General features: G+C 53.9%; 106 protein-coding genes, 1 other RNA gene, 1 pseudogene and 1 other annotated feature (2 of these 109 only partly in view). Of the genes and pseudogenes, 61 read left to right on the top strand and 47 right to left on the bottom strand.

Annotated elements, in window-relative coordinates; all coding sequences use genetic code 11:
- Together proY and malZ are read left to right on the top strand one after the other, a co-directional pair.
- Nucleotides 1-746, top strand: the 3' portion of a protein-coding gene (proY, locus tag ACKI5T_RS04120) for a proline-specific permease ProY (RefSeq protein WP_059177872.1). It extends 625 nt beyond the left edge of the window; only the last 746 of its 1371 coding nucleotides appear in the window; its start codon lies off the left edge, out of view; the stop codon is at nt 744-746.
- Nucleotides 747-879: 133 nt separating this feature from the next.
- A complete protein-coding gene (malZ, locus tag ACKI5T_RS04115; RefSeq protein WP_407435731.1) occupies nt 880-2697 on the top strand; it encodes a maltodextrin glucosidase in 1818 nt (605 codons plus the stop codon).
- 74 nt (nt 2698-2771) lie between these two features.
- On the opposite strand, the gene ACKI5T_RS04110 is transcribed toward malZ, so the two are convergent.
- Together ACKI5T_RS04110 and acpH are read right to left on the bottom strand one after the other, a co-directional pair.
- Entirely contained in the window at nt 2772-3374 is a 603-nt protein-coding gene (locus tag ACKI5T_RS04110) for a peroxiredoxin (RefSeq protein WP_012016277.1), read from the bottom strand.
- Between the two features lie 128 nt (nt 3375-3502).
- Entirely contained in the window at nt 3503-4084 is a 582-nt protein-coding gene (gene acpH / locus ACKI5T_RS04105; protein WP_407435728.1) for an ACP phosphodiesterase, read from the bottom strand.
- Nucleotides 4085-4175: 91 nt separating this feature from the next.
- Here acpH and queA point away from each other — a divergent pair, with 91 nt between their 5' ends.
- The 5 genes from queA (at nt 4176) to secF (ending at nt 9658) form a co-directional block, all read left to right on the top strand.
- Nucleotides 4176-5246 carry a tRNA preQ1(34) S-adenosylmethionine ribosyltransferase-isomerase QueA gene (gene queA, locus ACKI5T_RS04100; RefSeq protein ID WP_407435726.1) on the top strand — a complete coding sequence of 357 codons (1071 nt, stop codon included), beginning with the start codon at nt 4176-4178 and terminating at the stop codon, nt 5244-5246.
- A 73-nt stretch (nt 5247-5319) separates the two neighbouring features.
- A complete protein-coding gene (gene tgt / locus ACKI5T_RS04095; protein WP_407435724.1) occupies nt 5320-6447 on the top strand; it encodes a tRNA guanosine(34) transglycosylase Tgt in 1128 nt (375 codons plus the stop codon).
- Nucleotides 6448-6469: 22 nt separating this feature from the next.
- A complete protein-coding gene (gene yajC / locus ACKI5T_RS04090; RefSeq protein ID WP_012016281.1) occupies nt 6470-6802 on the top strand; it encodes a preprotein translocase subunit YajC in 333 nt (110 codons plus the stop codon).
- 26 nt (nt 6803-6828) lie between these two features.
- The gene (secD, locus tag ACKI5T_RS04085) at nt 6829-8676 is read left to right on the top strand and encodes a protein translocase subunit SecD (RefSeq protein ID WP_012016282.1); all 1848 of its coding nucleotides are present in this window, start codon (nt 6829-6831) and stop codon (nt 8674-8676) included.
- A 10-nt stretch (nt 8677-8686) separates the two neighbouring features.
- The gene (gene secF, locus ACKI5T_RS04080) at nt 8687-9658 is read left to right on the top strand and encodes a protein translocase subunit SecF (RefSeq protein ID WP_012016283.1); all 972 of its coding nucleotides are present in this window, start codon (nt 8687-8689) and stop codon (nt 9656-9658) included.
- Nucleotides 9659-9858: 200 nt separating this feature from the next.
- Here the strand turns inward: secF and ACKI5T_RS04075 are convergent, their stop codons facing one another.
- Both ACKI5T_RS04075 and ACKI5T_RS04070 read right to left on the bottom strand, forming a co-directional pair.
- Nucleotides 9859-10743 (bottom strand): nucleoside-specific channel-forming protein Tsx, encoded by an 885-nt coding sequence (locus ACKI5T_RS04075; protein ID WP_407435721.1) that lies wholly within the window; start codon nt 10741-10743, stop codon nt 9859-9861.
- Nucleotides 10744-11014: 271 nt separating this feature from the next.
- Complete coding sequence (locus ACKI5T_RS04070) at nt 11015-11554, bottom strand: DUF3251 domain-containing protein (RefSeq protein WP_041689303.1); 540 nt, start codon at nt 11552-11554, stop codon at nt 11015-11017.
- Nucleotides 11555-11709: 155 nt separating this feature from the next.
- Here ACKI5T_RS04070 and nrdR point away from each other — a divergent pair, with 155 nt between their 5' ends.
- The 5 genes from nrdR (at nt 11710) to thiL (ending at nt 15312) form a co-directional block, all read left to right on the top strand.
- Complete coding sequence (gene nrdR / locus ACKI5T_RS04065; RefSeq protein ID WP_012016286.1) at nt 11710-12159, top strand: transcriptional regulator NrdR; 450 nt, start codon at nt 11710-11712, stop codon at nt 12157-12159.
- Nucleotides 12160-12163: 4 nt separating this feature from the next.
- Nucleotides 12164-13267, top strand: a complete 1104-nt coding sequence (gene ribD, locus ACKI5T_RS04060; protein WP_407435719.1) for a bifunctional diaminohydroxyphosphoribosylaminopyrimidine deaminase/5-amino-6-(5-phosphoribosylamino)uracil reductase RibD — start codon at nt 12164-12166, stop codon at nt 13265-13267.
- Nucleotides 13268-13354: 87 nt separating this feature from the next.
- Nucleotides 13355-13825 (top strand): 6,7-dimethyl-8-ribityllumazine synthase, encoded by a 471-nt coding sequence (gene ribE / locus ACKI5T_RS04055; RefSeq protein WP_407435717.1) that lies wholly within the window; start codon nt 13355-13357, stop codon nt 13823-13825.
- A 19-nt stretch (nt 13826-13844) separates the two neighbouring features.
- Nucleotides 13845-14264 (top strand): transcription antitermination factor NusB, encoded by a 420-nt coding sequence (gene nusB / locus ACKI5T_RS04050; RefSeq protein WP_012016289.1) that lies wholly within the window; start codon nt 13845-13847, stop codon nt 14262-14264.
- 76 nt (nt 14265-14340) lie between these two features.
- Nucleotides 14341-15312: a thiamine-phosphate kinase gene (gene thiL / locus ACKI5T_RS04045; protein WP_235134850.1), complete on the top strand. Its 972-nt coding sequence runs from the start codon at nt 14341-14343 to the stop codon at nt 15310-15312.
- A 58-nt stretch (nt 15313-15370) separates the two neighbouring features.
- Here thiL and ACKI5T_RS04040 read toward each other — a convergent pair whose 3' ends face one another.
- The 4 genes from ACKI5T_RS04040 to xseB all read right to left on the bottom strand — a co-directional run bounded on the left by ACKI5T_RS04040 (nt 15371) and on the right by xseB (nt 19441).
- Entirely contained in the window at nt 15371-16345 is a 975-nt protein-coding gene (locus ACKI5T_RS04040) for an aldo/keto reductase (protein WP_407435714.1), read from the bottom strand.
- 66 nt (nt 16346-16411) lie between these two features.
- Nucleotides 16412-18274: a 1-deoxy-D-xylulose-5-phosphate synthase gene (dxs, locus tag ACKI5T_RS04035; protein WP_407435712.1), complete on the bottom strand. Its 1863-nt coding sequence runs from the start codon at nt 18272-18274 to the stop codon at nt 16412-16414.
- Between the two features lie 24 nt (nt 18275-18298).
- Nucleotides 18299-19198 carry a (2E,6E)-farnesyl diphosphate synthase gene (gene ispA, locus ACKI5T_RS04030; protein WP_407435711.1) on the bottom strand — a complete coding sequence of 300 codons (900 nt, stop codon included), beginning with the start codon at nt 19196-19198 and terminating at the stop codon, nt 18299-18301.
- Complete coding sequence (gene xseB / locus ACKI5T_RS04025) at nt 19199-19441, bottom strand: exodeoxyribonuclease VII small subunit (protein ID WP_012016294.1); 243 nt, start codon at nt 19439-19441, stop codon at nt 19199-19201.
- Between the two features lie 191 nt (nt 19442-19632).
- Here xseB and thiI point away from each other — a divergent pair, with 191 nt between their 5' ends.
- Complete coding sequence (thiI, locus tag ACKI5T_RS04020; RefSeq protein ID WP_407435709.1) at nt 19633-21081, top strand: tRNA uracil 4-sulfurtransferase ThiI; 1449 nt, start codon at nt 19633-19635, stop codon at nt 21079-21081.
- A 74-nt stretch (nt 21082-21155) separates the two neighbouring features.
- Here thiI and yajL read toward each other — a convergent pair whose 3' ends face one another.
- Nucleotides 21156-21749 (bottom strand): protein deglycase YajL, encoded by a 594-nt coding sequence (gene yajL, locus ACKI5T_RS04015; protein WP_407435707.1) that lies wholly within the window; start codon nt 21747-21749, stop codon nt 21156-21158.
- Nucleotides 21712-22623, bottom strand: coding sequence for a 2-dehydropantoate 2-reductase (gene panE / locus ACKI5T_RS04010; protein WP_407435705.1), 912 nt, complete (start codon nt 22621-22623; stop codon nt 21712-21714). Before panE ends, yajL begins: the two co-directional genes overlap by 38 nt.
- A 192-nt stretch (nt 22624-22815) precedes the next feature.
- Here panE and ACKI5T_RS04005 point away from each other — a divergent pair, with 192 nt between their 5' ends.
- A complete protein-coding gene (locus tag ACKI5T_RS04005) occupies nt 22816-23307 on the top strand; it encodes a YajQ family cyclic di-GMP-binding protein (protein WP_012016298.1) in 492 nt (163 codons plus the stop codon).
- A gap of 31 nt (nt 23308-23338) precedes the next feature.
- Here the strand turns inward: ACKI5T_RS04005 and ACKI5T_RS04000 are convergent, their stop codons facing one another.
- From ACKI5T_RS04000 to ACKI5T_RS03965, 8 genes are all read right to left on the bottom strand, one after another.
- A complete protein-coding gene (locus ACKI5T_RS04000) occupies nt 23339-24700 on the bottom strand; it encodes an MFS transporter (protein ID WP_407435703.1) in 1362 nt (453 codons plus the stop codon).
- Between the two features lie 203 nt (nt 24701-24903).
- Nucleotides 24904-25791, bottom strand: coding sequence for a heme o synthase (cyoE, locus tag ACKI5T_RS03995; RefSeq protein ID WP_059177890.1), 888 nt, complete (start codon nt 25789-25791; stop codon nt 24904-24906).
- Nucleotides 25792-25802: 11 nt separating this feature from the next.
- Nucleotides 25803-26129, bottom strand: coding sequence for a cytochrome o ubiquinol oxidase subunit IV (locus ACKI5T_RS03990; RefSeq protein WP_407435701.1), 327 nt, complete (start codon nt 26127-26129; stop codon nt 25803-25805).
- A complete protein-coding gene (locus ACKI5T_RS03985) occupies nt 26129-26743 on the bottom strand; it encodes a cytochrome o ubiquinol oxidase subunit III (protein WP_012016302.1) in 615 nt (204 codons plus the stop codon). The genes ACKI5T_RS03990 and ACKI5T_RS03985 overlap by 1 nt, the downstream gene beginning before the upstream one ends.
- Nucleotides 26733-28724: a cytochrome o ubiquinol oxidase subunit I gene (cyoB, locus tag ACKI5T_RS03980; protein ID WP_407435698.1), complete on the bottom strand. Its 1992-nt coding sequence runs from the start codon at nt 28722-28724 to the stop codon at nt 26733-26735. The genes ACKI5T_RS03985 and cyoB overlap by 11 nt, the downstream gene beginning before the upstream one ends.
- 16 nt (nt 28725-28740) lie before the next feature.
- Nucleotides 28741-29688, bottom strand: a complete 948-nt coding sequence (gene cyoA / locus ACKI5T_RS03975; RefSeq protein WP_407435696.1) for a cytochrome o ubiquinol oxidase subunit II — start codon at nt 29686-29688, stop codon at nt 28741-28743.
- Between the two features lie 480 nt (nt 29689-30168).
- A complete protein-coding gene (gene ampG, locus ACKI5T_RS03970) occupies nt 30169-31644 on the bottom strand; it encodes a muropeptide MFS transporter AmpG (RefSeq protein ID WP_407435694.1) in 1476 nt (491 codons plus the stop codon).
- A 46-nt stretch (nt 31645-31690) separates the two neighbouring features.
- On the bottom strand, nt 31691-32269 hold the full coding sequence (locus ACKI5T_RS03965) for a lipoprotein (protein WP_407435692.1): 579 nt from the start codon (nt 32267-32269) through the stop codon (nt 31691-31693).
- A 305-nt stretch (nt 32270-32574) separates the two neighbouring features.
- Here ACKI5T_RS03965 and bolA point away from each other — a divergent pair, with 305 nt between their 5' ends.
- The 9 genes from bolA to ACKI5T_RS03920 all read left to right on the top strand — a co-directional run bounded on the left by bolA (nt 32575) and on the right by ACKI5T_RS03920 (nt 42951).
- Complete coding sequence (gene bolA, locus ACKI5T_RS03960) at nt 32575-32892, top strand: transcriptional regulator BolA (RefSeq protein WP_012016307.1); 318 nt, start codon at nt 32575-32577, stop codon at nt 32890-32892.
- Nucleotides 32893-33224: 332 nt separating this feature from the next.
- Nucleotides 33225-34523 carry a trigger factor gene (gene tig / locus ACKI5T_RS03955; RefSeq protein ID WP_407435689.1) on the top strand — a complete coding sequence of 433 codons (1299 nt, stop codon included), beginning with the start codon at nt 33225-33227 and terminating at the stop codon, nt 34521-34523.
- A gap of 259 nt (nt 34524-34782) precedes the next feature.
- Nucleotides 34783-35406 carry an ATP-dependent Clp endopeptidase proteolytic subunit ClpP gene (clpP, locus tag ACKI5T_RS03950; RefSeq protein WP_012016309.1) on the top strand — a complete coding sequence of 208 codons (624 nt, stop codon included), beginning with the start codon at nt 34783-34785 and terminating at the stop codon, nt 35404-35406.
- A gap of 127 nt (nt 35407-35533) precedes the next feature.
- Nucleotides 35534-36808 carry an ATP-dependent protease ATP-binding subunit ClpX gene (gene clpX / locus ACKI5T_RS03945; protein ID WP_012016310.1) on the top strand — a complete coding sequence of 425 codons (1275 nt, stop codon included), beginning with the start codon at nt 35534-35536 and terminating at the stop codon, nt 36806-36808.
- Between the two features lie 183 nt (nt 36809-36991).
- Nucleotides 36992-39346 (top strand): endopeptidase La, encoded by a 2355-nt coding sequence (lon, locus tag ACKI5T_RS03940; RefSeq protein ID WP_012016311.1) that lies wholly within the window; start codon nt 36992-36994, stop codon nt 39344-39346.
- A 210-nt stretch (nt 39347-39556) separates the two neighbouring features.
- Nucleotides 39557-39829 carry a nucleoid-associated protein HU-beta gene (gene hupB, locus ACKI5T_RS03935; RefSeq protein WP_012016312.1) on the top strand — a complete coding sequence of 91 codons (273 nt, stop codon included), beginning with the start codon at nt 39557-39559 and terminating at the stop codon, nt 39827-39829.
- A 211-nt stretch (nt 39830-40040) separates the two neighbouring features.
- Nucleotides 40041-41915, top strand: coding sequence for a peptidylprolyl isomerase (gene ppiD / locus ACKI5T_RS03930; RefSeq protein ID WP_407435686.1), 1875 nt, complete (start codon nt 40041-40043; stop codon nt 41913-41915).
- A gap of 148 nt (nt 41916-42063) precedes the next feature.
- Nucleotides 42064-42453, top strand: coding sequence for a helix-hairpin-helix domain-containing protein (locus tag ACKI5T_RS03925; protein ID WP_012016314.1), 390 nt, complete (start codon nt 42064-42066; stop codon nt 42451-42453).
- A 99-nt stretch (nt 42454-42552) separates the two neighbouring features.
- The gene (locus ACKI5T_RS03920) at nt 42553-42951 is read left to right on the top strand and encodes a YbgC/FadM family acyl-CoA thioesterase (protein WP_012016315.1); all 399 of its coding nucleotides are present in this window, start codon (nt 42553-42555) and stop codon (nt 42949-42951) included.
- A gap of 85 nt (nt 42952-43036) precedes the next feature.
- Here the strand turns inward: ACKI5T_RS03920 and queC are convergent, their stop codons facing one another.
- Complete coding sequence (queC, locus tag ACKI5T_RS03915; RefSeq protein WP_407435683.1) at nt 43037-43732, bottom strand: 7-cyano-7-deazaguanine synthase QueC; 696 nt, start codon at nt 43730-43732, stop codon at nt 43037-43039.
- A gap of 66 nt (nt 43733-43798) precedes the next feature.
- Nucleotides 43799-45499 carry an SgrR family transcriptional regulator gene (locus tag ACKI5T_RS03910; protein ID WP_407435681.1) on the bottom strand — a complete coding sequence of 567 codons (1701 nt, stop codon included), beginning with the start codon at nt 45497-45499 and terminating at the stop codon, nt 43799-43801.
- 101 nt (nt 45500-45600) lie between these two features.
- Between ACKI5T_RS03910 and cof the strand changes: the two genes are divergently transcribed.
- Nucleotides 45601-46419: an HMP-PP phosphatase gene (cof, locus tag ACKI5T_RS03905; protein ID WP_407435679.1), complete on the top strand. Its 819-nt coding sequence runs from the start codon at nt 45601-45603 to the stop codon at nt 46417-46419.
- 40 nt (nt 46420-46459) lie between these two features.
- Here the strand turns inward: cof and ACKI5T_RS03900 are convergent, their stop codons facing one another.
- Nucleotides 46460-47506 carry a PLP-dependent cysteine synthase family protein gene (locus ACKI5T_RS03900; RefSeq protein ID WP_012016319.1) on the bottom strand — a complete coding sequence of 349 codons (1047 nt, stop codon included), beginning with the start codon at nt 47504-47506 and terminating at the stop codon, nt 46460-46462.
- Nucleotides 47507-47622: 116 nt separating this feature from the next.
- Between ACKI5T_RS03900 and ACKI5T_RS03895 the strand changes: the two genes are divergently transcribed.
- The 5 genes from ACKI5T_RS03895 (at nt 47623) to amtB (ending at nt 53553) form a co-directional block, all read left to right on the top strand.
- The gene (locus tag ACKI5T_RS03895; RefSeq protein ID WP_012016320.1) at nt 47623-48081 is read left to right on the top strand and encodes an Lrp/AsnC family transcriptional regulator; all 459 of its coding nucleotides are present in this window, start codon (nt 47623-47625) and stop codon (nt 48079-48081) included.
- Nucleotides 48082-48123: 42 nt separating this feature from the next.
- The gene (locus ACKI5T_RS03890) at nt 48124-49896 is read left to right on the top strand and encodes a SmdA family multidrug ABC transporter permease/ATP-binding protein (protein WP_407435676.1); all 1773 of its coding nucleotides are present in this window, start codon (nt 48124-48126) and stop codon (nt 49894-49896) included.
- Nucleotides 49889-51670 carry a SmdB family multidrug efflux ABC transporter permease/ATP-binding protein gene (locus ACKI5T_RS03885; RefSeq protein ID WP_407435674.1) on the top strand — a complete coding sequence of 594 codons (1782 nt, stop codon included), beginning with the start codon at nt 49889-49891 and terminating at the stop codon, nt 51668-51670. The genes ACKI5T_RS03890 and ACKI5T_RS03885 overlap by 8 nt, the downstream gene beginning before the upstream one ends.
- A gap of 222 nt (nt 51671-51892) precedes the next feature.
- Nucleotides 51893-52231: a P-II family nitrogen regulator gene (gene glnK, locus ACKI5T_RS03880; protein WP_012016323.1), complete on the top strand. Its 339-nt coding sequence runs from the start codon at nt 51893-51895 to the stop codon at nt 52229-52231.
- Nucleotides 52232-52266: 35 nt separating this feature from the next.
- The gene (gene amtB, locus ACKI5T_RS03875; protein ID WP_133631022.1) at nt 52267-53553 is read left to right on the top strand and encodes an ammonium transporter AmtB; all 1287 of its coding nucleotides are present in this window, start codon (nt 52267-52269) and stop codon (nt 53551-53553) included.
- A 283-nt stretch (nt 53554-53836) separates the two neighbouring features.
- On the opposite strand, the gene tesB is transcribed toward amtB, so the two are convergent.
- Nucleotides 53837-54697, bottom strand: a complete 861-nt coding sequence (tesB, locus tag ACKI5T_RS03870; RefSeq protein ID WP_407435672.1) for an acyl-CoA thioesterase II — start codon at nt 54695-54697, stop codon at nt 53837-53839.
- 205 nt (nt 54698-54902) lie between these two features.
- Here tesB and ACKI5T_RS03865 point away from each other — a divergent pair, with 205 nt between their 5' ends.
- Nucleotides 54903-55472 (top strand): YbaY family lipoprotein, encoded by a 570-nt coding sequence (locus ACKI5T_RS03865; protein ID WP_059177910.1) that lies wholly within the window; start codon nt 54903-54905, stop codon nt 55470-55472.
- A 36-nt stretch (nt 55473-55508) separates the two neighbouring features.
- Here ACKI5T_RS03865 and ACKI5T_RS03860 read toward each other — a convergent pair whose 3' ends face one another.
- Nucleotides 55509-55820: an MGMT family protein gene (locus tag ACKI5T_RS03860; protein WP_012016327.1), complete on the bottom strand. Its 312-nt coding sequence runs from the start codon at nt 55818-55820 to the stop codon at nt 55509-55511.
- Between the two features lie 3 nt (nt 55821-55823).
- Nucleotides 55824-56264, bottom strand: coding sequence for a GNAT family N-acetyltransferase (locus tag ACKI5T_RS03855; protein WP_407435670.1), 441 nt, complete (start codon nt 56262-56264; stop codon nt 55824-55826).
- Between the two features lie 162 nt (nt 56265-56426).
- Here ACKI5T_RS03855 and ffs point away from each other — a divergent pair.
- The 3 genes from ffs to ACKI5T_RS03840 all read left to right on the top strand — a co-directional run bounded on the left by ffs (nt 56427) and on the right by ACKI5T_RS03840 (nt 57296).
- Nucleotides 56427-56523: signal recognition particle sRNA small type (gene ffs, locus ACKI5T_RS03850), an RNA gene on the top strand.
- A gap of 309 nt (nt 56524-56832) precedes the next feature.
- Nucleotides 56833-57084, top strand: a complete 252-nt coding sequence (locus tag ACKI5T_RS03845; protein WP_012016329.1) for a hypothetical protein — start codon at nt 56833-56835, stop codon at nt 57082-57084.
- Entirely contained in the window at nt 57081-57296 is a 216-nt protein-coding gene (locus ACKI5T_RS03840) for a hypothetical protein (RefSeq protein ID WP_041689306.1), read from the top strand. Before ACKI5T_RS03845 ends, ACKI5T_RS03840 begins: the two co-directional genes overlap by 4 nt.
- A 66-nt stretch (nt 57297-57362) precedes the next feature.
- Here ACKI5T_RS03840 and ACKI5T_RS03835 read toward each other — a convergent pair whose 3' ends face one another.
- Nucleotides 57363-58784, bottom strand: a complete 1422-nt coding sequence (locus ACKI5T_RS03835; RefSeq protein ID WP_407435667.1) for a PLP-dependent aminotransferase family protein — start codon at nt 58782-58784, stop codon at nt 57363-57365.
- An 84-nt stretch (nt 58785-58868) separates the two neighbouring features.
- Here ACKI5T_RS03835 and ACKI5T_RS03830 point away from each other — a divergent pair, with 84 nt between their 5' ends.
- The 4 genes from ACKI5T_RS03830 to ACKI5T_RS03815 all read left to right on the top strand — a co-directional run bounded on the left by ACKI5T_RS03830 (nt 58869) and on the right by ACKI5T_RS03815 (nt 64231).
- Nucleotides 58869-59480, top strand: coding sequence for a YczE/YyaS/YitT family protein (locus tag ACKI5T_RS03830; RefSeq protein ID WP_407435665.1), 612 nt, complete (start codon nt 58869-58871; stop codon nt 59478-59480).
- Nucleotides 59481-59556: 76 nt separating this feature from the next.
- Entirely contained in the window at nt 59557-60624 is a 1068-nt protein-coding gene (locus ACKI5T_RS03825; protein WP_407435663.1) for a LacI family DNA-binding transcriptional regulator, read from the top strand.
- A gap of 104 nt (nt 60625-60728) precedes the next feature.
- Nucleotides 60729-63815 carry a beta-galactosidase gene (locus ACKI5T_RS03820; protein WP_407435661.1) on the top strand — a complete coding sequence of 1029 codons (3087 nt, stop codon included), beginning with the start codon at nt 60729-60731 and terminating at the stop codon, nt 63813-63815.
- A gap of 62 nt (nt 63816-63877) precedes the next feature.
- Entirely contained in the window at nt 63878-64231 is a 354-nt protein-coding gene (locus ACKI5T_RS03815) for a DUF1428 domain-containing protein (RefSeq protein WP_012016334.1), read from the top strand.
- Between the two features lie 37 nt (nt 64232-64268).
- On the opposite strand, the pseudogene ACKI5T_RS03810 reads toward ACKI5T_RS03815, so the two are convergent.
- Nucleotides 64269-65830: pseudogene (locus tag ACKI5T_RS03810) on the bottom strand (EAL domain-containing protein).
- Nucleotides 65831-65924: 94 nt separating this feature from the next.
- Here ACKI5T_RS03810 and ACKI5T_RS03805 point away from each other — a divergent pair.
- On the top strand, nt 65925-66644 hold the full coding sequence (locus ACKI5T_RS03805; RefSeq protein ID WP_407435658.1) for a GntR family transcriptional regulator: 720 nt from the start codon (nt 65925-65927) through the stop codon (nt 66642-66644).
- Here ACKI5T_RS03805 and ACKI5T_RS03800 read toward each other — a convergent pair.
- The gene (locus tag ACKI5T_RS03800; protein ID WP_407435656.1) at nt 66632-67831 is read right to left on the bottom strand and encodes an enolase C-terminal domain-like protein; all 1200 of its coding nucleotides are present in this window, start codon (nt 67829-67831) and stop codon (nt 66632-66634) included. The two genes, ACKI5T_RS03805 and ACKI5T_RS03800, sit on opposite strands and share 13 nt — an antisense overlap.
- 278 nt (nt 67832-68109) lie before the next feature.
- Here ACKI5T_RS03800 and ACKI5T_RS03795 point away from each other — a divergent pair, with 278 nt between their 5' ends.
- The 3 genes from ACKI5T_RS03795 to ykgO all read left to right on the top strand — a co-directional run bounded on the left by ACKI5T_RS03795 (nt 68110) and on the right by ykgO (nt 69987).
- The gene (locus ACKI5T_RS03795) at nt 68110-69489 is read left to right on the top strand and encodes a PTS transporter subunit EIIC (RefSeq protein WP_407435654.1); all 1380 of its coding nucleotides are present in this window, start codon (nt 68110-68112) and stop codon (nt 69487-69489) included.
- Between the two features lie 94 nt (nt 69490-69583).
- Nucleotides 69584-69844 (top strand): type B 50S ribosomal protein L31, encoded by a 261-nt coding sequence (locus ACKI5T_RS03790; protein WP_012016339.1) that lies wholly within the window; start codon nt 69584-69586, stop codon nt 69842-69844.
- Nucleotides 69845-69846: 2 nt separating this feature from the next.
- Nucleotides 69847-69987: a type B 50S ribosomal protein L36 gene (gene ykgO / locus ACKI5T_RS03785; protein ID WP_003859006.1), complete on the top strand. Its 141-nt coding sequence runs from the start codon at nt 69847-69849 to the stop codon at nt 69985-69987.
- On the opposite strand, the gene ACKI5T_RS03780 is transcribed toward ykgO, so the two are convergent.
- Complete coding sequence (locus ACKI5T_RS03780) at nt 69984-70694, bottom strand: GNAT family N-acetyltransferase (RefSeq protein ID WP_407435651.1); 711 nt, start codon at nt 70692-70694, stop codon at nt 69984-69986. The two genes, ykgO and ACKI5T_RS03780, sit on opposite strands and share 4 nt — an antisense overlap.
- 99 nt (nt 70695-70793) lie before the next feature.
- Between ACKI5T_RS03780 and ACKI5T_RS03775 the strand changes: the two genes are divergently transcribed.
- Nucleotides 70794-72254: a PLP-dependent aminotransferase family protein gene (locus tag ACKI5T_RS03775; protein WP_407435649.1), complete on the top strand. Its 1461-nt coding sequence runs from the start codon at nt 70794-70796 to the stop codon at nt 72252-72254.
- Here ACKI5T_RS03775 and ACKI5T_RS03770 read toward each other — a convergent pair.
- From ACKI5T_RS03770 to acrA, 6 genes are all read right to left on the bottom strand, one after another.
- Nucleotides 72226-72693, bottom strand: a complete 468-nt coding sequence (locus ACKI5T_RS03770; RefSeq protein WP_407435647.1) for a YlaC family protein — start codon at nt 72691-72693, stop codon at nt 72226-72228. The two genes, ACKI5T_RS03775 and ACKI5T_RS03770, sit on opposite strands and share 29 nt — an antisense overlap.
- A 117-nt stretch (nt 72694-72810) precedes the next feature.
- Nucleotides 72811-73362 carry a maltose O-acetyltransferase gene (maa, locus tag ACKI5T_RS03765; RefSeq protein WP_407435645.1) on the bottom strand — a complete coding sequence of 184 codons (552 nt, stop codon included), beginning with the start codon at nt 73360-73362 and terminating at the stop codon, nt 72811-72813.
- 214 nt (nt 73363-73576) lie between these two features.
- Nucleotides 73577-73795 (bottom strand): HHA domain-containing protein, encoded by a 219-nt coding sequence (locus tag ACKI5T_RS03760; protein WP_012016344.1) that lies wholly within the window; start codon nt 73793-73795, stop codon nt 73577-73579.
- A gap of 27 nt (nt 73796-73822) precedes the next feature.
- On the bottom strand, nt 73823-74197 hold the full coding sequence (gene tomB / locus ACKI5T_RS03755) for an Hha toxicity modulator TomB (RefSeq protein WP_407435643.1): 375 nt from the start codon (nt 74195-74197) through the stop codon (nt 73823-73825).
- Nucleotides 74198-74706: 509 nt separating this feature from the next.
- Nucleotides 74707-77856, bottom strand: coding sequence for a multidrug efflux RND transporter permease subunit AcrB (gene acrB, locus ACKI5T_RS03750; RefSeq protein ID WP_407435641.1), 3150 nt, complete (start codon nt 77854-77856; stop codon nt 74707-74709).
- Nucleotides 77857-77878: 22 nt separating this feature from the next.
- A complete protein-coding gene (acrA, locus tag ACKI5T_RS03745) occupies nt 77879-79072 on the bottom strand; it encodes a multidrug efflux RND transporter periplasmic adaptor subunit AcrA (protein ID WP_407435639.1) in 1194 nt (397 codons plus the stop codon).
- Between the two features lie 142 nt (nt 79073-79214).
- On the opposite strand from acrA, the gene acrR reads away from it, so the two are divergent.
- Together acrR and mscK are read left to right on the top strand one after the other, a co-directional pair.
- Nucleotides 79215-79868 (top strand): multidrug efflux transporter transcriptional repressor AcrR, encoded by a 654-nt coding sequence (gene acrR, locus ACKI5T_RS03740; RefSeq protein WP_012016348.1) that lies wholly within the window; start codon nt 79215-79217, stop codon nt 79866-79868.
- Between the two features lie 113 nt (nt 79869-79981).
- Nucleotides 79982-83329: a mechanosensitive channel MscK gene (gene mscK / locus ACKI5T_RS03735; RefSeq protein WP_407435636.1), complete on the top strand. Its 3348-nt coding sequence runs from the start codon at nt 79982-79984 to the stop codon at nt 83327-83329.
- A 27-nt stretch (nt 83330-83356) separates the two neighbouring features.
- Here the strand turns inward: mscK and rsmS are convergent, their stop codons facing one another.
- Nucleotides 83357-83542, bottom strand: coding sequence for a pleiotropic regulatory protein RsmS (gene rsmS, locus ACKI5T_RS03730; RefSeq protein WP_133631001.1), 186 nt, complete (start codon nt 83540-83542; stop codon nt 83357-83359).
- A gap of 11 nt (nt 83543-83553) precedes the next feature.
- The gene (gene priC / locus ACKI5T_RS03725; RefSeq protein ID WP_407435634.1) at nt 83554-84081 is read right to left on the bottom strand and encodes a primosomal replication protein N''; all 528 of its coding nucleotides are present in this window, start codon (nt 84079-84081) and stop codon (nt 83554-83556) included.
- A gap of 50 nt (nt 84082-84131) precedes the next feature.
- Here priC and ACKI5T_RS03720 point away from each other — a divergent pair, with 50 nt between their 5' ends.
- From ACKI5T_RS03720 to ACKI5T_RS03680, 9 genes are all read left to right on the top strand, one after another.
- The gene (locus ACKI5T_RS03720) at nt 84132-84509 is read left to right on the top strand and encodes a DUF454 family protein (protein ID WP_407435633.1); all 378 of its coding nucleotides are present in this window, start codon (nt 84132-84134) and stop codon (nt 84507-84509) included.
- Nucleotides 84510-84663: 154 nt separating this feature from the next.
- Nucleotides 84664-85215, top strand: coding sequence for an adenine phosphoribosyltransferase (gene apt, locus ACKI5T_RS03715; protein WP_012016353.1), 552 nt, complete (start codon nt 84664-84666; stop codon nt 85213-85215).
- A gap of 88 nt (nt 85216-85303) precedes the next feature.
- A complete protein-coding gene (gene dnaX / locus ACKI5T_RS03710; RefSeq protein ID WP_407435630.1) occupies nt 85304-87226 on the top strand; it encodes a DNA polymerase III subunit gamma/tau in 1923 nt (640 codons plus the stop codon).
- Nucleotides 86562-86626: a sequence feature (DnaX frameshifting element), on the top strand. It overlaps the preceding gene by 65 nt.
- Nucleotides 87227-87279: 53 nt before the next feature.
- On the top strand, nt 87280-87612 hold the full coding sequence (locus ACKI5T_RS03705) for a YbaB/EbfC family nucleoid-associated protein (protein ID WP_012016355.1): 333 nt from the start codon (nt 87280-87282) through the stop codon (nt 87610-87612).
- Entirely contained in the window at nt 87612-88217 is a 606-nt protein-coding gene (recR, locus tag ACKI5T_RS03700; protein ID WP_407435628.1) for a recombination mediator RecR, read from the top strand. The genes ACKI5T_RS03705 and recR overlap by 1 nt, the downstream gene beginning before the upstream one ends.
- 111 nt (nt 88218-88328) lie before the next feature.
- Nucleotides 88329-90203, top strand: a complete 1875-nt coding sequence (htpG, locus tag ACKI5T_RS03695; RefSeq protein WP_407435626.1) for a molecular chaperone HtpG — start codon at nt 88329-88331, stop codon at nt 90201-90203.
- 228 nt (nt 90204-90431) lie between these two features.
- Nucleotides 90432-91076: an adenylate kinase gene (adk, locus tag ACKI5T_RS03690; protein ID WP_012016358.1), complete on the top strand. Its 645-nt coding sequence runs from the start codon at nt 90432-90434 to the stop codon at nt 91074-91076.
- Between the two features lie 245 nt (nt 91077-91321).
- Nucleotides 91322-92284 (top strand): ferrochelatase, encoded by a 963-nt coding sequence (gene hemH / locus ACKI5T_RS03685; RefSeq protein WP_407435624.1) that lies wholly within the window; start codon nt 91322-91324, stop codon nt 92282-92284.
- A gap of 62 nt (nt 92285-92346) precedes the next feature.
- A complete protein-coding gene (locus tag ACKI5T_RS03680; RefSeq protein ID WP_012016360.1) occupies nt 92347-93651 on the top strand; it encodes an inosine/guanosine kinase in 1305 nt (434 codons plus the stop codon).
- A gap of 93 nt (nt 93652-93744) precedes the next feature.
- Here the strand turns inward: ACKI5T_RS03680 and ybaL are convergent, their stop codons facing one another.
- A complete protein-coding gene (gene ybaL / locus ACKI5T_RS03675) occupies nt 93745-95421 on the bottom strand; it encodes a YbaL family putative K(+) efflux transporter (RefSeq protein ID WP_407435622.1) in 1677 nt (558 codons plus the stop codon).
- A gap of 232 nt (nt 95422-95653) precedes the next feature.
- Nucleotides 95654-96874, bottom strand: coding sequence for an MFS transporter (locus ACKI5T_RS03670; protein WP_407435620.1), 1221 nt, complete (start codon nt 96872-96874; stop codon nt 95654-95656).
- A 164-nt stretch (nt 96875-97038) separates the two neighbouring features.
- Here ACKI5T_RS03670 and ushA point away from each other — a divergent pair, with 164 nt between their 5' ends.
- Complete coding sequence (gene ushA, locus ACKI5T_RS03665) at nt 97039-98691, top strand: bifunctional UDP-sugar hydrolase/5'-nucleotidase UshA (protein ID WP_407435618.1); 1653 nt, start codon at nt 97039-97041, stop codon at nt 98689-98691.
- A gap of 135 nt (nt 98692-98826) precedes the next feature.
- Here the strand turns inward: ushA and ybaK are convergent, their stop codons facing one another.
- The 3 genes from ybaK to copA form a co-directional block, all read right to left on the bottom strand.
- On the bottom strand, nt 98827-99306 hold the full coding sequence (gene ybaK, locus ACKI5T_RS03660; protein ID WP_407435616.1) for a Cys-tRNA(Pro)/Cys-tRNA(Cys) deacylase YbaK: 480 nt from the start codon (nt 99304-99306) through the stop codon (nt 98827-98829).
- A 199-nt stretch (nt 99307-99505) separates the two neighbouring features.
- On the bottom strand, nt 99506-100300 hold the full coding sequence (locus tag ACKI5T_RS03655; RefSeq protein WP_407435614.1) for a TraB/GumN family protein: 795 nt from the start codon (nt 100298-100300) through the stop codon (nt 99506-99508).
- Between the two features lie 50 nt (nt 100301-100350).
- Complete coding sequence (copA, locus tag ACKI5T_RS03650) at nt 100351-102849, bottom strand: copper-exporting P-type ATPase CopA (protein ID WP_407435612.1); 2499 nt, start codon at nt 102847-102849, stop codon at nt 100351-100353.
- Nucleotides 102850-102956: 107 nt separating this feature from the next.
- Between copA and cueR the strand changes: the two genes are divergently transcribed.
- Entirely contained in the window at nt 102957-103367 is a 411-nt protein-coding gene (cueR, locus tag ACKI5T_RS03645; RefSeq protein WP_407435610.1) for a Cu(I)-responsive transcriptional regulator, read from the top strand.
- On the opposite strand, the gene ACKI5T_RS03640 is transcribed toward cueR, so the two are convergent.
- The 5 genes from ACKI5T_RS03640 to tesA form a co-directional block, all read right to left on the bottom strand.
- Nucleotides 103364-103816 carry an NfeD family protein gene (locus tag ACKI5T_RS03640; RefSeq protein WP_407435608.1) on the bottom strand — a complete coding sequence of 151 codons (453 nt, stop codon included), beginning with the start codon at nt 103814-103816 and terminating at the stop codon, nt 103364-103366. The genes cueR and ACKI5T_RS03640 overlap by 4 nt on opposite strands.
- Complete coding sequence (locus ACKI5T_RS03635) at nt 103813-104727, bottom strand: SPFH domain-containing protein (RefSeq protein ID WP_012016369.1); 915 nt, start codon at nt 104725-104727, stop codon at nt 103813-103815. Before ACKI5T_RS03635 ends, ACKI5T_RS03640 begins: the two co-directional genes overlap by 4 nt.
- 280 nt (nt 104728-105007) lie before the next feature.
- On the bottom strand, nt 105008-105862 hold the full coding sequence (locus ACKI5T_RS03630; RefSeq protein WP_407435606.1) for a co-chaperone YbbN: 855 nt from the start codon (nt 105860-105862) through the stop codon (nt 105008-105010).
- A 58-nt stretch (nt 105863-105920) separates the two neighbouring features.
- A complete protein-coding gene (locus ACKI5T_RS03625) occupies nt 105921-106730 on the bottom strand; it encodes an SDR family oxidoreductase (RefSeq protein WP_407435605.1) in 810 nt (269 codons plus the stop codon).
- The gene (tesA, locus tag ACKI5T_RS03620; RefSeq protein ID WP_041689607.1) at nt 106720-107343 is read right to left on the bottom strand and encodes a multifunctional acyl-CoA thioesterase I/protease I/lysophospholipase L1; all 624 of its coding nucleotides are present in this window, start codon (nt 107341-107343) and stop codon (nt 106720-106722) included. Before tesA ends, ACKI5T_RS03625 begins: the two co-directional genes overlap by 11 nt.
- On the opposite strand from tesA, the gene ybbA reads away from it, so the two are divergent.
- From ybbA to ACKI5T_RS03590, 6 genes are all read left to right on the top strand, one after another.
- Nucleotides 107314-108000, top strand: coding sequence for a putative ABC transporter ATP-binding protein YbbA (ybbA, locus tag ACKI5T_RS03615; RefSeq protein WP_407435603.1), 687 nt, complete (start codon nt 107314-107316; stop codon nt 107998-108000). The genes tesA and ybbA overlap by 30 nt on opposite strands.
- Nucleotides 107997-110411, top strand: coding sequence for a putative ABC transporter permease subunit YbbP (ybbP, locus tag ACKI5T_RS03610; RefSeq protein ID WP_407435601.1), 2415 nt, complete (start codon nt 107997-107999; stop codon nt 110409-110411). The genes ybbA and ybbP overlap by 4 nt, the downstream gene beginning before the upstream one ends.
- Nucleotides 110412-110593: 182 nt before the next feature.
- On the top strand, nt 110594-111739 hold the full coding sequence (locus tag ACKI5T_RS03605; protein ID WP_407435600.1) for a porin: 1146 nt from the start codon (nt 110594-110596) through the stop codon (nt 111737-111739).
- Between the two features lie 222 nt (nt 111740-111961).
- Entirely contained in the window at nt 111962-112795 is an 834-nt protein-coding gene (locus ACKI5T_RS03600) for a MetQ/NlpA family ABC transporter substrate-binding protein (RefSeq protein WP_407435599.1), read from the top strand.
- Nucleotides 112796-112853: 58 nt separating this feature from the next.
- Nucleotides 112854-113870: a virulence-associated ABC transporter ATP-binding protein SfbB gene (sfbB, locus tag ACKI5T_RS03595; protein WP_407435597.1), complete on the top strand. Its 1017-nt coding sequence runs from the start codon at nt 112854-112856 to the stop codon at nt 113868-113870.
- Nucleotides 113863-114522, top strand: a complete 660-nt coding sequence (locus ACKI5T_RS03590; protein WP_407435595.1) for a methionine ABC transporter permease — start codon at nt 113863-113865, stop codon at nt 114520-114522. The genes sfbB and ACKI5T_RS03590 overlap by 8 nt, the downstream gene beginning before the upstream one ends.
- 4 nt (nt 114523-114526) lie before the next feature.
- Here ACKI5T_RS03590 and mnmH read toward each other — a convergent pair whose 3' ends face one another.
- Nucleotides 114527-114725 carry the end of a tRNA 2-selenouridine(34) synthase MnmH gene (gene mnmH, locus ACKI5T_RS03585; RefSeq protein ID WP_407435593.1) on the bottom strand. It continues 872 nt past the right edge of the window, so 199 of the gene's 1071 nt are visible here — the last part of the coding sequence; the start codon falls outside the window, past its right edge; its stop codon occupies nt 114527-114529.

Below are 114725 nucleotides of genomic sequence, written 5' to 3'. Positions count from 1 at the left end.
TGTTTGCCTATGGCGGTATCGAGATTATCGGGATCACCGCCGGTGAAGCGAAAGACCCGGAGAAATCCATTCCGCGCGCGATTAACTCCGTGCCGATGCGCATTCTGGTGTTCTACGTGGGAACGCTGTTTGTGATTATGTCCATTTACCCATGGAATCAGGTGGGCACCAACGGCAGTCCGTTTGTCCTCACTTTCCAGCATTTGGGCATTGCGTTCGCGGCCAGCATTCTTAACTTTGTGGTGCTGACGGCGTCATTTTCGGCCATCAACAGCGATGTATTTGGCGTGGGACGCATGCTCCACGGCATGGTGGAGCAGGGGAACGCCCCGAAAGTGTTCGCCAAAACGTCGCGTCGCGGTACGCCGTGGGTCACCGTGCTGGTGATGACCGTTGCGCTGCTGCTCTCGGTTTATCTGAACTACATCATGCCGGAAAACGTCTTCCTGGTGATTGCGTCACTGGCGACCTTTGCGACGGTATGGGTGTGGATTATGATTTTGCTGTCGCAGATTGCGTTCCGCCGCCGTCTGCCGCCTGAAGAGGTGAAAGCGCTGAAATTCAAAGTACCGGGCGGCGTGCCAACGACGGTGGTTGGCCTGATCTTCCTGGTCTTTATTATCGGCCTGATTGGTTACCATCCGGATACGCGTATTTCGCTGTATGTCGGCTTTGCCTGGATCGCGCTGCTGCTGATCGGTTGGGTGTTTAAACGCCGCCGCGAGCGTCAGTTAGCACAAGCATAAAGACACGTGCCCGACCTCCGTCGGGCATTTTTTCTCCTCCCCCATCCTCCTCCCCCAATAAACCGTTTCATGATGAGTGATCCTCCACTACGCTGTGGCAAGGTGGCCTCAATTTCATTAAAGGGGATTCGTGATGTTGAACGCCTGGCACCTTCCGGTTGCCCCATTTGTTAAGCAAAACAACGATAAACTGATGATAACGCTATGGCTGACGGGTGAAAATCAGCCACTGCGCGTCACGCTGCGCGCTGAAGTCGACAACGAAGAAACGTCGCTACCGATGCATAAACAGCGCAGTCAGCCACAGCCTGGCGTCACGGCGTGGCGGGCAACACTCGATTTACGCTCCGGCCAGCCGCGACGCCGCTACAGCTTTAAGCTGCTGTGGAATAACCGCCAGCTGTGGTTCACCCCGCAAGGATTTAGCCATTTCCCGCCGACCCGAATGGAACAGTTCGCCGTCGATTATCCGGACAAGGGTCCGCAGTGGGTTAACGATCAGGTCTTTTACCAAATCTTTCCCGACCGGTTTGCGCGCAGCGAAGCGCGGACGTCTGAGCAGGATAAGGTCTATTACCATCACGCCGCAGGGCACGACATTATTCGTAAAGCGTGGGATGAGCCGCTGACCGCTCAGGCGGGCGGATCGACGTTTTACGGCGGCGATCTGGATGGGATCAGCGAGAAACTGCCGTATCTGAAAAAGCTGGGCGTAACCGCGCTGTATCTTAATCCGGTATTCAAAGCACCCAGCGTGCACAAATACGACACCGAAGATTATCGCCACGTTGATGAACAGTTTGGCGGTGATGAAGCCCTGCTGCGCCTGCGAGAAAACACGCGACGTGAGGGAATGCGTTTGATTCTGGACGGCGTGTTCAACCATAGCGGCGATTCCCACGCCTGGTTTGACCGCCACAATCAAACGATGGGCGGCGCGTGTCACAACCCGGATTCACCGCAGCGGGACTGGTATAGCTTTAGCGATGATGGCCATGCGCTTGACTGGCTGGGATATGCCAGCCTGCCGAAACTGGATTTCCAGTCGCCGTCATTAGTCGACGAGATTTACGGCGGGGACGACAGCATCGTGCGCCACTGGCTGAAAGCGCCGTGGAATATGGACGGCTGGCGTCTGGACGTGGTGCATATGCTGGGTGAGGACGGCGGAGCGCGGAATAACATTCAGCATGTTACCGGCATCACCCAGTCCGCAAAGGCCGCCAATCCAGATGCGTTTGTGTTTGGCGAGCATTTTAGCGATGCGCGTCAGTGGTTACAGGCGGATGCGGAAGATTCGGCGATGAACTATCGCGGCTTTACGTTCCCGTTATGGGGATTTCTCGCCAACACCGATATTTCGTACGATCCGCAGCTGATTGACGCGGAAATATGTATCAAGTGGATGGATAACTACCGCGCCAACCTGTCACATCAGCAGCAGTTACGGATGTTTAACCAGCTGGATAGCCATGATACCGCGCGTTTTAAATCGTTACTCGGTAAAGACGTGGCGCGTTTGCCGCTGGCGGTGACCTGGCTGTTTACCTGGCCGGGCGTGCCGTGCATTTACTACGGTGATGAAGTCGGGCTGGACGGCAACAACGATCCGTTCTGTCGCAAGACCTTCCCGTGGGATCCGGACAAGCAGGATAAAAACCTGTTTGCGCTTTATCAACGGCTGGCGAAACTGCGTAAGCACAGTCAGGCGCTGCGTTACGGGGGATGTCAGGTGGTGTATGCCCACGCTAACGTGGTGGTGTTTGCGCGTGTGTATAATCAGCAGCGCGTGCTGGTGGCAATTAACCGCGGTGAGGCGTGTGAAGTGGTGCTGGACGATTCGCCGTTGCTCAACGTTGAGCGCTGGCTGCTGAAAGAGGGTAAAGCGGATCTGCAAGAAGGTGTGCTTTCTTTACCTGCGATTTCTGCGTCGGTGTGGTTTGGTAATTAGCGATTCTACGGTTTTGCATAACAGACACAAAAAAGCCCGCATCAGCGGGCTTTTTTCGTAAACAGTCTAAATGATTACAGGCTGGATACGTTCTCAGACAGGTATTTTGCCACGCCGTCTGGAGACGCGTTCATACCTTCTTTGCCTTTTTCCCACTGAGCCGGGCACACTTCGCCGTGCTCTTCGTGGAACTGCAGCGCGTCAACCATGCGCAGCATTTCGTCAACGTTACGACCCAGTGGCAGATCGTTCACGACCTGGTGACGAACGATGCCGTTTGCGTCAATCAGGAAAGAACCGCGCAGTGCAACGCCAGCGTCCGGATGTTCGATACCGTAAGCCTGCTGGATTTCGCGTTTGATGTCCGCAACCATTGCGTATTTCACTGCACCGATGCCGCCTTTGTCGACAGGGGTGTTACGCCATGCGTTGTGTACAAACTCAGAGTCGAAGGAAACACCCACAACTTCAACGCCACGTTTCTGGAATTCTTCGTAACGTTTGTCGAATGCGATCAGTTCAGACGGGCAAACGAAGGTGAAATCCATCGGCCAGAAGAACAGGACGGTCGCTTTACCGTTGGTGTGCTGTTTGAAATTGAAGTTTTCAACGATTTCACCGTTGCCCAGAACTGCTGCAGCTGTAAAATCCGGAGCCGGACGAGTTACCAGAACCATGTGATTCTCCTGTAGTGACTAAGGTTATTTTGGAACGCAACGCGGGCCATTATAGAGAGGGATTGCGATTAAGACAAAGAGGCGTGAGCAATCGTTCAACGAGCTTTTACCTATCAATCGCGTCTCTATTACAGTTGTTTGTTTTTCGCTTGCACCATCATGCGCGGATAGAACTGCCAGAAGCGGCTCTCCAGTGCCTCATAATGGGTGTCTAAGTCCTGCCAGGAGTCACGAAGCGCATCCAGACGCGGGCGGCGACTCGCCATTCCATTCAGCACCCGCTGGATAAACTCCATCTCGCGATAGCGCTCCAGCCAGCGTTCCGACCACAGGTATTCGTTCAGATTGACGAAGCGCGGCGGTGAGTCCGGTAAAATCATCGCGACCTGGGAGTGGGCGTAACGCACAAATTCCGGTAACGGCATCTCAGGCGAAAGCTGCGCCCAGTGACGCGACAGAAAATGATCCCACATCACGTCCAGCGTGATCGGCGCGACGCGACGCGTCTCGGGGCGGAACCACTCTTTGGCCTCTTTCACTTCGGGCAGATTATCGGTCAGCACATCAATGCGGCGATGCATGAAAATACCGTCCACCACATCGGCGGGATACGCTTGCGTGGGGTTGCCGCGCACAAAATCAGCCAGCAGATTGCCGGAAAGTGAGCTGTCCGCGAGATGGGCGAGGTGCAGGTGTGCGAGAAAATTCATGCGTTTTAGTGTCCGATTACGGCTAGGTGTTGCAGCAAAGAGGCGCGAGCACTAGACTAAGCCGCCTGTTTTTAAGTCACGAGTATAAGTCATGCGCGTCGCCGATTTCTCCTTTGAATTACCTGAATCCCTGATTGCCCACTATCCGCAGCCTGAGCGCAGTGGTTGCCGCTTGCTGTCGCTGGACGGGCCAACGGGCGCGCTGACGCACGGTACTTTCACCGATTTACTCGACAAGCTCAACCCCGGTGATTTGCTGGTCTTTAACAATACCCGCGTGATCCCGGCGCGTCTGTTTGGCCGCAAAGCCAGCGGTGGCAAGATTGAAGTGCTGGTCGAGCGTATGCTCGATGACAAACGTATTCTGGCACATATTCGCGCATCCAAAGCGCCAAAGCCGGGGGCGGAACTGCTGCTGGGCGATGACGAAAGCATTAATGCCACCATGGTCGCCCGTCACGATGCGTTGTTCGAAGTGGAGTTTAATGACGAGCGTCCCGTACTGGATATTCTGAACGCTATCGGCCATATGCCGCTGCCGCCTTACATCGACCGCCCGGATGAAGACGCAGACCGTGAGCTTTATCAGACCGTTTACAGCCAGAAGCCAGGCGCAGTAGCCGCGCCAACGGCGGGGCTGCATTTTGATGAGCCGCTTCTGGAAAGACTGCGCGAAAAAGGCATCGAAATGGCCTTTGTAACGCTACATGTCGGCGCGGGGACGTTCCAGCCGGTGCGTGTGGACACTATTGAAGATCACATTATGCACTCCGAATATGCCGAAGTGCCGCAGGATGTGGTTGATGCGGTGCTGGCCGCCAAAGCGCGCGGCAACCGCGTGATCGCCGTGGGAACCACGTCGGTGCGTTCGCTCGAAAGTGCGGCCCAGGCGGCCAAAAAAGATCTGATCGAGCCGTTCTTTGGCGACACGCAAATCTTTATTTACCCGGGCTATCAATACACCGTGATTGATGCACTGGTGACCAATTTCCATCTGCCTGAATCGACTTTGATTATGCTGGTTTCCGCGTTTGCGGGTTATCAGCATACAATGAATGCGTACAAGGCTGCGGTAGAGCAAAATTATCGCTTTTTTAGCTACGGGGACGCGATGTTTATCACGTACAATCCGCAGGCTTTGAATGAGCGTGTCGGGGAATAAGTCCGCGGCACATAAACTTCTCGGCATATGACGAGAAATTGCGTTGGACTGTTTTTCTGACGCCGGAGAAAAAATGAAATTTGAACTCGATACCACCGACGGAGGCGCTCGTCGCGGTCGCCTGGTGTTTGATCGCGGCGTGGTCGAAACGCCAGCATTTATGCCTGTGGGCACTTACGGCACCGTAAAAGGGATGACGCCGGAAGAAGTTGAAGCCACAGGCGCGCAGATTATCCTCGGTAACACCTTCCACCTGTGGCTGCGCCCGGGCCAGGAAGTGATGAAGCTGCACGGCGACTTGCATGATTTTATGCAGTGGAAAGGCCCAATCCTAACTGATTCCGGCGGCTTCCAGGTCTTCAGCCTCGGTGATATTCGCAAGATCACTGAAAAGGGTGTGCACTTCCGCAATCCGATCAACGGCGATCCTATTTTCCTCGATCCAGAAAAATCGATGGAGATTCAGTACGATCTCGGTTCCGATATCGTCATGATCTTCGACGAATGTACGCCTTACCCGGCGGACTGGGATTACGCGAAGCGTTCGATGGAAATGTCCCTGCGCTGGGCGCAGCGCAGCCGTGACCGTTTTGACTCCCTTGAAAACAAAAATGCGCTGTTCGGCATTATTCAGGGCAGTGTTTACGAAGATTTACGTGATATCTCGGTTAAAGGTCTGGTAGAGATAGGTTTTGATGGCTACGCTGTCGGCGGTTTGGCTGTGGGTGAGCCAAAGGAAGACATGCACCGTATTCTGGAGCATGTTTGCCCGCAAATCCCTGAAGACAAACCACGATACCTGATGGGCGTAGGCAAACCAGAAGATCTGGTTGAAGGTGTACGTCGCGGCATTGATATGTTCGATTGCGTTATGCCAACCCGTAACGCGCGTAACGGACATCTTTTTGTGACCGATGGCGTGGTGAAAATTCGTAATGCGAAGCATAAAAGCGATACCAGTACGCTTGACGCCGAGTGTGATTGCTATACCTGTCGTCACTATTCTCGCGCGTATCTTTATCATCTCGATCGTTGCAATGAGATTTTAGGGGCGCGTCTTAATACCATTCATAATCTTCGTTATTATCAGCGCTTAATGGCTGGTTTACGTAAGGCTATCGAAGAGGGTAAATTAGAGAGCTTCGTAACTGATTTTTACCAACGTCAGGGACGTGATGTTCCACCTTTGAACGTTGACTAATTTTATAAATGAGGGAATTTGAATGAGCTTTTTTATTTCTGATGCGGTAGCAGCAACAGGCGCTCCGTCGCAGGGCAGCCCGATGTCTCTGATTCTGATGCTGGCGGTGTTTGGTCTGATTTTCTATTTCATGATCTTGCGTCCACAGCAGAAACGTACCAAAGAACACAAAAACCTGATGAGCTCCATCGCGAAAGGTGATGAAGTTCTGACCAACGGCGGTCTGGTCGGTCGCGTAACGAAAGTAGCTGAAACTGGCTATATCTCTATTGCGCTGAACGACACCACTGAAGTGGTTATCAAACGTGACTTTGTCGCTGCCGTACTGCCTAAAGGCACTATGAAAGCGCTGTAATCTAACTTCTCCCAAAGGGAACTGCCGTGTTAAACCGTTATCCTTTGTGGAAGTACATCATGCTGGTCGTCGTGATTATCGTCGGCCTGCTGTACGCGCTTCCCAACCTGTATGGTGAGGATCCGGCTGTTCAAATCACTGGCGCGCGCGGTGTCGCCGCCAGTGAGCAAACGCTGATCCAGGTCCAGAACACTTTACAACAAGAAAAAATTACCGCTAAGTCTGTGGCACTGGAAGAGGGCGCTATTCTTGCTCGCTTCGACACCACCGACACGCAGCTCCGCGCCCGTGAAGCGCTGGTGAGCGTGCTGGGTGATAAATATGTCGTGGCGTTGAACCTTGCTCCTGCAACCCCGCGTTGGTTAGCCTCTATCAATGCAGAGCCGATGAAACTCGGTCTTGATCTGCGTGGTGGCGTTCACTTCCTGATGGAAGTGGATATGGATACCGCGCTTGGTAAACTGCAGGAACAGAATATGGACGGCCTGCGCAGCGATCTGCGCGAAAAAGGCATTCCTTACACCACCGTGCGTAAGGAAGATAACTACGGAATGAGCATCACGTTCCGTGATGCTGCCGCTCGCGATCAGGCGGTGGATTATCTCTCTACACGTCACCGCGATCTGGTGATTTCACGTCAGGGTAGCAACCAGCTGCGTGCCGTGATGACCGATGCCCGTCTGAGCGAAGCGCGTGAATATGCGGTACAGCAGAACATCAATATCCTGCGTAACCGTGTAAACCAGCTTGGTGTTGCGGAGCCGCTGGTACAGCGCCAGGGTTCAGACCGTATCGTGGTAGAACTGCCGGGTATCCAGGACACTGCGCGCGCTAAAGAAATTTTGGGTGCGACAGCGACACTGGAATTCCGTCTGGTGAATACCAATGTGGACCAATCTGCCGCGGCGTCTGGTCGTGTGCCTGGTGATTCCGAAGTGAAAGAAACGCGTGAAGGCCAGCCTGTTGTGCTGTACAAGCGTGTGATTCTCACCGGTGACCACATTACTGACTCCACGTCTAATCAGGACGAATACAACCAGCCGCAGGTTAACATCTCGCTTGATAGCGCGGGTGGTAACATCATGTCGAACTTCACCAAGGATAACATCGGTAAACCGATGGCGACCTTATTCGTGGAGTACAAAGACAGCGGTAAGAAAGATGCTAACGGTCGTGCAATCCTGGTGAAAGAGGAAGAGGTGATTAACGTCGCCAATATCCAGTCTCGCCTGGGTAACAGCTTCCGTATTACCGGCATCAGTAACCCGAACGAAGCGCGTCAGCTCTCTCTGCTGCTGCGTGCCGGTGCGCTGATTGCGCCTATTCAGATCGTTGAAGAACGTACCATTGGTCCAACGCTGGGGATGCAGAACATCACTCAGGGCCTGGAAGCGTGTCTGGCAGGTCTGGCGGTTTCGATTCTCTTCATGCTGTTCTTCTATAAGAAGTTTGGCCTGATTGCGACCACCGCGCTGATCGCAAACCTGGTATTGATCATCGGCATTATGTCCCTGCTGCCAGGGGCGACGCTGACCATGCCGGGTATTGCAGGTATCGTTCTCACCCTTGCGGTGGCGGTCGACGCCAACGTACTGATAAACGAACGTATCAAAGAAGAGTTGAGCAACGGTCGCTCCGTACAACAAGCGATCGACGAAGGCTATAAAGGCGCTTTCAGCTCCATCTTCGATGCAAACGTAACAACACTGATTAAGGTTCTTATCCTGTATGCAGTGGGGACTGGCGCAATCAAAGGCTTTGCTATTACAACCGGTATCGGTGTGGCAACGTCAATGTTTACCGCTATTGTCGGCACCCGTGCCATCGTGAACCTGCTGTATGGCGGCAAGCGCGTCAAAAAGCTGTCTATCTGAGGAGTGCGTTGTGGCACAGGAATATACTGTTGAACAATTGAACCACGGCCGTAAAGTCTGGGACTTTATGCGCTGGGACTACTGGGCTTTCGGCATTTCAGGTTTTCTGCTGATTGTCTCGATTGCCATCATTGGCGTCCGCGGTTTTAACTGGGGTCTTGATTTCACCGGTGGTACGGTGATTGAAATCACGCTGGAAAAACCGGCTGATATGGATCAAATGCGCGAAGCGCTGCAGAAGGCGGGCTTTGAAGAGCCGCAGTTGCAGAACTTCGGTAGCAGCCGCGACATCATGGTGCGTATGCCTCCGGTTCACGATGCCAACGGCAGCCAGGAACTGGGAAGCAAGGTCGTTAACGTGATTAACGAAGCGACCAGCCAGGATGCGACCGTTAAGCGTATCGAATTCGTCGGCCCGAGCGTCGGTGCGGATCTGGCGCAAAACGGTGCCATGGCTCTGCTGGTGGCGCTGATTTCCATTCTGGTGTACGTCGGTTTTCGCTTCGAGTGGCGTCTTGCTGCGGGTGTGGTTATCTCACTGGCGCACGACGTGGTCATTACCATGGGCGTGCTGTCGCTGTTCCATATTGAGGTCGACCTGACGATTGTGGCATCTCTGATGTCGGTTATCGGTTACTCACTGAACGACAGTATCGTGGTATCGGACCGTATTCGTGAGAACTTCCGTAAGATCCGTCGCGGTACGCCGTATGAAATCTTTAACGTTTCACTGACTCAAACGCTGCATCGTACGTTGATCACATCCGGCACGACCTTGATGGTTATCCTGATGCTGTTCCTCTTCGGTGGCCCGATTCTGGAAGGCTTCTCGCTGACCATGCTGATCGGTGTTTCCATCGGTACGGCGTCCTCAATCTACGTCGCGTCCGCGCTGGCGTTGAAACTGGGTATGAAGCGTGAGCACCTGATCCAGCAGAAAGTTGAGAAGGAAGGGGCGGATCAGCCGTCTATCCTGCCGTAACGGCAACAGCATTCTGACAATGAAATCCCGGTCGTAAGGCCGGGATTTTTTATGTACGGTATTCAGACTGTTAGCCGATCTCCTTCACTCAATCATAATGGTGGAGTTGGATTCGACAAATAAAAAAGCCAGCATAGCTGGCTTTTTTATCTTCGAGGCGCGAGGCCGATTAAGCGAAGCGCACTCAAGCGCTACCGGGATTAGAAGTTGTAACCTACAACCAGGTAACCACCCCAACCGGTAGAACGGACGCTGAAATCACCGTTACCGAAGTTCAGGCTCGCATCGTCGTTCCACTGGCCGCCGTTGTGCCAGTAACGCGCAACCACTGAGTAATGCCAGTGATCGTAGTTCAGGGCCAGAATGTGGCTGGATGCGATAGAGTCGTTAGTACGTGCTTTTTTACCGTTCAGATCGCGGAAGTCGTTGTCGCCCAGATCGGAACCCCAATCGAAGTTGGTGAAACCGATGTAGCTCAGGTTACCGCCCCACAGCTGGGTGATAGGCACAAAGTATTTCACTTTGAAACGGTAGCCATCCCACTCGTTCTCGTTTGCTGCGCCGTAGTTCTGCCACTGGTATTTCGCATATACGTTCATTGACAGGCTCATCGGCAGACCGGTGTCGATGTCAGTACCCAGACCCATGTACCAGGTGCTCTGGCGACCGGAAGCGTTGCGACCCATATCGTAAATATAGTTGTTCGCGATATACCACTCTTTAAATGGACCGAAGCTCAGATCTGCGCCTGTCAGCTTGTCGATAGAGAAGCGCGGTTCGATTTCCATGAACAGTGGAGAACCATGGTTCCAGATACCTTTCGCTTCGGTGTTACCACCGAAGAATACTGGCGCATCCATGTAACCATAGAAATCAAACCAGTCTTTCTTAGCGAAAGCTTCATATTCCAGATAGGTATCGTTACGGATTTGCGGCCCAAAACGGGTGTGGTAGCTACCCACTACGTTAACGCTCTGATGCCACCAGTCGGAAACATACTCAGGTTTTGCGTTCTCTGCTGCGTTAACAGCGAAAGAAGAGGAAAGTGCCAGCGCTGCACCGGCTGCTAATAATGTTTTTTTCATAATCATGCCACTGATTGAAATTCCCTTCCGGGAGTGAAAAATGCGCGATTTGCGTTTCAAAATATTTCGTGTTTCTGCGGAGCCTATTATAGGAATCCTTGCTCACAAAAATATGTGTTGTTTCACATATCTCTCATTCACGTAATCGATTGCGTTCACGTTTGCGTACTTTAAACGGCGGGGATTGTAATGGCAAACCGATAAGTTGCCAATCTTTGCGGAAGGGAAGGAAGGGGAGCGAAACGCGTGACACGCGTTTCGCTAAAAAGGATTACTGAACGACAGGCTGGATATCATGGATGCGGATGAAACCTAATTGATCGGGCGTAATGCCGCTCAATTGCAGCGGGATATCCACGTCGCTCGGCGCCAGCACGCTTGCTGGGGCGTTAATGAGCTGGTTTTTCACGTTCACTTCCTGGAAGCTTTCGGTGGTTCCCTGAATTTGCCCCCATTCTACGGTGCCGCTAAACGCAGGCAGCGGATCGTTAGATTCGCCCTGAATACGCAAGGTAGCGCTTGTCCCCTCCGCATTTGGCGCAATATTTACCAGAGACATTTTCAGCGTACCGACCTGGCTTTGCAGACGCGCTGGCGTGTTAGCACCGGGTAACAGATAAACACCGCTGCTGGATTTGGCATTCAGCGCATTTTGCTGGGTGATCTTTACCGTTTCCTGGTTCAGTTTCGTCATTGCGCTGTTAAGCGTACTGACGCTTTGCTTCATTTGACGGACTTCGCTTTGCTGTGCGCAGGCGCTTAGCGTGAAGAGACTTCCCAGCGCAAGTATTCTTAGGTAACGTCTTGTCATTGCGTTTATTTCCATAAAAATAACGGATTATCGTAATGGTAGTCAGTAAGATGCCGTCTGGTATAGATCCTTTATCTCAAAAAGCGCTCTTCCTTTGTTGTCAGCCCAGTTCGGGTTAAAATAGAGTTCAGTTAACCAGATAGTCAGGACACCGTATGCATTGCCCATTCTGTTCCGCCGTGGATACCAAAGTAATCGACTCTCGTCTCGTAGGGGAAGGCTCCTCTGTACGCCGTCGTCGGCAGTGCCTGGTCTGCAACGAACGTTTTACGACTTTTGAAGTGGCGGAGCTGGTGATGCCGCGCGTCGTGAAAAGTAATGACGTGCGCGAGCCGTTTAACGAAGAAAAACTGCGCAAAGGGATGTTGAAAGCACTGGAAAAACGGCCAGTCAGCGCAGATGACGTTGAAATGGCGTTGAATCACATCAAATCGTATTTGCGTGGGACCGGCGAACGCGAGGTGCCGAGCAAAATGATCGGTAATCTGGTCATGGAGCAATTGAAAAAGCTCGATAAAGTGGCCTACATCCGCTTCGCGTCTGTCTATCGCAGCTTCGAAGATATCAAAGAATTTGGCGAAGAGATCGCCCGTCTACAGGATTAAGCGCATGCAGGATGAGATTTACATGGCGCGCGCGCTGAAGCTGGCGCAGCGTGGACGGTTCACAACCCATCCCAATCCTAACGTTGGCTGCGTTATCGTCAAAGACGGCGTAATTGTCGGCGAAGGATTCCACTATCGCGCCGGTGAACCTCATGCCGAAGTCCACGCTTTGCGTATGGCGGGCGAAAAGGCGCGGGGTGCCACGGCCTATGTCACGCTTGAACCCTGTAGCCATCATGGACGAACGCCGCCATGCTGCGAGGCGCTGATTGATGCAGGCGTGGCGCGCGTTGTCGCTGCGATGCAAGATCCCAATCCTCAGGTTGCCGGACGCGGCCTGTATCGCCTGCAGCAGGAAGGGATCGACGTCAGCCATGGCTTGATGATGGCTGATACCGAAGCGCTGAATAAGGGCTTCCTCAAACGCATGCGTACCGGTTTCCCCTATATTCAGTTGAAGCTCGGTGCTTCGCTTGATGGCCGAACGGCGATGGCAAACGGTGAAAGCCAGTGGATCACCTCACCGCAATCAAGGCGCGATGTGCAACGTCTGCGTGCGCAAAGCCATGCTATTCTCACCAGCAGCGAAACGGTTTTGGCCGATGATCCTGCCATGACCGTGCGCTGGGACGAACTGAATCAGGATACGCAGGCGCTTTATCCGCAAGAGAATTTGCGTCAGCCGCTGCGAATTGTGCTTGATAGCCAGAACCGCGTCACCCCTGCGCATCGTATCGTGCAGCAACCCGGTGAAACGCTTTTCGCGCGCACAAAAGAAGACGATCGCCAGTGGCCAGAACATGTGCGCAGCATTATGGTGCCGGAACACAAAGGCCATCTCGATTTAGTCGTCCTGATGATGTTGCTCGGCAAACAGCAGGTTAACAGTATCTGGGTTGAGGCGGGTCCGACGCTTGCGGGCGCACTATTGCAGGCCGGGCTGGTGGATGAACTGATCGTCTACGTTGCGCCTAAATTGTTAGGTCACGAGGCGCGTGGCTTGTTTGCTCTGCCTGGCCTCGAAAAACTGGCTGATTCGCCGCAACTCAAATTCAGTGACATTCGCCCGGTCGGTCCGGATGTTTGTCTGCATTTAACACCTTTGTAATGCCTTCCGAAATAGGGAAGCAGTACGCGAAGTATTATGATAAAATCCGCCCCCCTGCGGGGCCAAATGAACCCGTAAAGGAAGAGTATGAACATTATTGAAGCTGCTGTTGCTACCCCGGACGCTCGCGTCGCCATCACCATTGCGCGTTTCAACAACTTCATCAACGACAGCCTGCTGGACGGTGCGATTGACGCACTGAAACGTATTGGCCAGGTGAAAGACGAAAACATTACCGTTGTTTGGGTTCCAGGTGCTTACGAACTGCCGTTGGCAGCGGGCGCTTTGGCGAAAACCGGTAAATACGACGCGGTGGTTGCACTGGGTACGGTTATTCGCGGCGGCACTGCTCACTTCGAATACGTTGCGGGTGGTGCAAGTAATGGTCTGGCGCACGTTGCACAGGAAGCTGAAATTCCTGTCGCTTTCGGCGTGCTGACCACTGAAAGTATTGAACAAGCCATTGAACGTGCCGGCACCAAAGCTGGCAATAAAGGTTCAGAAGCTGCACTGACTGCGCTTGAAATGATCAACGTATTGAAAGCCATTAAGGCCTGATTTTTGTAAGGGGAAATCCGTGAAACCTGCTGCTCGTCGCCGCGCCCGTGAGTGTGCTGTCCAGGCACTCTACTCCTGGCAGTTGTCCCAGAACGACATCGCTGATGTCGAATACCAGTTCCTGGCGGAACAAGACGTCAAAGACGTTGATGTCCTGTACTTCCGTGAACTGCTGTCGGGAGTGGCGACTAATAGCGCGTATCTCGATGGTCTGATGAAGCCGTACCTGTCCCGTCTGCTCGAAGAGCTGGGCCAGGTTGAGAAAGCGGTGCTGCGCATTGCGCTGTTCGAGCTGGCTAAACGTGATGATGTGCCCTATAAAGTGGCGATCAACGAAGCGATCGAACTGGCGAAAACCTTCGGCGCTGAAGACAGCCACAAGTTTGTGAACGGCGTGCTGGATAAAGCCGCACCTGCGATCCGTCCCCGTAAAAAGTGATCCGTAAGCCGGAGGTCTGCGTTGCCGTTGGGCTGCGTGGGCTCCGGTTTTTCTTTTCTTTGCTGAGGCATAACGTATGGCTTGCGGCGAATTCTCCCTGATTGCCCGTTATTTTGACCGTGTCCGAACCTCTCGTCTTGATGTTGAAACCGGTATCGGCGATGACTGCGCACTGCTTAATATTCCTGAAAAACAGACGCTTGCGATCAGCACCGACACCTTAGTGTGTGGGCGCCACTTTCTCGCGGATATCAATCCAGCCGATCTGGCCTACAAAGCGCTGGCGGTCAACGTGAGCGATCTGGCAGCGATGGGGGCCGATCCGGCGTGGTTAACGCTGGCTCTGACGTTACCCAACGTGGATGAAGCCTGGCTCGAAGCGTTTAGCGACGCGCTGTTTGACCAGCTCAATTATTACGATATGCAGCTGATTGGCGGTGATACGACGGCCGGTCCACTGTCGATGACGCTGGCGATCCACGGCTATGTGCCCGTTGGCCGTGCGCTGAAACGCTCGGGAGCGAAACCCGGAGACTGGATTTATGTCACCGGTACGCCGGGCGACAGTGCGGCGGGGCTGGCCATTTTGCAGGACCGTTTAACGGTGAGCGACGCGGCTGACGCGGCGTATCTGGTGAAGCGTCATTTGCGCCCAACGCCGCGTATTTTACACGGTCAGGCACTGCGCGATCGCGCCAACTCGGCCATCGATCTCTCCGATGGTTTGATCTCTGATTTAGGCCATATCCTGAAAGCCAGCGGCGTGGGCGCGCGTGTGGATCTGGATGCGTTCCCACTGTCAGAACAGCTTCGCCGACACGTTGAACCTGAGCAGGCACTGCGCTGGGCGCTTTCCGGTGGCGAAGATTATGAGCTGTGCTTCACCGTGCCGGAACTCAATCGTGGCACGCTGGATGTCGCGCTGAATAATCTTGGCGCGCCGTTTACCTGTATTGGACAAATTCTTCCGGAGAGTGAAGGGCTGCAGTTTGCCCGCAACGGTGCGCCCGTTACGCTCGACTGGAAAGGTTACGATCACTTCGCGTAATACATTGCGGCCAATCAATCCCCTCTCTCTTTGGAGAGGGGAGCAACATGCACGACGGTTATTTAAATCCCACCACCGGATGTGGCTGATACGGCGTTTCGAGTTCAGCGATTTGCTCAGGTGTCAGCGTTAAATCCACCGCATTCAGTAACTCATCTAGCTGTTCTTCTCGCGATGTGCCGATAATTGGCGCGGCGACGCCGCGTTTGCTGAGCAGCCACGCCAGCGCGACCTGGGCACGCGTTGCGCCCGTATCTTCCGCAATGGCAGCCAGACGCTCAGCGATCTGGGCATCGCTGGTTTCAGTATCGTTGTACAGTTTTTTACCGACCTCATCGGAAACAGAACGGGCGGTCGTTTCGCCCCACGGGCGGGTTAGACGTCCGCGCGCCAGCGGGCTCCACGGGATAACCGCCACGCCTTCCTGATAGCACAGCGGTAGCATTTCACGTTCTTCTTCGCGATAGATAAGATTGTAGTGATCCTGCATGGTGACAAATCGTGCCCAGCCATGCTGCGCCTGAAGATTGAGCGCTTCGGCAAACTGGGAGGCATGCATAGATGACGCGCCGATATAACGCGCCTTACCGGCTTTCACCACGTCATTCAGCGCTTCAAGGGTTTCTTCAATTGGCGTGTTGTAATCCCAGCGGTGGATTTGCAGGAGATCGACATGATCCATGTTCAGGCGTCTCAGGCTGTCGTCAATGGACTGGAGGATCTGCGCACGCGAAAGACCTTCGCGTAATTCACCTGATGGATAGTAAACCTTGGTGGCTACCACCACATCTTCGCGGCGGGCGAAATCCCGCAGCGCACGGCCCACGATCTCCTCGCTGCTCCCGTCAGAATAGCTGTTCGCCGTATCAAAAAAGTTAATCCCGCCCTCGAGGGCGCGTTTGATGATGAGACGGCTACTCTCTTCCGGCAGCGTCCAGGCGTGATTCCCCCGGTCAGGCTCGCCAAATGTCATACATCCCAGACAAAGACGGGAAACCTTAAGGTCTGTTTTTCCTAATGTATTGTATTGCATGGTTCCACTCCTGCTGTTCACTTAAAAAATTACCTTTAAGCATAGCAGGAGCGGAAAGGGGAGGGATTAGGCGAGCCAGGTGCGGATTTTTGCTTCAATTCCCGCGGCATCAAGACCAATCTCCGCGCGGGCTTCGTCCTGCGTGCCCTGCGGAATAAAGCGATCGGGCAGACCGAGATTGAGTACCGGAACCGGCTTGCGATTCGCCATCAGCACTTCGTTCACGCCGCTGCCCGCGCCGCCCATAATGGCGTTTTCCTCGAGCGTAATCAGCACTTCATGGCGGGTGGCCATTTCCAGAATCAACGTTTCGTCGAGCGGTTTGACGAAGCGCATATCCACGAGCGTCGCGTTCATCGACTCGGCGACTTTTGCCGCTTCTGGCATTAGCGTCCCGAAATTCAGAATCGCCAGCTTTTCACCGTGACGTTTCACGATACCTTTGCCAATCGGCATTTTGGTCAGCGGTTCCAGCTCGACACCCACGGCGTTGCCGCGCGGATAACGTACTGCGCTTGGGCCATCCTGATAGTGATAGCCGGTGAACAGCATCTGACGGCATTCGTTCTCGTCGCTCGGCGTCATGACCACCATATCGGGCACACAGCGCAGGAAGGAGAGATCAAACGCGCCCTGGTGTGTCTGGCCGTCGGCACCGACAATACCGGCGCGATCGATAGCAAACAATACCGGCAGTTTCTGGATCGCGACATCATGGATCACCTGATCGTACGCGCGCTGCAGGAAGGTCGAATAGATCGCCACAATCGGTTTATAGCCACCAATCGCCAGACCTGCGGCGAATGTCACCGCGTGCTGTTCAGCAATCGCGACGTCAAAATACTGATCCGGGTATTTTTTGGAAAATTCCACCATGCCGGAGCCTTCGCGCATGGCGGGCGTTACGGCCATCAGCTTGTTGTCTTTGGCCGCCGTTTCACACAGCCAGTCGCCAAAGATTTTAGAATAGCTCGGCATACCGCCGCTGCTTTTCGGCAGACAGCCGCTGGTGGGATCGAATTTTGGCACGGCGTGGAAAGTGATCGGATCTTTTTCCGCTGGTTCGTAGCCACGCCCTTTTTTCGTCATGATGTGCAGGAACTGCGGACCTTTCAGGTCGCGCATGTTTTTGAGCGTCGTGACCAGGCCAAGCACATCGTGCCCGTCAACCGGGCCGATATAGTTAAAGCCCAGCTCTTCAAACAGCGTGCCCGGCACCACCATGCCTTTAATGTGTTCTTCAGTGCGTTTGAGCAGTTCTTTGATCGGCGGTACGCCGGAGAAGACTTTTTTGCCGCCTTCGCGCAGGGTGGAGTAAAGCTTGCCGGACAACAGTTGTGCCAGGTGATTGTTCAGCGCACCAACGTTCTCGGAGATCGACATTTCGTTGTCGTTGAGAATCACCAGCATATCCGGCTTGATGTCACCGGCATGGTTCATCGCTTCAAACGCCATGCCCGCGGTGATCGCGCCATCGCCAATCACGCATACGGTGCGGCGCTGTTTATTCTCTTTCTCCGCGGCAACGGCGATGCCGATGCCCGCAGAAATAGAGGTTGAGGAGTGTCCCACGCTTAACACGTCGAATTCGCTCTCACCGCGCCACGGGAACGGATGCAGGCCGCCTTTCTGGCGAATTGTGCCGATTTTATCGCGACGTCCGGTCAAAATTTTGTGGGGATAAGCCTGATGCCCGACGTCCCAGATCAACTGATCGAACGGGGTGTTATAGACGTAGTGAAGCGCCACGGTCAGCTCCACCGTGCCAAGTCCGGAGGCGAAATGTCCGCTGGAACGACTCACGCTGTCGAGCAAGTAGCGACGTAATTCGTCACTCAGCTTTGGCAGGCTCTCTTTCGGCAACAGACGTAACTCCTGGGTGGAGTCAACCAACGCCAGTGTCGGGTATTTGGCAATATCAAAACTCATCAAAGGCTCATCGAGAAAGTGTGTTTATTTATCACGCTGGATTATGTAGTCCGCTAGCGCTTCCAGTGCCGAGGTATCAAGTGACTGTGCAGCCAGCGCATTCAGCGACTGGCGAGCATCATCAATTAGATCCCGGGCTTTTTGTTGGGCTTGCTCAAGGCCCAGTAGGGCGGGATAGGTACTTTTGCCAAGTTGCTGATCCGCTCCCTGACGTTTTCCCAATGTTGCAGTATCGCCCACCACATCCAGAATGTCATCCTGTACCTGGAACGCGAGGCCGATACTCTCAGCGTAACGATCCAGAATGGGCAAGGCTTTGCGGCCTCGTTCACCGGCGCTCAGCGCACCCAGACGAACGGCTGCGCGAATCAACGCGCCAGTTTTATGGCGATGAATACGCTCAAGCTGTTCCAGATTAACCTGATGCCCTTCGGCCTCAAGATCCAGCGCTTGTCCGCCGCACATCCCGGCGACGCCGCTGGCCATTGCCAGCTCAGACACCATTGCAAGACGGTCGCGATCGGCCACTTCGATCATCGGCGTATCGCTTAAAATGGAGAACGCCAGCGTTTGTAGTGCATCGCCCGCCAGAATCGCATTCGCCTCGCCAAACTTAATGTGGCAGGTTGGCTGACCGCGACGCAGATCGTCGTCGTCCATGGCTGGTAAATCATCATGAATGAGCGAATAAGCGTGAATACATTCAACGGCGGCGGCGGGTGCATCCAGGGTGTTGGTGCTGATGCCAAACATATTTCCCGTCGCGTACACTAAAAACGGGCGCAAGCGCTTTCCACCTAAGAGTGCGCCATAGTGCATGGCGGCAACCAGAGGAGTGTTCTGAAAAGGCTGTGGCTCAATAAAACGGCGCAACGCATCGTTGGCACGCTCAACACACGCCTGAAGCTCTGTGGAAAAATCCATTTACTCAGCGTCCGGTGTGAAAGGCGTTGGGGCGGCATCTTCGCTGTCGGAAAGCAGGATCTGCACGCGTTGTTCCGCCTGTTGCAGCTTGACCTGCCCCTGGCGCGCAAGCTGTACGCCGCGTTCGAATTCATTGAGCGCATCTTCCAGCGGGAGATCGCCGCTTTCCAGACGGTTCACAATCTGTTCCAGTTCATTCAGCGCAGTTTCAAAACTGGCGGGGGCGTCATTTTTCTTCGGCATAGTGAATATTGACTCTCATATTTTAAGCCCCGCCATGGTAACGGACTCGGGACAATTATCAAATAACGCGCAATGTGCACAGGAGCGTCGCGATGGTGGTATACTCCTGCGCCTGGATGCAACCACGGGTGTGGGTTGCTGTCTCTTTCCATCACAAGCCTTTGCGGGCTTGCCAACGAAACATTGCCGCCATGAAGTTTATCATTAAATTGTTCCCGGAAATCACCATCAAAAGCCAATCTGTGCGTTTGCGCTTTATTAAAATGCTGACCGGAAACATTCGAAACGTATTAAAAGAGTATGAAGAAACGCTCGCGATTGTGCGCCATTGGGATCACATTGAAGTGCGCGCCAAAGACGAAAGCCAACGTCTGGATATCCGCGATGCGCTGACGCGTATTCCGGGGATTCACCACATTCTTGACGTCGAAGATGTGCCGTTCACCTCGCTTCACGATATCTTCGAAAAAGCGCTGGAACAGTTCCGCGCTGAAGTTGAAGGTAAATCGTTCTGCGTGCGCGTCAAGCGTCGCGGCAAGCATGAATTCACCTCTATTGAAGCCGAACGCTATATTGGCGGCGGTTTAAATCAGCATATTGAATCCGCGCGCGTAAAACTGACGCGTCCAGACGTGACCGTCAATCTCGAAATCGAGAACGATCGCCTGCTGCTGGTAAAAGGCCGCTACGAAGGCATCGGCGGCTACCCTATCGGTACCCAGGAAGATGTGCTGTCGCTGATCTCCGGCGGTTTTGACTCCGGCGTGTCCAGCTACATGCTGATGCGTCGCGGCTGCCGCGTGCACTACTGCTTCTTTAACCTCGGCGGCGCTGCGCATGAAATCGGCGTGCGTCAGGTGGCGCATTATCTGTGGAAGCGCTTTGGCAGCTCCCATCGCGTGCGTTTTGTCGCAATTAACTTTGAACCGGTTGTCGGCGAAATCCTCGAAAAAGTGGACGACGGCCAGATGGGCGTGGTGCTGAAGCGCATGATGGTGCGTGCGGCCTCTCAGGTGGCAGAGCGCTACGGCGTACAGGCGCTGGTGACCGGCGAAGCGCTGGGCCAGGTCTCCAGCCAGACGCTCACCAACCTGCGTTTGATCGACAACGTGTCCGATACGCTGATTCTGCGTCCGCTGATTTCTCACGACAAAGAACATATCATTGATATGGCGCGTGAAATCGGTACCGAAGACTTTGCCCGTACCATGCCGGAATACTGCGGCGTGATCTCGAAAAGCCCAACGGTGAAAGCGGTGAAGGCGAAAATCGAAGCCGAAGAGCAGAACTTTGATTTTGCGATTCTCGATAAAGTTGTCGCCGAAGCCACTAACGTGGATATCCGTGAAATCGCGACCCAGACCGCGCAGGACGTGGTTGAAGTCGAAACCGTCAGCGGTTTCAGCGCAAATGACGTGATTCTGGATATTCGCTCTGTTGATGAACAGGATGCCAGCCCGCTGAAAGTAGACGGCGTCGAGGTGATGTCTCTGCCTTTCTACAAGCTGAGCACCAGGTTCGGCGATCTCCAGCAGGATAAAACCTATCTTTTGTGGTGTGAGCGCGGCGTGATGAGTCGTTTGCAGGCGCTGTATCTGCGCGAGCAGGGCTTTGCCAATGTGAAGGTGTATCGCCCGTAACCGGCTTTATTCCTCGCAGATCAAAAACGGCAACCTCAGGGTTGCCGTTTCGTTTTTCTGACTGGCGAAATTCATCACGAGCCGTAGTAATTATAAATTCCCGCAGCGATCACCAGGGATGACGCCACCTCGTGCGCTTTTTCACGCCCAACTACCAGGTCGATAATCTTGAGCGCAAAATCAATCGACGTGCCAGGACCCTGGCTGGTCAGCAGGTTAACGCGGGGATCCCATACAACGCGTTTATCCACCCACTGCTCTTCCGGAATGTGGTCTTTGAGCGTCGGGAAACCAGTCATATTCCCGACCGGGAAGAGCTGATGCGGCACCAGCACGGTTGCGGCCGAAGCGCAAATAGCGGCCACAATTCGGCCCGACAGGTGAAATTGTCTGACTGTTTCAACCAGCAGCGGGCTGTCACGGAAACACTCCGCGCCTTTCAGTCCGCCAGGCAGCACAATCACGTCATAGTCACCGTCTGCCACTTCGACCAGCGGGGCATCCGCCAAAATCTTTACGCCGCGCGAGCAGGTGATGGTCAGATTGCCATCGCTGGCGACGCTTGCCGTTGTGACGGCAATTCCTGCGCGAACCAGTAAATCAATCGTGGTCACTGCTTCTGTTTCTTCGCTACCAGGGGCGAGGCAAATCAGTGCCGACGCGCTCATACTCACTCTCCTTACGTTTAACCATGTCATACAGGCGGATATTTTCCGGCACGCTGATGCCGTGTGCGCGGGCGCGTTTAAGCAGGTAACCTGTGATGTAGTCGATCTCCGTGTGCCGCAATGCGCGAACGTCCTGCAGCATTGACGAGATGTTCTCAGCCGTACTGCCGATGACCTGCTCGACGTAATAGCGAACGTCTTCTGCCGAGGTATGGATGCCTTCGCGCTCCATCACGGCGGCGACCTCAGCGCAAAGCGCTGCAACCTCTTCAGGATGGTTTTTAAGCTCGCCGTTTGGACAATCCCACAGCGCGGTAAGCGGATTAATCACGCAGCTGACCGCCAGCTTGCGCCACAGTTGCGGGCGGATTGTGTTGTACCAGGCCACATCTGGAAGCACATTCTGCAGAACGTCCGCCAGATAACTGTAATCGCCATTCTGCTCGCGAGCCGGCCCCATATGCGTCACGCCGCTAGCGACGTGAACAATGATGTTGCCATCGCGCCGCGCCGCGTGGGTGGTAATGGCCATCAGCAGTGGCTGAGGAATGTTTTTAAGCTCATCAATCGTGCCCATACCGTTATGTAAGAGCAAAATGGGCGTGGTGTGAGGAAGCGTTGCGCTGAGCGCCTTTACCGCGTCCGACACCTGCCACGCTTTTAACGTCACCAGCAGAAGATCGCTTTGTGCCAGAAAATCGGGATCGTTAGCGATGAGAGACTCGTTGAAAATACTCCCGTCTTCACCAATCAGATTTACACTGCAATACGGTTGCGGCACGCGTAGCCAACCTTGCACCTCATGTCCATGTTTGCACAGTGCGGTAAGCCAAAGTTGTCCCAGGGCCCCGCATCCGAGCACAGTAATTTTCATTGTTCCTCCTCACCTGCAACTGCGCCAGGTGTTACAGCCTAAGTATAGCGTTGTCGGCTAAGCTTCTATTCAGTCAACCCGTACATACTTCAAGTTGCATGGCCGTTGGCCTTCCTTTAACTCGAATTATTTGGGGTAAATGTCTCGTTGCGGGTATTATGCAACGCAACAAAAGTGAAGGGAGAAGAAAAGATGCCATCTTTCGATATTGTTTCAGAAGTTGATATCCAGGAAGTGCGTAACGCGGTGGATAATGCAAGCCGCGAACTCGAGACGCGTTTTGATTTTCGCGGTGTTGAAGCGACTTTTGAGCTGAACGACGCAAATAAGACAATTAAGGTGCTGAGTGAATCTGATTTCCAGGTGAATCAGTTACTCGACATCTTGCGCGCGAAGCTGTTAAAGCGCGGCATTGAGGGCGCGTCTCTTGATGTACCTGAAGAGTTTGTGCACAGCGGCAAAACCTGGTTCGTTGAAGCGAAACTGAAGCAGGGTATTGAGAGCGCGATGCAGAAGAAAATCGTTAAACTCATCAAAGACAGCAAGCTGAAGGTGCAGTCGCAAATTCAGGGCGAAGAGATTCGTGTGACCGGTAAATCCCGTGACGACCTGCAGGGCGCGATGGCGCTGGTGCGTGGTGGCGATTTGGGGCAACCGTTCCAGTTTAAAAACTTCCGCGATTAAGATGAAAATGCCCGGCAAACCGGGCATTTTTTTAGGCTTTTATCGCCTGCTCCACTTCAAAGCGGTTTGTCACTTTGCTGTCGATTTTGACATACGCGCTGCGCTCTTCCTGGACAAGCAGCACTTCGCTAATACCCTCTTTTGTCTCCAGGCGCTGTTTCAGCGCGTCACTAATATCGACGCCTTCCGGGATCTCGATTCGCAAGCTGCTGACGTAACGCGGTTCTTTCATGGTGCTGGCAACCAGCAGCCAAGTCATTGCTAACAGCGCACCGGCAAGAAATACCGTCTGCGAATCAAAGAAGCCATCGACCCAACCTCCCAGCGAACCTCCAATGGCGACGCCGAGAAACTGGCTGGTGGAGTAAATTCCCATCGCCGTACCTTTGTAGCCCGCGGGGGACTCTTTACTGATAAGCGAGGGCAACAGGGCTTCCATGAGATTAAAGGCGAGGAAGAAAATCTGCACGCCGATGACCAGTTCCCAGAAGTGCGGACCGGATCCCCACAGCACGATTTCGGCAATCAGGAGCAGCGCGACACACGTCAGGAACACGCGCTTCATGCGACGTTTCACTTCGGCGTAAATAATGAAAGGCACGACGGAGACGAAAGAGATGAGCATCGTCACCAGATAAACTTTCCAGTGTTCAGCAGCGGGAAATCCTGCTGCCGCCAACTGCCCGGGCAGGGCCACGAACGTCGACATCAGCAGGATATGCAGACACATAATGCCAAAGTTGAGTTTGAGCAGACGCGGCTCAACAAGCACTTTACTAAAGCAGCCTTTCACCATGCCTGATTCACGGTTCAGAACATGATTTTTGCTGTCCGGCACTACCCAAATTGTTAGCGCAATCCCGATAGTGGCTAAAACGGCAATCATCCAGAACAGCGCGTTCAGCCCCAGTTTATGGGTAATGATAGGGCCAAGCACCATTGCGATGGCAAAGGTCACGCCAAAACTGACGCCAATAAAAGCCATCGCTTTGGTACGGTTCTGCTCACGCGTTAAATCGGAAAGCAGCGCCATGACGGCGGCGGCAATGGCTCCAGAGCCTTGCAACGCACGCCCAAGAATGATGCCCCAAATGGAGTGCGACAGCGCGGCAATGATGCTGCCGATAACAAAGATAATCAGCCCGCCCACGATCAGCGGTTTACGACCCACGCGATCGGAAAGCAGCCCGAAAGGAATCTGGAAAATAGCTTGTGCGAGACCGTAAATGCCGATCGCCAGACCAATCAACGCTTCGCTGGCCCCCTGAAGTGCCATTCCGTAAGTGGTCAGAACCGGCAGGACCATAAACATGCCAAGCATACGCAGCGAGAAAACAGTCCCTAAGCCCCAGGTCGCACGCAATTCGCCTGGCGTCATTTTATAATCGTTCATTACCACCTCAGTTCAAAAGCAGGCACTAGTGTAGTGTGGGGAAGGGGCGGGGACAACAAAGGGTTATTTAACAAATATTACCCCCGTCATACTTCAAGCAGCAGGCGCGTTGGCTGCGCGCATTTAGGGAATGCATACATAATTAATGGATTCGATGAATGAAAAAGGGTGCCGAAGCACCCTTTTTTGACCTGACCGATGTCTTACCAGACGTAAGTCAGCAAGCTATGTGAATCCGGCACCATAAAGTCTACGGACATCATCACGGATAACGAGGTGATCGCGACAATTGAGAACACAAACAGTTTGCGAGCCCAGACTTTATCGTCTTCCACTTTGTAACCGCGCAGCGCCATACCGAGCCACCACACGCTCACCGCAGCCGCCACGACCAGATATTTGTATCCAGCGTAGCCACCCAGAGAGAGCATCAGCGTCGCCACGGCGAAAGCGATGATGTACAGCGTGATGTGGTTCTTGGCGACAGAGATGCCTTTCACGACCGGCAGAACCGGGATGTTCGCCGCCTGATAATCCTTAAAACGGAAAATCGCAATGGCGTAAGAGTGCGGCATCTGCCACAGGCTAAAGATAGCCAGCAGGATGAGCGCACCACTGTCGAACTCATTCGTGACGGCGCAGTAGCCAATCACCGGCGGCGCAGCGCCGGAGAGAGAACCAATCAGCGTGCCATAGACGGAGTGACGTTTCATATAAAGGCTGTAGACGCCCACATACACCACGAAACCCATCACCCCCAGCCAGCAGGCCAGAGGATTAGCGCCAAACCACAGCAGCATAAAGCCAGCAATACCCAGCAAGGTGGCGTACACCAGCGAGACGGTAGGGGACATCAGGCCTTTGACGAGCACCCGATTTTTGGTCCTTTCCATCTTCCTGTCGATATCCATGTCGATGTAGTTGTTAAATACACAACCGGACGCAACCACCAGTGATACCCCCACCAGCGTCGATGCAAAGAGGGTGTAATCGATGCTGCCCTTGGAGGCCAGCAGGAACCCTCCGATCACGGAGATGAGGTTACCAAAGATGATGCCTGGTTTTGTGACTTGCAGGTATTGCTTAAACATACTCGCCGCTCTTAGTGAACCATCATGTTGTAGTTGAGGTTCCACATAATCCAGATGGAACCGACTACCAGGATAGCGATGATAATCACGGTAAAGACAAAGGCCGTCATGTTCCAGCCTTCATCGGATTTGGTGTTCATGTGCAGGAAGCAAACCAGATGCACCAGAATCTGAATCACGGCGGTAACCAGGACAACGCCCAGGAGTACCGGCTTAGAAGCAGAACCGTTCATCACCATCCAGAACGGAATGATCGTCAGGATGATCGACAGGATAAAACCTGTCATGTAGGTTTTGACGCTACCGTGGGAAGCGCCATGATCGTTTGAATGACTCATTACATCGCCCCCATCAGATAGACAACCGAGAACACACAGATCCACACAACGTCCAGGAAGTGCCAGAACAAGCTCAGGCACATGATACGCGTGCGGTTAGTATTGGTCAGGCCACGACGATAAACCTGGAACATCAGCACCGCCATCCAGATCAAACCAGATGTCACGTGCAGACCGTGAGTCCCTACCAATGCGAAGAACGCTGACAGGAAACCACTGCGATCCGGGCCAAAGCCTTCAGCAATCAGGTGATGGAATTCATAGATTTCCATCCCGATAAATCCAGCACCAAACAGCCAGGTCAACGCCAGCCAGGAGATAACCTGGCTCTTGTTGTTTTTGTACATGGCGATAGCCGCCATGCCGTAGGTGATGGAGCTGAACAGCAGCAGACCTGTTTCAACCAGAACGAACGGCAGTTCGAAAATGTCTTTACCGGTCGGGCCGCCAGCCGTGCCGTTCACCAGAACGGCATAGGTTGCGAACAGACAGCAGAACAGAATGCAGTCGCTCATCAGGTAGATCCAGAAACCGAAGACTTTCATCGGTCCTGTATCGTGGTGCGCGTGTTCATGCGCATGGGCAGTTGAGTGCGCCAAAGTATCAGTTGCCATTTTTCAGCCCCGCTTTAGAAATCTCGTCGAAATGCTGGTTTTCCAGTTTTTCAACTTCACGGACTGGTACGTAGTAGTCCACGTCCTCGTCAAAGCTCTTCACAATCCAGCTGATGATCACGCCAGCAAAGCCAACGATCGCCAGCCACCAGATGTGCCAGATCATGGCGAAGCCAAATACCGTTGCGAAGGCAGCAATAACAATGCCTGCACCGCTGTTTTTCGGCATGTGGATCTCTTCGTAATGCTCAGGTTGCTTGTACGCTTCGCCTTTTTCTTTCATTTCCCAGAATGCGTCACGCTCGTGAATCTGCGGCACAATGGCAAAGTTATAGAACGGAGGCGGAGAAGACGTTGCCCACTCCAGCGTACGACCACCCCACGGGTCACCGGTCAGGTCACGGTTCTGCTCGCGATCGCGAATAGAAACGTAGAACTGAATCAGCTGACACGCGATACCGCAAGCAATCAGCACCGCACCACAGGCTGCGATTACCAGCATTGGGTGGAACTGCGGATCAATCTGCTGGCTCAGGCGACGGGTCATGCCCATGAAGCCCAGCACGTACAGCGGCATAAATGCGACGAAGAAGCCGATAATCCAGAGCCAGAATGCGCGTTTGCCCCAGGTTTCGTTCAGCGTGTAGCCAAACGCTTTAGGCCACCAGTACGTTACACCTGCGAAGCAGCCGAAGACGACGCCGCCGATGATCACGTTATGGAAGTGCGCAATCAGGAACAGACTGTTGTGCAGAACGAAGTCAGCACCTGGCACCGCCAGCAGTACGCCGGTCATCCCACCTACAGAGAAGGTGACGATGAAGCCAATGGTCCACAGCATTGCTGAGTGGAACACGATACGGCCCTGATACATGGTGAACAGCCAGTTGAAGATCTTCACCCCTGTCGGGATGGCGATAATCATCGTGGTAATACCGAAGAAGGCGTTTACGTTCGCGCCGGCACCCATAGTGAAGAAGTGGTGCAGCCAAACGATGAACGACAGAACGGTAATACACACGGTTGCCCACACCAGCGAGGTGTAACCAAACAGGCGCTTACGCGAGAAGGTCGCGGCGATTTCGGAGAACACACCGAAGACCGGCAGAACCAGGATGTACACTTCAGGGTGACCCCATGCCCAAATCAGGTTGATGTACATCATCATGTTGCCGCCCATATCATTGGTGAAGAAATGGGTGCCCAGATAGCGATCCAGGGTGAGCAACGCGACGGTGACAGTCAAGATTGGGAATGACGCAATAATCAGGATGTTGGCGCACAGAGATGCCCAGGTAAATACCGGCATCTTGAACATCGTCATGCCAGGGGCACGCATCTTGATAATGGTCACAAAGAAGTTAATACCGGTCAGGGTCGTACCGATACCGGAGAGCTGAATCGCCCATATCCAGTAATCGACGCCAACGCCAGGACTGTATTCAATTCCCGAAAGCGGCGGATAAGCCAGCCAACCCGTCTGCGCGAATTCACCCACGCCCAGAGACAAGTTAACCAGGATTACACCGACAACCGTGAACCAGAAGCTCAGGTTGTTCAGGAACGGATACGCAACGTCACGTGCGCCAATCTGCAGCGGAACGACAACGTTCATCAGACCGATAACCAGCGGCATCGCCACGAAGAAGATCATAATCACGCCATGCGCGGTAAAGATCTGGTCGTAGTGGTGCGGTGGCAAGAAGCCCGCTTCACCCGCAGAGGCAAGCACCTGCTGGCTACGCATCATGATCGCATCGGCAAAGCCACGAATTAACATGACGATACCGACGATGCAGTACATGATGCCGAGTTTTTTGTGGTCAACCGAGGTCAGCCACTCATTCCACAGGTAGCTCCACTTACCAAAGTAAGTGATTAAGGCCAGTAAGGCCGCGCCGCCAATGATAATTGCAGCGATCGTAACCACGATAATAGGCTCATGGTACGGCACCGCATCCAGTGTCAATTTTCCGAACATTTTCTTCCTCGGCCCCTTAGTGAGAGGTTTCCGCGTGGCTCATGTCCATGCCTTCCATACCTTCGTGCGAGCCGTGCTCACCTTCTGGTTGGGTCACGTTCATGCTCTTGCCGTGGTCCATAAATTTGCCAATAACGTCTTTGAACAAATCTGGTTTCACGTTAGAGAAGTACTCCACCTTGTTGTATTCGCTAGGTGTTGCCACTTTATCGAATGCCGCCATGTCAGACATGGTGTTGGTAGACTGCTTCGCTTTTTCAACCCACTGGTCGAAAGCGGCACGGTCCGGCGTAGCGATAGCTTTGAACTTCATACCTGAGAAGCCCGGGCCACTATAGCTGGCGGAGATACCATCGTAGGTGCCTGCTTCATTCGCGATCAGATGCAAATTAGTCTGCATGCCGGCCATCGCGTAAATCTGGCTGCCCAGACGCGGAATAAAGAAGGAGTTCATCACGGAGTTAGACGTCACTTTGAACTGAACCGGAGTGTTCGCCGGGAAGGCGATTTCATTCACGGTAGCAATACCCTGTTCCGGATAGATGAAGAACCATTTCCAGTCCATGGAGACCACTTCAATGGTAATCGGTTTTTCATCGTGAACCAGGGGTTTGCTCGGCTCAAGCGCGTGAGTGGTTTTCCAGGTCAGCACGGCCAGGAACAGGATGATCAGAATAGGCACCGTCCAGACCACAGCTTCCACTTTATTGGAGTGTGACCAGTTAGGGCTATACTTCGCATCTTTATTGCTTGCACGGTACTTCCAGGCGAAACCTACTGCCATCAAAATGGCAGGAATGACGACAATCATCATCAGGCCAAAAGCCGTCAGAATCAGTGAACGTTGTTCCAGTCCAATCTGTCCTTTGGGGTCAAGAAGCGCAGAATCACAGCCACTGAGTAATACAGTGCCTGCAAATAACGACAACCATCCCAAACTTTTATTGTATTTCCTAAGTGTCATTTAACGACCTCAATTCCACGGGGACCTTGGTGGCGTTTAAAGTGTGGGGGCATTTTACGGGAAGGTTACATTACTGTAAACATCATTAGCCCTGTGTCAGGAAGGTGTTACCGGGTTCTGCCGCACATGTCACATGTGTTGCAAATTATGTCTAATTTTAAGACAAAAGCCGCATGAGACGGGAGTTATAACGAATGGAGTCTCAAGGATACCCTAAAAGGGGCAATTGGTATAACCATTGCTGGAAATATACAATTAATTAACAATAAAGCATCAATTGAGAGACAATTAAAATACGGGAATTTAATCTTTTGGATGCTGAATCGGTTAATGAAAAATGAGCGCTCGTTCAGCTTTCCAGTAATTTCCGGAAACTATCCCGCACAAAACAACAAATATTTTTTTTCGTCAGATGTGGTTATTTCTCCGTTATAATTTCGATCCGTGATTACAACGGGAAATAACTGTTGGGGATATTTTTTAGGTCATCTGCATTTTACGTAGCGCCATAAAATCAAGGACACCGCCGGTAACGATTCCTGACACCGCGAGCAGCGCACCGATATCCAGCAAAAGCGCTTCAAACGGCACTTCGAGCGTCGTCGTTGCACTGATGATAAGCACTATCAGCCACAGGGCGAGTAGCAGGCAACCCGCCATCAATAAACGCAGAGCAAACCGGTAGGCAGAGTGATATTCCGTGCGAGGCATAAAATGCTCAGTCTTCTGGGTATATTCCAGAGTCTGCCGACAAACTAATAAAAGAAGTATCCCTGGCACTGCGGCAATGACGGAGAACAGATAGAACGTTGGCCAGCCATGCGCTTCAACAAACCAGCCCGCAATCGGACCCACATAAACTCGGCCCACGGCAGAAAGGGCCGAGAGGAGCGCAAACTGGGTGGCAGAAAAGGACTTATTGCACAACGTCATGAGAAGCGCCACGAACGCTGCGGTCCCCATCCCGCCGCATAAGTTTTCGAAGAACACCGCGGTTGCCATACTGAACATGTGTTTGTCAGTTACGGCTAGCAGCCAATAGCCCGCGTTGGAAATGCCCTGCAAAATGCCAAAAATCAGTAGTGCGCGGAACAGCGTCAGACGCTGCATCAGCACGCCGCCGTAAAGCGCGCCGATAATCGTCGCCAGCAGCCCCAGTGATTTATTAACCACACCCACTTCGCCCGCATCAAATCCGACACCACGAATCAGGAACGTGGTGGTCAGGCTCATGGCAAAGGCGTCACCAAGCTTATAAAGGACGATCAGCAGTAAAATTAGCCAGGCGTTGTTGCGGCCAAAGAAATCTTTCAGCGGTTCTGCAACAGCTTGCTCTAACGATCGTGGAACAGGAATGACATCGCTGGGTTCAGGCGCAAATAGGGTGGCGATAATGCAGGGGATTAACAGCACGGCCATCAGCCAGTACATACCTTGCCAGCCGAGATATCGGTCGGCCAGCCACAGCGCTAATCCGCCGGAGACGAGCATTCCCAGACGATAGCCCAGGACGCTGATCGCCGCACCCGCCCCGCGTTCTTCGGCAGGTAAGACGTCCGTTTTCCAGGCGTCAAATACGATATCTTGCGAGGCTGAACAAAAGGCAATAACGACCGCCAACGCCGCCATCCAGCGCAGCTGTGTGGAAGGCTCCAGGAACCCCATCGCAGCGATGGCCAGCAGCAGCATGACCTGCGTCATGATTAACCAGCCGCGGCGGCGACCCAGAAACGGCGGGGTGTAGCGGTCCATCACTGGCGACCACAAGAACTTAAAGACGTAAGCCTGACCGACCAGAGAGAAAAAACCGATGGTTTTAAGATCGATATTCTCCACGGTCATCCACGCCTGAAGCGTGCCGGAAGTGAGGGCGAGCGGTAAACCGGAGGCAAAACCGAGAATCAGCAGAATGGCTGATTTAGGTTGCTGGAAAATGCGTAAGTAATTATTGGGCATGAGTAGACAAAACTGACCCGACGGAACGCCGGGTCAGTGTGCAGAATTAACGTGCGTTCTGCTTGATGAAATCGTGAATGCTGGTGTCCTGTGCCATATCGGCGATGGTATCGGTCAGCACGCTATTCACTGCGTTAGCAATATTCTTGTTGGTGGCCTGGAAAGCGCCTTCAACAGAGTAGCTAGCACGGTAGTTTTTGTTCATTTTGTTGCCGTTCTTCGCGGTGGCGATAATGGCGATATCGGCCTTCGTGGCGATGTTGTAGCGCACGTTGCCCTGAGAGACATCCGCATACAGGTTGTTCACGATGATTTGCAGGTCAACGGCACCGCTTGGGCCAATCATGTAACCGCGAGAGGTCATCTGCTTCTCAAGCACTTCTTGCAGCAGGAAGCGCAGGTCACGAGAGGCAGTCAGGGTGACTTGCTGGTTGTCACGAGTGACTTTCGCCAGCGCTTGATCCTGACGCTGATCGGCACCGTTAATACTTACGGTTACGCCCATCAGACTAGGGTCTTGCTGCGGCAGGGTAATTTTCGGGGATACATCAATAGTCGTCGGTGGCGTTGCACAACCAGCCAACATAAAGAGTGCTACCAACGGAAAGAAGAGTTTTTTTAACATTTCAGGTTCTCAACGGATCGTAAGCATAGTAAAGAGGAAATTGCCGCCATCATAACATCGCAATCGGCAAGGGGAAGTGGTCAACGCATGTAAATTCATCGCCTTGTCCGAAATATGACCACCCTATGTCCTTTCTTATGCTCATTCGAGACAAAACGTATGAGCAACACAGTTAACTTCATCCGTTTGACTGAGAAAATCAGACGAAAGCTAAATATTTGTTGCCTTGATGTAATGGAAGCGGTAAAAGCGGCTAACATTTAAAGGGATGGGTGACATATCAGCGTTGTCGGAGGAGTAATTTCATGATGATACGTGAACAGATCGAAGAAAAACTAAGGACAGCGTTTAATCCCGTGTTTCTCGAAGTCGTCGACGAGAGCTACCGTCATAACGTACCGGCTGGTTCTGAGAGTCATTTCAAAGTGGTGCTTGTGAGCGATCGCTTCGCTGGCGAACGTTTTCTCAATCGTCACCGTATGATTTACGGGACATTGACGGAAGAGCTTTCTACTACCGTGCACGCGCTGGCACTGCATACCTACACTATTAAGGAGTGGGAAGGGTTGCAGGATACCATATTCGCCTCTCCGCCTTGTCGAGGCGCGGGAAGCATCGCTTAATAAATCCTGGTTGCAACGGCGGGAGTTTTTCCAGTATGTTGCATGCAGAATGATATCAAGACGGCCTGCGGGCCGTTTTGTTTTGTCTGCGTTTTGAGCGTGTGGGGCGGATTTTAGGCCAAAAATAGCCTTAAATTGTGAAAAAAGCCGCAGGAAGATACCCCAACCGTTCTCGACTCACCTATGTGATGCCGCTATAATGCCGCGTCTTAATGAATGTCTTCGGGATGATTCTGGCGACAGGGAATGTGAATCTGCTAATAGTGAGCATCCCGGGATTGCGAGACAAATTCAGAGTTGACCGAGCACCGTGATTTTTTTGAGGTAACAAGATGCAAGTTTCAGTTGAAACCACTCAAGGCCTTGGCCGCCGTGTAACGATTACTATCGCTGCTGACAGCATCGAAACTGCTGTGAAAAGCGAGCTGGTCAACGTAGCAAAAAAGGTACGTATTGACGGCTTCCGTAAAGGTAAAGTACCGATGAACGTTGTTGCTCAGCGTTATGGCGCGTCTGTACGCCAGGACGTGCTGGGCGAGCTGATGAGCCGCAACTTCATTGATGCCATCATCAAAGAAAAAATCAATCCAGCTGGCGCACCTAACTACGTTCCAGGCGAATACAAGCAGGGCGAAGACTTCACCTACTCCGTAGAGTTCGAAGTGTACCCAGAAGTTGAGCTGAAAGGTCTTGAAACGATCGAAGTTGAAAAACCGGTTGTTGAAGTAACCGATGCTGATGTTGATGGCATGCTGGACACCCTGCGCAAGCAGCAGGCGAACTGGAAAGACAAAGACGGCGCCGTTGACGCTGAAGACCGTGTCACCATCGATTTCTCCGGTTCTGTAGACGGTGAAGAGTTCGAAGGCGGCAAAGCGTCTGACTTCGTACTGGCGATGGGTCAGGGTCGTATGATCCCAGGCTTCGAAGAAGGAATCAAAGGCCACAAAGCGGGCGAAGAGTTCACTATCGACGTGACTTTCCCTGAAGAATACCACGCTGAAAATCTGAAAGGTAAAGCAGCGAAGTTCGTTATCAACCTGAAGAAAGTTGAAGAGCGCGAACTGCCAGAACTGACTGAAGAGTTCATCAAACGTTTCGGCGTTGAAGATGGTTCCGTTGCTGGTCTGCGTGCTGAAGTGCGTAAAAACATGGAACGCGAACTGAACGGTGCTGTGCGCAACCGCGTGAAATCTCAGGCTATCGACGGCCTGGTTAAAGCGAACGAAATCGACGTCCCTGCTGCACTGATCGACAGCGAAATCGACGTTCTGCGTCGTCAGGCTGCTCAGCGTTTCGGTGGCAACCAGCAGCAAGCGCTGGAACTTCCACGCGAACTGTTTGAAGAGCAGGCTAAACGCCGCGTTGTTGTTGGTCTGCTGTTGGGCGAAGTGATTCGTACCCACGAGCTGAAAGCTGACGATGAGCGCGTGAAAGGTCTGATCGACGAAATGGCTTCTGCTTACGAAGATCCAAGCGAAGTTGTTCAGTTCTACGGCAGCAATAAAGAACTGATGGACAACATGCGCAACGTAGCGCTGGAAGAACAAGCTGTTGAAGCGGTTCTGGCGAAAGCTAAAGTTTCTGAAAAAGCGACTTCTTTCAACGAACTGATGAACCAGCAGGCGTAATTCTGCCCAAGCGGTTTAAAGTTTGAACAAAAACCCGTTGCCTTCCGGTGACGGGTTTTTTTATCGCTGTAATAGACCAGGAAGAGTGCTAAAACGCCCTTTCAGTGTTAGCGTAACAGCAAAATATTGTTATGCTTGAAATATGGCGCTGCCGTCCCCATAAGTGTGTAATCACGATGAATGAGACTGGCTGATAATCCGTCCATAAGGTTACAATCAGCACAGCAGGTATTTTCCAATTTTTATCCAGGAGACGGAAATGTCATACAATGGCGAACGAGATAACATTGCACCCCATATGGCTTTGGTGCCAATGGTTATCGAACAGACATCTCGCGGTGAACGTTCTTTTGATATCTATTCCCGTCTGCTCAAGGAGCGCGTCATCTTTCTGACTGGTCAGGTTGAAGACCACATGGCAAACCTGATCGTGGCGCAGATGCTGTTCCTGGAAGCGGAAAACCCGGAAAAAGACATTTACCTGTATATTAACTCTCCGGGCGGCGTCATTACTGCTGGGATGTCAATTTATGACACCATGCAGTTTATCAAGCCTGATGTCAGCACCATTTGTATGGGGCAGGCGGCATCCATGGGGGCGTTCTTGCTTACTGCAGGCGCAAAAGGTAAGCGTTTCTGTTTGCCTAATTCCCGCGTGATGATTCACCAACCGCTGGGCGGATACCAGGGGCAGGCAACCGATATTGAAATTCATGCGCGTGAAATCCTGAAGGTAAAAGGGCGCATGAATGAACTTATGGCGCACCACACGGGTCAATCACTTGAGCAGATCGAGCGTGATACCGAGCGCGATCGCTTCCTCTCCGCATCAGAGGCAGTTGAGTACGGCTTAGTCGACTCCATTTTGACCCATCGTAATTGATGCCCACGGCGCGAGTGTGCCGCTATACTAAGGTAGGGCGGCACTTTGCTGAATAGCGACTTGCGTCCGAGAATGGCATTTGCGTCGTCATGTGCGGCACAAAGAACTTAAAAAGAGGTTTGGACTCATGACAGATAAACGCAAAGATGGTTCGGGCAAACTGCTGTATTGCTCTTTTTGCGGCAAAAGCCAGCATGAAGTGCGTAAATTGATTGCCGGACCGTCCGTGTATATCTGCGACGAATGTGTCGATTTATGTAACGACATCATCCGCGAAGAGATTAAAGAAGTAGCCCCGCACCGTGAGCGCAGCGCATTGCCGACTCCGCACGAGATTCGTCATCATCTTGATGATTACGTTATCGGTCAGGAACCGGCTAAGAAAGTGCTGGCTGTTGCGGTGTACAACCATTACAAACGTCTGCGCAATGGCGATACCAGCAATGGCGTTGAGCTGGGCAAAAGTAACATTTTGCTGATTGGCCCAACTGGTTCTGGTAAGACGCTGCTGGCTGAAACGCTGGCACGCCTGCTCGACGTCCCCTTTACCATGGCTGATGCTACCACGCTGACCGAAGCCGGTTACGTGGGTGAAGACGTCGAAAACATCATCCAGAAACTGCTCCAGAAGTGCGATTACGACGTGCAGAAAGCCCAGCGCGGTATCGTGTATATCGATGAGATCGACAAGATCTCCCGTAAATCCGATAACCCGTCAATCACCCGTGACGTTTCAGGTGAAGGCGTGCAGCAGGCCCTGCTGAAACTGATCGAAGGCACCGTTGCAGCGGTTCCGCCACAAGGTGGTCGTAAGCATCCGCAGCAGGAATTCTTGCAGGTGGATACCTCTAAGATCCTCTTCATTTGTGGCGGTGCGTTTGCCGGCCTGGATAAAGTCATTTCCCATCGTGTAGAAACCGGCTCCGGCATTGGTTTTGGCGCGACGGTGAAAGCGAAGTCTGAGAAAGCAAACGAAGGTGAGCTGCTGTCTCAGGTTGAGCCAGAAGATTTGATCAAATTCGGTCTGATTCCTGAGTTCATTGGTCGTCTACCTGTTGTGGCAACGCTGAACGAACTGAGTGAAGATGCGCTGATTCAAATCCTGAAAGAGCCGAAAAACGCCCTGACCAAGCAGTATCAGGCGCTGTTTAACCTCGAAGGTGTTGATCTGGAATTCCGCGACGAAGCCCTGATTGCCATTGCGAAGAAAGCGATGATCCGCAAAACCGGTGCGCGTGGTTTGCGCTCTATTGTTGAAGCGGCGCTGCTGGACACCATGTACGACTTACCGTCTATGGAAGATGTCGAGAAAGTGGTTATCGATGAGGCCGTTATCAGTGGGCAAACCAAGCCGCTACTGATTTATGGCAAACCAGAAGCGCAACAGGCATCTGGCGAATAATTCACCAAATCATACAAGCAGTTAATCAAAAAGGGGGGATTTTATCTCCCCTTTTATTTTTCCGTATTCATAGCGTTGAATGTGTGGGAAACATCCCCATATACTGGTTACATGTTAATGGTTGTGTAAAGCACAGTTGCAGAACCAGTTTCCCTGGCGGACACTAAACTAAGAGAGAGCTCTATGAATCCTGAGCGTTCTGAACGCATTGAAATCCCCGTATTGCCGTTGCGCGATGTGGTGGTTTATCCGCACATGGTCATACCCTTATTTGTAGGGCGGGAAAAATCCATCCGTTGCCTTGAAGCTGCCATGGATCATGATAAAAAAATCATGCTGGTTGCGCAGAAAGAAGCATCAACGGATGAGCCGGGTGTTAACGATCTTTTCACCGTCGGGACCGTGGCCTCTATTTTACAAATGCTTAAGCTGCCTGACGGCACCGTTAAGGTGCTGGTAGAAGGCCTGCAGCGTGCGCGTATCACCACACTTTCTGACGATGGCGAACACTTTTCTGCTAAAGCGGAGTACCTCGAGTCGCCGCAGCTTGACGAGCGTGAGCAGGAAGTATTGGTGCGCACCGCGATTAGCCAGTTCGAAGGCTATATCAAGCTGAACAAGAAAATCCCACCAGAAGTGCTGACGTCGCTGAATAGCATCGACGATCCTGCGCGTCTGGCGGATACCATCGCAGCACATATGCCCCTAAAACTGGCAGACAAACAGTCAGTGCTTGAGATGTCCGACGTGAATGAACGTCTGGAATATCTGATGGCGATGATGGAATCCGAAATCGATCTGCTTCAGGTCGAGAAGCGCATTCGTAACCGCGTTAAAAAGCAAATGGAGAAATCCCAGCGCGAGTACTACCTGAACGAGCAAATGAAAGCCATTCAGAAAGAACTCGGTGAAATGGATGATGCTCCTGATGAAAACGAAGCGCTGAAGCGCCGGATTGACGCGGCCAAAATGCCGAAAGAGGCAAAAGAGAAAGCTGAAGCAGAACTGCAGAAGCTTAAAATGATGTCTCCGATGTCAGCTGAAGCGACCGTTGTGCGCGGCTATATCGAATGGATGGTTCAGGTTCCGTGGAATGCGCGTAGCAAGGTTAAAAAAGACCTACGCCAGGCGCAGGAAATCCTTGATACCGACCATTACGGGCTGGAGCGCGTCAAAGACCGTATTCTTGAGTATCTCGCGGTTCAAAGCCGTGTGAACAAGCTTAAAGGCCCGATTCTGTGCCTGGTCGGACCGCCGGGGGTGGGTAAAACCTCTCTGGGGCAGTCGATCGCTAAAGCGACCGGCCGCAAATACATCCGTATGGCGCTGGGTGGCGTGCGTGACGAAGCTGAAATCCGAGGTCACCGTCGTACTTACATCGGCTCTATGCCGGGTAAATTGATTCAAAAAATGGCAAAAGTGGGGGTTAAAAACCCGCTGTTCCTGCTGGATGAAATCGACAAAATGTCTTCAGACATGCGTGGCGATCCGGCGTCAGCTCTGCTGGAAGTGTTAGATCCAGAACAGAACGTGGCATTTAGCGACCATTACCTGGAAGTTGACTACGATCTGAGTGATGTCATGTTCGTGGCAACGTCCAACTCCATGAACATTCCAGCACCGCTGCTGGATCGTATGGAAGTGATCCGTCTTTCCGGTTACACCGAAGACGAAAAGCTGAATATAGCCAAACGCCATCTGTTGTCTAAGCAGATTGAGCGTAACGCTCTGAAAGAAAGCGAAATTACCGTCGACGACAGCGCGATTGTCAGCATCATTCGTTACTACACGCGTGAAGCGGGTGTGCGTAGCCTGGAACGTGAAATCTCTAAACTGTGTCGTAAGGCGGTTAAACAGCTGTTGCTGGATAAATCCCTGAAACATATCGAGATTAACGGCGACAATCTGCACGAGTATCTGGGCGTACAGCGCTTCGATTACGGCCGTGCGGACAATGAAAACCGCGTGGGCCAGGTTACTGGTCTGGCATGGACGGAAGTGGGCGGCGATTTGCTGACCATTGAAACCGCCTGTGTTCCAGGCAAAGGAAAACTGACCTATACCGGTTCTCTCGGCGAAGTCATGCAGGAATCCATTCAGGCAGCGCTGACCGTGGTGCGTGCGCGAGCGGAAAAACTGGGTATTAATCCAGACTTTTACGAGAAGCGCGACATTCACGTTCACGTTCCGGAAGGGGCAACGCCAAAAGACGGTCCAAGCGCCGGTATTGCCATGTGTACAGCGCTGGTTTCTTGCCTGACGGGCAACCCTGTTCGCGCCGATGTGGCGATGACAGGTGAAATCACGCTGCGTGGTTTGGTGCTGCCGATTGGTGGTCTAAAAGAAAAACTGCTGGCTGCGCATCGCGGTGGTATCAAAACCGTATTGATTCCGCACGAGAACAAACGTGATCTGGAAGAGATTCCTGACAATGTTATTGCCGATCTGGATATTCATCCGGTGAAGCGTATTGAAGAGGTTTTGACCCTCGCATTGCAGAATGAACCTTCAGGAATGCAGGTTGTGACCGCAAAATAGTGACATCGCGCAAAGAGCGTCAATAAAAACAGGGCTGGTAGGTGAATTCGCACTTGCCAGCCTTTTTTTGTATAGCTAATTTAGATTGCTGATTGGGCTAGCCATCAACAACGGGTGTTGTAAGGTCATGGCAGGCCTGATATAACTGCTGCGCGGTCGCGTCGTGAAGGATTCAGACGCGATATAAATTATAAAGAGAGGAAGAGAACAGTGAATAAATCTCAACTGATTGACAAAATTGCTGCGGGTGCTGATATCTCTAAAGCTGCGGCTGGACGTGCATTAGATGCATTAATTGCCTCTGTAACCGAAACTCTGCAGTCTGGGGATGACGTTGCGCTGGTAGGTTTTGGTACTTTTGCTGTTAAAGAGCGTGCTGCCCGTACTGGCCGCAACCCTCAGACCGGTAAAGAGATCACCATCGCTGCCGCCAAAGTACCGGGTTTCCGTGCAGGTAAAGCACTGAAAGACGCAGTAAACTGATCGAATTCTCGTTCAAGGGAAGTTGAAAAGTACAAGGGCGCATCATTTGATGTGCCTTTTTTGTTTGTCCAGTACGACTTTATATGAGTTTATGCGAGTTGTGGGCTGACAATTGCCCCGGTTTCTTGTCACAATACGACTTTATGCGCTGCGGTCAGGATTTCCGCCAGCGTCAGGTCACCAGTCACCTACAGCGGAGTGTGGTCACACCATGATGGACAGCTTACGCACGGCTGCTAACAGTCTCGTGCTCAAGATTATTTTCGGTATCATTATCCTGTCATTCATTTTGACCGGCGTGAGTGGATACCTGATTGGCGGTAGCAGCAACTACGCCGCTGAAGTGAATGGCCAGGAAATTAGCCGCGGGCAGTTTGAAAATGCCTTTGCCGGTGAACGTAATCGCATGCAGCAGCAGCTCGGCGACCAGTTCTCTGAGCTTGCAGCGAACGAAGGCTACATGAAAACCTTACGCCAGCAGACGGTAAATCGCCTTATCGACGAAGCGTTGCTGGATCAATACGCTAAACATTTGGGTCTGGGCATCAGCGATGACCAGGTCAAAAAAGCCATTTTCTCAACGCAGGCTTTCCAGACAAACGGCAAATTCGACAACACCCGCTATAACGCTATCGTCAACCAGATGGGGATGACGGCGGATCAGTATGCGCAGGCTCTGCGTAATCAGCTGACTTCTCAGCAACTGATCAACGCAGTAGTGGGTACCGATTTCATGCTCAAAGGCGAAACCGACGAGCTGGCGGCCTTGGTGTCACAGCAGCGCGTAGTGCGTGCAGCCACGATCGACGTGAATGCCCTGGCGGCAAAACAGCAGGCCAGCGACGAAGAAGTTAAAGCTTATTATGAGCAGAATAAAAACAACTTCACCGCACCTGAGCAGTTCCGCGTGAGCTATATCAAGCTGGACGCGGCGACCATGCCGGAAACCGCTTCCGACAGCGATATTCAGTCCTACTACGACCAGCATCAGGATCAGTTCACTCAGGCGCAGCGTAACCGTTACAGCGTGATTCAGACGAAAACGGAAGCCGACGCAAAGGCGGTCGTTGACGAACTCTCTAAAGGCGCAGATTTTGCGACCGTGGCGAAAGCAAAATCCACTGACATCATCTCTGCAAAAAATGGCGGCGATATGGGTTGGCTGGAAGATGCCACCACGCCAGAAGAGCTGAAAAACGCGGGCCTGAAAGAAAAAGGCCAACTGTCCGGTGTCATTAAATCCTCCGTTGGTTTCCTGGTTGTGCGTCTGGATGATATCCAGCCTGCCAAAACCAAACCGCTGGCTGAGGTTCGTGATGATATCGCGGCGAAAGTGAAGCAGGAAAAAGCGCTGGACGCCTACTATGCGCTGCAGCAGAAAGTGAGCGACGCTGCGAGCAATGACAACGAGTCTCTGGCGGGTGCTGAGCAAGCCGCAGGTGTTAAAGCCGTTGTGACCGGTTGGTTTGGGCACGATAACTTGCCGGAAGAACTGAACTTCAAACCGGTTTCTGATGCCATCTTCAACGGTGGTCTGTTAGGTGACAACGGTACGCCGGGCAACAACTCTGACATCATCACGGTCGACGGCGATCGCGCCTTTGTGCTTCGTGTTACTGAACATAAAGCAGAAGCCATTAAACCGCTGGAAGACGTCAAAGATCAGATTGCTACTCTGGTGAAACACACCAAAGCGGAACAGCAGGCGAAGCTTGATGCTGAAAAACTGCTGGCTGAACTGAAAGCAGGCAAGGGTGACGCAGCGCTGAAAGCGGCGGGTCTGAGCTTCGGTGAAGCGAAAACCTTGAGCCGTACCGGTCAGGATCCGATTAGCCAGGCGGCGTTTAGTCTGAGCCTGCCAGCGAAAGATAAGCCAAGCTATGGCACCGCATCCGACATGCAGGGCAACATCGTTGTGCTGGCGCTGGATGAAGTGAAAGCAGGCACAATGCCGGATGAACAGAAAAAGGCGATGGTTCAGGGTATCACTCAGAACAACGCTCAGATCGCTTTCGAAGCATTGATGAGTAACCTGCGTAAAGAAGCGAAAATCAAGCTGGGCGATATCATCACTCAGCAGCAGTAATTACGTCGCTGCTCGCAGATTTTCGTAACGCACTGCAAAATTCAAAGGCCGCTTTCGCGGCCTTTTCCATTTCTGTAATCTGCCGTTTGTTCTTGTTTTGCTTGGGCGCTATCGTCACCTGGCTGTCAACAAACAAGGAGAAAACAGCATGAAACGCGGAATCAAAGCACTTTTTATTACTCTTGCAATCGCTACGGCGGGAATGAGCTTTAGCGCTATGGCGGCGACACCCGTGGCGAAAACGCATGCCACTTCATCTGCGGCGGATTCAGCCACGCCGTCGGCATCGGCATCTGAACAAACCAAGGCGAAGGCAAGCGCCAAAGCCACGGACGAAGAGGGCACGCAGGTCAGCATCAACTCTGCATCAGCAGAAGATCTGGCCCATGCCATGAACGGTGTGGGTCTGAAAAAAGCGCAGGCGATTATTGCCTATCGCGATGAGTACGGCCCCTTTAAAACCATCGACGATCTCAAGCAAGTCCCCGGCATTGGCAACTCACTGGTTGAGCGTAACCTCACACACTTAACGCTGTAATCATGTAATAGCTTGCAGAGCAGCAAAAATTTGCCAGGATAAAGAGGTCATACCAGTTGTGACCTCTCATCCTATAACAACAGTAAAGGCTATTGCGCTATGCAGACCCAAATTAAAGTTCGCGGTTATCATCTTGATGTTTACCAGCATGTGAATAATGCACGTTATCTGGAGTTTCTGGAGGAAGCGCGTTGGGACGGGCTGGAAAACAGCGAAAGCTTCCAGTGGCTCACGGCGCACAACATTGCTTTTGTGGTCGCGAACATCAATATCAACTATCGCCGCCCGGCAGTACTGGGCGACAGGCTGACAGTCACCAGCCAGGTGCAGCAGCTAAACGGCAAAAGTGGGGTGCTGAGTCAGATAGTGACACTGGATCCCGAAGGGCAGGTGGTGGCGGATGCGCTGATCACTTTCGTCTGTATCGATCTCAAAACGCAGAAAGCGCTGCCGCTGGAAGGAGAGTTGCGCGAAAAGCTCGAGTTGATGATCGTATAACGCCCATGGAAGGCGCGGGGCTGGAAGGATTTTCATGACCGTGCTGGCGCGGCAAACTGTTCGCCAGCACGGTCGTCAAAGAGCGTTATTTCAGCCCAGTTTTGGCTTTCATTGCCGACATCACTGTGGGCTTATTCGTCAGATAATGATTGAGCCCGTTGGCGCGCAAATTACAGGCGGCACACTGTCCGCATCCGTCGCCTTTAATCCCGTTATAACAGGTCAGCGTTTCAATGCGGACCAGTTCCAGTTTTTCCCAGTAATCTGCCAGCGCCCAGGTCTCAGCTTTATCGAGCCACATTAGCGGCGTTTCGAAGCGAATTTCTTTTGCCATACCCAAATCGACGGCATGGTTGAGCGCTTTAACGAACTCGTCACGGCAATCTGGATAGCCGGAGAAATCGGTTTCGCAGACGCCCGTAATGATCGCTTCGGCTTTCACCTGATAGGCGTAAATCGCTGTCAGCGTGAGGAACAGAATATTGCGACCAGGCACGAAGGTATTCGGAATGCCGTCGGCATCGGGTTCGTAGTCAGGCACGGGGATACTGTCGCGGGTGAGGCTACTGACGGCCAGTTCGTTTAACAGCGTGACGTCCAGGACTTTGTGCGCACGTGCCCCAAGCTTCAGCGCCAGTTCCCGAGCCACGTCGATTTCGGCACGATGACGCTGACCATAATCAAACGTGACGCAATGCACTTCATCATATTGATGCAAAGCCTGAATCAGGCAGGTGGTGGAATCTTGTCCTCCGCTGAACACGACGACGGCACGTTTCATAAATAATCTCATCAGTAACGGTAAAGGTGTCATGGTAACGTCTGACGATCGCGCCGACCAGCTTCTTCACGTATTTGGCGCCGGAAGCCACGCCAGCGTGAAATCAAACCAGCCACGAGTGTTAAGGCGGATACCGTTAACCCCCGGCGGAGCGCTGATTTGATATTGATAGTTAAACAGCGGCGTCAGTACGGCATTTTCCATTAGATTGGTGAAGATGGCTTTTAGCCCCGCGTGACGCGCTTGCTCATCAGTCTGGATCTGCACCGCATCCAGCGTCGCCTGGAGATGAGCATATTGCGGCGCGCTTAACAGGTGCGGCCACAGCGTATCGCAGCGGAGCCATTGCTCCAGCGTATAGCCCGGCGCTTCACCTATCAGCCTGTCGCCCATCATCAGATCGGCATCGGCAAGCGCGCTGCACCCGTCCCAGGTTTTGGCGTCATGAAAAACGACCGTCAGATTGCAGCCCAGATTGGCCAGATAACGTTTGAGCTGTTCTGCCATGGTATGAAGTTCAACGGGCAAATGATAAACCAGGGTCAGCGTCTCAGGCAGCGCGACCGTAATCAGCGTTGGCCAGTCGGGAATGGTCCAGCCCGGCAGCAACTCCTGTGCAGGCGTAATCAGGTTTTCATCCAGCGGGAGCGTATGCAACAGCGTGGTGTGATGGATGATAGTGATGAGCCGCTGCGCCTGCATTTGACTAAGACGCGGGCTTTGTTTCAGCGTGAGATAACAGAATCCCAGGCTGGTACTGCTGCTGACCAGACTCAGATTAGCCAGTTCATCCGGCTCACCAATGGCGATTTGTACGGGGTGACGACAGCTGGTGCCTAAATCCTGTTCAAAAAGTTGCGGGGTGATCCAGTATTCAATGGCCTTCAGCAAAGGGTGACTGAGGTGGTACTGCTCGTGGCTCTCCAGCCGGACCAAATCAGGCTCGTATGCCGTCAAACGAAACGGACCGCTGCCGGTCAACGGGCGATCAGGATGGGCCAGGCGGCTGCAATAACTTGCCAGGCGATGGGCGAGCCAGTAATCCGGCTTATGTAAAACAAACGTCAGGCATTGCGGATGTGTCACATCGATGCGCAATACGCTGTTGAACAATCGGCGCAGCGCAGGGAGATCGAGCAATTTTATCAAGCTGGACTGAAGCTGTGCCGTCTCGACCTTGTCGGCGTTATGCCAGTGCAGCGTCGAGCGAATGTAAAAATGCCAGCGTAACCCGTCGGGCGACACCTCCCAGTGATGGGCCAGATCCCCCGTGGGTTCGCTACTGTTGCCGTTAAACCGTGTGAGCCCCGAGAAGACTTGCCCCACAAGATGCTGCTCAGCCCGCCCGGGTAAAAATCCTGCGTGCAGCGGATCAAGCGAGCGATAGTAAGGTATACGCAGCGTGGGCGTATCGTTTTGCCACTGACCACCCAAAAACGGATGCAGCAGCGTGCGGAGTTCCTGTGGCGCAATTTGTGCCAGTTCCAGCGCGTTGTGCTGATGCCCGTTTTTTAGCGCCTCTTCCATCATAATATTGCGCAGCGAGTCTGGCGAAACGTGGAAGGTCAGCTCCCCTCGTTTGCCGCGCCCGGATTGCGCTCGCCAGCTCAGCCAACCGGCATCCTGTGCCTGTCGCAACAGCGTTCGTATATGCCGTTCGCTGCAAAAGCAGCGGCTGGCAAGTTCGTTTACCGTAATGTGTTGAGTGGCACCCGCAGAGGGTTGCCACAGTCGTTGATATTGGTTGAGACGATTTAGCTGGCGCATGATAAACCCGGAACAATTATTGTCATCTATTCACTATTACTTCCGTATATCTCAGGCAATACTGAACCACAAGTTAATCCCATCACATTTCAGGAGTCATCATGGCGCGGCTTGCAGCATTTGATATGGACGGCACGCTTTTAATGCCGGACCACCGCTTAGGGGATAAAACTCTGAGCACGCTGAAGCGCCTGCATGATCGTGATATCACGCTGACGTTTGCCACCGGTCGCCATGTGCTGGAGATGCGCCATTTGCTGGGGGCGCTTTCGTTAGATGCGTTTCTGATAACCGGCAATGGCACACGCATTCACTCTGTAGACGGTGAAGTATTACACCGCCAGGATCTCGATCCTGACGTCGCAGATTTAGTTCTGCACAGTACCTGGGAGACCGAGGCGAGTATTCACGTCTTCAACGATACGGGCTGGTTAACGGGCAAAGAGATCCCTGAGCTGCTGCATGCCCATGTTTACAGCGGATTTCGCTATCAGCTGACAGACTTGCGTCGTATCCCCTCGCATTCGGTGACGAAAATCTGTTTCTGCGGCGATCACGACGATCTCTGCCGTCTGCGCATTCAGCTCAACGACGCGTTAGGCAGCCGCGCGCATCTCACGTTTTCGGCGATGGATTGTCTGGAGGTGCTGCCCGTGGGATGTAACAAAGGCTCTGCCCTGGCGGTGCTGAGCGACCACTTGGGCTTAACCTTGCAGGATTGTATGGCGTTTGGCGACGCCATGAACGACCGCGAAATGCTGGGAAGCGTGGGTCGCGGTCTGATTATGGGGAATGCAATGCCGCAGCTTATCGCGGAGCTATCCCATCTACCGGTTATCGGGCATTGCCGTAACGAAGCGGTGTCCCATTTTTTGACACATTGGCTGGATCAACCAAACCTCCCATATTCCCCCGAATAGTGAGACCCTTCCAGCAAGCCAGACCTCGGTCTGGCTTTTTTTATTTCAGCATCTGCGCGATCTGCGCTTTCCACGGTTCTATATCCCCGATATTGGTTTTCACCCACTCTGCGTTGTAATAGGTGTCGAGATAGCGCTCGCCGCTGTCACACAGCAGGGTAACGATAGAACCGGTGCGGCCCTCCTCGCGCATTCGTGAAGCCAGGTGCAGAACGCCCCACATATTGGTCCCGGTTGACGCGCCCACTTTGCGGCCAAGCTGCGTTTCAAGCCAGTGCGCCGTCGCCACGCTTGCCGCATCTGGCACACGCAACATCTCATCGACGACATCAGGAATGAAAGAAGGCTCCACGCGCGGGCGACCAATCCCTTCGATTTTGCTGCCCACTGGGCTGCGAAGCGTGGCATCGCGGCTCTGCCAGTAATCCATAAACACAGAATTCTGCGGATCAACCACCATCAGTTGAGTGTCATAGCCCTGGCAGCGGATATAGCGGCCAATCGTCGCCGAGGTGCCGCCCGTTCCGGCGCTCATGACGATATACGACGGCTGGGGGTGCGGCTCATTGTTCATCTGACGGAAAATACTGTCAGCAATGTTGTTGTTCCCGCGCCAGTCGGTCGCACGCTCGGCAAATGTGAACTGGTCCATATAGTGACCGTTCAGCTCGCGGGCGAGCATTTCCGAGGCGGCGTAAATCTCGCAGGCGCTTTCCACAAAGTGGCAGCGGCCGCCGTAGAATTCGATCTGTTCGATTTTGCGTTTCGCGGTACAGGAGGGCATCACGGCGATAAACGGCAGGCCAAGCAGGCGCGCGAAATAGGCTTCTGACACGGCCGTTGAACCCGATGACGATTCAATGATCGTTGTGCCTTCTTTGATCCAGCCGTTGCACAAACCATACAAAAACAGCGATCGCGCCAGACGATGCTTGAGGCTGCCCGTAGGGTGAGTACTTTCATCTTTTAGATAGAGCTGAATGCCTGCAAAACCCGGCAGCGCGAGGCGAATCAGATGCGTATCTGCCGAACGTTGATAATCGGCATTAATCTCGCTAATCGCATGTTTGACCCAAGAGCTATTCATCGTAGGAATCCGTTTGTCATTTTGTGCCCAGCATAGCGAATAGCACGGAAAAAATTGTTGCTATCTGGCCTTTAAAATAGAATGTCAGGAGAAAAATATTCTCTGTGAGGTGGGTTATGTTAGATAAAATTGACCGTAAGCTGCTCTCTTTGCTGCAAAAGGACTGCACCCTCTCTTTGCAGGCACTCGCTGATGCCGTTAATCTGACCACCACGCCCTGCTGGAAACGGCTCAAACGACTCGAAGATGACGGCGTCTTACTGGGGCGCGTGGCCCTGCTGGATCCCGAAAAACTGGGGCTTGGACTGACCGCGTTTGTTCTGATAAAAACGCAGCATCACAGTAGTGACTGGTACTGCCGATTTGTCACCGAAGTCTCAGAGATGCCAGAGGTGCTCGGGTTCTGGCGCATGGCGGGTGAGTATGACTATCTGATGCGCGTCCAGGTGGCGGACATGAAACGCTATGATGACTTCTACAAACGGCTGGTCAACAGCGTACCGGGCCTCTCGGATGTCACCTCGAGTTTTGCCATGGAACAGATAAAATACACCACAGCTTTACCCATTGAATAACATCCGGACTTTGCCGGAACAATACCTTCAGGAATTTACCGCGTGCGATTATTTGCTCAATTAAGCTGGTACTTCCGCCGGGAGTGGCGACGCTATCTCGGCGCAGTAGCCCTGCTTATTATCATTGCCATTCTGCAACTGATTCCGCCCAAAGTGGTGGGATATGTGGTGGATGGCGTCACGGAACAGCATTACACCACCGCACGGGTGATGATGTGGATCGGCACGCTGGTCCTGACCGCGGTGATTGTCTACCTGTTGCGCTACGTCTGGCGCGTGCTGCTGTTCGGTGCGTCCTATCAGCTGGCCGTCGAGCTGCGCGAGGATTTTTATCGCCAGTTGAGCCGTCAGCATCCTGAATTCTACCTCCGCCATCGCACCGGCGATCTCATTGCGCGCGCCACCAACGATGTGGATCGCGTGGTCTTTGCCGCCGGGGAAGGGGTTTTAACGCTGGTGGATTCGCTGGTGATGGGCTGCGCGGTGCTGATTGTCATGTCGACGCAAATCAGCTGGCAGCTCACGCTGCTGGCGCTGTTGCCGATGCCGATTATGGCGCTGGCGATCAAGCGCTATGGCGATCAACTGCACGAGCGTTTTAAGCTGGCGCAGGCGGCGTTCTCGTCGCTGAACGACAGAACCCAGGAGAGCATGACCAGCATCCGGATGATCAAAGCCTTTGGTCTTGAGGATCGCCAGTCGGCGTTGTTTGCCGCGGATGCCGCGGACACCGGCGCGAAAAACCTGCGCGTGGCGCGGATTGACGCCCGATTTGATCCCACGATTTATATCGCCATCGGTACGGCGAACCTGCTGGCGATCGGCGGCGGAAGCTGGATGGTCGTCAACGGCTCCATGACGCTCGGCCAATTAACCAGCTTTGCCATGTATCTTGGCCTAATGATTTGGCCAATGTTGGCGCTGGCGTGGATGTTTAACATTGTCGAACGCGGCAGCGCGGCGTACAGCCGTATTCGCGCGATGCTCGCCGAAGCACCCGTCGTTAACGACGGCATCGAATCCGTCCCGGAAGGGCGTGGTGTGCTGGACGTGGCGATCCGTCAATTCACCTATCCGCAAACCGAAAAACCGACGCTTGAGAAGGTGAACTTCACGCTGCGTCCTGGGCAAATGCTGGGGATCTGCGGCCCAACAGGTGCGGGGAAAAGTACCGTATTGTCACTGATTCAGCGTCACTTTGATGTCACGCAGGGTGAGATTTGTTTTCACGATCTCCCCCTGACGCGTTTGCAGCTCGACGCCTGGCGCAGCCGCCTGGCGGTCGTCAGCCAAACGCCATTTTTGTTCTCCGATACGGTGGCGAACAATATTGCGTTGGGACATCCGAATGCGACACAAGAAGAGATTGAGCATGTGGCGCGGCTTGCCAGCGTCCACGACGATATTCTGCGCCTGCCGCAAGGTTATGAAACCGAAGTTGGCGAGCGCGGCGTGATGCTCTCCGGCGGGCAGAAACAGCGCATTTCCATTGCCCGCGCGTTACTGCTCAACGCCGAAATCCTGATTTTGGACGATGCCCTTTCTGCCGTTGATGGCCGGACGGAACACCAGATTTTGCACAACCTGCGCCAGTGGGGCGAGGGACGCACGGTGATCATCAGCGCTCACCGCTTATCGGCATTGACCGAAGCGAACGAAATTCTGGTGATGCAGCACGGGCATATCGCCCAGCGCGGACATCACGACCAGCTTGCCGAACAGGCAGGTTGGTATCGCGATATGTATCGCTATCAGCAGCTGGAAGCAGCGTTGAATGATGCGCCAGATCTGAATGAGGAGGCCACCGATGCGTAAATTCGTGCAACTTTGGCCGACGCTAAAACGTCTCCTTGCCTACGGTTCGCCATGGCGTAAACCGCTTTCTATTGCGGTCGTGATGCTGTGGATAGCGGCGATTGCCGAAGTCAGCGGTCCGCTGCTGATCAGCTATTTTATCGACAATATGGTCGCGAAAAGCTATATGCCATTAGGCCTGGTGGCTGGACTGGGTGTGGCCTATATCGGCCTGCAACTGCTCGCTGCCTCGCTGCATTATGCGCAATCACTGCTGTTCAACCAGGCGGCGGTTGGCGTTGTGCAGCAACTGCGCACGGACGTTATGGACGCCGCGCTGCGCCAGCCGCTGAGTGAATTCGATACCCAACCCGTCGGGCAGGTGATTTCGCGCGTCACCAATGACACCGAAGTGATCCGCGATCTGTACGTCACCGTCGTGGCCACGGTTCTGCGCAGCGCCGCATTAATTGGCGCTATGCTGGTGGCAATGTTCAGCCTCGAATGGCGCATGGCGCTGGTGGCGATCACTATTTTCCCAGCCGTGATGATTGTGATGGTGATTTATCAGCGCTACAGCACGCCTATTGTGCGTCGACTGCGTGCCTATCTCGCCGATATTAATGACGGCTTCAACGAAGTCATTAATGGTATGAGCGTGATTCAACAGTTCCGCCAGCAGGGGCGTTTTGGCGAGCGCATGGGCGAGGCGAGTCGCTCGCACTACATGGCGCGAATGCAAACGCTGCGACTTGACGGTTTCCTGCTGCGTCCGCTCCTGAGCCTGTTTTCGGCGCTGGTGCTGTGTGGCCTGCTGATGCTGTTTGGTTTTGGCTCCGGCGGCACAATTGAAGTCGGCGTGCTATATGCGTTTATTAGCTATCTGGGGCGTCTCAACGAGCCGCTGATTGAGCTGACGACGCAGCAATCCATGCTGCAACAGGCGGTGGTGGCGGGTGAACGCGTATTTGAGCTGATGGATCGCCCGCGTCAGACTTATGGCGATGATGAGCGTGAGCTGCAAAGCGGCTCCATTGCGATTGAAAATGTCTCCTTCGCCTATCGCGAGGATCGGCTGGTGCTTCAGGACATCAACCTTGAAATCCCGTCGCGCAGCTTTGTGGCGCTGGTGGGGCACACGGGGAGCGGGAAGAGTACGCTCGCAAGCTTATTGATGGGCTACTATCCGCTGAGCCACGGCGAAATCCGCATTGATGGCCGACCGCTAGCCTCTCTGAGTCACAGCGTGCTGCGCAAAGGGGTCGCTATGGTGCAGCAGGATCCGGTGGTGATGGCCGACTCGTTCTTTGCCAACGTCACGCTGGGAAGGCCTTTTACGGAAGAACAGGTCTGGGACGTGCTGGAAAAAGTCCAGCTCGCCGATCTGGTTCGCGGTATGAGCGATGGACTCTTCACGATGCTCGGTGAGCAGGGGAATACGCTTTCCGTTGGGCAGAAACAGCTGCTGGCGCTGGCGCGCGTGCTGATTGAAACGCCGCAGGTGCTGATTCTGGACGAAGCGACTGCCAGTATCGATTCGGGTACCGAGCAGGCCATTCAGCAGGCGCTGGCTGCCGTCAGAGAGCACACCACGCTTGTGGTGATTGCGCACCGCCTCTCGACGATTGTTGATGCGGACACCATTCTGGTGCTGCATCGCGGGCAAGCCGTTGAGCGCGGGAATCACCGCCAGCTGCTGGAGGCCAAAGGGCGCTATTGGCAAATGTATCAGTTGCAGCTCGCCGGTGAAGAGCTGGCCGCCAGCACGCGCGAAGAGGAATCACTGAGCGCGTGATGCACCAGAATTAAGCACATCGCTAACAGGGATTTTCTGTTGGTGCAAAAATACAACGCATCATGCACTGTCATGGTGCGTTTTTTTTCGTTAAAACCAAAACCCTGCCTCTCTTCGCCACTCCAGCCTGATTTTGTCCTCTTTTCCAACTCTGGCACAGCGCTTGCAATATCTCTTTCGTAAGCGCTGCGGCCATTATTGAATTCTGACTGGAGGGGATCTATGAAGCTGGTTACGGTTGTCATCAAACCATTCAAACTCGAAGACGTGCGTGAAGCGTTGTCTTCAATGGGTATTCAGGGGCTGACGGTCACCGAAGTGAAAGGCTTTGGGCGTCAGAAGGGTCATGCGGAGCTCTATCGCGGAGCAGAATACAGCGTCAACTTCCTGCCTAAAGTGAAAATTGATGTAGCGATTGCTGACGATCAGCTTGATGAAGTGATCGATGTGGTCAGCAAAGCGGCCTACACAGGCAAAATTGGCGACGGCAAAATTTTCGTTGCCGAATTGCAGCGCGTCATTCGCATCCGTACGGGCGAAGCTGACGAAGCGGCACTGTAAGTAACTCCTGGCACACAGTGATAGGGATCGAGAAAATGAAGAAAACAACAATCAAACTGGCTCTGGGGTCTCTGGCACTGCTGCCGGGCCTGGCGATGGCGGCCCCTGCGGTGGCTGATAAAGCCGATAACGCTTTTATGATGATCTGCACCGCGCTGGTGCTGTTCATGACTATTCCGGGCATCGCGCTGTTCTACGGCGGCTTGATCCGCGGTAAAAACGTCCTGTCGATGCTGACTCAGGTTGCCGTGACGTTCGCGCTGGTCTGTGTGCTGTGGGTAGTTTACGGTTATTCACTCGCGTTCGGTGAAGGCAACGCCTTCTTCGGCAACTTTAACTGGGTGATGCTGAAAAATATCGAACTGACCGCTTTGATGGGCAGTTTCTATCAGTACATCCACGTCGCGTTCCAGGGGTCTTTCGCCGCGATTACGGTTGGCCTGATAGTTGGCGCGCTGGCGGAACGTATTCGCTTCTCAGCGGTGCTCATTTTCGTGGTGGTGTGGCTGACGCTCTCTTATGTGCCAATTGCGCATATGGTCTGGGGCGGCGGTCTGCTGGCTTCCCATGGCGCGCTGGACTTTGCAGGCGGTACGGTTGTCCACATTAACGCTGCGGTAGCAGGCCTGGTGGGTGCATACCTGATTGGCAAGCGCGTGGGCTTTGGCAAAGAAGCGTTCAAACCGCACAACCTGCCGATGGTCTTCACGGGCACCGCGATTCTGTACTTTGGCTGGTTTGGCTTCAACGCTGGCTCTGCGAGCGCCGCGAACGAAATCGCCGCTCTGGCCTTTGTGAACACCGTTGTCGCAACCGCTGGCGCAATCCTTTCATGGGTGTTCGGCGAGTGGGTGGTACGTGGTAAACCGTCTCTGCTGGGCGCGTGTTCCGGTGCGATTGCCGGTCTGGTCGGTATCACGCCAGCCTGTGGTTATGTGGGTGTAGGCGGAGCGCTGATCGTCGGTCTGGTTGCCGGTCTGGCTGGTCTGTGGGGCGTAACCGCACTGAAACGTGTTCTGCGTGTCGATGACCCTTGCGACGTGTTCGGTGTGCACGGTGTGTGCGGCATTGTTGGCTGTATCATGACCGGTATCTTTGCCTCAACGTCGCTGGGCGGTGTAGGTTATGCAGAAGGTGTCACTATGGGCCATCAGGTTCTTGTTCAGCTGGAAAGCATCGGCGTGACAATCGTCTGGTCTGGTGTCGTCGCCTTCATTGCATATAAACTTGCTGATATGACCGTGGGTCTGCGTGTACCGGAAGAGCAGGAACGCGAAGGTCTGGACGTCAACAGCCACGGCGAAAATGCGTATAACGCGTAATAAAAGTAAAAAGGCAACGTCAGTTGCCTTTTTTAATGTTTATTCCCTCTCCCCGTGGGAGAGGGTCAGGGTGAGGGCATCAGACCGCACAAGGTCAAAGTAAAAAGGCAACGTCAGTTGCCTTTTTTAATATTTATTCCCTCTCCTTGTGGGAGAGGACCAGGGTGAGGGCATCAGACCGCACAAGGTCAAAGTAAAAAGGCAACGTCAGTTGCCTTTTTTAATGTTTATTCCCTCTCCTTGTGGGAGAGGGTCAGGGTGAGGGCATCAACCTGCTCCAGACTTAACCTCGATTTCGCATCACCCCTTCCTGCACTGTCGAGGCCACCAGAATGCCATCCTGAGTATAAAACTCGCCGCGCACAAAGCCGCGCGCGCTGGATGCCGACGTACTTTCCACGCTATATAACAGCCATTCGTTCATATCAAACGGGCGATGGAACCACATGGAGTGGTCAATAGTCGCCACCTGCATTCCCGTCTCCAGGAAGCCCACGCCGTGCGGCTGCAATGCCACCGGCAGGAAATTGAAATCAGAGGCATAGCCCAGCAAATATTGATGAACGCGAAGATCTTCCGGCATCGCGCCGTTAGCGCGCATCCACACCTGACGCTTCGGCTCGGCGATATGGCCTTTCATCGGGTTGTGGAACTCAACCGGGCGGATTTCCAGTGGCTTATCACACAGGAATTTTTCTTTGACCTGCGGCGGCAACAAATGTGCCAGCGCACGCGCGATATCCGTTTCTGATTTCAGCTCATCAGGAGCAGGGGCGGACGGCATCGTTTTTTGATGCTCATAGCCCGGTTCCGGGGCCTGAAATGAGGCCGTCATGTAAAAAATCGGTTTACCATTTTGAATGGCGGCCACGCGGCGGGCACTAAAACTATTACCGTCGCGAAGGACTTCTACATCATAAATAATCGGTTTTGCGCTGTCGCCGGGACGCAAAAAATAGCTGTGAAAAGAGTGCACCAGACGATCTTCGGGCACGGTCTCTTTGGCTGCGTACAGCGCCTGACCCACGACCTGACCGCCAAAGACCTGGCGCAAGCCGAGATCTTCGCTCTGTCCGCGGAAGAGTCCTTCCTCAATTTTTTCCAGATTCAGTAATGTCAGCAGATTGTTCAGTGCTTGACTCATAGTCGTCCTCAATAAAGCGCCATCGCGAAAGATACGCTGATTATAACGCAGAATGGCAAGTGGTCCGATGGGTGCAATAATCTGAATAACGAGGCGAAACCAGGCATAAATAAGTGATATGTGCCACACTTAGTCACGTTATGTTTTTGTTAACGACTTCGGGCGGGATCGATCCCGCTTGTGCATTGAAGATAAGGAGAACTCAATGAAACTCGTGCACATGTTAAGTGGTTTAGCGGTAGCGGTTGCTCTGTCTGCGTGTGCGGACAAAAGTGCAGACATTCAGACGCCAGCGCCAAACCCTAATGCGGCAGGGGCGACAACGCAGCCGACCATGCAGCAGCCAAATGTTTCTGGTACGGTTTGGATCCGTCAGAAAGTGGCACTGCCGCCGGATGCCGTGTTGACCGTGACCCTGTCGGATGCTTCGCTGGCTGACGCACCGTCAAAAGTGCTGTCGCAGAAAGCGGTACGAACCGAAGGTAAACAGTCCCCGTTCAGCTTCGTGCTGCCCTTTAACCCGGCAGACATTCAGCCAAATGCGCGCATCTTGTTGAGCGCAGCGGTGACGGTTAATGACAAATTGGTGTTTATCACCGATACGGTTCAGCCGGTGATTAATCAGGGTGGGACAAAAGCCGATCTGACGCTGGTACCGGTTCAGCAGACAGCCGTTCCGATGCAGCAGGGCGGTGGTTCGGCAACAACCGTTCCGTCAACCTCACCAACGCAGGTTAATCCGTCTTCAGCGGTTCCTGCCCCGACGCAGTATTAATCTCGTCTCTCGCCCTCTCCTTGCGGGGAGAGGGTTTTAATACACCCACCGATATTTCTTCATATCGATTTGGCCTTTCCCCGAGACCTGCACGCCTTCTGACAGCAACGCCTGGCGCTGACGCTGTAGATCAGGCCCCGTCAGGGAAATCTCTCCGTGACGATTCACGACCCGATACCAGGGTAACGTGCTGCCTTCTGGCAAGCGCTTGAGTACGCCGCCCACCTGACGCGCCGCGCGTGGCGAACCCGCCAGCCGGGCTACGTCGCCATAGGTCGTGACAAATCCTTGCGGAATCGAGGCCACAATCTGCCACACCCGTTGCGGGAAGGTGTCGTTATTGTCCATGCGTTAGCCCTGTCGACGTTTCTCTAAACGGATATCGCCATCGCCAGCGTCCTGTTCATTGCCCCATCCCAGATGGCGATAGAAGCCCGCGGCTTGCGTATGCTTTCCCGTTTCCAGCCAAATCGTGGCGCTGTGTGTGAAAAGCGCCTGCTCAGCAATGTGCACCAGCTTTTTACCCAGTCCTAAACCTGCAAATTGTGGAAGAACAAACGCGGCGAAAAGACAGTTATCCTCGGGGATAATCATGGAAAAACCCACGATGCGCTCGTCATCTACTGCGACCCACGTGCAGTCAGAAGCCAGGATCATCGATGTTATCGCTTCAGGCGTAATGCCCAGCGCCTGCATCTCTTCCAGGTTCATCGCGTTTTCCGTGACTGATGTGCGGACCTCGAATAAACCGGGAACATCGCCTGGAACCGCGAGTCTTATTTTTACTGCCATGCTTCATCCTTGCGCTCATTTCATGCCGGGATGACGATAATAGCGGATAAATGATGTGGTTTGCGCAATAAACCATCATCTGGTCGCGGTTAACTTGCAATTGCGATCCTGTGCAGGGATAATGCGCCAGCGCGTTGGGAACAACGCTCTCAATGGGGGCTCTGTTGGTTCTCCCGCAACACTACTCTGTTTACCAGGTCAGATCCGGAAGGAAGCAGCCAAAGCGGATGACGTGTGTGCCGGGATGTAGCTGGCAGGGCCTCCACCCATTTGTGCCTGTCTCGACTTTCTCGCTCGCGTAACACCTTCGATCTTCACTGGCCTTCCACACTTCACTACCGTCCACAGAACCCACAATTGATATTCTCGTTATTAGCCCTACTTTTAAATGGGTTATGTAATATATCATTCATCCATCTGAAATATTATTGTCATAAACCTGTAATAATAGACTGGCAAATTATTGTTGGGTGTTTTTATTCCGTCATAAGCAAAAAATATATATGTGGATTGCGCTGATAACTTCGTGTATTAAATAAATAACTTATTCCGAAGGGAAGTTACAAACATGGTCACTGCGGTACTTAACGTAAAAATAGATGAAGCGCTGAAAGAAAGACTTCGCCATTACGCAGAAGTGAATAACGAGAATTTAAGTGTCACCACAGAAAAACTGCTGCTGCTGGCCTTTGAAGCAGTAGAAGAGGCGGGAGTATCGGAAGAGGATATCGATAATCAGCATACGGAAGAAGAGAGTGTAGCGCCATTTACTCCTAAAGAAATCAAAGCACTACGAAAAATTCTGAAGAAGAGAAAATGAAACAACAACTGTCTAATGCCAGTGACTACAAAGAGGCCTGCGATCTGCTCCGCTCAGGCTATGTAAAGCATGTACGTCTTGGCTGGAATGTAGGAAGTGATGAGTTCTTTCGCATTGCGTCTGACTGGTGTGATACCGGCGCAAAAATAAAGAAAGAAGGAGAAAGTTTTGTTATTTCTCTGAAGGGTTTCCCAATTCCTCCTCAGCACTGAGAACAAACCTGTGAAAACTGCTGACTGCATGCATTGCAGCCAGCAGTTTTTATTATTTCTGCAACGCTATATAACAGCGCGTTTTAAAAAAACGTCTGTTTTATTCAAATTTGCCCATAGCGGTTTAATTTGCAAAAGTGCTTTCTCAAGCTCCGCGGGATCCAATGAAAAAGGCATCCGCAGGTAGCGATCAAATGCTCCCGAAACACCAAACCGCGTGCCGGTACCCAGATGAATTCCCAGCGCTTCTGCTCGGGCCGCCAACTGAGTCGCCACCATTCCGGGAAGTTCTACCCAGTAAGAAAGCCCCCCTTCTGGCTCACAGAAGCGCCACTCAGGAAAATGCTCGCGCATCAACGCGCCACATTGGTTCCGGCGTTCAAGCAGCATCTCTCGTCTTGCTGGCAGGAACGACGCTGAATTCTCAATCAACCAGAGCGTAGCAAGCTGTTCCAGCAACGGTGATCCAAGATCGAGCGTATCGCGCGTTTGCGCAAGCGTCGCGATGGTGCGCGAAGACGCGCGGATCCAGCCAAGGCGTAATCCTCCCCAGAAGCTTTTTCCTGCAGAACCCAGTGTGATAACGCTGGCCTGCGAGTTAAATGCCGCCAGCGGCGCCGGGGGGGGGGCATCAAACCACAGGTCAACCATAGTCTCATCGACCACGAGAGTTGTGCGGCTCTGGGCGGCGATATCCGTTATCGTCTGACGGATGGCTGCGTCCATACAACGTCCCGTCGGATTATGGAAATCCGGCATCAGGTACGCCAGGCGCGGCGCGGTTTGCGCCAGCGTGGCGGCAAAACCGTCGGTGTCCCATCCCGATTCCGGCAGCGAAACACCGACGGGACGACACGATGCCCCCTGAATCGCAGCGATCGCCAGCGGATAGGTCGGATGATCCACCACCACCCGATCGCCAGGACCGGTAAGCATTCGTAATACTAATGCCAGCCCGCTGACCGCGCCATTAACTACCATCACTTCATCCGCGCGCGTCGGCAATCCACGCGCGCTGTAGCGTGCGGCAATCGCTTCGCGCAGCGCCAGCAACCCCATCTGATCGTAACCCGTCAGCGACAGATGCTGCGTCATGGCGGTGAGCGCGTGGGTATAAGCCTGATGAATTTCTGGTCCGGCGCTGAGCGCGGCAGTGGAGAGATCCAGTGCCGATGTGATGGCTGCGCGAGTCGGAACCGTGTGGCTTTCCGGCAGAATCACGCGCGACCCGCTTCCATGACGGCTTTCCAGATAACCTTCGTCGCGCAGGTGCGCCAGTGCGCTACTGACGGTGGTACGGCTGACATTCAGCGCGCTCGCCAGTTCCCGCTCGCCGGGCAGGCGTGTATCCAGCGCCAGCCTGCCGTCCAGAATGAGCAGGCGCAGCGCATCGGCTAACTGACGCCACAGCGGCGTGCGCGAAGAAATTTGCTGCCAGTGACCCAACAGGCGCACCAGCGACTGGCTACCAAAGCGACGTGATGACATATGCAGTCCACTATTTGAAAACTGGACATTAATCATAGGGCCATTTCCGGCGAAGATGAAAGCATAAACTTCAGGAGAAAAAGAATGCTGCGTCGCTTACTGCAACTTTACGTCGGGCTGGGATTTTACGGGCTTTCCACCGCGATGTTCGTCCGCGCCGATCTGGGTGCTGATCCATGGAACGTGTTTCACCTTGGCGTAGCCAAACTGCTGGCGATGGACATCGGTACGGTGATGATTTTAACCGGTGCGCTGGTGTTGCTGTTCTGGATCCCGCTGCGTCAGCGTCCAGGTCTGGGGACCATCAGCAATGTGATTGTGATTGGCCTGGCGGCCGATGCCTCGCTGGCGTTGCTTCCTGAAATGAGTTCGCTGGTGGCGCGCAGCGTGCTGTTGCTGTCAGCGGTAGTGGTGAATGCGCTCGCCACCGGGATGTACATTGGTGCGGGTTTTGGTTCTGGACCGCGAGACGGTCTGATGACCGGCATCAACGCCCGTACAGGCTGGTCGGTGCGCAGTGTTCGTACGGCTATTGAAGTTTCCGTTTTACTGATCGGCTGTGTGCTGGGCGGCACGTTCGGCGTCGGCACCGTGCTGTATGCGCTTGCCATCGGCCCACTGATTCAAATTTGTCTGCCGTGGTTTCGTCAGAAACCAAAAATGAATGTGGCCCCGCAACCGGAAAGCGCTGTTTAATTATGCGAAGCGCTCACATGCTTTAACGGACGGGCTATGCCAGAATATCGGCATCTCCCGTTGCGATGTAGACAGCATGAAAGCCATTACACTCTATGACGTTGCCCGCCTGGCGGGCGTTTCTTATCAGACGGTTTCCCGCGTGATTAACGATGCGGAACACGTCTCCTCACGCACCCGTGAAAAAGTGCAGCAGGCAATGGCCGAGCTGCATTACGTGCCCAACCGCGGCGCACAACAGCTCGCTGGGAAACGCACCCGCACGCTCGGGCTGATTACCACCGATCTGGCCTTGCATGCGCCGTCACAAATTGCCTCTGCGGTAAAATCCCGTGCGGGTGAGCGCGGCGCGAGCGTGATGATCTCGATGGTGGAACAGCCCGAATTTTGTCAGGCTGCGTTGCAGGAATTACTGGCGCAGCGTGTTGAAGGCTTGCTGGTGAACGTTCCGTTGGACGACGCCGAAGCGGAGAAAATTCGCCATCTGGCCGCGCCGGTTCCGGTTCTGTTCTTTGATGTTTCTCCTTCTGCGAACGTCCATCGTCTGGCTTTTGACGCCGAGCAGGGCGCGACGCTGGGTGCAGAACACTTGCTTTCACTTGGGCATCAACATATTGCACTGCTTGCCGGGCCAGAAAGCTCGGTCTCTTCCCGCGCGCGCTTATCTGGATGGCAGGCGCGGCTGGGGCAGGCGAATGTCACGCCGTGTGCTATCGCTCACGGTGACTGGAGCGCCGCCTCCGGGTATGAAAAAGGGCATCAGCTTCTGTCTGGCGCAACGCTTCCCGACGCCATTCTGGTGGCCAACGATCAGATGGCGCTGGGCGTGATGCGCGCCTGCGCAGAAAAAGGGATAGCCGTGCCGGGGCAAATTTCCGTAGTGGGTTTCGATGACACCGCCGACAGCGCCTGGTTTTCACCGCCGCTGACTACGATTCGTCAGGCCTTTCGCGACGCGGGTGAGCGCAGCGTCGAATGGCTGCTTTCTTCCGCAACGAATGAACTGTGGCAAACGCAGCTGCCCGTCACGCTGGTCGCGCGGCATTCCAGCGCGCGATTCTCGCCGCAGCAGGCCGATCGCGAAGCGCTGGCGCAGCAGTTAAAATCACTCGCCATCATGGCCGAACAGCTGGCGCGGCAATAACGCTTTTGTGATCGACTTCGCTTTGCAGGGGGACGATCCTTTACCGGATCATTTCTCCAGGGCATTGTGACTAAAATTGTGAGCGCTTCGCAAAAGAGGTCTATATGTTTACTGCATCCCCGATGTCACTTAGCAAAATCTTAGCCCGCCGCGACTGGGAAAACCCAGGCGTGACCCAATGGCATCGCTTGCCTGCCCATGCCCCGTGCAATAGCTGGCGCGATGAAGCATCCGCACGGGCCGATGACCACTCCTCCCGTAAGCGCTCGCTGAGCGGTGACTGGCAGTTTAGCTATTACGCGGCACCAGAGCAGGTGCCAGACAGCTGGGTTACGGAAGATTGCGCTGACGCGGTGACGACGCCGGTTCCGTCAAACTGGCAGATGCAGGGCTTTAATACGCCCATTTACACTAACGTTACCTATCCGATTCCGGTGAACCCGCCGTTTGTGCCAGCAGAGAACCCAACCGGTTGTTACTCGCTCACATTTGAAGTGGATGAGCAGTGGCTCGAAAGCGGGCAAACGCGCATTGTTTTTGATGGCGTGAACTCAGCGTTTTATCTCTGGTGCAACGGCAAGTGGATGGGCTATTCGCAGGACAGCCGCCTGCCCGCAGAGTTTGATTTAAGCGCGGTTTTGCGCCCGGGAACCAACCGTCTGGCGGTACTGGTGCTGCGCTGGTGCGACGGGAGTTATCTCGAAGATCAGGACATGTGGCGGATGAGTGGCATTTTCCGCGACGTGACGCTGCTGCATAAACCGCACACCCATATCGCGGATTATCATGCCGTGACGGAACTGAATGCCGATTACGACCGCGCAAAATTACAGGTTGAAGTGGCGCTCGCCGGTGAGCAGTTTGCCGATTGCGAAGTGGCTGTAACCCTGTGGCGTGACGGGCTATCAGTCGCGACGGCCAGCGCCAAACCCGGTTCAGCCATTATTGATGAGCGTGGCAATTGGGCGGAGCGTTTAAATGTCACGTTGCCAGTGAATGATCCGGCACTGTGGAGTGCCGAAACCCCGGAACTGTATCGCTTAACCCTTGCACTGCGTGACGGGCAAGGTGAGATTCTCGACGTGGAGGCTTGCGACGTCGGTTTCCGTCGCGTGGAAATCAGCAACGGTTTGTTAAAAGTGAACGGCAAACCGCTGCTGATCCGTGGCGTCAACCGCCATGAGCACCATCCGGAAAACGGACAGGTGATGGACGAAGCCACCATGCGACGTGACATTGAGCTGATGAAACAGCACAACTTTAACGCCGTGCGCTGCTCGCATTACCCGAACCATCCGCTGTGGTACACGCTGTGCGATCAATATGGACTGTACGTGGTGGACGAAGCGAATATTGAAACGCACGGCATGGTGCCGATGAGCCGTCTGGCTGACGATCCGCGCTGGCTGCCCGCGATGAGCGAACGCGTGACGCGCATGGTGCTGCGCGATCGTAACCATCCATCCATTATCATCTGGTCGCTGGGCAATGAATCCGGGCACGGTGCTAACCACGACGCGCTGTATCGCTGGGTGAAAACCACCGATCCTACGCGTCCTGTGCAGTATGAAGGCGGCGGCGCGAACACCGCTGCGACCGATATCGTCTGCCCGATGTACGCCCGTGTCGATCAGGATCAACCGTTTGAAGCCGTACCGAAATGGTCACTGAAAAAGTGGATCGGCATGCCGGATGAGACGCGCCCGCTAATCCTGTGCGAGTACGCCCATGCCATGGGAAACAGTTTTGGTGGATTTGCAAAATACTGGCAGGCGTTTCGCGATCACCCGCGCTTGCAGGGCGGATTCGTCTGGGACTGGGTGGATCAGGCGCTGACCAAAAAAGACGACAACGGCAACGCTTTCTGGGCGTATGGCGGCGATTTTGGTGATACACCGAATGATCGTCAGTTCTGTCTGAACGGCCTGGTGTTCCCGGATCGCACACCGCATCCGGCGCTGTTTGAAGCGCAGCGCGCGCAGCAGTTTTTCACCTTTACGCTGGTCAGCACCTCACCTCTGGTGGTCGACGTGCATAGCGATTATCTGTTCCGTCAGTGTGATAACGAGCAGTTGCGCTGGAATATTGCCCGCGACGGCGAAGTGCTGGCGAGCGGGGAAGTGGCGTTGACGATTGCCCCGCAGCAAACGCAGCGTATTGAAATCGACGCGCCGGAATTTGCCGCGGCGGCAGGCGAAATCTGGCTGAATGTGGATATTGTCCAAACGGCGGCGACCGCCTGGTCTCCGGCGGATCATCGCTGCGCCTGGGATCAGTGGCAACTGCCCGCGCAGCTCTATATTGCGCCGCCCGTTGTGGGAACGGCGAAGCCAGAGCTGACGGTAAAAGAGGCTGTGCTTGAGGTCAGCCATCAATCGCAGCGCTGGCACTTTGACCGCGCCAGCGGAAACCTGACCCAATGGTGGAACAACGGCACCGCGACGCTCCTCGCTCCGCTGAGTGATAATTTCACCCGTGCGCCGCTCGATAATGATATCGGGGTCAGCGAAGTCACGCGTATTGATCCAAATGCGTGGGTTGAGCGCTGGAAAGCGGCGGGTATGTACAACCTCACGCCGCGTCTGTTGATCTGCGAAGGAGAACAACTCGCGCAGGCTGTGACAATTACCACGCTGCATGCCTGGGAATTCAACGGGAAAGCGCTGTTCCTGAGCCGTAAGGTCTGGAAAATTGACCGCGCTGGCGTGCTGCATGGTGACGTGCAGGTGCAAGTGGCAAATGATATTCCGCAGCCCGCGCGCATTGGTCTGAGCTGTCAGCTGGCACAAACGCCGCAAACGGCAAGTTGGCTGGGCCTGGGACCGGACGAGAACTACCCGGACAGAAAGCTGGCTGCCCGTCAGGGACGCTGGACGTTGCCGCTCGACGCGCTGCATACGGCGTATATTTTCCCGACCGATAATGGCCTGCGCTGCGATACGCGCGAACTGACTTTTGATACCCATCAGCTGCAGGGCGATTTCCACTTTTCATTAAGCCGCTACAGTCAGCAACAGCTGCGTGATATCAGCCATCATCATTTGCTGGAAGCAGAGCCGGGCTGCTGGCTGAATATCGACGCCTTCCACATGGGCGTGGGCGGCGATGACTCCTGGAGCCCAAGTGTGTCGCCGGAATTTATCCTGCAACGCCGAGTGATGCGTTACGCGTTTAGCTGGCGACAGGACTAAACTTAACCTTGTCGGTTGCGGTCACAGCTGGTGGCCGCCCGCTCACTTCGGAGGTTTGACTCATGAAGTATGTCGATGGTTTTGTGGTTGCCGTTCCTGCAGCAAATAAGGAGGCTTATCGCGAGATGGCGGCCAAGGCGGCTCCACTGTTCAAAGAGTTTGGCGCGACGCGGGTTGTTGAGTGTTGGGCCGAAGACGTTCCGGATGGAAAATTGACCGATTTTCGCATGGCGGTCAAAGCGGAAGAGGGCGAAGAAGTCGTTTTCAGCTGGATTGAATACCCGTCGAAAGAGGTCCGCGATGAGGCGAACAAAAAGCTGATGTCCGACCCACGCATGAAAGAGTGGGGGGATTCGATGCCGTTCGACGGCAAGCGAATGATCTACGGCGGGTTTATGCCGTTACTGGATGAGTGATGGTTCGCGCCCGGCGACGCATCGCGTGCCGGGCTACTTATTCACCCGGGTCGAGATTGTTCTCTGCCCATACGATGAACTCCCCTTTTGGCAGCGCTTTACTGTACAACCAGCCTTGCCCGTACTGTACGCCGTGGCGACGTAGCCACTCTAATTGCCCTTCGGTTTCGATACCTTCAGCGACCATCGCCATGTTTAGCGATTTTGCCATTTCAATAATGTGCGGCGTGACGTTTTTGTATTCCAGCGCGTCCACGAACGACTTATCAATTTTCAGCGTATCGACATCCAGATCCTGGAGATAGCTAAGGCTGGAGTAGCCGGTACCAAAATCGTCGATATAGATGGGGTGACCTGAACGGCGCAAACTGGCGATGAGCGGCGCGCTCACTGTAGGATCGGCAAATCCCCGTTCGGTCAGCTCCAGCGCAATTTGTTGCGGCTGAATCTGCCAGTGATTCAGAAGGCGACTCAGCACCTGCGGCAGTTCGACGCAAAACAGATCTGCCGGGGAAAGGTTAATGGAAATATGTTGATGTGGATGATGGCGCAGCCATTCGCCCATATCCTCAAAGACCTTTTCAATCACCAGCAGGGTTAATTTAGACGTCAGGCCCGTTTGCTCTGCCAGCGGAATAAAAATGTTTGGCGAGAGCAGGCTGCCGTCTGGCTGCGGCCAGCGGGAGAGGGCCTCGGCACCGGTTATCTTGCCGCTGTCGAGCGCCACGATGGGCTGATAATGGATAACAAATTCGCGGGCGTGTATCGCATCCAGCAGGCGATTGCGCGGGGATTGCAGGCGGCGTAAAAGGCGCATCACAAAGGCGGCGGCCACCAGGCTGACCAGAACACCGAACGGGAACCAGAACAGCAGTTGCTGATGCCAGCTCTCCTTGAGCGGCTCGAGAGAAGCCCAGGCGACGACCGCAATGCGTAAATCAGGAACAGATTTGACGACGTACATCGATCCCCGGTACTGCAGAGGCGCAAAATTCTGTTTCTGTAATTGCTGCCAGATGTGCTGCGGGAGAGGGCTGCTGCTGGAAAAAACAATATTGCTGTCAAAACCGACCAGCGCGGCTTCGATCGGCCAGACACCGAAAGGAATGACATCAATCAGCGATTCCGGATCCAACAGCACCAGATAATTTCCGAGACCCAGCACAGCCATATAGCGCTGAATGCCGAGATCGTTTTGATGCGTCAGCCACGCATCATAGCCGTCGCGCGTGGTGCGCATAGGAAGCGGAAATGCGGTTGCTTTGCTGGCCTGTTCCAGCGAGGAACACACAGGCTGGCGGTTATTGACGTACATCACTTCCTGAACGTAGCGGAAGGAGAAAGAGATCCGGCGCATTTCCAGTAAATGCTGATAGCTGCACGGCTGGCCGTTAAACGACTGGATCTGCGTTAACGCTTCTTTAGCCTGATCAACCACTTTGCTGTGCGGATCAGCACGCGCGATGAGTAGCGATCCAAATCCTGGACAAATTTGTCTTCTGCCTGGCGATGCGCGAGCCAAACACTCAGGCTGATGGGGATCAGCACGGAAAAAATCAGAACACCAGTCACCAGGCTGACCAAATGGCGGGTTGTCATGCAGGGTTATCCTTTCTGCAGTGCTGAATTAAATCGCCTCAAAATGATAATCTTATAGCATGCCGCGGTGATTGATTTCATTCAGGGAAAAGTAATGAAGAAAAAAGAATTTGTGACGCAAGATCTCCTGAGCAAAATTTATCAGGACACCACGCCTGGCCCGCGCAAACTCTCGCCGGAACGACAGCTCGCTGAAGAATATGGTGTGTCACGTTTCACTATTCGGCAGGCGCTCGAAAAGCTGGTCAGCATTGGCGTGGTGCGGATTGTGCAAGGTTCGGGGATCTGGATCAACGAGCAAGCGCGTAATAATCCCCTGGTTTATAACTCGATCACGGAAAAGCGTTTCGATCAGATGCGTTACCGGATGATCAGCCTGCATAAGAAACGCCCCGATCGCGCGGCGCAGCAGATTTTCGGTATTGATGAGGAGAGTTTTATCTGGCATTTCTGCCGCTTGCGCTACGTTGATGACGTGCCCGTACAGCTGGAAGTGTCGAGTATGCCTGCCGCCGATTTCCCGGATCTGAATCAGCAGGCCATTGAGCGCTCAATCCAGCAGTATGTCCTGAGCAAAGGGTTTACCATTTCTCATATGCTGACCACCTATCGCGCGGTGAGCGTAGGCCGTGAACAGGCGGTCATTCTGGGCTGCAAGAAAGGCAGCCCGGCAATGCATATCAATAACCGCGGGATTCTGGATGGCGGGCGCGTGTTTGAGGTGAGCGATATTATTGATATCAACTACACCTGCACCTACGTCATTCCGTACAACCGCGACAATCTGGCCTGGCGTCAAAATCAGGGGGTATGAATCGTGCCGTCAGGCAGGCGGCTTTGCGTCCATTCGTGCGGTCGATAGAGCACCGGGTGCGCCAGCGCCAACGCTTCGTTGAAACCCACGCCGATACCGGGCTGTACGGGCGGATAGACAAATCCCTCTTTCACTTCTGGCGCGCCGGGGAACACGTCGTTTGTCGTGGCAGAACGAGGAATAAATTCCTGAATCGCCGCATTGTGCAGATGAATATTCAGGTGCGTGTTCACCGCGACGCCGATCGGTGTCATATCGCCCGGGCCATGCCAGGCGAGGCGCACGCCAAAGGCCTGGCACAGATGCGCCAGCTTCAGCGCCGGTGTGATCCCGCCGATTTGCGAGACGTGGCAGCGTATAAAGTCGATACGACGATTCACAATCAGATCGTGCCATTCAGCAGGGTTATTGAATAACTCTCCCAGCGCCAGCGGAACGCAGCTTTGCTGACGCACCTGTTCCAGCCATGCGCTTTGCTGCGGTGGCAAAATATCTTCAATGAAGTAGGGCTGGAACGGCTCGAGCTGTTTCGCCAGCTGCACGGCCTGCTGCGGGAACAATCGCTCGTGGACATCATGCAAAATATGCAGCTTCCAGCCATATTTTTCGCGCAGGGCGCGGAACATCTCGACGGTATTGCTCATGTACTCTTGCTGATCGAACCATGCGCCCGGCGTGGGGTTATCCGGAGCGTGGAGTGCGGATGGCGTACCGCCGTAAAAGCCGAGCTGGCAGCGGATATGACGATAGCCCTGCGCAATGAGCGCATCAACGGAGGCAAATAACGCTTCCAGAGTTTCTCCGCTGGCGTGGCTGTAGGCCGGGATCGCGTCGCGGGATTTACCGCCAAATAGCTGATAGAGCGGCATACCGGCCAGCTGGCCTTTGATATCCCACAGGGCCATGTCGACGCCTGAAATGGCATTGTTCATTAACGGGCCGTTACGCCAGTAGGCGTTGACGTTCATCATCTGCCACAGGTCTTCAATATTGTTCGCATCACGCCCAATCAGCAGCGGTTGCAGGTATTCATCAACCAGCGTTTTGACGGCCAGGGGGCGCTGCTGAAAGGTGGCACAGCCATGTCCCGTGATACCCTGCTCGGTGGTCACACGGACGGTGACCAGATTATGTCGGTCCGGGCGGGTAATAAAACACTCAATATTTTTAATGATCACAGGCGTCACGAAATAACTCCTTTGCTGCACTGTGGGAATAAGTTATGGCGAATATCATCACCCTAAAATCGTGAGTGGGTAAACCGTTTTTTTGACTATTTATTTTGGTCAGTTATTTGTCGTAAATGTAATTTAAAACCGTACCAATTTGTCCTCTTTTACGATTATGTGGCTTTCTGCTGGCTAATTGTGAGCAAAGTCTAATTTTATTGGTTTTTTTTGTTGTCATGCTTTAATTATTCTTCATGGCGACATTAAAACGACAACAACATCGGGCAGGAGTCTTTATGGGGACGCACGAAGCGATCAATAATATTATTCGTCTGGTCGGCGGCCAGAGGAATATTAATAAAGTCTGGCACTGTATGACGCGGCTGCGCTTTGATCTCATTGACGATAATAAAGTCGATCAAAACGAGATAAAAAAACTGCCCGGTGTGCTGGGCGCGCAGCTGCAAAGCGATCAGTTTCAGGTCATTATTGGCCCGAAAGTGAACACCTGGTATGAGCAGATGCTCACCGTACTGGGCAATAACGATACGGCGGTACCCGCAGCGACCAAGGGGCGTAAGAGCCTGATATCGCTGTTTATGGATACCGTGTCGGGCGTGTTTGGTCCGATCGTTCCGGCCATCGCTGGCGCAGGGATGATCAAAGGTCTGCTGGCGGGTTTGATTGCGCTGAAAGTGGTTTCCGCCAAAAGCGATACCGTGATGGTTATCGATCTGATTGCCAGCGGCGTGTTTTATTTCCTGCCGTTTTTCCTCGCGGTATCGGCGGCGAAAATCTTCAAAACCAATGAGTATCTGGCGGCGGCCGTCGCGGCGTGCCTGATGTATCCGTCGCTGATTGATGCGGCCAAAGCGCTAGCAACGCATCAGGAAGGGGCGGTCAGCGCGCTCTGGTTGCTCAATGCGATTCCTGTTTCGGTGTTCAACTATTCTTCCAGTGTGATCCCGGTGATTTTCTCGATTCTGGCCTTAAGCTATATCCACCGCTGGGTCGATAGCATCATGCCGGACGTGCTGAAGACCGTGTTCACCCCCACGCTAACGCTGTTTATCGGTGCACTGGCCGCGCTGGTGGTGATCGGCCCGATTGGCATTTGGTTGGGTAAAGGGCTGGCGTTGTTTATCGAGGGGCTGTTTAGCGTGTCAGCAAGTTTTGCCGGGTTGATTGTGGGCGCGATTCGCCCGGTGGCGATCCTGACCGGCATGCACCATGCGATGACGCCGATCGCGCTGCAAAACTTTAGCGATCGCGGATACGACATGCTGATGCCGATGATGTTTATGGCCAATATGGCGATTGCCGGTTCGACGTTTGCCATCTGGCGTTTAAGCCGAGATCGCCAGGAGAGAACCGTTACCCTTTCCGCCGCGATTTCCGCACTGCTGGGCATTACCGAACCGGCGCTATTTGGTGTTCTGACGCGCTACAAAAAAGCGTTTATTGCGGCTACCGTCGCCAGTTCACTGGCCTCAGCCTTTATCGCGTTCTTCGGCGTGCGGCTCTATGGCTACATTCTGTCGAGCATCTTCAGTTTGCCTGCTTATATCGGCCCGTATTTTACCTTTGCGCTCGCGGGCGTAGTGATGGCGTTGGTGCTATCGTTTTTCCTGACCACTTTGCTGGTAGGCAAAGAGCAGGCTTCCCAAGACGCATAGTGTTGTTTCCCTCGCCCACTCGGGCGGGGGTTGTTTTTATCCTGTGACTCGGATAGACTTTTGTTATGTTATAACAAAACACATTGAGCGTAAGATGAAACCTGATATCCATCCGCACTACCGCACCGTCGTTTTTCACGACACCAGCGTTGACGAATTTTTTAAAGTGGGATCGACGATTAAAACCGATCGCGAAATCGAACTCGACGGCCAGACGTATCCGTACATCACTCTCGATGTCTCGTCAAAATCGCACCCGTATTACACCGGGAAGCAGAAAACCTTCTCGACAGAGGGCAGCGCTGCACGTTTCCGCCAGCGCTTTAGTGGCTTTATCAATGCGAAGCGAGGCTAACCATGCAGGTACTTAACTCGCTGCGCAGTGCCAAACAGCGTCATCCGGACTGCCAGATCGTAAAACGTAAAGGACGCCTGTACGTGATTTGCAAATCTAACCCGCGCTTTAAAGCGGTGCAGGGAAGAAAGAAAAGACGTTAACGACGTGATTCGCGCCAATTTTCCAGGGACCTTATCTGCTTGCCGTCGGCAGTGAAATTGTCGGCGGCAAGCCAGTTCTGGAACGCGCTTTCCAGTCCTGGCCATTCGCTATCGATAATCGAAAACCAGTCGGTGTCGCGGTTGTGTCCTTTGATAACCAGCGCCTGGCGAAAACGCCCTTCATACTGGAACCCGAGACGTTGCGCCGCACGGCGTGAAGGCTCATTCAGACTGTTGCATTTCCATTCGTAGCGACGATATCCCAGCGTAGTAAACACATGACGCATCAGTAAATACTGCGCTTCGGTGGACATCGGCGTGCTGCTGAGTAGCGGTGAAAAGTGGACATGCCCAACTTCGATCACGCCGTTTTTCGCATCGATACGCATCAAGGCTAACGTGCCGACAGGTAATTTCGTCTGGTTGTCGATGACCGTGAAATGAATCGGATCGGACAGTTCAGAAACGCTCTCCACCCACGCGGCAAAGTCTTGTGCATTCGCATCGGGTTCACGCAAAAGCCACGTCCAGCTGCGGGTGTCTTCAGCCTGCTGATAGGCGGCAAAAAGTGCGTCAGCATGTTCCGGGCGTAACGGCGTGAGCGTGCAATAATGCCCTTTTAAATCCACGCGATTCGGATGTGGCCGAGGCTGCCAGTCGCTCATCGCTTTACCCACTGGCTGACCAAACTGATTGAATTGGTTCATGTTGATTCCCGTTGTCTGATGTGAATTCCAGATTAGGAAATTTGTGGCCCCACAAGAAGATCCACAAGGGTATAATCATGTGGTACCACGGAGGCAGCAATGAATATTTCAGGCGAAGATTTTTACGCATTAATCAGCGACATGCTGCAACGACGCGGTGCAGAGACGCTTCAGCGGTCGCTGTATCGCGGTTTGCGAGAAGCCATATTAAACGGCAGGCTACTGGCGGAGAGCCGTTTGCCGGGTTCCCGCATTATCGCTGAACAACTGGGGATTTCGCGTAATACGGTGAATGCCGCGCTGGAGCAACTCACGCTGGAAGGCTTTTTACACCGTAATCGGCAGGGAACGCGTGTGGCTCATGTTGGGCATCGTGATGGCGTCCAGCCCGCGCAGGTGCTGGAGGTTAAGCTTGCGCAGCGCGTCGCGCGGCTCCCTGCGCCGACATCTCGCACCATGCCCGTCCCTGCATTCACGCCCGGTACGCCCGCGATTCACTATTTTCCATTACCGCTGTGGCGACGTTTATACGATCGCGTTTTACGAGCAGAAGGCAGCGCGCTGTTAGGCTATGGCGATCCGGCGGGGGAACGGTCGCTGCGTAGCGCCATCGCGCGCCATCTGGCGCTTTCGCGTGGAATTGAGTGCGATGCCAGCCAGATCGTGATTACCGAAGGCGCGCTTGAAGGGGTAAATCTGTGTACTCAACTTCTGAGCGAGACGGGCGATATTGCCTGGATAGAAGATCCGGGTTACGCCGGTGCGAAAAGCGCTTTTGCGAAATCGGGCCTGACCATGGTCGGGATGCCTGTCGACGAAGAAGGCATGCGACTGGAAACAGAAGGTGAGCACTCACCTACACTGATATTCACCTCTCCTTCTCATCAGTTTCCGTACGGGAGCGTGTTAAGCATCCATCGACGATTCGCGCTGTTGGAGTTCGCGCGCCAGCATAACGCGTGGATTATTGAGGATGATTACGACAGTGAATTTCGCTATAGCGGCGAACCCGTTCCCGCGATGATGGGCATGCAGAAAAATGCGCCCGTGGTCTATTTAGGAACATTTAGCAAAACGTTATTTCCCTCGCTACGCATCGGTTTTATGGTGATGCCAAAGGCGCTGGCGAACGCCGCACAATCCGCGATTGGCTCGCTGCTGCGGGGTGGGCATCGCGCTGAGCAGCGCACGCTGGCGTTGTTTATCGAAGAGGGGCATTACGCCCGACATCTTGCCGCGATGCGGCGTTTGTACCGCAAGCGCTATAAACAGCTGCGCGATGCGCTTCACGCGGAACTCCACATTCCACATCGGGTTTTAGCCGGAGAAGGGGGCATGCACCTGACCGTCGCGATCGACGGTATTGATGATAAGGCCGTGGCACGGCAGGCCAGTCAGTATCAGATGGCGCCCGCTGCGCTGAGCGGGTATTACCTTGACGAGCGGCAGGGGCAAACCGGTTTGGTTTTGGGGTACGGAAATACCCCCGCGTCTCAGTTTGCGCCTGGCATCAGGCGCTTGCAGACGTTAATTATGCAGTCTCGGGGCGAGAAAGGGTGAAGACGTCGTAGAAAGACAGTTCACCTTTCGTGGAGACCATTTTCTGCAATTTAGACTTTTGCTCTTCTTCCACATTTGGCGAATGCAAAATGCGGGTGATCAGTTCCGACGGTACATAACGCGTGTTGTACCACTCACCGTTATAGCAAACGCGGAAATCGAGCACGTCGATATCTTCATAGCGATAGCGAGGATTAACGTCGAAGAAGAAGAACGCGTTAAAGACGACGAATAAAACGATCAGCAACCACACCGAGTCGATGAGCGTTTCTGACAGTAGCATAACGATGAGTGTTGCCAGGAGGGCGGCATACATCGCCAAAAATAGGCCAGTATGTTTACGGATAAAGCTAATGCTAAAGCGCGGGCGATTATCGCGTTTCTCGCGGGTATTGAGATCGTCGATGGTTTCGGTAAGCAGGCGCTGTATCTCTGTCATTTATAACCTTCATGAATTTTGCAAAATACAGGGGATCTGCCCATTTTAGGGGAGTGGTTTGGCGGAAAAAAGTAACAGTTATGCCGGGAAAAAGCATAACAGTTACTCATTTCAGATTTACAGTGTTTTGATGATTTTGGCTGGGTTGCCGCCCACGACGACGTTAGCTGGTACGTCTTTTGTGACAACGGCTCCGGAGGCCACCACCACATTATCACCAATCGTGACGCCCGGATTAATCACCGCACGTCCGCCAATCCAGACATTATGGCCGATGGTGACGGGTTTACCTAATTCCAGGCCGCTGTTACGTTCGGTCGCGTCCAGCGGATGCGTCGCGGTGTAAATATGTACGCCAGGCGCCAGCATGCAATTGTCACCAATATTAATCGGGCACACATCCAGCATCACGCAATCAAAGTTCGCGTAAAACCCTTTACCAAGATAAATGTTGTAGCCGTAATCGCACCGAAAGGTTGGCTCAATATAAGCGCCTTCGCTTTGTCCCAATAATTCGTGTAGCAAAGCCTGACGCTCAGATTTCGCATCCGGTGCAGTGTGATTGTAGCGGTGAATCAAATGGCGGGCCTGAAGGCGCTCCGCACGCAGGGTCTCGTCCGAAGGGCGGTAAAGCTCCCCGGCGATCATTTTTTGTTTTTCTTCACTCATGGAATGCCTCACTGGAATGATACGCTCGGTAGCAGCGTAAATAACCTCATCCAGAAAGGGAACGTTCCCGATAAGTTGATGTGATCAAAGTCACAGCATAAATGCCGACGCGCACGTTTGAAACGGTGGACCTGCCTTTCACGCAGGGATCGTAAATCGAAAGGTGAATTCAGCGTAAGAAGATAACGGTAGTGCCTCTAAAACAAGCCTGAAATTAACGGACAAATTTCCATACAGATACCGGGATTTTGTCATACAGTTTATTCATGGTTAGCTCGGCAAGACGATGGTCGGCGGCTGAATAAAATACAGCCAGTTCATGATCGGGCAGCTCATATTTATTTTTTTCAATAACACGTTCAAGGGTGTCGAGTGACTGACAGCGACGCAAGCGCATCAAATAATCTGTCTTGGTTAATGGTTTATCAGACATAAATTCACCTTAGTATTTGTAATAATTCTAACAGGAATGACTTACCGGATTAGCTCTGCTGACGTTGTTGAAACAACGGAATAGCCGATTTCCTGATTTACGCCATTTTTGCAAGTCTTGCGTGTTAATGCCATAACTACTGAACAACATAAAAGTGTCGTCCAGATATTCATCAATTTGCTCAATCAGCTTATTATCTTCATTGTACTTAATTTTATAATTAAGTGCGAAGGTTGCGATATGCTCTATCAGCTCATTAAGCTGTAAATTGATTGCAGAGGTCGGATCATTAACCCAGCCATGGTTACTTTCATCAAGATTGGCCAGGCAGTCATGGTACAAGGATTCGCAGAGAAATTTCAACTGCGCAACATCATGCCTTTTTGGCGAGTACTCGTCCATAGCGCATCCCCTTTTGAGTGATTCTTTACTCACCGAGCATCAATGTCGGGATGGATACAACTAGCGTAGCCTTTACGGGTGCAGTTCTCCTGATGTCTTTAACTATAAGCCACTCGGATCAAAATTTCATCGCGCTATTACGAAAAATTACAATTAAACCGGTAATGGTGACAGTTAAATGAATGCTAATCGTTGCCAGGGTAAATACTTACTTACTCGGCAGTGGCATTTTTAATGCGACCTTAAGATTCATCACGTTACCTTGTTCTCGCGTATAAACTCTGGACCGGTTCACGCCGCACTTACTTAATCGACCAGGAATAATCCTAATAATACTGAAATGAGATCCCATTAAATAACTCAGAATTTATGGTTTAGTTTCTCAATTAAATAGGATATGCCTTATGACGTTGTCAGAAAATAAATGAACTGACAATAAGCGTAATTGATGATTTTACGGAAAAGAAAAAGGCCGCTATTGCGGCCTTTTTTATGGGGTGAAACCGGTATCAGTGATGATCTACTGAGTGACTGTGTTCCACGTCTTCATTCTTGCGGCTAAAGCGGCGGCGTACCACCACGAAGAACACCGGAACGAAGAAGATAGCCAGTACGGTTGCGGTAATCATACCGCCCATTACGCCTGTACCCACGGCGTTCTGTGCACCAGAGCCAGCGCCAGTGCTGATAACCAGCGGCATTACCCCAAGGATAAACGCCAGCGATGTCATCAGGATGGGACGCAGACGCATACGTACCGCTTCCAGCGTTGCTTCAATCAGACCTTTGCCCTCTTTATCCATCAGATCTTTGGCGAATTCCACGATAAGTATCGCGTTCTTCGCCGACAAGCCAATGGTTGTGAGGAGGCCCACCTGGAAGTAAACGTCGTTTGTCAGTCCACGGAACGTTGCGGCCAGCAGTGCACCAATAACCCCCAGCGGAACAACCAGCATAACGGAGAACGGAATCGACCAGCTCTCGTACAATGCCGCCAGACACAGGAACACCACAATCAGAGAAATGGCGTACAGGGCAGGGGCCTGGTTGCCCGACAGACGTTCCTGATAGGACATTCCCGTCCAGTCATAGCCAATACCCGAAGGCAGCTTGCTGGCGAGTTCTTCCATCAGGTTCATTGCTTCACCTGTACTTTTCCCTGGTGCAGCCTGGCCCAGAATTTCCATCGACGGTAAGCCGTTGTAACGTTCCAGACGCGGTGAACCGTATTCCCAATGCGAGGTTGAGAAGGCAGAGAACGGAACCATCTGACCATCGCTACCGCGCACGAACCAGTTGTTGATATCGTTCGGCAACATACGGTACTGCGCTTCAGACATGACGTAGACTTTCTTGACACGGCCACGGTCGATGAAGTCGTTCACATAGCTACCGCCCCAGGCTGCGCCCAGTGTGGTATTGATGTCGCTGATAGAAACGCCCAGCGCCTGTGCTTTTTCCTGATCGATATCGATCTTGTACTGCGGCGTATCTTCCATACCGTTAGGACGTACACCGACCAACAGGTCAGGGTGTTTCGCTATTTCGCCAAACAGTTGGTTACGTGCCTGAGTCAGTTTTTCGTGACCCAAACCGCCCTGATCGATCAGCTGGAAGTCAAAGCCCGTTGCGGTACCCAGTTCCACGATCGCGGGCAGGTTAAAGGCGAACACCATCGCATCTTTAATCTGTGAGAACGTGCCCATGGCACGGCCCGTAATCGCTTCAACTTTGTTTTCATCGCCCGAACGTTCAGACCAGTCTTTCAAGGAAACGAACGCAATACCGGTGTTCTGACCACGACCCGCAAAGCCAAAGCCGTTAACCGCAAACACCGATTCAACGTTCGCTTTTTCTTTGGTCAGGTAATAATCGGTCACTTCATCCAGCACTTTCTGCGTACGTTCTTGCGATGCACCCGCAGGAAGCTGCGCCATCGTCAGGAATACACCCTGATCTTCATCCGGCAAGAAGGAGCTTGGCAGACGAACGAACAGGAATGCCATACCTACGACGATGATGATGTAGAGCAGCAAATAACGACCCGTGCTGCGCAAGATGCCGCCGATGCTGTCCGTGTAGTGATGCGTGCTCTTATCAAACATGCGGTTGAACCAGCCGAAGAACCCTTTCTTGTTCTCACCGTGATCGCCTTTGGCGATAGGTTTTAGCATGGTTGCGCACAGGGCTGGCGTCAGGATTAATGCCACCAGTACCGACAGCGCCATCGCAGAAACGATGGTGATGGAGAACTGACGGTAAATCGCACCGGTTGAGCCACCGAAGAAAGCCATCGGGATAAATACTGCTGACAGTACCATCGCGATACCCACCAGTGCGCCCTGGATCTGGCCCATGGATTTACGGGTAGCTTCTTTCGGCGGAAGACCCTCTTCGGCCATCACACGCTCGACGTTTTCGACCACCACGATGGCGTCATCGACGAGCAAGCCTATCGCCAGCACCATCCCAAACATCGTTAAGGTGTTTATCGAGAAGCCGAATATCGACAGGATGGCAAAGGTGCCTAACAGAACAACCGGTACGGCGATGGTTGGAATCAACGTCGCGCGGAAGTTTTGCAGGAACAAATACATCACCAGGAATACCAGAATGATCGCTTCGACCAGCGTTTTCACCACTTCGTGAATGGAGATTTTCACGAACGGGGTGGTGTCATACGGGTAAACGATTTTCAGGCCAGATGGGAAGAACGGTTCCATTTTCTTCAGTTCAGCACGAATCGCTGTGGCGGTATCCAGGGCGTTTGCGCCGGTTGCCAGCTTAATACCCAGACCGGATGCCGGCTGACCGTTAAATTTCGCAATGACGTCGTAGTTCTCACCACCCAGTTCAACCTTTGCAACATCGCGCAGGCGAACCTGTGAACCGTCCTGATTCACTTTCAGCAGAATTTTGCTGAACTCATCCGCGGAGGTTAAACGAGTTTGCGCGATGATGGAGGCGTTCAACTGCTGGCCTTTCACCGGCGGTGTACCGCCTAACTGACCGGCTGCCACCTGGGCGTTCTGCGCTTTAATGGCGGCAATAACGTCGACCGGCGTAAGCTGGAAGTTGTTCAGTTTGTTCGGGTCCATCCAGATACGCATCGCGTACTGGGAACCAAACAGTTGGACGTCACCGACACCTGAAGTACGGCTGATCGCGTCCTTCATGTTGGCGCCTACGTAGTCGGAAATATCCTCCTGCGTCATGGTGCCATTGGTGTTAATAACGCCGACAACCATCAGGAAGCTACTGGACGATTTCTCGACGCTCACACCCTGCTGCTGGACTTCTTGCGGCAGTAACGGCATGGCCAGCTGCAGTTTGTTCTGCACCTGAACCTGCGCGATATCCGCATCAGTACCAGACTCGAAGGTCAACGTTATCTGAACCGTACCGGTGGAGTCACTGTTGGAGGACATGAACATCAGTTTATCGATACCGTTCATGTTCTGTTCGATAACCTGAGTTACGGTATCCTGCACCGTTTTCGCATCAGCACCAGGGTAGACGGCGGTGATTGAAACTGCTGGCGGCGCAATTGTTGGATATTGCGCCACGGGCAGCTTCAGGATCGCCAGTCCCCCTGCAAGCATGATAATGATGGCGATCACCCACGCGAATATGGGGCGATCGATAAAGAAATTAGGCATGTCTTAACGGCTCCTGTTTAAGTTAAGACTTGGTTTGTTCTGACTCGCCACCGGCTGCGGCTTGTTGTTTCTCGTCAGATTTGACTTCCTGGGCCTTCACTTGCGCACCAGGTCGTACTTTTTGCAAACCAGTAATAATTACGCGATCGCCATCTTTCAAACCTTGGGTCACCAGCCATTTGTCGCCAATCGCCTGCGTCGCAGTGATTTGACGAGTCTCGACCTTGTCATCCGCACCGACAACCAGCGCGCTGGCATCGCCGCGTGGCGTACGTGTTACGCCCTGCTGTGGGACCAGAAGTGCGGTTGGGTTAATCCCTTCTTCAAGACGGGCACGCACGAACATACCGGGCAACAGCGTGTGGTCAGGGTTCGGGAAAATGGCACGTAAGGTGATGGAGCCTGTGGTCTGATCGACGGTCACGTCAGAGAATTCCAGCGTACCTTCCTGGGCGAACTTGCTGCCATCATTGGTCACCAGTTGCACTTTCGCTTTGCCGTTCTCTTGCTTCAGCGCACCGCTCGCCAGCTCTTTCTGCAGACGCAGGAAATCGTTGCTGGATTGCGTGACGTCAACGTAGATCGGATCAAGCTGCTGAACTGTTGCCAGCGCGGTCGCTTGACCGTTCTGAACCAATGCGCCTTCAGTGACGGAGGATTTACCAATACGACCACTGATAGGAGAGGTCACTTTGGTATACGCCAGGTTAATGCGGGCGGTTTCAACAGCGGCCTTGGCGGCGACAACCGCAGCGTTGGCTTGTTGGGAATCTGCCTGCGCAGTGTCATAGTCTTGTTGACTGATGTATTGCGTACCGAGCAGTTTCTTATAACGGTTAAGCGTGACCTGAGAAATTCGGGCTGCCGCTTCTGCTTTCGCCAAATCGCCTTTCGCGCTTTCGTAAGCAGCCTGATAGGTTGCCGGATCAATCTGATACAGAGACTCACCTGCTTTTACATCACCACCCTCGGTGAAGTTACGTTTCAGGATAATCCCATTCACCTGAGGACGAACTTCCGCAACGCGGTAAGCGCTTGTACGGCCTGGTAATTCTGTTGTGATTTGCAGAGGTTCGGTTTTAAGCGTCACGACACCGACTTCGGGTGCCTGCTGCGCTCCTTGTTGAGCCTGTTTCTCATCACATCCTGTAAGCGCTAAGCCGCCTGAGAGCATCAGAACGATCGCCAGAGGCGTTAACCCTCTGTTTTTGTTCATATGTAAACCTCGAGTGTCCGATTTCAAATTGATCAATGGATCAAAAGTCCGCAAACCCATTGCTGCGTTTATATTATCGTCGTGCTATGTTACATACATTCATAAATGTATGTAAATCTGACTACTGTAAATTCACTCACGTATGGCACGAAAAACCAAACAACAAGCGCTTGAAACTCGACAACACATTCTTGATGTGGCGTTGCGTCTGTTTTCTCAGCAGGGCGTGTCATCGACCTCGCTGGCGCAGATTGCTCAGGCCGCAGGTGTCACGCGGGGAGCGATTTACTGGCATTTCAAAAATAAGTCAGACTTGTTCAGTGAAATCTGGGAGTTGTCAGAATCTAGTATTACCGATCTTGAGACTGAGTATCGGGCAAAATTCCCTGACGATCCACTCTCAGTTTTGAGAGAAATACTGGTATATGTTCTTGAGGCGACAGTCATTGAAGAACGACGCCGCCTGATGATGGAAATCATCTTCCATAAATGTGAGTTTGTCGGTGAAATGGAGAGCGTGCAACAGGCGCAAAGAAGCCTGTGCCTGGAGAGCTACGATCGCATCGAGTACACCCTTAATCAGTGTATTCAGGCGAAAATGTTACCTGCCGATCTGCTGACTCGCCGGACGGCCATTCTGATGCGCAGCTATATTTCCGGTCTGATGGAAAATTGGCTTTTTTCTCCGCAGTCGTTTGACCTCAAAAATGAAGCGCGTAGTTACGTCGAGATTTTACTCGAGATGTGCCAGTTCTGCCCAACGCTTCGCGCCGGTTCCGCCACCCCTCAGCTTTAATCGACCCAGGAATTTTCCTGGAGCTTGGCGTTCTCGCTATTCTGCATCTTGTGCGCGTGATATTCTCCGCATCTGGCTATTTTTGGTCATCTTCTCACAGCAAACTCATAACTATGTTGCACTATTCTCGCTTGCAAAACCCTGTTTTTGCCTTAATTTTCTCCGTGCTGGTATTCTTGATGACGGCACCTGCCTCCTGGGCGCGAGCTGAAAACAGCTCTGAGCTCCCGGCGCGTGCGGATGTTCAGTCGCAGGTAGACACGCTCAACAAACAAAAAGACCTCACGCCGCAGGATAAACTCGTCCTGGCCGATCTGACGGAAACGCTGGAAACGCTCGATAAACTCGAGCGCGTGAAGACGGAAACCACTCAGCTGCGTCAGAAAGTGGCCGAAGCGCCTGCGAAAATGCGTCAGGCTACCGCATCGCTTAGCGCGTTGAGCGACGTGGATAACGACGATGAAACCCGCAAAACGCTGACGACACTCTCGCTGCGCCAGCTTGAATCGCGGATGACGCAACTGCTCGACGATTTACAAACCGGGCAGAGCGATCTCGCGACGTACAACAGCCAACTGGTCTCCCTGCAAACGCAGCCGGAACGCGTTCAGAACGCGATGTACACCGCCTCGCAACAGCTTCAGCAGATTCGTAACCGCCTGAACGGGACGACGATGGGAGAGGGCGCGCTGCGCCCCACTCAACAAACGCTTTTGCTGACACAGCAAGCGCTGCTCAACGCGCAAATTGACCAGCAGCGTAAAAGTCTGGAAGGCAATACCGTTTTGCAGGATACCCTGCAAAAGCAACGTGATTATGTCACGGCGAACATTAATCGTCTGGAGCACCAGCTTCAGCTCTTGCAGGAAGCGGTAAACAGCAAACGTCTGACGCTCACTGAAAAAACCGCGCAGGAAGCCGTCTCGCCGGACGAAACCACGCGCATCCAGACGAATCCCCTGGTTAAGCAAGAGCTGGATGTGAACCATCAGCTCAGCCAGCGCCTGATCCAGGCGACGGAGAGCGGGAACTCGCTGGTTCAGCAAAATATTAAAGTTAAAAACTGGCTGGATCGCGCGCTGCAGGCGGAACGCAATATCAAAGAACAGATTGCGGTGCTGAAGGGCAGTCTGCTTTTATCGCGCATTCTCTATCAGCAGCAGCAGACGCTGCCTTCCGCCGATGAGCTGGAAGACATGACGAATCGTATTGCCGATTTACGTCTTGAGCAGTTTGAAGTGAACCAGCAGCGCGATGCGCTTTTCCAGAGCGATGCTTTTGTCGCGAAAGTGGAAGATGGTCATTCCAGAGAAGTGAATGACGAAGTCCACGATGCGCTGTTGCAGGTGGTGGATATGCGCCGCGAACTGCTCGACCAGCTCAACAAACAGCTGGGTAATCAGCTGATGATGGCGATCAATCTGCAAATCAACCAGCAGCAGCTGGTGAGCGTATCGAAAAGTCTGCAGGAAATTCTGACTCAGCAAATCTTCTGGGTGAACAGCAATAAACCGATGGACTGGGACTGGGTGAAATCCTTCCCTGAAACGCTGAAATCCCAGATCAAGAGCATGAAAATTACCGTGAACTGGGAGAAAGCCTGGCCTGCGGTGATGATTGCCTTCCTCGCAGGTTTGCCGTTGCTGTTGATTGCGGGCTTGATTCGCTGGCGTCTCGGCTGGATGAGAAAATACCAGGAGAAGCTGGCCGACGAAGTGGGGCAACTGCGTAATGACAGCCAGCTTCACACGCCAAAAGCGATCCTTATCGATCTGATCCGCGCGATGCCGATCTGCCTGGTGATTCTGGCCGTTGGCCTGATTCTGCTGACCATGCAGCTCAACATCAGCGATCTGCTGTGGGCGTTCAGTAAAAAGCTGGCGCTGTTCTGGCTGGTATTTGGCTTGTGCTGGAAAGTGCTGGAAAAAGACGGCGTGGCAGTGCGTCACTTCAATATGCCTGAGCAGCTTACCAGCCACTGGCGTCGCCAGATTGTGCGCGTGAGTCTGGCGCTGTTACCGCTGCATTTCTGGTCAGTTGTGGCAGAGCTTTCCCCGCTGCATCTGATGGACGATGTGCTCGGCCAGCTTGCTATTTTCCTCAACCTGCTGCTGATTGCCGTGCTGATGTGGCCGATGTGCCGCGACAGTTGGCGCGACAAAGAGTCGCACAACATCCGGTTGATCACCGTTACCGTGCTGGCGATCATTCCGCTGGCGCTGATGGTACTCACCGCGACGGGCTATTTCTACACCACGTTGCGCCTCTCGGGCCGCTGGATTGAAACCGTTTATCTGGTCATCCTCTGGAACCTGCTGTATCAGACGGTGCTGCGTGGCCTGAGCGTGGCGGCGCGCCGTATTGCCTATCGCCGTGCGCTGGCGCGTCGCCAGAATATGGTCAAAGAGGGCGCAGAGGGGGCCGAGCCGCAAGAGGAGCCGACTATCGCGCTCGAACAGGTTAACCAGCAGACGTTGCGTATCACCATGTTGGTAATGGTGGCGCTGTTTGGCGTGGTGTTCTGGGCGATTTGGTCAGACTTGATCACCGTATTCGCCTATCTCGACAGCATCACCCTGTGGCAATACAACGGCACCGAAGCCGGTACGGCGGTGATGAAAAGCGTCACCATGGGTAGCCTGCTGTTTGCACTGGTTTCGTCGATGGTTGCGTGGGCGCTGATCCGCAACTTGCCGGGCTTGCTGGAAGTGCTGGTGCTCTCGCGTCTGAACATGCGCCAGGGCTCTTCGTACGCCATCACCACCATTCTGAACTACGTGATTCTGGTGGCGGGGGCAATGACCGTCTTCGGGTCGCTTGGCGTCTCGTGGGATAAACTTCAGTGGCTGGCTGCCGCGCTCTCCGTGGGTCTCGGTTTTGGCTTGCAGGAGATCTTCGGTAACTTTGTTTCCGGTCTGATTATCCTGTTCGAGCGCCCGGTGCGTATCGGCGACACCGTGACCATCGGCACCTTCTCCGGTACGGTCAGCAAGATCCGCATTCGAGCGACCACGATTACCGATTTCGATCGCAAAGAGGTGATCATCCCCAACAAGGCGTTTGTCACCGAGCGTCTGATCAACTGGTCGCTTTCCGACACCATTACGCGCGTGGTAATCCGTCTCGGCGTAGCGTACGGTTCCGATCTCGACAGGGTGAAAGAAGTTCTGCTGCAGGCAGCGATGGAGCATCCAAAAGTGATGCACGATCCGGCTCCGGCGGTGTTCTTCACCACTTTTGGCCCAAGCACACTGGATCACGAGCTGCGTTTATATGTGCGTGAACTGCGCGATCGCAGCTATGCCGTTGATGAGCTGAACCGCACCATCGACCGCCTGTGCCGCGAAAACGGCATTAATATCGCCTTCAACCAGCTTGAAGTTCACCTGCGCAATGAGAAAGGTGATGAGCATACGGAAGTGAAGCGCGAAATTAAGGGTGACGACCCTACGCCAGCCTGATTTTTCCCGGCTTGAACGCTGGCTTGATTACATTCCCTCTCCCGGTGGGAGAGGGGTAGGGTGAGGGCATCCAGCCTTCACCTTGCTTTCAAAATCCCGCGTCACAATTTCCAGCGCTTTCAGCACCGTTTCGGGCGGAAGATCGTGATTTTCCAGCAGCATAATCAGATCGACGGCCAGTTTGACCTCATCCGGTGCGTTTTCCAGCGACATTTTTCTCTCCATTAACGGGTCATACGCGCAATCACGCGTTCGATCTCTTCCAGCGCCTGACGACAACGCGTGATACGGCCTTCCAGTGTGCTGACTTCACGCATTAAGCGCTGCTGATCGTCCAGCGTTTCGGCGGATTCTAGCTGCTTTTCTCGATCCCGTTTCATCTCAAACAGTCGACGCTCAAATTCCTGATGCTCCAGCCGTTTGCGCTGCCATTTTCCTGCACCGGGCGACGCACTATCCCAGGCGCGCAGCGGCCATGCGGTAATCTCGCGATGCAGGGCGGTGATCTGCTCGGTCAGATGCCCAGCAAGCCATGCCACCTGCTCAGGCTGCACCTGGTTAACGGCGCGCTGCAACTCATCAAAGTGAGCCTGCGCTTCATCAAGATAATCTTTCATGAGCGTGCTGCGGGTGCGGAATAATTGCCTGTCAAAGCGGGGTTTCAGCGTCGCGTGCTGCATCAGCGGTGAGGCCTGCGCACGCAGAGCGATCAGCTGATTTTGCAGGGTTTCTAAAAGCAAGGCTGTTTTCAATCCGCTCTCCAGTGGTAAAGTAGCCGTTCAGTTTGATAACGATTCGCATTATGAAGCGTACTATTTTAATCATCATTGGCTGGCTTGCGGTAGTGCTTGGCACGTTGGGCGTGGTTTTACCGCTCTTGCCGACCACGCCGTTTATTCTGCTGGCGGCCTGGTGTTTTGCCCGCTCGTCGCCGCGATTCCACCAATGGCTGCTTTATCGCTCGTGGTTTGGTGGCTATCTGCGCCACTGGCAACAATACCGGGCGATGCCGCCTGGGGCAAAGCCGCGCGCCATTGCGGTGATCCTCATTACCTTTGCCATTTCAGTGTGGCTGGTCAAGATGATGTGGGTACGCATCTTGTTGCTGGTAATTCTCTCCTGCCTGCTATTCTTTATGTGGCGAATTCCAGTCGTTGATGAAAAACAACAAAAGCACTGAAGAGCGCTGATGGCTGTTGCAATTATCCCGCGCAGCCAGTAAATTCGACCGTTTTCGAGCACAGGTGCGCCTGGTCAAAGGTTAATCAATTGTAACTTTGACCGTACTTTTCTGCACACCGTGGGTAACACCGTTTTTAACCAGGCATACATTTATGACCGCAACTGCGCAGCAGCTTGAATATCTGAAAAACAGCATCAAAAGTATCCAGGATTATCCAAAGCCTGGCATTCTTTTCCGTGATGTCACCAGCTTGCTGGAAGACCCGAAAGCGTACGCACTCAGCATTGAACTGCTGGTTGAGCGTTACAAAAACGCCGGGATCACTAAAGTAGTAGGAACAGAAGCGCGTGGCTTCCTGTTTGGCGCACCGGTTGCGCTCGAGATGGGTGTGGGCTTTGTACCGGTACGTAAACCGCGTAAATTGCCACGTGAAACCATTGCTGAAAGTTATGAGCTGGAATACGGCACCGATCAGCTTGAAATCCATGTTGATGCGATTAAACCGGGTGATAAAGTGCTGGTTGTCGACGATCTGCTGGCAACGGGTGGCACGATCGAAGCGACCGTGAAACTGATCCGCCGTCTGGGTGGCGAAGTGACCGACGCGGCCTTCATCATCAATCTGTTCGATCTGGGCGGCGAACAGCGCCTGGAAAAACAGGGCATCACCAGCTACAGTCTCGTTCCTTTCCCGGGTCATTAATCCCGACTCCCGCAACCTCGCCCAACGGGTGAGGTTGTGTTAGCATGACCCCCCTGAATTCCACCTTCCAGCGTTGCAGAGCCTGCCCATGAGTTATCAGGTGTTAGCCCGAAAATGGCGACCCCAAACCTTCGCTGACGTTGTCGGCCAGGAACATGTGCTGACCGCCCTGGCGAACGGTTTATCGCTAGGACGTATTCATCACGCGTATCTATTTTCCGGCACGCGCGGCGTCGGCAAAACGTCTATTGCCCGTTTGCTGGCAAAAGGCCTCAACTGCGAAACCGGGATCACCGCAACACCGTGCGGCGTATGTGATAACTGCCGTGAAATCGAGCAGGGGCGTTTTGTCGATCTGATTGAGATCGATGCTGCATCGCGCACGAAAGTCGAAGATACCCGCGATCTGCTGGATAACGTGCAGTACGCCCCGGCGCGTGGCCGCTTCAAGGTCTATTTGATCGATGAAGTGCACATGCTGTCGCGCCACAGCTTTAACGCCCTGCTGAAAACGCTGGAAGAGCCGCCATCGCATGTCAAATTCCTGCTGGCGACGACCGATCCGCAAAAGCTGCCTGTCACCATTCTGTCGCGTTGCCTGCAGTTCCATCTGAAGGCGCTGGACGTTGAACAGATCCGCGCGCAGCTCGAGCATATTCTTGGCGAAGAAAAAATCGTCCACGAACCGCGTGCGCTGCAACTGCTGGCGCGTGCTGCAGACGGTAGCCTGCGTGATGCGTTAAGCCTCACCGATCAGGCGATTGCCAGCGGTGACGGCCAGCTTTCAACGGTCGCGGTCAGCACGATGCTTGGCACGCTCGACGACGATCAGGCGCTGTCGCTGGTCGAAGCCGTGATCGAGGCGAACGGTGAACGTGTGATGTCGCTGGTCAACGTCGCGGCGTCTCGCGGTGTGGAGTGGGAAGCGCTCCTGGTAGAAATGCTCGCCTTGCTGCACCGCGTAGCCATGTTGCAGCTTTCGCCTGCCGCCATTGGCGCAGATATGGCCGCGATAGAGCAGCGGATGCGCGAACTTGCGCGCATCGTTCCGCCAACCGACGTTCAGCTTTACTATCAGACGCTGCTGATTGGCCGTAAAGAGCTGCCGTTTGCGCCGGACCGCCGTATGGGTGTCGAAATGACGCTGCTGCGTGCGCTGGCGTTCCATCCTCGCAAGCCGCTGCCAGAGCCTGAAGCCACGCAACAATCTTTTGCTCCGGTCGCGCCAACCGCCGTGTTGACGCCGCCGCAAGTGCCGCAGGAAGCTGCGCCACCACCCCGGCAGGACGTCTCGCTGCCGGATGCCACCAGTTCGGTGCTCGCCGCCCGCAATCAGCTACAGCGCGCGCAGGGAGCAACCAAGCCAAAAAAGAGTGAACCGGCAGCGCCAGGAAGAGCGCGGCCGGTTAATAACGCCGCACTCGAACGACTCGCATCGGTAACGGAGCGCGTACAATCGCGCCCCGCGTCCAGCGCAGCCGAAGCCCCGGCGAAGAAAGAGGCTTACCGCTGGAAATCGACCAACACCGCAGTAGAGGTGAAAGTCGAAGTTGCCACGCCGAAAGCGCTAAAAAAAGCGCTCGAACATGAGAAGACGCCAGAGCTGTCAGCAAAGCTTGCCGAAGAGTCGCTTGAGCGTGATGCCTGGGCCGCTGAGGTCAGCAAATTGCAGTTGCCGAAGCTGGTGGAACAGGTTGCTCTGAATGCCTGGAAAGAGCAGGACGGGAATCATATCCGCCTGCATTTGCGTCCGAGTCAACGGCATCTCAATTCCCCGTCAGCGCAAAAGGTGTTGACGGAGGCGCTTGCCACATTGCACGGTGCACCGGTTGAATTGACTATCATTGAAGATGATAATCCCGAGATGCGAACGCCGCTGGAGTGGCGACAGGCCATTTATGAAGAGAAGCTTGCGCAAGCGCGCGAGTCGATTATTGCGGATAACAATATCCAGACTCTGCGTCGTTTCTTCGACGCCGATCTGGATGAAGAAAGTATTCGCCCCCTTTGATCGTGAGTCTGACTTACGGTTTTAATCGTTAAACGTGAAAGAGAGAGAAGCCTATGTTTGGTGGAAAAGGCGGTCTGGGTGGCCTGATGAAGCAGGCTCAGCAGATGCAGGAAAAAATGCAGAAGGCACAGGAAGAGATCGCCCAGTTGGAAGTCACGGGTGAATCTGGTGCCGGTCTGGTGAAAGTCACCATTAACGGCGCGCACAACTGCCGCCGCGTGGAGATCGATCCGAGCCTGCTCGAAGACGACAAAGACATGCTGGAAGATCTGGTTGCTGCTGCATTTAACGATGCTGCGCGCCGTATCGACGAAACTCAGAAAGAGAAAATGGCCTCTGTTTCCAGCGGTATGCAATTGCCGCCGGGCTTCAAGATGCCGTTCTGATGCAAACCAGTCCGCTGCTCACGCAGTTAATGGAAGCGCTGCGCTGTTTGCCGGGCGTTGGCCCGAAATCAGCGCAACGTATGGCGTTTACGCTGTTACAGCGCGACCGCAGCGGCGGGATGCGCCTGGCGCAGGCACTGACCCGCGCCATGTCAGAAATTGGTCACTGTGCGGATTGCCGTACATTTACCGAGCAGGATGTGTGCAATATCTGCACCAATCCGCGTCGTCAGGAAAACGGTCAGATTTGCGTGGTGGAGAGTCCAGCGGACATCTACGCCATTGAGCAAACCGGGCAGTTTTCGGGCCGTTATTTCGTACTGATGGGGCATCTGTCGCCACTGGATGGGATTGGCCCGGATGATATTGGTCTGGATCGTCTTGAACAGCGCCTTGAATTTGAGACGCTGACCGAGGTGATTCTCGCCACCAACCCGACGGTGGAAGGCGAGGCGACAGCGAACTATATCGGTGAGCTGTGCGCGCAGTATGGCGTGAGCGCCAGCAGAATCGCCCACGGCGTGCCGGTTGGCGGTGAGCTGGAAATGGTGGACGGCACCACGCTGTCACACTCTCTGGCTGGGCGTCACAAGCTTATTTTCTGACCAAACGGAGGCCGCATTCGTGGCCTCCGCTTGAAATATTCTGTTCTTATCCCCATCTCTCACTCAACTCGTTTAAACCCCATTAAATGGCATTGTTGAGGTCGATTGAATATGAAAGGACAAGAAACCCGTGGTTTCCAGTCAGAGGTCAAACAGCTTCTGCACCTGATGATCCATTCCCTGTATTCCAATAAAGAAATTTTCCTGCGCGAACTGATTTCCAACGCCTCGGATGCGGCGGACAAACTGCGCTTCCGCGCGTTGTCCAACCCGGATCTGTATGAAGGCGACGGTGAACTGCGCGTGCGCGTCTCTTTCGATAAAGACAACCGCACCCTGACCATTGCTGATAACGGTATCGGCATGAATCGCGACGAGGTGATCGATCATCTCGGTACGATTGCTAAATCTGGTACCAAATCCTTCCTCGAATCCATGGGTTCCGATCAGGCGAAAGACAGCCAACTGATTGGCCAGTTCGGCGTGGGCTTCTACTCTGCGTTTATCGTGGCGGACAAAGTCACCGTGCGCACCCGCGCGGCGGGCGACAGCGCTGAAAACGGCGTGTTCTGGGAATCTCACGGTGAAGGTGAATACACCGTTGATGACATCACCAAAGCCGATCGCGGTACCGAAATCACCCTGCACCTGCGCGAAGGCGAAGACGATTTCCTGAATGACTGGCGCGTGCGCTCGATCATCAGCAAATATTCCGACCACATCGCATTGCCTGTTGAGATCGAAAAACGGGAAGAGCAGGACGGGGAAACCGTTGTCTCCTGGGAAAAAATCAACAAGGCGCAGGCGCTGTGGACGCGTAACAAGTCTGAAATCAAAGACGACGAATACAACGAATTCTATAAGCACATCGCCCACGACTTTACCGATCCGCTGACCTGGAGCCACAATCGTGTAGAAGGTAAGCAGGAATACACCAGCCTGCTGTATATCCCGGCGCAGGCACCGTGGGACATGTGGAACCGCGATCACAAGCACGGCCTGAAACTGTACGTGCAGCGCGTGTTCATCATGGACGATGCCGAGCAGTTCATGCCGAATTACCTGCGCTTCACCCGTGGTCTGATTGATTCCAACGATCTGCCGCTGAACGTTTCGCGCGAAATCCTGCAGGACAGCACCGTGACGCGCAATCTGCGTAACGCGCTGACCAAACGTACGCTGCAGATGCTGGAAAAACTGGCGAAAGACGATGCGGAAAAATACCAGACCTTCTGGAAACAGTTCGGCCTGGTGCTGAAAGAAGGCCCAGCGGAAGATTCGGGCAACGTGGAATCAATTGCCAAACTGCTGCGCTTTGCCTCTACGCACACCGACTCTTCCGAGCAGACCGTGTCGCTTGAAGATTACGTGTCTCGAATGAAAGAAGGGCAGGAGAAGATCTACTACATCACCGCAGACAGCTACGCTGCGGCGAAGAGCAGCCCGCATCTGGAGCTGCTGCGTAAGAAAGGCATCGAAGTGCTGCTGCTTTCCGACCGCATCGATGAGTGGATGATGAACTACCTGACGGAGTTCGACGGTAAAGCGTTCCAGTCTGTGGCGAAAGCGGACGAATCCATCGATAAACTGGCGGATGAAGTGGACGAAACCGCGAAAGAAGCCGAGAAAGCGCTGGAGCCTTTCGTAGAGCGCGTGAAAACCCTGCTGGGCGACCGCGTGAAAGAGGTGCGCTTCACGCACCGTCTGACCGATACCCCGGCGATTGTCACTACCGATGCGGACGAAATGGGCACCCAGATGGCGAAACTGTTCGCTGCTGCGGGCCAGGCGATGCCAGAAGTAAAATACATCTTCGAGCTGAACCCGGATCACCCGCTGGTCAAACGCGCGGCAGATACGCAGGATGAAGCACGCTTCTCCGAGTGGGTTGAACTGCTGTTGGATCAATCCCTGCTGGCCGAGCGCGGTACGCTGGAAGATCCAAACCAGTTCATCAAGCGCGTGAATGCATTGCTGCTGGCGTAATTAAACACCTACCCCTCACCCTGCCCTCTCCCCAAAGGGGAGAGGGTGTTCAAGTTCCCTCTCCCCTTTGGGGAGAGGGCTAGGGTGAGGGGGAATCAATCGCACGAACCCAAATTATCTCCCCCGTTAACCGTTTCAGCCTCCCCGCCTTCCTTGAGCCATACCCGTTCTGATGGTATTGTTTAGCGCTTTTGAAAAATTGAACCAACTTTTGAGGGGATTTTCGCAATGCGTATTATTCTGCTTGGCGCTCCGGGCGCGGGTAAAGGAACTCAGGCTCAGTTCATCATGGAGAAATACGGTATTCCGCAAATCTCTACGGGTGACATGCTGCGTGCCGCTGTTAAATCTGGCTCCGAACTGGGTAAAAAAGCGAAAGACATCATGGACGCCGGCAAACTGGTGACTGACGAACTGGTTATCGCCCTGGTAAAAGAACGCATCACTCAGGAAGATTGCCGTAACGGTTTCCTGCTGGACGGCTTCCCGCGTACCATTCCGCAGGCTGACGCCATGAAAGAAGCGGGTATCAACGTGGATTACGTTCTGGAATTTGCCGTTCCTGACGAGCTGATCGTTGACCGCATTATCGGTCGTCGCGTCCACGCTGCATCCGGTCGCGTTTACCACATCAAATTCAACCCACCGAAGGTTGAAGGCAAAGACGACGTGACCGGCGAAGAGCTGACTACGCGTAAAGACGATCAGGAAGAGACCGTGCGTAAACGCCTGGTGGAATACCATCAGATGACCGCGCCGCTGATCGGCTACTACTCTAAAGAAGCGCAGGCGGGTAACACCCAATACGCCAAAGTTGACGGCACCAAGCCAGTCGCTGAAGTGCGTGCAGAGCTGGAAAAGATCCTCGGCTAATCGCTTTTCGCCACTCAATCATTCGGGCTGCATCGCGGCGGCAAGGACTCGACTCCCTGGAATAGAGATAACTCTGTGACAGGGGAGAGGGCGCAGCCAACAAAGAGGCAGCCTGAAAGATGACGTGGACTCACCCGAAACGCTTCGGGTGAGATATTCTCTCCTCTTTCCTATCGCAGCAATGGGTTCCGTTTACACGCTTTTCAGTTACAATCATCAGCCATTCAAATGGTTAAGAGGCGTGAATGAGTCAGGCGAAAACCGGCATCCTGCTTGCCAATCTGGGCACTCCAGAAGCACCCACTCCAGCAGCAGTTAAGCGTTACCTGCGACAGTTTTTAAGCGACACGCGCGTCGTCGATACCCCACGAGTGTTGTGGTGGCCGCTATTGCGTGGCGTCATTCTGCCGATTCGCTCCCCACGCGTTGCCAAACTTTACCAGTCCGTATGGATGGAAGAGGGCTCTCCGCTGATGGTTTACAGCCGTCGTCAGGAGAAAGCGCTTGCCGCCCGTTTGCCGGATATGCCCGTCGCGCTCGGCATGAGCTATGGCAAACCGTCGCTGGAAAGTGCGGTCGAAAACCTGTTGTCACAGGGCGTTGAGCATATCGTGGTACTCGCACTGTATCCGCAATATTCCTGCTCGACGGTCGCTGCAGTCTGGGACGAGCTGGCACGCATTCTTGCGACGCGTCGTCATATTCCTGGCATTACCTTTATCCGCGATTACGCCGATGATGAGATGTACATTGCGGCTCTGGTGAACAGTGCGCGCGCATCGTTCGCTAAACACGGCGAGCCGGATCTGCTTTTACTCTCCTATCACGGGATTCCGCAGCGTTACGCTGATGAAGGCGATGACTATCCGCAGCGCTGTCGTGACACCACGCGCGAACTGGTTTCTGCGCTGGGCCTGCCGCCTGAAAAAGTGATGATGACCTTCCAGTCGCGCTTTGGCCGTGAACCCTGGCTGACACCTTACACCGATGAAACGCTGAAAATGCTTGGTGAAAAGGGCGTGAAGCACGTTCAGGTGATGTCCCCTGGCTTTTCGGCGGACTGTCTGGAAACGCTGGAAGAGATCGCGGTGCAGAACCGGGAGTTTTTCCTCGAAGCTGGCGGAACGAAGTACGAATACATTCCAGCCCTGAATGACTCGCCAGAGCATATCGAGATGATGGTCTCGCTGGTAACGACGCGGCGCTAATCGCGTTTTGGGCCGGGTTTGTGCTACCATTTCCGGCCCATTAGTCACTCGTAGCCCTGAACATGAAATTTCCCGGTAAGCGCAAATCCAAACACTATTTCCCCGTCAACGCACGCGATCCCCTCCTGCAACAGATTCAGCCAGAAAATGAAACCAGCGCGGCGTGGGTGGTCGGTATCGATCAAACGTTGGTCGACATTGAAGCGAAAGTGGATGATGCATTTGTTGCACGTTATGGGTTAAGTTCCGGTCATTCGCTGGTGATTGAAGATGATGTTGCTGAGGCGCTGTACCAGGAGCTGGTGCGCGAAAACCTGATCACCCATCAGTTTGCCGGCGGCACTATCGGGAACACGATGCATAACTATTCCGTGCTGGCAGATGACCGTTCGGTCCTGCTGGGCGTGATGTGCAGCAACATTGAAATCGGCGGCTACGCCTACCGCTATCTTTGCAACACCTCCAGCCGTACCGATCTGAACTATCTGCAGGGTGTTGACGGGGCGATAGGCCGCTGCTTTACGCTGATCAGCGATTCCGGCGAACGCACGTTTGCCATCAGTCCAGGTCACATGAATAAGCTGCGCGCGGAGAGCATCCCGGAAGAGGTGATCGCGGGCGCTTCTGCCCTGGTGTTGACCTCCTATCTGGTGCGCTGTAAGCCCGGTGAACCGATGCCGGAAGCGACCATGCAGGCGATTGAATACGCGAAAAAATACAATGTGCCGGTGGTGTTGACGCTGGGGACTAAATTCGTGATTGCTGATAACCCCGAGTGGTGGCAGGCGTTCCTGAAAGAGCATGTTTCCATTCTGGCGATGAATGAAGAAGAGGCCGAAGCGTTGACCGGCGAAAGCGATCCGCTACTGGCGTCTGATAAAGCGCTGGATTGGGTCGATTTGGTGCTCTGCACCGCCGGTCCTGTGGGGCTGTTTATGGCGGGCTTTACGGAAGAAGAGAGCAAACGCAAAACCCAGCATCCGTTATTGCCGGGCGCGATTGCCGAATTCAACCAGTACGAATTCAGCCGCGCGATGCGCCACAAAGAGTGTGAAAATCCGCTGCGTATTTTCTCTCATATCGCGCCTTATATGGGCGGGCCGGAGAAGATCATGAACACCAACGGTGCGGGCGATGGCGCGCTGGCGGCACTGCTGCACGATATCACCGCGAATGCCTATCACCGTTCTAACGTCCCGAACTCCAGCAAGCACAAATCCAGCTGGCTAACCTATTCGTCGCTGGCGCAGGTATGTAAATACGCGAACCGTGTGAGCTATCAGGTGTTGAATCAGCATTCGCCGCGCTTGACACGTGGGCTGCCGGAGCGAGAGGACAGTCTGGAAGAGTCGTACTGGGACAGGTAAATGCAAAACGGTAACCATAGGTGACCGTTTTTAGTGTTCGTTCCCTCTCCCGGTGGGAGAGGGCCAGGGTGAGGGCACCAGACAGCTGCAATCTTACCCCGTCACCGCCTCTTCAATCGGCGGCTTTTCAATCATCGTAATCATAGTGTTAGCAATCTCACGCTCGCCCATCACCACCTGATTCGCACCGCGTTCGGTAATGTATTCCACCTCGTCGTCATAATGCGCGCGGGCGATAATTTCAATCGTCGGGCATTTCTCACGCGCGGTCGCGACAATCTCGCCCGCCTCGTAACCATTAGGAATAGTCAGCAGCAGCCAGCGCGCGCAGTCCAGGTGCGCCAGATTCATGATCTCTTCGTTAGCGGCGTTGCCTAACACGGCGCGGATACCGCGTGCACGCAGCTCATCCACGCGGGAACGTGATGTCTCGATAACCACCAGCGGAATGCCCTGAGCCATCAGCTTCTCACCGAGCAGGCTACCGACGCGGCCAAACCCGACCAGCAGCGCGTGATTACAGATATCCACCGGGATCTGTTTCTCTTCTTCGGTCGCCTCTTCCAGCGTCTGCTCTTCCAGCGTCTCGGTTTTATCGAGATATTTCTCCAGCACTGCAAACAGCACCGGGTTGAGCATGATGGAGAGGATAGCGCCTGCCAGCACCAGATTTTGTCCGGCCTGTGGCAACAGGTTCAGCGCCATGCCCAGACCCGCCAGGATAAAGGCGAACTCACCAATCTGCGCCAGGCTTGCCGCGATGGTCAGCGCGGTACGCGGAGAATGGCCAAACATGCGCACCAGGAGGAACGCGACAACAGATTTACCGAAGATAATGATCGCCAGCGTTGCCACTACCGCCAGCGGCTGCTCTAAGAGGATCCACGGATCGAACAGCATGCCGACGGAGACAAAGAACAGCACCGCAAATGCATCACGCAGCGGCAGCGTGTCGTGCGCTGCACGGTGGCTGAGCTCTGACTCGTTCAACACCATCCCGGCGAAGAACGCGCCCAGAGCAAAGGAGACGTCAAAGAACTCGACCGCCCCGAAGGCAATGCCCAGTGCCAGCGCCAGTACGGAAAGGGTAAACAGTTCGCGCGAGCCGGTGGCGGCGCTGCGCGACATAATCCAGGGAACCAGACGGCGGCCCACGACCATCATGATGGCGATGAACGCAATCACCTTCCCGATGGTGATACTCATGTCCAGCGCCAGCGATGCGAAGCCGACGTTATCTTTTTCAAGCATTCCGGCGACGGCAGGCAACAGAACCAGCGTCAACACCATCACCAAATCTTCAACAATCAGCCAGCCGATAGCGATTTGCCCACGCTGACTGTCGATAAGCTGTCGTTCTTCAAGCGCGCGCAGCAGCACCACGGTACTGGCGGTTGAGAGACACAATCCAAACACAATGCCGGTCATCAGCGGCCAACCTATCACCGCAGAAAGCGCCATACCCAATAACGTCGCCACGCCTATCTGGGCGATCGCACCGGGGATGGCGATGGCCTTTACCGCCATCAAATCCTTCAGGGAGAAATGAAGACCCACGCCAAACATCAGCAGAATCACGCCTAATTCCGCCAGTTCTGGCGCCAGTTTGGTATCTGCCACAAAACCGGGCGTAAACGGACCTGCCAGCACACCTGCTAATAAATAGCCCACGAGAGGAGAAATACGTAACTTGTTGGCAAGCATGCCAAGGATAAAAGCGAGCACAAGGCCACCAACAATGGTGGTGATAAGCGGTGTGGCGTGATGCATTCCGTCTCCTTTCGTCGTGTGGTGATCCATTTTGGCGTGAATGCCAAAAACCCGATTAATAGTTTATGACAATTTTGACCGTTATGTTTATGAATAATTATTGAAATTTGAAGAAAACAGCAATAAGCGTTAAAAAAAGCAGATTAGGACAAATTAACACGAGGATCGAGAGGGAAGCCTTACGGCAGTAGGTGCTGAGGGCGGCCAAAGTTTGACTTTGACCGCAGAGAAACTAGGCCTTATGCCGATAATCAGGCAGGAATATAGTCAGTATCCCCAGAAGTGGCAGGAAAGCACAGATTTTGTAGACCAGGAAGATACTAGTGTGGTCAGCAACCAGCCCCAGAACGGCGGCGCCAAGGCCTCCCATCCCAAAAGCGAAGCCGAAAAAGAGTCCAGAAACCATTCCAATACGTCCCGGCATTAGCTCCTGGGCATACACCAGAATGGCTGAAAATGCTGATGCCAGGATAAAACCAATTATCACCGTCAAAATCCCCGTCCATTCAAGGGATGCATACGGCAAAATAAGGGTAAACGGCGCAACGCCCAGGATAGAGCCCCAAATCACGTATTTACGCCCAATTTTATCGCCGACAGGGCCGCCAATCACCGTACCTGCTGCAACCGCGAACAAGAACGCAAACAGGTGAAACTGCGCATTTTGTACCGATAATCCGAATTTTTCCATCAGATAAAAGGTGTAATAGCTGCTGATGCTCGCCATATAGAAATATTTAGAGAAAATCAGCACTAACAGTATTCCGACGGCCAGACTGACCTTATCGCGCGGCAACGGATTCACCACGGCGACCTTCGGTTTTCCTTTGTTCACTCGATGCTGTGCGGAATACCAGCGGCTGATCTGAATCAATACGACAATCGCCAGCAGTGCGGCCAGCACAAACCAGGCCACATTACCTTTTCCGTATGGCGCAATGATGACGGCGGCCAGCAGCGGACCGAGCGAGCTACCGAAGTTGCCGCCCACCTGGAACAACGACTGCGCCAGGCCGTGGCGCCCCCCTGAGGCCATACGCGCCACACGCGAGGATTCCGGATGGAATACTGACGAGCCCGTCCCGACCAGTGCCGCAGCAACCAGAACCATCTCAAAGCTACCAGCTAGCGCCAGCAGTACCAGCCCGCTGAGAGTGAAACACATCCCAATCGGCAGTGACCACGGCATCGGATATTTATCTGTCCAGTAGCCCACAACGGGCTGTAACAGAGACGATGCCATCTGGAAAGTCAGCGTAATCATCCCGATCTGAACGAAAGTTAATGAAAATTCTGACTGTAATAGCGGATAAATCGCCAGAATCAGCGACTGAATCATATCGTTCAGCAGATGCGACAAACTGATCGCGCCCAAAATACCAAATGAGGTGCGCGCTTTTGGCGGGGACGCCGGAGAGCCCGTGGCGGGCTGGGTTGATTCACTGATTGCCATAAAATTCCACGTCTTTATTTATAAGAAATGCAGGATGTCATTATTATCTCGCTAACATACCTTTCCGGGAGATTTGAGGAAAGTCGCAATTCTGAAAACATATTTGTCTATTCTTGTTACTCATTGTAATTTTTGCGTTTGTCTTTTAGTCAGGGAGCGAGAATATGAAGTTAATGAAGCGAGGCGTCGCATTGGCGCTGATAGCCGCATGGGCGGTGGCAAGCCAGCCAGCGCAGGCTTACGAAAAAGATAAAACCTACAAAATCACTATTCTGCATACCAACGACCACCACGGTCATTTCTGGCGTAGCGAATACGGTGAATATGGCTTGTCGGCGCAAAAAACGCTGGTGGACGGGATTCGCAAAGATGTGGCGGCGCAGGGTGGCAGCGTATTATTGCTCTCTGGCGGCGACATTAATACCGGCGTACCGGAGTCCGATTTACAGGACGCGGAACCCGATTTCCGTGGCATGAATTTAATTGGTTATGACGCGATGGCCGTCGGCAACCATGAATTTGATAATCCGTTAACCGTTCTGCGCCAGCAGGAAAAATGGTCTAAATTCCCGTTCCTCTCCGCCAATATTTATCAAAAAAGTACCGGCGAGCGCCTGTTTAAACCCTGGGCGCTCTTCAAACGTGAAGATTTAAAAATCGCCGTGATCGGCTTAACCACCGACGACACCGCGAAAATCGGCAACCCGGAATATTTTACGGACATCGAATTCCGTAAACCGGCTGATGAAGCCAGGCTGGTGATTCAGGAGTTGAATCAAAACGAAAAGCCGGATGTGATTATCGCGACCACTCATATGGGACATTACGATAACGGCGAGCATGGCTCAAACGCGCCGGGTGATGTGGAAATGGCGCGCAGCCTGCCTGAGGGCGCGCTGGCAATGATTGTGGGTGGTCACTCACAAAACCCCGTTTGCATGGCTGCCGAGAATAAAAAGCAGGTTGATTACGTGCCGGGTACGCCATGTGCACCCGACCGTCAGAACGGGATCTGGATTGTTCAGGCTCACGAATGGGGCAAATACGTCGGTCGTGCTGATTTTGAGTTCCGCAACGGCGAGATGAAACTGGTGAACTACCAGCTGATTCCGGTGAACCTGAAGAAGAAAGTGACTTACGATGACGGTAAAAGTGAGCGCGTACTTTACACGCCAGAAATTGCCGAAAATGCGCAAATGCTGTCGCTCCTGACGCCATTCCAGAACAAAGGAAAAGCGCAGCTGGATGTGAAGATCGGCAATATTAATGGTCGTCTGGAAGGGGATCGCAGCAAAGTTCGCTTTGTGCAAACCAATATGGGACATCTGTTGCTGGCAGCGCAAATGGCGCGCACCAGTGCTGATTTTGCCGTGATGAGCGGCGGCGGTATTCGTGATTCCATTGATGGCGGTGATATTACCTACAAAGATGTGCTTAAGGTTCAGCCGTTTGGCAACATCGTGGTGTACGTCGATATGAGTGGTAAAGAGGTGATCGACTATCTGACCGCCGTGGCGAAAATGAAGCCTTATTCCGGTGCCTATCCGCAGTTTGCAAACGTCAGTTTTACCGCCAAAGACGGTAAGCTCAACGATCTGAAGATCAAAGGCGAGCCGGTTGACCCCGCCAAAACGTACCGCATGGCGACACTAAGCTTTAACGCCACCGGCGGTGACGGCTATCCGCATATCGATGATAAACCGGGGTATGTGAATACTGGCTTCATCGACGCTGAAGTGCTGAAGCAGTTTATCCAGCAAAATTCACCGCTGGATGTGAATGCGTATGAGCCGAAAGGCGAAGTGACCTGGCAGTAACAGGGCTATTTTGTTCGGCATTTTCAACGCGGGCAGTGCTCGGAATCCTCACGTACTCTCTGTACGCTCCGGTTCCTGCGCGCTGTCCGCGTCCAAACTGACTTCACCAATAACGCTCTTTTTTGTACAGAAGGATCAGTCCCGCCGCGCAATATCCGCAAACTGGGCATCAAGGATTTTCGCTAAATCCTCTGCTCCAAGCTCAATATCCAGCCCGCGCTTTCCGCCTGAAATAAAGATCGTTTCAAACGTCTGAGAAGGGGCATCAATCAGCGTCGGCAGGCGTTTTTTCTGACCAAGTGGGCTGATGCCGCCGACCAGATATCCCGTGGTGCGCTGCGCCACCATCGGATCCGCCATATCGACCTTTTTCGCGCCCAGCGCTTTGGCGACTTTTTTCAAATCCAGTTGCCCCGCGACGGGCGTGACCGCCACCGCAAGATGTTTCATATCGCCATTTACGGCTACCAGCAGCGTTTTATACACCTGGTCGGCATTCAGCCCCAGCTTGCGCACCACTTCGTCACCAAAATTGGTTTCGGCGGGGTCGTGATCGTAGGTATGAATCTTGAAAGGAATGTTGTTTTTTTCGAGTAATTTAACGGCGGGAGTCATAGTGATCCTTCTGACGACGGACAATTTTCGCGTTCAGCATACGCCTGACGGCTGTCTAAAAAATAGCACCATCTTGCGCAATAGTATTGGCGGAGATGATGACTTTGAGCGACAATCGGCTCAACCGAAGGTCTCCTTCGGCATAATAATAACGATGAAATTCCTCTTTGACGGGCCAATAGAAATATTGGCCATTTTTTTATTTTAACAGCGACGGCAAATTCCCTTCCCCGTATAAATGCAGCGCGCCGACGGCAACCACATAGTGTCCGGCGGGCAACGCCTGCAAGGTTTTTTGCCAGGCCTGATTACGTTCATGCATCAACACATCGTACAGCGATTCGCTAAACGTCGAGGGTAGCTCCATCTTGCTGTCGGCGGGCGGTGCGTCCAGCCACCAGCTAATCATCATCTGTAATAACCGCGCGTTGGTGTGCCAGTGCGTTAACGTATCATCCAGCAGCGACAACCCGTCGCCGGGAAGCTGGCGCAGCAGCGCAATCTGACTTTCAGCGCCTTCCAGCTCAATGACTCTGAGATTTCTGGCGCGCGCGGCGTTGAGAAGTTGATAGTCGATACCGTATTCGCCGCGCAATCCCAGGCGCTGAGCCTGCGTGGCCTGCAACACCATGGCGAGTTGCCACAGCGGCTGGGTTTCAAGCATCGACAGGGAAAGCCCCAGCTCGTCGGCAACGCGCTCAAGCTCGGCCAGCTGCGATTCGTTGAGTCGCTCGTTGAGGGGCGGCGGGATATCAAGGTTTGCAAAGGGGGATTCGTTGCCGGAAATATCCGCCTCAACGATTAGCGCATCGGCGGTACTGAGTTTTTCAACCAACGCGGGTGGCAGCGGTGACATGTCACGCGTGCCCATATGAATGCTGCCGACCAGATGCAAATGCTGTCCGCCGGGGAGCATCATATCCAGTCCCGGCCAGGGGTAACGGCGGGGAAACCGAGCGCGGAATGTGGTTTTTATACGATTAAACAGGCTCATACGCGCTCCATGAAAACAAAGGTTCATGCTAGCGCGTAGGAGGTTAAGGTTCAATCCTTCGGCGTAAAGCGCAGTAGCCGGTTGGCGTTGCTCACCACGGTGATGGAGGAGAGCGCCATGGCGGCCCCCGCGACAACCGGGTTCAACAAGGTTCCGGTTAGCGGCCATAAAATGCCGGCAGCAATCGGAATGCCGAACGCGTTATAGATAAACGCACCGAGCAAGTTTTGCTTCATATTGCGCAGCGTGGCTTTTGAAATCGCCAGCGCATCAGCCACGCCCATCAGGCTGTGACGCATCAGCGTAATCGCCGCCGTTTCAATCGCCACGTCGCTACCGCCGCCCATCGCAATCCCGACATCAGCCTGCGCCAGCGCGGGTGCATCATTGATGCCATCGCCGATCATCGCCACCTGACGGCCCTGTCTTTGCAGCATTTTGATGGCGTCTGCTTTACCGTCCGGCATCACGCCCGCAATCACTTCATCAATGCCTGCCTCTTTGGCGATAGCGTTGGCCGTCGTGGGGTTATCGCCGGTCAGCATCACCAAACGGTAGCCCGCGCGATGCAGGCGCTGAAGTGCGGCCACGCTGTCCTGACGCAACGGATCGCGAATTGCAAACAGTGCAACCGCCAGGCCGTCAACCGCCAGCAGAACCGGCGTCGCCCCCTGTGAAGCCTGAGCGTTAAGTTCATCGTCCAGCACTGCGGTATCAATGCCGTTTTCCTGCAACAACGCCTGATTGCCGAGCAGCACAGCGCGATTTTCCACATCGCCACTCACGCCCAAACCGCGCAGCGTGCGGAAATTATGCACCTGCGGCAGCGTTGCGTTGCCGGCTTTTTCGATAATCGCCTTTGCCAGCGGATGGCTGGAGCCTTGTTCTAGCGCCGCAGCCAGACGCAGCGCGTCAGTATCCGCCAGATTTACCGTCCGCACCGCCACAACCTGCGGTCGGCCTTCCGTTAACGTACCGGTTTTATCAAACACCAATGTATCGAGCGTGCTTGCACGCTGGAGCGCATCGGCATCACGAACCAGCACGCCAAACTCCGCGGCACGGCCGACGCCGGAAATAATCGACATTGGCGTTGCCAGGCCGAGCGCGCAAGGGCAGGCGATGATCAGCACCGTGGTGGCGATCACCAGCGTGTACACAATCTGCGGGGCGGGGCCAAAAAAGTACCAGATGGCGGCGCTAAACAGCGCGATACCCACCACGAGCGGCACAAAAATGGCGGAGATTTTATCAGCCAGTTGTCCAATTTCCGGCTTGCTGCTCTGTGCCTGACGCACCATGCGAATGATGCGCGACAGGGTTGTATGGCTGCCTACCGCGCTGGCGCGGAACAGCACGCTGCCGTCCTGTACTACGGTTCCGGCATGTACCGCGTCACCCGCGCTTTTTTGCTGCGGGATCGGTTCGCCGGTGAGCATGGCTTCATCCAGCCAGGCTTCACCTTGTGTGATTTCACCATCGACCGGGACGCGATCGCCAGTAGTAAGACGTAGCGTCATTCCTGGCTTTACGTTGGCGAGTGGCAGCGATTTTTCACCGTCATCCGTCACGACACGTGCGGATGGCGGCGTCAAGTCGAGCAAACGTTCCAGCGCTTTTGATGAGCGCTGACGCGCGCGGGCTTCAAGCATATGGCCGAGATTGATCAGGCCGATAATCATCGCGCTCGCTTCATAATAGAGATGACGCGCTTCCATCGGGAACCACTGCGGCCAAACGTTGACGCTCATGGAGTAGATCCATGCCGCGCCGGTTCCCAGCGCCACTAGCGTATCCATGGTGGCGGTGCGATTCTTCAGGCTTTTCCAGGCGCTGGTATAAAAATGTCCGCCGGCAAAAACCATAACGCCGAGCGTCACCACACCAATCACCAGCCACAGCGTGCGGTTCTCATCGGTGACCATCATGTTGTCGCCGAGCATGCCCCACACCATCACCGGAATACCGACCAGCAGCGCGACTATCGCCTGCCAGCGAAAACGCTGCATGGTGGCGAGGGCGGTTTCCTGCTGGCGTTCACGGCGCTCGGCTTCATCTTCGATCGCCTCGGCGCCGTAACCCGCTTTTTCAACCGCCTGGACTAATTCTGTGGCGGACGCGCTACCCATAATCAGCGCAGTGCGTTCCGCGAGGTTGACCCGTGCCTGCGACACACCCGGTACGGCCTGTAAGGCTTTTTGTACGCGGGAGACGCAGCTGGCGCAGCTCATGCCATTGATCAACAGCTGTTGGCTGTCATCGATATCGCTGGCTGCCGGAAGCTCAGGGGTGTCCGCTGTCAGCGCTTCCGACGGGATTGATGACTCTGTCAGCGGGTTAGCCTTTGGGTGGCTGAGCTCCGCCCCGTATCCGGCTTGTTTGATGGTGTCGATCAGCGCCTCGGCGCTCGCGCTGCCCGTCACTTCTGCGTGCTCAACGGTCACTTCAGCATGGTCAACGTCCGGGCGTTGCTCCAGACTTTCTTTCACGCGTTTGACGCAGTGACCACAGGTGAGGCCATCCAGCGTCAGGTTGATTGTGTGAGACATAACAAAACTCCTGTATAGTTATCCGGTCAACGATTGACCAAAATAATGCTTTGACTGAGTGTTATAAAGGTTAAACCTTCCAGCAAGGTTAAGGTCAAGGGGGAAATGTGAATATCAGTGATGTGGCGAAAAAAACCGGACTGACCAGCAAAGCGATTCGTTTTTACGAAGAGAAAGGGCTAGTGACGCCGCCGTTGCGAAGCGAAAACGGCTATCGCAGCTATACGCAACGGCATCTGGATGAGCTTACGCTGCTGCGGCAGGCTCGTCAGGTGGGGTTCAATCTTGAAGAGTGTGGCGAGTTAGTTAATCTGTTCAACGATCCTGAGCGTCATAGCGCGGATGTCAAAAGCAGGACGCTGGAAAAAGTGGCGGAGATCGAACGCCACATTGTTGAGCTGCAGGCGATGCGTGAACAGTTGCTGGCACTGGCGGAATCTTGCCCAGGCGATGACAGCGCCGATTGTCCGATTATTGATAACCTTTCCGGCTGCTGCCATCGTAAGACGAGCGCTTAACAGGCTTTGACGCGAAGCGTGATCCCTTCGACCGCAATCACTTCTACGCGTGTTCCGGCAACCAGATCGTCATCAGCGATGACCGGCCATGAGCTGTCACCGATGCGCACATGTCCGCGACCATTAATCAGCGTATCATCCAGCGTATAACGTTTACCCATTAGCTGTTGCCCGCGCTGATTGAGCGCGGCGTTGGCGGGTTTTTGGCTGCGCACCTGGCGATTTAGCCATCGCCACCACAGCCACGCTGCGACCAGCGTCAGCACGGCAAAGAGTGCGCCTTGCCACTCCCAACCGAACGGTAGCAGCCAGACGAGCAGGCCGGTAATGACTGCCGCCACGCCGCTCCACAGCAGATAGCCATTGCCCCCGAGCATTTCGGCTGCCAGCAATAAGCCACCCAGGCTGAGCCAGAAAACGTGCGGGTGTGCCACGATCATCTCAATCATTTTTTGCGCTCGTTTCCGCTGTCTTTGACCAGTTCCGCGATACCGGCGATTGAACCCATCAGGCTGCTGGCATCGAGCGGCATCATCACGACTTTGCTGTTATTGGCTGAGCCAATCTGCTGTAACGCATCGGTGTATTTCTGCGCGATAAAGTAATTCACCGCCTGAATGTCCCCTGCCGCGATAGCCTCTGAAACCATCTGCGTGGCGCGGGCTTCAGCCTCGGCAGAACGTTCGCGCGCTTCCGCCTGCAAGAATGCGGACTGACGCTCACCTTCCGCCTTTAAGATCTGCGACTGTTTTTCCCCTTCGGCTTTGAGAATTTCTGCCTGACGAATACCCTCGGCTTCAAGAATGTAAGCACGTTTGGTACGTTCAGCTTTCATCTGCGCGTTCATCGAGGAAATCAGTTCTGCCGGTGGGCGTACGTCGCGGATCTCGATACGCGTCACTTTAATGCCCCACGGATTGGTCGCTTCATCGACGATATGCAGCAGGCGCGTATTGATGCTGTCACGCTGTGAGAGCATTTCGTCCAGCTCCATGGAGCCGAGCACGGTACGAATGTTGGTCATCGTCAGGTTCATGATCGCCGACTCAAGATTGCTGACTTCATAAGCGGCTTTCGGGGCGTCGATCACCTGAATAAAACAGACGGCATCAATCGTGACGTTGGCGTTGTCTTTCGAAATGATCTCCTGCGAGGGGATATCAAGCACCTGTTCCATCATGTTGATCTTACGCCCGATGCGATCCATAAACGGGACCACGAGACTTAAGCCCGGCTGAAGGGTATTGGTGTAGCGTCCGAAGCGTTCAACCGTCCACTGATAACCCTGCGGCACGATCTTTACGCCCGCGCCAACGATCACCAGCGCGACGAAGATAAGGATAGGGATAACGATCAACATATAAAAACCTCCTGTTTTGCATTCCGTGTCACAACAAAAATTGTTCGTTTGTTGAACGACAGTATATCGGCTATTGCAGGGGAATTCGCCCCTAATCCATTAACGTGGCTACAATATTCGGTCGCGGCAGACATCAACAGAGGGAAAGGGTGGCAGGGAATATCGTGAGAGTAGCATTGAGAAGCAAGGGGGGCTTGTATCAGGCAGTTACGTTGAGTAAAAAGTCTCAGTGCGTAGCGGGGAGTTTCCCCTCTCCCGGTAGAGAAGAGGGGACTTTACGTTAGTACAGCAGTGCGTACAGCTGACGACGGTATTTCGACGCCAACGCATCGCCGGTGCCCAACGCCGCCAGAATTTCCTGGAACATTTTACGCGCCTGACCATCGGCGGCAGCCAGATCGGTCTTCAGGTGGCTGAACAACAGTTCCAGCGCTTCTTCATTACGACCCACCTGATGCAGCTGCAACGCCAGCTGACTTGCCAGCGCGGCGTCGTCTGGGTTGTTCGCCACTTGCTGCTGCAACTGCTGGATCTCCGGCGTGTCGGCGGCCTGTTTCAACAGGTCGATCTTCGCGAGCAAACCCTGATAGCGGGTGTCCTGATCCTGCAGTGGAATGGTTTTTAACACCGCTTCGGCGTCTTCAGAACGGTTCAGCTCGATCTGCGTTTGAGCCAGCAGCAGACCAATCTGGCTGTCCTGATTCGACAGTTGCCACGCGTCTTTCAGCAACGGCAGCGCTTCATCGTGTTTCCCTTCCTGAATCAGTTCCAGCGCCTGCTGCGCTTTCAGCTCTTCTTCACGCGGCAACACTTTATCCAGCAGGGCGCGAACCGCTTCTTCCGGCTGCGGACCCTGGAATCCATCCACCGGTTGACCGTTCTGGAACAGATAGACGGTAGGAATAGCGCGCAGACCAAACTGCGAGGCCACTCTTTGCTCGGCGTCACAGTCCAGTTTTGCCAGAACGAACTGACCATTGTACTGGGCTGCAAGGCTTTCCAGCACGGGCGTCAGCTCCAGACAGTGCTGGCTGCGTTCAGACCAGAAATAGAACAGCACCGGTTTTGTCATCGACAATTCCAGGGTCTGCTGCAGGTTAGCTTCGGTAATGTTGACGATATTCTGTACGGACATACGGCATTCTCTTTTATCGGTTTGATAAATACATGGGGGTGAGGAGCGAGGCTTCAACTCAACCGCGTAAAATTTTATCCATCATGCGGCCTGGCAGCAGGCGTTTTAGCCAGCCGACGGCATGGGTGACCAGCGTCACTGGATAGCGTAGTTTGGGACGATCGCTTTCAAAAGCATGGCGCACTTTGGCCACAACCGCCTCTGGACCAAGGGTAAAACGTGCGGCAATCCCGGGGTTTTCAACCGGCTTATCAGACTGCGTCTGGTTGACGTTTTCGGTGAAGCGCGTGCGAATGGGGCCCGGCTCAATCAGACTGACTTTGATCCCACTATGACGCAGCTCCATGCGCAGTGCGTCGGACCAGGCTTCCAGCGCGTATTTACTCGCGGCGTAAGCCCCGCGACCCGGCGTAGAAATGAGCCCCATCACGGAAGAGGTCATCACGATACGGCCTTCACCGTGCGGGAGCATAGCCGGTAACAGCGCCATCGTGAGCTGGTGGATGCCAAAAAAATTGGCTGAAAACTGCTGTTCTAACTGCTCGCGCGAGATAGTTTGCAGCGGGCCGTAAACGCCGTAGCCTGCATTATTAAACAGGCCATATAAACGATTTCCGGTCAGAGCGATCACGTCGGCGGCGGCCTGTTCAATACTCTCTGAGGAGTCCAGATCCAGTAAAACGCCCTTAAAGCCTTTGTTGTTCATCCGTACGACGTCTTCGGGTTTTCGGCAAGCGGCCAACACCCAAAATCCCTGGCGTTTGAGTTCAAGGGCGCTTTCGAGGCCAATTCCGCTGGAACATCCTGTTATTAAGACCGATTTTTGCATAACTTTACCTGTCAGGATCTCCGCTGAATTAAGAGTCATGTTTAACTAGTGGGGCCAGCCGTGTTGCCATCCAGTCGGCGATAAACGGCTGGGCGTCGCGATTGGGGTGTATACCGTCATCCTGCATCCATTGCGGCTTTAGATAGACCTCTTCCATGAAAAATGGCAACAGCGGAATATCGAATTCTTTGGCAAGCTTGGGATAGATGGCGCTAAAGGACTCATTATAACGGCGACCGTAGTTAGCGGGCAGACGAATTTGCATTAATAGCGGCTGCGCATTGGCGGCCTGAATATCCTGAATGATTTTGCGCAGCGTTTGTTCAGTCTGCTGCGGCTGAAAACCGCGTAAACCATCGTTGCCGCCCAGTTCCACCAGTACCCAGCGCGGTTGATGTTGTTTAAGCAGGGCAGGCAGACGCGCAAGCCCCTGCTGCGACGTATCGCCGCTGATGCTGGCATTCAGCACCGGCGTTTTAGTTTGCCATTTATCGTTGAGCAGCGCGGGCCATGCGGCTGTGGCCGCCATTCGATAGCCCGCGCTCAGGCTGTCACCCAGCACCAGTAACGTGTCCGCCGCCGCGGCGCGAAACGTCATCAGAATCAGAAACAGGAAGGGCAAATGCCAGCGGAAAACATTGTTGCAGTTCATCATCTTAAGAAGTCCGTCGGTCAGGGTGAGCACGAGCTGTCCATCCTCACCGGAGTTGAACTCGTTGTCAAACGCGCGCAGACCATCGCGTTGATTGGTGAATCCGGTTCCGGTAAATCCACGCTGCTGGCGATCCTGGCCGGTCTGGATGACGGCAGCAGCGGCGAGGTCAATCTTGTCGGACAACCTCTGCATCGGCTTGACGAAGAGGCGCGTGCTGCGCTGCGGGCCAGGCATATCGGTTTTGTCTTTCAGTCGTTCATGTTGATCCCCACGCTTAACGCGCTGGAAAACGTTGAACTGCCCGGCCTGCTACGCGGGGAAAATTCCCGCCAGAGCCGTGCCAGCGCCAAAGCGTTGCTGGAACAGCTCGGGCTGGGTAAGCGTCTCCATCATCTTCCGGCGCAGCTTTCCGGCGGCGAGCAGCAGCGCGTCGCCCTGGCGCGAGCCTTTAATGGTCGCCCGGATGTGTTGTTCGCCGATGAACCCACGGGCAATCTGGACAGGCAGACCGGGGACAAAATTGCCGATCTGCTGTTCTCGCTCAACCGTGAACACGGCACCACGCTGATTCTGGTCACGCACGATCCACAGCTGGCGGCACGCTGCGATCGGCGTCTGCGTCTGGTGAACGGGCAATTGCAGGAGGAAGCATGATTGCACGCTGGTTTTGGCGAGAATGGCGTTCGCCTTCGCTGCTGATTGTCTGGCTGGCGCTGAGTCTGGCGGTGGCCTGCGTGCTGGCGCTTGGCAGCGTCAGCGATCGCATGGAAAAAGGGCTGAGTCAGCAAAGCCGCGAGTTTATGGCGGGCGACAGAACGCTGAGCAGCTCGCGCGACGTGCCGCAGGCCTGGATTGATGAAGCGCGCACGTTTGGGCTGAAAGTGGGCAAACAGTTGACTTTCCAGACTATGACGTTTGCCGCCGATACCCCGCAACTGGCCAGCGTGAAAGCTGTCGATGATGTCTATCCGATGTACGGTGATTTGCAGACCAATCCGCCGGGCCTGAAGCCGAGCGCGGGTTCCGTGCTGCTGGCCCCGCGTCTGCTGGCGCTGCTGAATCTGAAAACCGGCGACAATATTGATGTAGGTGATGCCACCCTGAAAATCGCAGGCGAAGTGGTTCAGGAACCGGACTCCGGATTTAACCCGTTCCAGATGGCGCCGCGTCTGTTGATGAACACGGCGGACGTCGAGAAAACCGGTGCGGTTCAGCCTGGCAGTCGCGTCACGTGGCGCTACAAGTTTGGCGGCACGCCTGCTCAGCTTGAGTCCTACGAAAAGTGGCTTTTGCCGCAGTTAAAACCCGAGCATCGCTGGATCGGTCTTGAGCAGGACGACGGTGCGCTGGGAAAATCCCTTGAACGTTCGCAGCAATTTTTACTGCTTTCAGCGCTGCTGACCATGCTGCTGGCGGTGGCCGCCGTTGCGGTGGCGATGGGGCATTATTGCCGCAGCCGCTACGATCTGGTGGCGATCCTCAAAACGCTGGGGGCGGGCAGAGCGCAACTGCGCAAGCTGATCGTTGGCCAATGGCTAATGGTGCTGGCGCTCTCCGCCGCCACGGGCGGGATAATCGGCCTGCTGTTTGAAAACGTACTGATGCTGCTGCTCAAACCGGTTCTGCCCGCGGAGCTCCCACCTGCCAGCCTGTGGCCATGGCTGTGGTCCATCGGCGCGATGGTGGTGATTTCGCTGCTGGTGGGTTTGCGTCCGTATCGGCTGTTGCTCGCCACCCAGCCGCTGCGCGTGTTGCGTCGTGATGCGGTCGCCAGCGTCTGGCCGATGAAATTCTATCTGCCGATTATTGTCGCCATTGTGGTGCTTTTACTCGCCTGGCTGATGGGCGGCAGTATGCTGCTGTGGGCCGTGCTGGCGGGTGCGGTGGTACTGGCGCTGCTGTGTGGCGTGCTGGGCTGGATGTTGCTCAACGTCCTGAAAGGACTGACGGTCAAATCGCTGCCGGTACGTCTGGCAATAAACCGACTGCTGCGCCAGCCGTGGTCCACGCTCAGCCAGCTGTCGGCGTTCTCGCTGTCGTTTATGCTTCTGGCGATGCTGCTGGTGCTACGCGGCGATCTGCTTGACCGCTGGCAGCAACAGCTTCCGCCGGAAAGCCCGAACTACTTCCTGATCAACATCGCGCCGGAACAGGTCACGCCGTTGAAAGGGTTCTTGTCTGAGCACCAGATTGTGCCGGAGTCGTTCTATCCGATCGTTCGCGCGCGTCTGACGCAAATCAACGGGCAGGCGACGGAAGGCAGTGAGGATGAGTCACTCAACCGCGAGCTGAACCTGACATGGCAGGACAAACGCCCGGAACACAACCCGATCACCGCCGGAAGCTGGCCGCCGAAAGCGGGCGAAGTGTCGATGGAAGAGGGGCTGGCAGGGCGTCTGAAAGTGGGGCTTGGCGATACGGTAACGTTCACCGGTGACACGCAGGACTTTAGCGCCAAAGTGACCAGCCTGCGCAAAGTGGACTGGGAAAGCCTGCGTCCAAACTTCTTCTTTATCTTCCCATCCGGCGCACTGGAAGGGCAGCCGCAAAGCTGGCTCACCAGCTTCCGCTGGGAAAATGGTAACGGCATGCTGACGCAGCTTAACCGCGAGTTCCCGACGGTCAGCCTGCTGGATATCGGCGCGATCCTGAAACAGGTCGGGCAGGTGCTGGAGCAGGTCAGCCGTGCGCTGGAGGTGATGGTGGTCCTGGTGACGGCCTGCGGCGTGTTGCTGTTGCTGGCGCAGGTGCAGGTGGGAATGCGTCAGCGCCATCAGGAGCTGGTGGTCTATCGCACGCTGGGGGCTGGCAAAAAACTGCTGCGTGCCACGCTGTGGTGCGAGTTTGCCCTGCTGGGATTTGTCTCGGGACTGGTAGCGGCGATAGGCGCAGAGACCGCGCTGGCGGTGCTACAAACACGGGTGTTCGATTTCCCGTGGGAGCCTGACTGGCGTTTGTGGCTGATTTTGCCGGTGTGCGGCGCGCTGCTGCTGTCGCTGTGCGGCGGTTGGCTCGGCACGCGTCTGCTAAAAGGCAAAGCGCTGTTCCGCCAGTTCGTGAGTTAGTTACCTTTCGTGATGATTACGCACTGGTTTATATGCTGGTGCGTAATCATTTAATAGCACAAAACGATAATACCGCACCTTTTAGCAGCACAAATCATTTAAAAACCGTCCCCACGAGTCGTTTAATTCCGGATATTATTCTGCTGCTAAATAATTAGCAGCGTGTCTATCAAGGAATAATAATGACAATAACTAAAACAGCGCTGGCGACAACGATCGGCGCAGCAGTGGCATTAATGTCTTTCGCAGCACAAGCGGAAATCACCGTTCTTAAGCAAGATCCTCAGGCGGGTAATCCGCTGAGCCGCCTCAACTTCACCGTAGGCGGCAGTATTCGTCCACAGTTCCAGAATATGACCGGCGACGACGGTAAAAACAGCTATAAACGTAACGGTTTTGACGGCGGTACGCGTTTCCGTTTCGCGGCCGATTATTACCTGTTTGATGACATCAGCTGGGTGAGCTACTACGAGCTGGGCGTGAATATTCCTGCGCAGTTCAACTGGGATCATCACTATGCAGAAGGTGCGCATGATACCTCTCGCCGCATGCTGTACACCGGCCTGAAAAGCGACACCTGGGGTACGCTGACCTTCGGTCAACAGAACAGTGTTTACTATGATGTGGTGGGCGCGAAGACCGATATCTGGGACTACGATATGGTCGGCCAGGCATCCGGTAACGGGATCAACGGCGATTACGATGGTTCGTATCGTTCACGCCAGATGCTGAAATATAAGAAAACCGTCGGCGATGCGGATATCTATGCGTCATACCTGTTTGAAGACAGCGAATACCTCCCGGGCAACGGCCTGCGTTACAAGCGTAAAGGCGGCGGTTCATTGGGTCTGGATTATCATCTGACCACCGATCTGACCTGGGGTGCAGCGTGGAACTACACTCGCGCGGATATGCGTAACCCGGAGAATGGCGACAGCAAAACGTACGACCAGAATATCCTGGGTACGGCACTGAGCTGGACGCCGGATAACTGGACCTTCTCCGTCGGCGGCGGCTGGTATCAGAACTTTATGACCACCAAAAAAGTGTCAGTGAATGATTACTTCGCCGGTGATGCGTGGGGTATTGAGTACTTTGCGGGCTACAAAATCCCGGTGGGTCAGTATGCGCTTAAATCCGTTCAACCTTACTTCATGGGCGATCGCATTGAGTATGTGAATGGTCGCAACTACCAGCGCATCGACAACGGCGTGGGTATTAGTTTCCAGCTGGATTACGGTTTCCGTGTTGATTACGAACACGTATTTACCTCCAGCACCGACAATCTGGGCGATATGAACCTGGTGCGTCTGCGTTACGACTTCTAAGTCGTCTGCCCGGGCGGTGTTTTGCCGCCCGGCATTTCCATTTTTGACCTCTGCTTATTCACCTTTCGCATAACCCATCTCCTGTACATTCAAAGACATATTCAGCAACATCATGAAATAATTTCAAGGACGCGGCCTGTGATCTGTGTCATGTTAACGGGAACTGCGCCGCATCGTACGGGGCACTCACACAACGCTACACCGCTTTGAAATGGAGATCTCATGGGATTACGTCACACGTTTCGCGCCGCAGCCGGTGCACTTTTGTTGGTCTGCGGTATGCAGGCCGTTCACGCTAACAGCGATCCGCATACTATTGTCTTCGGCGTTGCGCCGGGGCCGTACGGCGATATGGTGAAGCAGGCGATTGCCCCTTCACTGAAAGAGAAAGGCTATAAAGTGGTCGTGCGTGAATTTAGCGATTACGTCCAGCCAAATATGGCGCTGTCCAACGGCAGTATTGATGCCAACCTGTTCCAGCACTCGCTGTATTTCAATAAATTCACTGCCGATAAAGGGCTTAAGCTCACCAAACTGCTGACCGTACCCACGGCCGGAATGGGCTTTTATTCGCGTCAGGTCAAGAGCCTCGATGAACTGAAAAAGGGCGATATCGTCACGCTGTCTAATGATCCAACCAACCTGGCGCGTGGCCTGCGGTTCCTGCAATCGCTGAAGCTGATTACCATCAAAGACAATATCGACCCGACCAAAGCCTCCGAACGTGATATTGCCAGCAACCCAAAAGGGCTGGTGTTCAAGCCGCTGGAAGCCGCGCAGCTGCCGCGCACGCTGGATAGCGTGACCGCTTCGCTGGTCAACGGCAACTTTGCGATTGCTGCCGGGTTAGATCTCTCAAGCGCTCTGGCGCAGGAACACCTCGACGAAAATCTGAAAAACATTATTGCCGTGCGTACGGAAGATGCGGACAAACCCTTCGCCAAAGATATCGTGGCAGTGGTGCAGTCCCCGGCGTATCGCGCCGTTATCGACGATCCGAAAAATGTTTACACCGCTTTCCAGAAACCAGACTGGATGACGGCAGCAAAACAGTAATCGCGTGTTTGAAAAACAGGGCAGCCGAGTCTGCCCTTTTCGCATTTCTGAGGTAGTCATGATTAAGTTAGATAAGGTGTGCGTTGACTTTTCAACGGGACGCGGACCTTCTACCCGCGCGGTATCAGACGTCAGCCTGACGATTGCAGCGGGCGAGATTTTTGGCATTGTCGGTACCAGCGGGGCGGGCAAGAGCACGCTATTGCGTACGCTGAACGCGCTACAACGCCCAAGCGCCGGTAGCGTGAACGTTAACGGTGTAGAAATTTCAGCCCTCGACGGCGCAAATCTGCGCAAAGCGCGTCAGCGTATCGGCATGATTTTCCAGCATTTCAACCTGATGCATACCCGCACGGTGGCGCAAAACGTGGCGTTCAGCCTCAAAGCCGCAGGCTGGGAGCGCAGTAAAATTGCGCCGCGCGTCGCGGAAATTCTGGCATTAGTCGGGCTGACCGATAAAGCCAATCGCTACCCGGTACAACTGAGCGGCGGGCAGAAACAGCGCGTAGGTATTGCTCGCGGAATTGCGAATCATCCTGACGTATTGCTCTGCGATGAACCGACCTCTGCGCTGGATCTGGAAACCTCGGCCACCATTCTGGCGCTACTGAAAAAGATCAACGAGCAGATGGGGATCACGATCGTGCTGATCACCCACGAGATGAACGTGATCAAATCCATCTGCGATCGCGTGGCGGTGATGTCCGGTGGCGAAGTGGTCGAGCTGGGCGAGGTGTTCGATGTGTTTGCGCATCCGCAACACGCGTTTACCCAACAACTGGTGTCGCACACGCTGAATCTGACGTTACCCGAACGGTTGCGCCAGCATCTTCCGGGACAGCTGCTGAAGATTCTGTTTATCGGCGATTCTGCTGAACAGCCGGTGTTATCGGAGGTGGCAGTGAAGTTTGGCGTCGCGGTGAATATTCTGCACGGCAAGATTGAGTACATCGGCGAACGCGCGTTGGGGATTCTGGTGGTGCAATTGACCGCGCAGGACAACCCGTCCGCCGTGGCGCTGGCTGTAGAACATATCCGTCAACGTACCGCACAGGTGGAGGTGATTCGTGGATGATTTAGTGGCCGATCTGGGTCTGGCGTTTAACGAAACTTTCCAGATGTTGAGCATTTCAACGGTACTGGCGATTATTGGCGGTCTGCCGCTGGGCTTTTTGATTTTTGTCACCGACCGAAATCTGTTCTGGCAAAACCGCTTTGTTTATCTGGTCAGCTCCGTGCTGGTCAATATCATCCGCTCGGTGCCGTTTGTCATTCTGCTGGTGCTGCTGTTGCCGCTCACACAACTGCTGCTGGGCAACACCATTGGTCCGATTGCGGCGTCTGTTCCGCTTTCCGTGGCGGCGATTGCCTTTTATGCCCGTCTGGTGGACGGCGCGCTGCGCGAGGTGGATAAAGGCATTATCGAAGCGGCGGAAGCCTTTGGTGCCAGCCCGATGCGCATCATCTGCACGGTATTATTGCCGGAAGCGAGCGCCGGACTGCTGCGCGGTTTGACCATCACTCTGGTGAGCCTGATCGGCTACTCTGCGATGGCGGGGATTGTCGGCGGCGGCGGAGTAGGGGATCTGGCGATCCGCTACGGCTATTACCGCTACGAAACCCAGGTCATGGTGGTCACGGTGATTGCGCTGATTATTCTGGTGCAGATCGTTCAGGTTCTGGGTGACTGTCTGGCGAAACGCGCCGATAAACGCGATCGGCGCTAGCGCATCAGGCCGCCAGCCAGGCGGCCACGTCGCCAAACGTCCCGCGATAGATAATCTTGTCGGCTTTTTTCTCAAGCTGATAACGGTACATCGGGTCGTAATAGTCATTGAGCAGCGGCGCAAGCCAGGCATAGTGCGCCTCGGTACTGCCTGTCTGCCGCTGCTCGATGAGTGCGCACTCCAGCCATGCGTTCAGCTCGGCA

The sequence above is a fragment of the Lelliottia sp. genome, assembly GCF_045627565.1.
Taxonomy (GTDB): Bacteria; Pseudomonadota; Gammaproteobacteria; order Enterobacterales; family Enterobacteriaceae; genus Enterobacter.
Note: the sequence above shows the minus strand (reverse complement) of the source record. Positions and strands in the feature narration are given on the sequence as shown.

What these genes read in the sequence shown, in the direction of transcription:
- yajC (WP_012016281.1), top strand. Translation starts at nt 6,470, where the DNA reads ATGAGCTTTTTTATTTCTGATGCGGTAGCAGCAACAGGCGCTCCGTCG.
- ACKI5T_RS03895 (WP_012016320.1), top strand. Translation starts at nt 47,623, where the DNA reads ATGTTAGATAAAATTGACCGTAAGCTGCTCTCTTTGCTGCAAAAGGAC.
- ACKI5T_RS03845 (WP_012016329.1), top strand. Translation starts at nt 56,833, where the DNA reads ATGGTCACTGCGGTACTTAACGTAAAAATAGATGAAGCGCTGAAAGAA.
- ACKI5T_RS04070 (WP_041689303.1), bottom strand. Translation starts at nt 11,554, where the DNA reads ATGACAAGACGTTACCTAAGAATACTTGCGCTGGGAAGTCTCTTCACG.
- ACKI5T_RS03835 (WP_407435667.1), bottom strand. Translation starts at nt 58,784, where the DNA reads ATGTCATCACGTCGCTTTGGTAGCCAGTCGCTGGTGCGCCTGTTGGGT.
- ACKI5T_RS03900 (WP_012016319.1), bottom strand. Translation starts at nt 47,506, where the DNA reads ATGAATAGCTCTTGGGTCAAACATGCGATTAGCGAGATTAATGCCGAT.
- ACKI5T_RS03885 (WP_407435674.1), top strand. Translation starts at nt 49,889, where the DNA reads ATGCGTAAATTCGTGCAACTTTGGCCGACGCTAAAACGTCTCCTTGCC.
- ACKI5T_RS03720 (WP_407435633.1), top strand. Translation starts at nt 84,132, where the DNA reads ATGAAGCGTACTATTTTAATCATCATTGGCTGGCTTGCGGTAGTGCTT.
- ACKI5T_RS03910 (WP_407435681.1), bottom strand. Translation starts at nt 45,499, where the DNA reads ATGCGCCAGCTAAATCGTCTCAACCAATATCAACGACTGTGGCAACCC.
- ACKI5T_RS03815 (WP_012016334.1), top strand. Translation starts at nt 63,878, where the DNA reads ATGAAGTATGTCGATGGTTTTGTGGTTGCCGTTCCTGCAGCAAATAAG.
- panE (WP_407435705.1), bottom strand. Translation starts at nt 22,623, where the DNA reads ATGAAAATTACTGTGCTCGGATGCGGGGCCCTGGGACAACTTTGGCTT.
- ACKI5T_RS03760 (WP_012016344.1), bottom strand. Translation starts at nt 73,795, where the DNA reads ATGTCTGATAAACCATTAACCAAGACAGATTATTTGATGCGCTTGCGT.
- rsmS (WP_133631001.1), bottom strand. Translation starts at nt 83,542, where the DNA reads ATGTCGCTGGAAAACGCACCGGATGAGGTCAAACTGGCCGTCGATCTG.
- ACKI5T_RS03705 (WP_012016355.1), top strand. Translation starts at nt 87,280, where the DNA reads ATGTTTGGTGGAAAAGGCGGTCTGGGTGGCCTGATGAAGCAGGCTCAG.
- ACKI5T_RS03605 (WP_407435600.1), top strand. Translation starts at nt 110,594, where the DNA reads ATGACAATAACTAAAACAGCGCTGGCGACAACGATCGGCGCAGCAGTG.
- tesB (WP_407435672.1), bottom strand. Translation starts at nt 54,697, where the DNA reads ATGAGTCAAGCACTGAACAATCTGCTGACATTACTGAATCTGGAAAAA.
- dnaX (WP_407435630.1), top strand. Translation starts at nt 85,304, where the DNA reads ATGAGTTATCAGGTGTTAGCCCGAAAATGGCGACCCCAAACCTTCGCT.
- ACKI5T_RS03600 (WP_407435599.1), top strand. Translation starts at nt 111,962, where the DNA reads ATGGGATTACGTCACACGTTTCGCGCCGCAGCCGGTGCACTTTTGTTG.
- tesA (WP_041689607.1), bottom strand. Translation starts at nt 107,343, where the DNA reads ATGAACTGCAACAATGTTTTCCGCTGGCATTTGCCCTTCCTGTTTCTG.
- ACKI5T_RS03625 (WP_407435605.1), bottom strand. Translation starts at nt 106,730, where the DNA reads ATGACTCTTAATTCAGCGGAGATCCTGACAGGTAAAGTTATGCAAAAA.
- yajL (WP_407435707.1), bottom strand. Translation starts at nt 21,749, where the DNA reads ATGAGCGCGTCGGCACTGATTTGCCTCGCCCCTGGTAGCGAAGAAACA.
- ACKI5T_RS04040 (WP_407435714.1), bottom strand. Translation starts at nt 16,345, where the DNA reads ATGCAATACAATACATTAGGAAAAACAGACCTTAAGGTTTCCCGTCTT.
- ACKI5T_RS03860 (WP_012016327.1), bottom strand. Translation starts at nt 55,820, where the DNA reads ATGGACAATAACGACACCTTCCCGCAACGGGTGTGGCAGATTGTGGCC.
- xseB (WP_012016294.1), bottom strand. Translation starts at nt 19,441, where the DNA reads ATGCCGAAGAAAAATGACGCCCCCGCCAGTTTTGAAACTGCGCTGAAT.
- ykgO (WP_003859006.1), top strand. Translation starts at nt 69,847, where the DNA reads ATGCAGGTACTTAACTCGCTGCGCAGTGCCAAACAGCGTCATCCGGAC.
- ushA (WP_407435618.1), top strand. Translation starts at nt 97,039, where the DNA reads ATGAAGTTAATGAAGCGAGGCGTCGCATTGGCGCTGATAGCCGCATGG.
- acrA (WP_407435639.1), bottom strand. Translation starts at nt 79,072, where the DNA reads ATGAACAAAAACAGAGGGTTAACGCCTCTGGCGATCGTTCTGATGCTC.
- ampG (WP_407435694.1), bottom strand. Translation starts at nt 31,644, where the DNA reads ATGCCCAATAATTACTTACGCATTTTCCAGCAACCTAAATCAGCCATT.
- ACKI5T_RS03780 (WP_407435651.1), bottom strand. Translation starts at nt 70,694, where the DNA reads ATGAACCAATTCAATCAGTTTGGTCAGCCAGTGGGTAAAGCGATGAGC.
- cyoA (WP_407435696.1), bottom strand. Translation starts at nt 29,688, where the DNA reads ATGACACTTAGGAAATACAATAAAAGTTTGGGATGGTTGTCGTTATTT.
- ACKI5T_RS04075 (WP_407435721.1), bottom strand. Translation starts at nt 10,743, where the DNA reads ATGAAAAAAACATTATTAGCAGCCGGTGCAGCGCTGGCACTTTCCTCT.
- cyoE (WP_059177890.1), bottom strand. Translation starts at nt 25,791, where the DNA reads ATGTTTAAGCAATACCTGCAAGTCACAAAACCAGGCATCATCTTTGGT.
- maa (WP_407435645.1), bottom strand. Translation starts at nt 73,362, where the DNA reads ATGAGTGAAGAAAAACAAAAAATGATCGCCGGGGAGCTTTACCGCCCT.
- acpH (WP_407435728.1), bottom strand. Translation starts at nt 4,084, where the DNA reads ATGAATTTTCTCGCACACCTGCACCTCGCCCATCTCGCGGACAGCTCA.
- amtB (WP_133631022.1), top strand. Translation starts at nt 52,267, where the DNA reads ATGAAGAAAACAACAATCAAACTGGCTCTGGGGTCTCTGGCACTGCTG.
- hemH (WP_407435624.1), top strand. Translation starts at nt 91,322, where the DNA reads ATGAGTCAGGCGAAAACCGGCATCCTGCTTGCCAATCTGGGCACTCCA.
- cof (WP_407435679.1), top strand. Translation starts at nt 45,601, where the DNA reads ATGGCGCGGCTTGCAGCATTTGATATGGACGGCACGCTTTTAATGCCG.
- ACKI5T_RS03965 (WP_407435692.1), bottom strand. Translation starts at nt 32,269, where the DNA reads ATGTTAAAAAAACTCTTCTTTCCGTTGGTAGCACTCTTTATGTTGGCT.
- ACKI5T_RS03840 (WP_041689306.1), top strand. Translation starts at nt 57,081, where the DNA reads ATGAAACAACAACTGTCTAATGCCAGTGACTACAAAGAGGCCTGCGAT.
- ribD (WP_407435719.1), top strand. Translation starts at nt 12,164, where the DNA reads ATGCAGGATGAGATTTACATGGCGCGCGCGCTGAAGCTGGCGCAGCGT.
- ACKI5T_RS03865 (WP_059177910.1), top strand. Translation starts at nt 54,903, where the DNA reads ATGAAACTCGTGCACATGTTAAGTGGTTTAGCGGTAGCGGTTGCTCTG.
- acrB (WP_407435641.1), bottom strand. Translation starts at nt 77,856, where the DNA reads ATGCCTAATTTCTTTATCGATCGCCCCATATTCGCGTGGGTGATCGCC.
- ACKI5T_RS03775 (WP_407435649.1), top strand. Translation starts at nt 70,794, where the DNA reads ATGAATATTTCAGGCGAAGATTTTTACGCATTAATCAGCGACATGCTG.
- ybbP (WP_407435601.1), top strand. Translation starts at nt 107,997, where the DNA reads ATGATTGCACGCTGGTTTTGGCGAGAATGGCGTTCGCCTTCGCTGCTG.
- dxs (WP_407435712.1), bottom strand. Translation starts at nt 18,274, where the DNA reads ATGAGTTTTGATATTGCCAAATACCCGACACTGGCGTTGGTTGACTCC.
- apt (WP_012016353.1), top strand. Translation starts at nt 84,664, where the DNA reads ATGACCGCAACTGCGCAGCAGCTTGAATATCTGAAAAACAGCATCAAA.
- ACKI5T_RS03855 (WP_407435670.1), bottom strand. Translation starts at nt 56,264, where the DNA reads ATGGCAGTAAAAATAAGACTCGCGGTTCCAGGCGATGTTCCCGGTTTA.
- ACKI5T_RS03790 (WP_012016339.1), top strand. Translation starts at nt 69,584, where the DNA reads ATGAAACCTGATATCCATCCGCACTACCGCACCGTCGTTTTTCACGAC.
- glnK (WP_012016323.1), top strand. Translation starts at nt 51,893, where the DNA reads ATGAAGCTGGTTACGGTTGTCATCAAACCATTCAAACTCGAAGACGTG.
- recR (WP_407435628.1), top strand. Translation starts at nt 87,612, where the DNA reads ATGCAAACCAGTCCGCTGCTCACGCAGTTAATGGAAGCGCTGCGCTGT.
- tomB (WP_407435643.1), bottom strand. Translation starts at nt 74,197, where the DNA reads ATGGACGAGTACTCGCCAAAAAGGCATGATGTTGCGCAGTTGAAATTT.
- ybbA (WP_407435603.1), top strand. Translation starts at nt 107,314, where the DNA reads ATGCCAGCGGAAAACATTGTTGCAGTTCATCATCTTAAGAAGTCCGTC.
- bolA (WP_012016307.1), top strand. Translation starts at nt 32,575, where the DNA reads ATGATGATACGTGAACAGATCGAAGAAAAACTAAGGACAGCGTTTAAT.
- sfbB (WP_407435597.1), top strand. Translation starts at nt 112,854, where the DNA reads ATGATTAAGTTAGATAAGGTGTGCGTTGACTTTTCAACGGGACGCGGA.
- ribE (WP_407435717.1), top strand. Translation starts at nt 13,355, where the DNA reads ATGAACATTATTGAAGCTGCTGTTGCTACCCCGGACGCTCGCGTCGCC.
- ACKI5T_RS03640 (WP_407435608.1), bottom strand. Translation starts at nt 103,816, where the DNA reads ATGATTGAGATGATCGTGGCACACCCGCACGTTTTCTGGCTCAGCCTG.
- ACKI5T_RS03990 (WP_407435701.1), bottom strand. Translation starts at nt 26,129, where the DNA reads ATGAGTCATTCAAACGATCATGGCGCTTCCCACGGTAGCGTCAAAACC.
- ACKI5T_RS04000 (WP_407435703.1), bottom strand. Translation starts at nt 24,700, where the DNA reads ATGAACGATTATAAAATGACGCCAGGCGAATTGCGTGCGACCTGGGGC.
- tig (WP_407435689.1), top strand. Translation starts at nt 33,225, where the DNA reads ATGCAAGTTTCAGTTGAAACCACTCAAGGCCTTGGCCGCCGTGTAACG.
- cyoB (WP_407435698.1), bottom strand. Translation starts at nt 28,724, where the DNA reads ATGTTCGGAAAATTGACACTGGATGCGGTGCCGTACCATGAGCCTATT.
- thiL (WP_235134850.1), top strand. Translation starts at nt 14,341, where the DNA reads ATGGCTTGCGGCGAATTCTCCCTGATTGCCCGTTATTTTGACCGTGTC.
- ybaL (WP_407435622.1), bottom strand. Translation starts at nt 95,421, where the DNA reads ATGCATCACGCCACACCGCTTATCACCACCATTGTTGGTGGCCTTGTG.
- ACKI5T_RS03820 (WP_407435661.1), top strand. Translation starts at nt 60,729, where the DNA reads ATGTTTACTGCATCCCCGATGTCACTTAGCAAAATCTTAGCCCGCCGC.
- ACKI5T_RS03680 (WP_012016360.1), top strand. Translation starts at nt 92,347, where the DNA reads ATGAAATTTCCCGGTAAGCGCAAATCCAAACACTATTTCCCCGTCAAC.
- ACKI5T_RS03825 (WP_407435663.1), top strand. Translation starts at nt 59,557, where the DNA reads ATGAAAGCCATTACACTCTATGACGTTGCCCGCCTGGCGGGCGTTTCT.
- mscK (WP_407435636.1), top strand. Translation starts at nt 79,982, where the DNA reads ATGTTGCACTATTCTCGCTTGCAAAACCCTGTTTTTGCCTTAATTTTC.
- lon (WP_012016311.1), top strand. Translation starts at nt 36,992, where the DNA reads ATGAATCCTGAGCGTTCTGAACGCATTGAAATCCCCGTATTGCCGTTG.
- ACKI5T_RS03805 (WP_407435658.1), top strand. Translation starts at nt 65,925, where the DNA reads ATGAAGAAAAAAGAATTTGTGACGCAAGATCTCCTGAGCAAAATTTAT.
- nrdR (WP_012016286.1), top strand. Translation starts at nt 11,710, where the DNA reads ATGCATTGCCCATTCTGTTCCGCCGTGGATACCAAAGTAATCGACTCT.
- ACKI5T_RS03920 (WP_012016315.1), top strand. Translation starts at nt 42,553, where the DNA reads ATGCAGACCCAAATTAAAGTTCGCGGTTATCATCTTGATGTTTACCAG.
- ACKI5T_RS03795 (WP_407435654.1), top strand. Translation starts at nt 68,110, where the DNA reads ATGGGGACGCACGAAGCGATCAATAATATTATTCGTCTGGTCGGCGGC.
- ACKI5T_RS03670 (WP_407435620.1), bottom strand. Translation starts at nt 96,874, where the DNA reads ATGGCAATCAGTGAATCAACCCAGCCCGCCACGGGCTCTCCGGCGTCC.
- malZ (WP_407435731.1), top strand. Translation starts at nt 880, where the DNA reads ATGTTGAACGCCTGGCACCTTCCGGTTGCCCCATTTGTTAAGCAAAAC.
- ACKI5T_RS03925 (WP_012016314.1), top strand. Translation starts at nt 42,064, where the DNA reads ATGAAACGCGGAATCAAAGCACTTTTTATTACTCTTGCAATCGCTACG.
- acrR (WP_012016348.1), top strand. Translation starts at nt 79,215, where the DNA reads ATGGCACGAAAAACCAAACAACAAGCGCTTGAAACTCGACAACACATT.
- queC (WP_407435683.1), bottom strand. Translation starts at nt 43,732, where the DNA reads ATGAAACGTGCCGTCGTCGTGTTCAGCGGAGGACAAGATTCCACCACC.
- ppiD (WP_407435686.1), top strand. Translation starts at nt 40,041, where the DNA reads ATGATGGACAGCTTACGCACGGCTGCTAACAGTCTCGTGCTCAAGATT.
- ispA (WP_407435711.1), bottom strand. Translation starts at nt 19,198, where the DNA reads ATGGATTTTTCCACAGAGCTTCAGGCGTGTGTTGAGCGTGCCAACGAT.
- copA (WP_407435612.1), bottom strand. Translation starts at nt 102,849, where the DNA reads ATGTCTCACACAATCAACCTGACGCTGGATGGCCTCACCTGTGGTCAC.
- adk (WP_012016358.1), top strand. Translation starts at nt 90,432, where the DNA reads ATGCGTATTATTCTGCTTGGCGCTCCGGGCGCGGGTAAAGGAACTCAG.
- ACKI5T_RS03830 (WP_407435665.1), top strand. Translation starts at nt 58,869, where the DNA reads ATGCTGCGTCGCTTACTGCAACTTTACGTCGGGCTGGGATTTTACGGG.
- ACKI5T_RS03635 (WP_012016369.1), bottom strand. Translation starts at nt 104,727, where the DNA reads ATGTTGATCGTTATCCCTATCCTTATCTTCGTCGCGCTGGTGATCGTT.
- ACKI5T_RS04110 (WP_012016277.1), bottom strand. Translation starts at nt 3,374, where the DNA reads ATGGTTCTGGTAACTCGTCCGGCTCCGGATTTTACAGCTGCAGCAGTT.
- queA (WP_407435726.1), top strand. Translation starts at nt 4,176, where the DNA reads ATGCGCGTCGCCGATTTCTCCTTTGAATTACCTGAATCCCTGATTGCC.
- thiI (WP_407435709.1), top strand. Translation starts at nt 19,633, where the DNA reads ATGAAGTTTATCATTAAATTGTTCCCGGAAATCACCATCAAAAGCCAA.
- ACKI5T_RS04005 (WP_012016298.1), top strand. Translation starts at nt 22,816, where the DNA reads ATGCCATCTTTCGATATTGTTTCAGAAGTTGATATCCAGGAAGTGCGT.
- tgt (WP_407435724.1), top strand. Translation starts at nt 5,320, where the DNA reads ATGAAATTTGAACTCGATACCACCGACGGAGGCGCTCGTCGCGGTCGC.
- ybaK (WP_407435616.1), bottom strand. Translation starts at nt 99,306, where the DNA reads ATGACTCCCGCCGTTAAATTACTCGAAAAAAACAACATTCCTTTCAAG.
- htpG (WP_407435626.1), top strand. Translation starts at nt 88,329, where the DNA reads ATGAAAGGACAAGAAACCCGTGGTTTCCAGTCAGAGGTCAAACAGCTT.
- ACKI5T_RS03630 (WP_407435606.1), bottom strand. Translation starts at nt 105,862, where the DNA reads ATGTCCGTACAGAATATCGTCAACATTACCGAAGCTAACCTGCAGCAG.
- ACKI5T_RS03770 (WP_407435647.1), bottom strand. Translation starts at nt 72,693, where the DNA reads ATGACAGAGATACAGCGCCTGCTTACCGAAACCATCGACGATCTCAAT.
- clpX (WP_012016310.1), top strand. Translation starts at nt 35,534, where the DNA reads ATGACAGATAAACGCAAAGATGGTTCGGGCAAACTGCTGTATTGCTCT.
- clpP (WP_012016309.1), top strand. Translation starts at nt 34,783, where the DNA reads ATGTCATACAATGGCGAACGAGATAACATTGCACCCCATATGGCTTTG.
- ACKI5T_RS03985 (WP_012016302.1), bottom strand. Translation starts at nt 26,743, where the DNA reads ATGGCAACTGATACTTTGGCGCACTCAACTGCCCATGCGCATGAACAC.
- ACKI5T_RS03655 (WP_407435614.1), bottom strand. Translation starts at nt 100,300, where the DNA reads ATGAGCCTGTTTAATCGTATAAAAACCACATTCCGCGCTCGGTTTCCC.